The 112,857-nt window shown below is 72.5% G+C and carries 98 protein-coding genes, 3 tRNA genes and 4 pseudogenes (1 of these 105 only partly in view); 58 read left to right on the top strand and 47 right to left on the bottom strand.

Features of this window, described 5'->3' with window-relative positions; genetic code table 11:
• The 4 genes and pseudogenes from MTF69_RS15540 to MTF69_RS15525 all read left to right on the top strand — a co-directional run.
• On the top strand, positions 1–446 hold the 3' portion of the coding sequence (locus MTF69_RS15540) for a DegV family protein (protein WP_243334778.1). 400 nt of this gene lie to the left of the window's left edge; 446 of the gene's 846 nt are visible here — the last part of the coding sequence; its start codon lies beyond the left edge, outside the window; its stop codon occupies positions 444–446.
• Between the two features lie 527 nt (positions 447–973).
• Positions 974–1,546, top strand: a complete 573-nt coding sequence (locus MTF69_RS43395; RefSeq protein WP_308401408.1) for a ComEA family DNA-binding protein — start codon at positions 974–976, stop codon at positions 1,544–1,546.
• Between the two features lie 236 nt (positions 1,547–1,782).
• Positions 1,783–3,996 (top strand): annotated as a pseudogene (locus tag MTF69_RS15530) (ComEC/Rec2 family competence protein); the annotation flags it as partial.
• A 136-nt stretch (positions 3,997–4,132) separates the two neighbouring features.
• Positions 4,133–5,014: a YceI family protein gene (locus MTF69_RS15525; protein WP_374323109.1), complete on the top strand. Its 882-nt coding sequence runs from the start codon at positions 4,133–4,135 to the stop codon at positions 5,012–5,014.
• An 18-nt stretch (positions 5,015–5,032) separates the two neighbouring features.
• Here MTF69_RS15525 and MTF69_RS15520 read toward each other — a convergent pair whose 3' ends face one another.
• A complete protein-coding gene (locus MTF69_RS15520) occupies positions 5,033–5,275 on the bottom strand; it encodes a hypothetical protein (RefSeq protein ID WP_243334774.1) in 243 nt (80 codons plus the stop codon).
• Between the two features lie 86 nt (positions 5,276–5,361).
• Here MTF69_RS15520 and holA point away from each other — a divergent pair, with 86 nt between their 5' ends.
• Positions 5,362–6,354, top strand: a complete 993-nt coding sequence (holA, locus tag MTF69_RS15515) for a DNA polymerase III subunit delta (RefSeq protein WP_243335082.1) — start codon at positions 5,362–5,364, stop codon at positions 6,352–6,354.
• An 880-nt stretch (positions 6,355–7,234) separates the two neighbouring features.
• Here the strand turns inward: holA and MTF69_RS15510 are convergent.
• A complete protein-coding gene (locus tag MTF69_RS15510) occupies positions 7,235–8,662 on the bottom strand; it encodes an MFS transporter (RefSeq protein WP_243334772.1) in 1,428 nt (475 codons plus the stop codon).
• A gap of 92 nt (positions 8,663–8,754) precedes the next feature.
• Between MTF69_RS15510 and MTF69_RS15505 the strand changes: the two genes are divergently transcribed.
• Positions 8,755–9,381: a TetR/AcrR family transcriptional regulator gene (locus tag MTF69_RS15505; protein WP_243334770.1), complete on the top strand. Its 627-nt coding sequence runs from the start codon at positions 8,755–8,757 to the stop codon at positions 9,379–9,381.
• A 1,501-nt stretch (positions 9,382–10,882) separates the two neighbouring features.
• On the opposite strand, the gene rpsT is transcribed toward MTF69_RS15505, so the two are convergent.
• Positions 10,883–11,149: a 30S ribosomal protein S20 gene (rpsT, locus tag MTF69_RS15500; RefSeq protein ID WP_243334768.1), complete on the bottom strand. Its 267-nt coding sequence runs from the start codon at positions 11,147–11,149 to the stop codon at positions 10,883–10,885.
• A gap of 244 nt (positions 11,150–11,393) precedes the next feature.
• On the opposite strand from rpsT, the gene lepA reads away from it, so the two are divergent.
• From lepA to hemW, 3 genes are all read left to right on the top strand, one after another.
• Positions 11,394–13,259 (top strand): translation elongation factor 4, encoded by a 1,866-nt coding sequence (gene lepA / locus MTF69_RS15495; RefSeq protein WP_243334765.1) that lies wholly within the window; start codon positions 11,394–11,396, stop codon positions 13,257–13,259.
• Between the two features lie 323 nt (positions 13,260–13,582).
• Positions 13,583–15,475, top strand: a complete 1,893-nt coding sequence (locus tag MTF69_RS15490; protein ID WP_243334763.1) for a long-chain fatty acid--CoA ligase — start codon at positions 13,583–13,585, stop codon at positions 15,473–15,475.
• A gap of 43 nt (positions 15,476–15,518) precedes the next feature.
• Entirely contained in the window at positions 15,519–16,751 is a 1,233-nt protein-coding gene (gene hemW, locus MTF69_RS15485; protein ID WP_243334761.1) for a radical SAM family heme chaperone HemW, read from the top strand.
• 193 nt (positions 16,752–16,944) lie between these two features.
• On the opposite strand, the gene MTF69_RS15480 is transcribed toward hemW, so the two are convergent.
• On the bottom strand, positions 16,945–17,742 hold the full coding sequence (locus MTF69_RS15480; RefSeq protein WP_243334759.1) for a DUF3097 domain-containing protein: 798 nt from the start codon (positions 17,740–17,742) through the stop codon (positions 16,945–16,947).
• A gap of 28 nt (positions 17,743–17,770) precedes the next feature.
• Entirely contained in the window at positions 17,771–18,496 is a 726-nt protein-coding gene (locus MTF69_RS15475; protein ID WP_243334757.1) for an MBL fold metallo-hydrolase, read from the bottom strand.
• A 151-nt stretch (positions 18,497–18,647) separates the two neighbouring features.
• On the opposite strand from MTF69_RS15475, the gene hrcA reads away from it, so the two are divergent.
• From hrcA to MTF69_RS15445, 6 genes are all read left to right on the top strand, one after another.
• Entirely contained in the window at positions 18,648–19,664 is a 1,017-nt protein-coding gene (gene hrcA / locus MTF69_RS15470; protein ID WP_243334754.1) for a heat-inducible transcriptional repressor HrcA, read from the top strand.
• Complete coding sequence (gene dnaJ / locus MTF69_RS15465) at positions 19,665–20,801, top strand: molecular chaperone DnaJ (RefSeq protein ID WP_243334753.1); 1,137 nt, start codon at positions 19,665–19,667, stop codon at positions 20,799–20,801.
• A gap of 212 nt (positions 20,802–21,013) precedes the next feature.
• A complete protein-coding gene (locus tag MTF69_RS15460; RefSeq protein ID WP_243334751.1) occupies positions 21,014–22,105 on the top strand; it encodes a nitronate monooxygenase in 1,092 nt (363 codons plus the stop codon).
• Positions 22,102–22,848: a 16S rRNA (uracil(1498)-N(3))-methyltransferase gene (locus tag MTF69_RS15455; protein WP_243334749.1), complete on the top strand. Its 747-nt coding sequence runs from the start codon at positions 22,102–22,104 to the stop codon at positions 22,846–22,848. The genes MTF69_RS15460 and MTF69_RS15455 overlap by 4 nt, the downstream gene beginning before the upstream one ends.
• A gap of 67 nt (positions 22,849–22,915) precedes the next feature.
• On the top strand, positions 22,916–23,275 hold the full coding sequence (locus MTF69_RS15450) for a histidine triad nucleotide-binding protein (protein WP_243334747.1): 360 nt from the start codon (positions 22,916–22,918) through the stop codon (positions 23,273–23,275).
• 3 nt (positions 23,276–23,278) lie between these two features.
• Positions 23,279–24,187: a ribonuclease Z gene (locus MTF69_RS15445; protein WP_243334745.1), complete on the top strand. Its 909-nt coding sequence runs from the start codon at positions 23,279–23,281 to the stop codon at positions 24,185–24,187.
• A gap of 450 nt (positions 24,188–24,637) precedes the next feature.
• Here MTF69_RS15445 and MTF69_RS15440 read toward each other — a convergent pair whose 3' ends face one another.
• Positions 24,638–26,029 carry an MFS transporter gene (locus MTF69_RS15440; RefSeq protein ID WP_243334743.1) on the bottom strand — a complete coding sequence of 464 codons (1,392 nt, stop codon included), beginning with the start codon at positions 26,027–26,029 and terminating at the stop codon, positions 24,638–24,640.
• A gap of 248 nt (positions 26,030–26,277) precedes the next feature.
• Between MTF69_RS15440 and MTF69_RS15435 the strand changes: the two genes are divergently transcribed.
• From MTF69_RS15435 to MTF69_RS15410, 6 genes are all read left to right on the top strand, one after another.
• Positions 26,278–27,378: a PfkB family carbohydrate kinase gene (locus MTF69_RS15435; RefSeq protein ID WP_243335079.1), complete on the top strand. Its 1,101-nt coding sequence runs from the start codon at positions 26,278–26,280 to the stop codon at positions 27,376–27,378.
• A gap of 339 nt (positions 27,379–27,717) precedes the next feature.
• Positions 27,718–28,764 carry a PhoH family protein gene (locus MTF69_RS15430; protein ID WP_243334742.1) on the top strand — a complete coding sequence of 349 codons (1,047 nt, stop codon included), beginning with the start codon at positions 27,718–27,720 and terminating at the stop codon, positions 28,762–28,764.
• Positions 28,765–28,777: 13 nt separating this feature from the next.
• A complete protein-coding gene (gene ybeY / locus MTF69_RS15425; protein ID WP_243334740.1) occupies positions 28,778–29,275 on the top strand; it encodes an rRNA maturation RNase YbeY in 498 nt (165 codons plus the stop codon).
• Positions 29,272–30,579, top strand: a complete 1,308-nt coding sequence (locus MTF69_RS15420; RefSeq protein ID WP_243334731.1) for a hemolysin family protein — start codon at positions 29,272–29,274, stop codon at positions 30,577–30,579. The genes ybeY and MTF69_RS15420 overlap by 4 nt, the downstream gene beginning before the upstream one ends.
• Positions 30,576–30,938, top strand: coding sequence for an MmcQ/YjbR family DNA-binding protein (locus MTF69_RS15415; RefSeq protein WP_243334729.1), 363 nt, complete (start codon positions 30,576–30,578; stop codon positions 30,936–30,938). Before MTF69_RS15420 ends, MTF69_RS15415 begins: the two co-directional genes overlap by 4 nt.
• A 236-nt stretch (positions 30,939–31,174) precedes the next feature.
• Complete coding sequence (locus MTF69_RS15410; protein WP_243334727.1) at positions 31,175–31,531, top strand: cytidine deaminase; 357 nt, start codon at positions 31,175–31,177, stop codon at positions 31,529–31,531.
• Here MTF69_RS15410 and MTF69_RS15405 read toward each other — a convergent pair.
• The gene (locus tag MTF69_RS15405; protein WP_243334725.1) at positions 31,528–32,049 is read right to left on the bottom strand and encodes an ankyrin repeat domain-containing protein; all 522 of its coding nucleotides are present in this window, start codon (positions 32,047–32,049) and stop codon (positions 31,528–31,530) included. The genes MTF69_RS15410 and MTF69_RS15405 overlap by 4 nt on opposite strands.
• 36 nt (positions 32,050–32,085) lie before the next feature.
• A complete protein-coding gene (locus MTF69_RS15400; protein WP_374323099.1) occupies positions 32,086–33,429 on the bottom strand; it encodes an MFS transporter in 1,344 nt (447 codons plus the stop codon).
• A gap of 71 nt (positions 33,430–33,500) precedes the next feature.
• Here MTF69_RS15400 and MTF69_RS15395 point away from each other — a divergent pair, with 71 nt between their 5' ends.
• The 4 genes and pseudogenes from MTF69_RS15395 to era all read left to right on the top strand — a co-directional run bounded on the left by MTF69_RS15395 (position 33,501) and on the right by era (position 38,296).
• Entirely contained in the window at positions 33,501–34,541 is a 1,041-nt protein-coding gene (locus MTF69_RS15395; RefSeq protein WP_243334723.1) for a GlxA family transcriptional regulator, read from the top strand.
• A gap of 144 nt (positions 34,542–34,685) precedes the next feature.
• Positions 34,686–36,101, top strand: coding sequence for a WxL domain-containing protein (locus MTF69_RS15390; protein ID WP_243334721.1), 1,416 nt, complete (start codon positions 34,686–34,688; stop codon positions 36,099–36,101).
• Between the two features lie 179 nt (positions 36,102–36,280).
• Positions 36,281–36,826, top strand: a pseudogene (locus MTF69_RS15385) (WxL protein peptidoglycan domain-containing protein); the annotation flags it as partial.
• A 519-nt stretch (positions 36,827–37,345) separates the two neighbouring features.
• Complete coding sequence (era, locus tag MTF69_RS15380) at positions 37,346–38,296, top strand: GTPase Era (protein WP_374213701.1); 951 nt, start codon at positions 37,346–37,348, stop codon at positions 38,294–38,296.
• Between the two features lie 105 nt (positions 38,297–38,401).
• On the opposite strand, the gene MTF69_RS15375 is transcribed toward era, so the two are convergent.
• The 5 genes from MTF69_RS15375 to MTF69_RS15355 all read right to left on the bottom strand — a co-directional run bounded on the left by MTF69_RS15375 (position 38,402) and on the right by MTF69_RS15355 (position 42,100).
• Complete coding sequence (locus MTF69_RS15375; RefSeq protein ID WP_243334719.1) at positions 38,402–39,085, bottom strand: cyclopropane-fatty-acyl-phospholipid synthase family protein; 684 nt, start codon at positions 39,083–39,085, stop codon at positions 38,402–38,404.
• Between the two features lie 114 nt (positions 39,086–39,199).
• Positions 39,200–39,871: an SMI1/KNR4 family protein gene (locus tag MTF69_RS15370; protein ID WP_243334718.1), complete on the bottom strand. Its 672-nt coding sequence runs from the start codon at positions 39,869–39,871 to the stop codon at positions 39,200–39,202.
• Positions 39,872–39,884: 13 nt separating this feature from the next.
• Positions 39,885–40,706 (bottom strand): GNAT family N-acetyltransferase, encoded by an 822-nt coding sequence (locus MTF69_RS15365; RefSeq protein ID WP_243334716.1) that lies wholly within the window; start codon positions 40,704–40,706, stop codon positions 39,885–39,887.
• A gap of 44 nt (positions 40,707–40,750) precedes the next feature.
• Positions 40,751–41,020: a protealysin inhibitor emfourin gene (locus MTF69_RS15360; RefSeq protein ID WP_243334714.1), complete on the bottom strand. Its 270-nt coding sequence runs from the start codon at positions 41,018–41,020 to the stop codon at positions 40,751–40,753.
• Positions 41,021–41,044: 24 nt separating this feature from the next.
• Positions 41,045–42,100, bottom strand: coding sequence for a M4 family metallopeptidase (locus MTF69_RS15355; RefSeq protein WP_243334712.1), 1,056 nt, complete (start codon positions 42,098–42,100; stop codon positions 41,045–41,047).
• 376 nt (positions 42,101–42,476) lie between these two features.
• Here MTF69_RS15355 and leuA point away from each other — a divergent pair, with 376 nt between their 5' ends.
• Positions 42,477–44,240 (top strand): 2-isopropylmalate synthase, encoded by a 1,764-nt coding sequence (leuA, locus tag MTF69_RS15350; protein WP_243334710.1) that lies wholly within the window; start codon positions 42,477–42,479, stop codon positions 44,238–44,240.
• 114 nt (positions 44,241–44,354) lie between these two features.
• Here leuA and MTF69_RS15345 read toward each other — a convergent pair whose 3' ends face one another.
• A complete protein-coding gene (locus MTF69_RS15345) occupies positions 44,355–44,945 on the bottom strand; it encodes an SDR family NAD(P)-dependent oxidoreductase (RefSeq protein ID WP_243334708.1) in 591 nt (196 codons plus the stop codon).
• Between the two features lie 206 nt (positions 44,946–45,151).
• On the opposite strand from MTF69_RS15345, the gene MTF69_RS15340 reads away from it, so the two are divergent.
• Positions 45,152–45,847, top strand: coding sequence for a TerB family tellurite resistance protein (locus MTF69_RS15340; RefSeq protein ID WP_243334707.1), 696 nt, complete (start codon positions 45,152–45,154; stop codon positions 45,845–45,847).
• Between the two features lie 69 nt (positions 45,848–45,916).
• Here the strand turns inward: MTF69_RS15340 and MTF69_RS15335 are convergent, their stop codons facing one another.
• Complete coding sequence (locus tag MTF69_RS15335) at positions 45,917–46,840, bottom strand: alpha/beta fold hydrolase (protein ID WP_243334697.1); 924 nt, start codon at positions 46,838–46,840, stop codon at positions 45,917–45,919.
• A 57-nt stretch (positions 46,841–46,897) separates the two neighbouring features.
• Between MTF69_RS15335 and MTF69_RS15330 the strand changes: the two genes are divergently transcribed.
• The 4 genes from MTF69_RS15330 (at position 46,898) to MTF69_RS15315 (ending at position 51,209) form a co-directional block, all read left to right on the top strand.
• Positions 46,898–47,530: a TetR/AcrR family transcriptional regulator gene (locus tag MTF69_RS15330; protein WP_243334695.1), complete on the top strand. Its 633-nt coding sequence runs from the start codon at positions 46,898–46,900 to the stop codon at positions 47,528–47,530.
• A gap of 502 nt (positions 47,531–48,032) precedes the next feature.
• Positions 48,033–49,526 carry a nucleobase:cation symporter-2 family protein gene (locus tag MTF69_RS15325; RefSeq protein ID WP_243334692.1) on the top strand — a complete coding sequence of 498 codons (1,494 nt, stop codon included), beginning with the start codon at positions 48,033–48,035 and terminating at the stop codon, positions 49,524–49,526.
• A 100-nt stretch (positions 49,527–49,626) separates the two neighbouring features.
• Positions 49,627–50,373 carry a DNA repair protein RecO gene (gene recO / locus MTF69_RS15320; protein WP_243334691.1) on the top strand — a complete coding sequence of 249 codons (747 nt, stop codon included), beginning with the start codon at positions 49,627–49,629 and terminating at the stop codon, positions 50,371–50,373.
• Between the two features lie 11 nt (positions 50,374–50,384).
• Positions 50,385–51,209 (top strand): isoprenyl transferase, encoded by an 825-nt coding sequence (locus MTF69_RS15315; RefSeq protein WP_243334689.1) that lies wholly within the window; start codon positions 50,385–50,387, stop codon positions 51,207–51,209.
• Between the two features lie 139 nt (positions 51,210–51,348).
• Here MTF69_RS15315 and MTF69_RS15310 read toward each other — a convergent pair whose 3' ends face one another.
• The 4 genes from MTF69_RS15310 to MTF69_RS15295 form a co-directional block, all read right to left on the bottom strand.
• Complete coding sequence (locus MTF69_RS15310; protein ID WP_243335074.1) at positions 51,349–51,759, bottom strand: Fur family transcriptional regulator; 411 nt, start codon at positions 51,757–51,759, stop codon at positions 51,349–51,351.
• Between the two features lie 80 nt (positions 51,760–51,839).
• A complete protein-coding gene (locus tag MTF69_RS15305) occupies positions 51,840–52,706 on the bottom strand; it encodes a metal ABC transporter permease (protein ID WP_243334687.1) in 867 nt (288 codons plus the stop codon).
• Complete coding sequence (locus MTF69_RS15300) at positions 52,706–53,497, bottom strand: metal ABC transporter ATP-binding protein (protein WP_243334684.1); 792 nt, start codon at positions 53,495–53,497, stop codon at positions 52,706–52,708. The genes MTF69_RS15305 and MTF69_RS15300 overlap by 1 nt, the downstream gene beginning before the upstream one ends.
• Before the next feature lie 35 nt (positions 53,498–53,532).
• Positions 53,533–54,549, bottom strand: coding sequence for a metal ABC transporter substrate-binding protein (locus MTF69_RS15295; RefSeq protein ID WP_243334682.1), 1,017 nt, complete (start codon positions 54,547–54,549; stop codon positions 53,533–53,535).
• A gap of 157 nt (positions 54,550–54,706) precedes the next feature.
• On the opposite strand from MTF69_RS15295, the gene MTF69_RS15290 reads away from it, so the two are divergent.
• A complete protein-coding gene (locus tag MTF69_RS15290; RefSeq protein WP_243334681.1) occupies positions 54,707–56,089 on the top strand; it encodes a glycine--tRNA ligase in 1,383 nt (460 codons plus the stop codon).
• Between the two features lie 67 nt (positions 56,090–56,156).
• Here MTF69_RS15290 and MTF69_RS15285 read toward each other — a convergent pair whose 3' ends face one another.
• The 3 genes from MTF69_RS15285 to MTF69_RS15275 form a co-directional block, all read right to left on the bottom strand.
• Positions 56,157–56,750 (bottom strand): TetR family transcriptional regulator, encoded by a 594-nt coding sequence (locus tag MTF69_RS15285; RefSeq protein WP_243334679.1) that lies wholly within the window; start codon positions 56,748–56,750, stop codon positions 56,157–56,159.
• Positions 56,751–56,771: 21 nt separating this feature from the next.
• Complete coding sequence (locus MTF69_RS15280; RefSeq protein WP_243334677.1) at positions 56,772–57,812, bottom strand: aldo/keto reductase; 1,041 nt, start codon at positions 57,810–57,812, stop codon at positions 56,772–56,774.
• Between the two features lie 104 nt (positions 57,813–57,916).
• Positions 57,917–58,261, bottom strand: coding sequence for a DoxX family protein (locus tag MTF69_RS15275; RefSeq protein WP_243334675.1), 345 nt, complete (start codon positions 58,259–58,261; stop codon positions 57,917–57,919).
• Between the two features lie 90 nt (positions 58,262–58,351).
• Here MTF69_RS15275 and MTF69_RS15270 point away from each other — a divergent pair, with 90 nt between their 5' ends.
• Positions 58,352–58,807, top strand: coding sequence for a MarR family winged helix-turn-helix transcriptional regulator (locus MTF69_RS15270; RefSeq protein WP_243334673.1), 456 nt, complete (start codon positions 58,352–58,354; stop codon positions 58,805–58,807).
• A 73-nt stretch (positions 58,808–58,880) separates the two neighbouring features.
• Here MTF69_RS15270 and MTF69_RS15265 read toward each other — a convergent pair whose 3' ends face one another.
• Complete coding sequence (locus MTF69_RS15265; RefSeq protein ID WP_243334672.1) at positions 58,881–60,341, bottom strand: MFS transporter; 1,461 nt, start codon at positions 60,339–60,341, stop codon at positions 58,881–58,883.
• Between the two features lie 64 nt (positions 60,342–60,405).
• Here MTF69_RS15265 and dusB point away from each other — a divergent pair, with 64 nt between their 5' ends.
• The 3 genes from dusB (at position 60,406) to MTF69_RS15250 (ending at position 66,212) form a co-directional block, all read left to right on the top strand.
• Entirely contained in the window at positions 60,406–61,548 is a 1,143-nt protein-coding gene (gene dusB, locus MTF69_RS15260; protein WP_243334670.1) for a tRNA dihydrouridine synthase DusB, read from the top strand.
• Between the two features lie 375 nt (positions 61,549–61,923).
• A complete protein-coding gene (gene ppdK, locus MTF69_RS15255) occupies positions 61,924–64,632 on the top strand; it encodes a pyruvate, phosphate dikinase (RefSeq protein WP_243334668.1) in 2,709 nt (902 codons plus the stop codon).
• Between the two features lie 485 nt (positions 64,633–65,117).
• Entirely contained in the window at positions 65,118–66,212 is a 1,095-nt protein-coding gene (locus tag MTF69_RS15250) for a helix-turn-helix domain-containing protein (RefSeq protein WP_243334666.1), read from the top strand.
• A gap of 255 nt (positions 66,213–66,467) precedes the next feature.
• On the opposite strand, the gene MTF69_RS15245 is transcribed toward MTF69_RS15250, so the two are convergent.
• The gene (locus tag MTF69_RS15245) at positions 66,468–67,628 is read right to left on the bottom strand and encodes an alkaline phosphatase PhoX (RefSeq protein WP_243334664.1); all 1,161 of its coding nucleotides are present in this window, start codon (positions 67,626–67,628) and stop codon (positions 66,468–66,470) included.
• A 256-nt stretch (positions 67,629–67,884) separates the two neighbouring features.
• Between MTF69_RS15245 and MTF69_RS15240 the strand changes: the two genes are divergently transcribed.
• Positions 67,885–68,346, top strand: coding sequence for a group III truncated hemoglobin (locus MTF69_RS15240; RefSeq protein WP_243334657.1), 462 nt, complete (start codon positions 67,885–67,887; stop codon positions 68,344–68,346).
• Between the two features lie 162 nt (positions 68,347–68,508).
• The gene (locus MTF69_RS15235) at positions 68,509–68,916 is read left to right on the top strand and encodes a VOC family protein (protein ID WP_243334656.1); all 408 of its coding nucleotides are present in this window, start codon (positions 68,509–68,511) and stop codon (positions 68,914–68,916) included.
• Positions 68,917–68,919: 3 nt separating this feature from the next.
• Here the strand turns inward: MTF69_RS15235 and nirD are convergent, their stop codons facing one another.
• From nirD to MTF69_RS15220, 3 genes are all read right to left on the bottom strand, one after another.
• Positions 68,920–69,255, bottom strand: a complete 336-nt coding sequence (nirD, locus tag MTF69_RS15230; RefSeq protein ID WP_243334654.1) for a nitrite reductase small subunit NirD — start codon at positions 69,253–69,255, stop codon at positions 68,920–68,922.
• Complete coding sequence (nirB, locus tag MTF69_RS15225; protein WP_243335072.1) at positions 69,252–71,741, bottom strand: nitrite reductase large subunit NirB; 2,490 nt, start codon at positions 71,739–71,741, stop codon at positions 69,252–69,254. Before nirB ends, nirD begins: the two co-directional genes overlap by 4 nt.
• Before the next feature lie 113 nt (positions 71,742–71,854).
• A complete protein-coding gene (locus MTF69_RS15220) occupies positions 71,855–73,345 on the bottom strand; it encodes an FAD-dependent oxidoreductase (protein WP_243334652.1) in 1,491 nt (496 codons plus the stop codon).
• Positions 73,346–73,512: 167 nt separating this feature from the next.
• Here MTF69_RS15220 and MTF69_RS15215 point away from each other — a divergent pair, with 167 nt between their 5' ends.
• The 6 genes from MTF69_RS15215 (at position 73,513) to MTF69_RS15190 (ending at position 78,921) form a co-directional block, all read left to right on the top strand.
• A complete protein-coding gene (locus MTF69_RS15215; protein ID WP_243334651.1) occupies positions 73,513–74,814 on the top strand; it encodes a ferric reductase-like transmembrane domain-containing protein in 1,302 nt (433 codons plus the stop codon).
• A gap of 51 nt (positions 74,815–74,865) precedes the next feature.
• The gene (locus MTF69_RS15210) at positions 74,866–75,159 is read left to right on the top strand and encodes a hypothetical protein (protein WP_243334646.1); all 294 of its coding nucleotides are present in this window, start codon (positions 74,866–74,868) and stop codon (positions 75,157–75,159) included.
• 167 nt (positions 75,160–75,326) lie between these two features.
• The gene (locus MTF69_RS15205) at positions 75,327–76,595 is read left to right on the top strand and encodes a transposase (protein WP_243334644.1); all 1,269 of its coding nucleotides are present in this window, start codon (positions 75,327–75,329) and stop codon (positions 76,593–76,595) included.
• The gene (locus MTF69_RS15200) at positions 76,588–77,364 is read left to right on the top strand and encodes a TSUP family transporter (RefSeq protein WP_243334637.1); all 777 of its coding nucleotides are present in this window, start codon (positions 76,588–76,590) and stop codon (positions 77,362–77,364) included. Before MTF69_RS15205 ends, MTF69_RS15200 begins: the two co-directional genes overlap by 8 nt.
• Before the next feature lie 49 nt (positions 77,365–77,413).
• Complete coding sequence (locus MTF69_RS15195) at positions 77,414–78,412, top strand: class I SAM-dependent methyltransferase (protein WP_243334625.1); 999 nt, start codon at positions 77,414–77,416, stop codon at positions 78,410–78,412.
• The gene (locus MTF69_RS15190) at positions 78,409–78,921 is read left to right on the top strand and encodes a hypothetical protein (RefSeq protein WP_243334623.1); all 513 of its coding nucleotides are present in this window, start codon (positions 78,409–78,411) and stop codon (positions 78,919–78,921) included. The genes MTF69_RS15195 and MTF69_RS15190 overlap by 4 nt, the downstream gene beginning before the upstream one ends.
• Before the next feature lie 65 nt (positions 78,922–78,986).
• Here the strand turns inward: MTF69_RS15190 and MTF69_RS15185 are convergent, their stop codons facing one another.
• Positions 78,987–80,399, bottom strand: a complete 1,413-nt coding sequence (locus tag MTF69_RS15185) for an MFS transporter (protein ID WP_243334620.1) — start codon at positions 80,397–80,399, stop codon at positions 78,987–78,989.
• A 115-nt stretch (positions 80,400–80,514) separates the two neighbouring features.
• On the opposite strand from MTF69_RS15185, the gene MTF69_RS15180 reads away from it, so the two are divergent.
• Positions 80,515–81,099 carry a helix-turn-helix transcriptional regulator gene (locus MTF69_RS15180; protein WP_243334618.1) on the top strand — a complete coding sequence of 195 codons (585 nt, stop codon included), beginning with the start codon at positions 80,515–80,517 and terminating at the stop codon, positions 81,097–81,099.
• On the opposite strand, the gene MTF69_RS15175 is transcribed toward MTF69_RS15180, so the two are convergent.
• The 4 genes from MTF69_RS15175 to MTF69_RS15160 all read right to left on the bottom strand — a co-directional run bounded on the left by MTF69_RS15175 (position 81,096) and on the right by MTF69_RS15160 (position 84,881).
• Positions 81,096–81,773 (bottom strand): class F sortase, encoded by a 678-nt coding sequence (locus MTF69_RS15175; RefSeq protein WP_243334616.1) that lies wholly within the window; start codon positions 81,771–81,773, stop codon positions 81,096–81,098. The genes MTF69_RS15180 and MTF69_RS15175 overlap by 4 nt on opposite strands.
• 137 nt (positions 81,774–81,910) lie before the next feature.
• Positions 81,911–82,474, bottom strand: coding sequence for a hypothetical protein (locus MTF69_RS15170; protein WP_243334615.1), 564 nt, complete (start codon positions 82,472–82,474; stop codon positions 81,911–81,913).
• A 371-nt stretch (positions 82,475–82,845) separates the two neighbouring features.
• Positions 82,846–84,168, bottom strand: a complete 1,323-nt coding sequence (locus MTF69_RS42880; protein ID WP_308401407.1) for a HAMP domain-containing sensor histidine kinase — start codon at positions 84,166–84,168, stop codon at positions 82,846–82,848.
• A complete protein-coding gene (locus MTF69_RS15160) occupies positions 84,165–84,881 on the bottom strand; it encodes a PliI family lysozyme inhibitor of I-type lysozyme (RefSeq protein ID WP_243334612.1) in 717 nt (238 codons plus the stop codon). The genes MTF69_RS42880 and MTF69_RS15160 overlap by 4 nt, the downstream gene beginning before the upstream one ends.
• A gap of 278 nt (positions 84,882–85,159) precedes the next feature.
• Between MTF69_RS15160 and MTF69_RS15155 the strand changes: the two genes are divergently transcribed.
• Positions 85,160–85,609 (top strand): gamma-glutamylcyclotransferase family protein, encoded by a 450-nt coding sequence (locus MTF69_RS15155; RefSeq protein WP_243334610.1) that lies wholly within the window; start codon positions 85,160–85,162, stop codon positions 85,607–85,609.
• 57 nt (positions 85,610–85,666) lie between these two features.
• Here the strand turns inward: MTF69_RS15155 and MTF69_RS15150 are convergent, their stop codons facing one another.
• Entirely contained in the window at positions 85,667–86,080 is a 414-nt protein-coding gene (locus tag MTF69_RS15150; protein ID WP_243334609.1) for a DUF2690 domain-containing protein, read from the bottom strand.
• A 206-nt stretch (positions 86,081–86,286) separates the two neighbouring features.
• Between MTF69_RS15150 and MTF69_RS15145 the strand changes: the two genes are divergently transcribed.
• Together MTF69_RS15145 and MTF69_RS15140 are read left to right on the top strand one after the other, a co-directional pair.
• The gene (locus tag MTF69_RS15145) at positions 86,287–87,600 is read left to right on the top strand and encodes a sensor histidine kinase (RefSeq protein WP_243334607.1); all 1,314 of its coding nucleotides are present in this window, start codon (positions 86,287–86,289) and stop codon (positions 87,598–87,600) included.
• A complete protein-coding gene (locus tag MTF69_RS15140; RefSeq protein WP_243334605.1) occupies positions 87,597–88,268 on the top strand; it encodes a response regulator transcription factor in 672 nt (223 codons plus the stop codon). The genes MTF69_RS15145 and MTF69_RS15140 overlap by 4 nt, the downstream gene beginning before the upstream one ends.
• Here MTF69_RS15140 and dnaG read toward each other — a convergent pair.
• The 4 genes from dnaG to MTF69_RS15120 all read right to left on the bottom strand — a co-directional run bounded on the left by dnaG (position 88,265) and on the right by MTF69_RS15120 (position 93,768).
• Positions 88,265–90,196 carry a DNA primase gene (gene dnaG / locus MTF69_RS15135; protein WP_243334603.1) on the bottom strand — a complete coding sequence of 644 codons (1,932 nt, stop codon included), beginning with the start codon at positions 90,194–90,196 and terminating at the stop codon, positions 88,265–88,267. The genes MTF69_RS15140 and dnaG overlap by 4 nt on opposite strands.
• A 34-nt stretch (positions 90,197–90,230) precedes the next feature.
• Positions 90,231–91,505 carry an FAD-dependent oxidoreductase gene (locus MTF69_RS15130; protein ID WP_243334601.1) on the bottom strand — a complete coding sequence of 425 codons (1,275 nt, stop codon included), beginning with the start codon at positions 91,503–91,505 and terminating at the stop codon, positions 90,231–90,233.
• A 93-nt stretch (positions 91,506–91,598) separates the two neighbouring features.
• Positions 91,599–92,942, bottom strand: coding sequence for a deoxyguanosinetriphosphate triphosphohydrolase (locus tag MTF69_RS15125; protein WP_243334599.1), 1,344 nt, complete (start codon positions 92,940–92,942; stop codon positions 91,599–91,601).
• A 76-nt stretch (positions 92,943–93,018) separates the two neighbouring features.
• Positions 93,019–93,768, bottom strand: coding sequence for a sirohydrochlorin chelatase (locus MTF69_RS15120; RefSeq protein ID WP_374323080.1), 750 nt, complete (start codon positions 93,766–93,768; stop codon positions 93,019–93,021).
• Between the two features lie 378 nt (positions 93,769–94,146).
• Between MTF69_RS15120 and MTF69_RS43730 the strand changes: the two genes are divergently transcribed.
• The 5 genes from MTF69_RS43730 to MTF69_RS15100 all read left to right on the top strand — a co-directional run bounded on the left by MTF69_RS43730 (position 94,147) and on the right by MTF69_RS15100 (position 98,422).
• Entirely contained in the window at positions 94,147–94,224 is a 78-nt protein-coding gene (locus tag MTF69_RS43730) for a PT domain-containing protein (RefSeq protein WP_374323175.1), read from the top strand.
• A 110-nt stretch (positions 94,225–94,334) separates the two neighbouring features.
• Positions 94,335–94,949, top strand: a complete 615-nt coding sequence (locus MTF69_RS15115; RefSeq protein ID WP_243335071.1) for a vancomycin high temperature exclusion protein — start codon at positions 94,335–94,337, stop codon at positions 94,947–94,949.
• A gap of 131 nt (positions 94,950–95,080) precedes the next feature.
• On the top strand, positions 95,081–95,851 hold the full coding sequence (locus tag MTF69_RS15110; RefSeq protein WP_243334597.1) for a glucose 1-dehydrogenase: 771 nt from the start codon (positions 95,081–95,083) through the stop codon (positions 95,849–95,851).
• Positions 95,852–96,114: 263 nt separating this feature from the next.
• On the top strand, positions 96,115–96,261 hold the full coding sequence (locus MTF69_RS15105; protein ID WP_243334594.1) for a hypothetical protein: 147 nt from the start codon (positions 96,115–96,117) through the stop codon (positions 96,259–96,261).
• Between the two features lie 46 nt (positions 96,262–96,307).
• Positions 96,308–98,422, top strand: a complete 2,115-nt coding sequence (locus tag MTF69_RS15100) for a molybdopterin oxidoreductase family protein (RefSeq protein WP_243334592.1) — start codon at positions 96,308–96,310, stop codon at positions 98,420–98,422.
• Here the strand turns inward: MTF69_RS15100 and MTF69_RS15095 are convergent.
• Positions 98,419–99,381 (bottom strand): nucleotidyl transferase AbiEii/AbiGii toxin family protein, encoded by a 963-nt coding sequence (locus MTF69_RS15095; RefSeq protein ID WP_243334585.1) that lies wholly within the window; start codon positions 99,379–99,381, stop codon positions 98,419–98,421. The two genes, MTF69_RS15100 and MTF69_RS15095, sit on opposite strands and share 4 nt — an antisense overlap.
• Positions 99,378–99,830, bottom strand: coding sequence for a hypothetical protein (locus MTF69_RS15090; protein WP_243334582.1), 453 nt, complete (start codon positions 99,828–99,830; stop codon positions 99,378–99,380). Before MTF69_RS15090 ends, MTF69_RS15095 begins: the two co-directional genes overlap by 4 nt.
• A 112-nt stretch (positions 99,831–99,942) precedes the next feature.
• Here MTF69_RS15090 and MTF69_RS15085 point away from each other — a divergent pair, with 112 nt between their 5' ends.
• A complete protein-coding gene (locus MTF69_RS15085) occupies positions 99,943–101,106 on the top strand; it encodes an RNA polymerase sigma factor (protein WP_374323077.1) in 1,164 nt (387 codons plus the stop codon).
• Positions 101,107–101,157: 51 nt separating this feature from the next.
• Here the strand turns inward: MTF69_RS15085 and MTF69_RS15080 are convergent, their stop codons facing one another.
• Together MTF69_RS15080 and MTF69_RS15075 are read right to left on the bottom strand one after the other, a co-directional pair.
• On the bottom strand, positions 101,158–103,083 hold the full coding sequence (locus MTF69_RS15080; RefSeq protein WP_243334577.1) for an ABC transporter ATP-binding protein: 1,926 nt from the start codon (positions 103,081–103,083) through the stop codon (positions 101,158–101,160).
• Positions 103,080–104,813, bottom strand: a complete 1,734-nt coding sequence (locus MTF69_RS15075; RefSeq protein WP_243334576.1) for an ABC transporter ATP-binding protein — start codon at positions 104,811–104,813, stop codon at positions 103,080–103,082. Before MTF69_RS15075 ends, MTF69_RS15080 begins: the two co-directional genes overlap by 4 nt.
• Before the next feature lie 226 nt (positions 104,814–105,039).
• Between MTF69_RS15075 and MTF69_RS15070 the strand changes: the two genes are divergently transcribed.
• On the top strand, positions 105,040–105,405 hold the full coding sequence (locus MTF69_RS15070) for a hypothetical protein (protein WP_243334574.1): 366 nt from the start codon (positions 105,040–105,042) through the stop codon (positions 105,403–105,405).
• 15 nt (positions 105,406–105,420) lie between these two features.
• Here MTF69_RS15070 and MTF69_RS15065 read toward each other — a convergent pair whose 3' ends face one another.
• A complete protein-coding gene (locus MTF69_RS15065; RefSeq protein WP_243334573.1) occupies positions 105,421–106,872 on the bottom strand; it encodes an FGGY family carbohydrate kinase in 1,452 nt (483 codons plus the stop codon).
• Positions 106,873–106,988: 116 nt separating this feature from the next.
• Entirely contained in the window at positions 106,989–107,297 is a 309-nt protein-coding gene (locus MTF69_RS15060; protein ID WP_243334571.1) for a YtxH domain-containing protein, read from the bottom strand.
• Between the two features lie 146 nt (positions 107,298–107,443).
• Here MTF69_RS15060 and MTF69_RS15055 point away from each other — a divergent pair.
• The 3 genes from MTF69_RS15055 to MTF69_RS15045 all read left to right on the top strand — a co-directional run bounded on the left by MTF69_RS15055 (position 107,444) and on the right by MTF69_RS15045 (position 107,860).
• Positions 107,444–107,516: transfer RNA gene (locus MTF69_RS15055), tRNA-Asn, on the top strand.
• A gap of 5 nt (positions 107,517–107,521) precedes the next feature.
• Positions 107,522–107,594 (top strand) — tRNA-Asn (locus tag MTF69_RS15050).
• Between the two features lie 189 nt (positions 107,595–107,783).
• Positions 107,784–107,860 (top strand) — tRNA-Ile (locus MTF69_RS15045).
• A gap of 707 nt (positions 107,861–108,567) precedes the next feature.
• On the opposite strand, the gene gcvH is transcribed toward MTF69_RS15045, so the two are convergent.
• The 4 genes and pseudogenes from gcvH to MTF69_RS15025 all read right to left on the bottom strand — a co-directional run.
• Positions 108,568–108,954 (bottom strand): glycine cleavage system protein GcvH, encoded by a 387-nt coding sequence (gene gcvH, locus MTF69_RS15040; RefSeq protein ID WP_243334569.1) that lies wholly within the window; start codon positions 108,952–108,954, stop codon positions 108,568–108,570.
• 900 nt (positions 108,955–109,854) lie between these two features.
• Positions 109,855–110,646 carry a DUF4239 domain-containing protein gene (locus MTF69_RS15035; protein ID WP_243334561.1) on the bottom strand — a complete coding sequence of 264 codons (792 nt, stop codon included), beginning with the start codon at positions 110,644–110,646 and terminating at the stop codon, positions 109,855–109,857.
• 782 nt (positions 110,647–111,428) lie between these two features.
• A pseudogene (locus MTF69_RS15030) lies at positions 111,429–111,684 on the bottom strand (flavoprotein); the annotation flags it as partial.
• 294 nt (positions 111,685–111,978) lie between these two features.
• Positions 111,979–112,791 (bottom strand): annotated as a pseudogene (locus tag MTF69_RS15025) (TOBE domain-containing protein); the annotation flags it as partial.
• Positions 112,792–112,857: the final 66 nt, after the last annotated feature.

Here is a 112,857-nt window from a genome sequence, read left to right as displayed (position 1 = left end):
TGTCCGAGGCCGGGGGTTCCCTCGACGAAGCCGTCGCCGCAGCCGAGAAGCGGGCCGCAGGCATGTCCGCGTACTTCTACGTCGACACCCTCGACTACCTCCGCCGCGGCGGCCGCATCGGGGCCGCACAGGCCCTCCTCGGTTCGGCGCTCGCGGTGAAGCCGCTGCTGACGCTGGACGGAGGGCGGATCGAGATGCTGGAGAAGGTGCGTACGGCATCCAAGGCCATTGCCCGCCTGGAGGAGCTGGCCGTCGAGCGCGCCGGGTCCGGCCCCGTCGACGTGGCCGTGCACCACCTCGCGGCCCCGGAACGCGCGGAGAAGCTGGCGCAGAGGCTTCGCGAGCGGGTCCCCGGGCTGGTCGAGCTGCACGTCAGCGAGGTCGGCGCGGTGATCGGCGCACACACCGGACCGGGGTTGCTGGCGGCGGTCGTCTCGCCGCGCTGATCACCGGTCCGAGTGAGGGAGATATCCACAACGGTCCGGTCGTCCACCGGAATTGAGGCTTCCGAACGGGGGTCGCGGCGCGGCCCTACCGTCGTGCCATGACTCTTCGTACGCGCACCTCAGGTCCCGCCGGCGCCACCAGTGGCCCCGGCCGTCCCCGCCTCTCCGACAGCCGTCTGCGTCATCGCCGCGGACAGCGCCCGGGCCGCCCGGATCCCGCGGTGGTGCGACGCCGGGCCGAGGCTCTGCTCGGAGCGGGCCGCCCCCCGGGCGCTCCGCCGCCGTCAGAGGACACTCCGGCCGGGGCGGCGCCGCCGGGCGCCCGTTCCGTCGGGGCGATGCCGGAGCCCGAGGCCGCGGTCCGGCCGGAGCCGCTGGTCAGGGCCGGGGAGGCGGTCCGTGTCGAGGCCCCTGCGGTGGCTCCGCCCGTGAGCCCTGAGGCACCAGGCGGGGCTTTACGGTGGCTCGCCGTCCGGGAGCGGCTGCCCCTGTGGCTGCAAACCCGCTGTGGGGTGGAGCCGCGGACGGTGGCCGCCGTCTCGGTGGTGCTGGTCGTCGCGGTCGGGTTCGCAGCTCAGCAGTACAGGGCGGCCCGGCCCCGGCCGGTGACCGCACCCGCCGTGGTGGCGCCCGCGGCGGCGGCCCTGCCGGCCCCGACCGCGACGGGGGCGGGCCCCGGCGCCGGTCCCATCCTGGTGGACGTCAGCGGCAAGGTCCGAGACCCGGGAGTGCGCAAGCTGCCTCCCGGCTCGCGCGTGGAGGATGCCTTGGCCGCCGCCGGGGGAGTGCGGCCCGGGACGGACACCACCGGGCTGAACCGGGCCCGCGTCCTGATGGACGGCGAGCAGGTACTGGTGGGCGCTCCAGCCCCGCCGCCGCCGACGGGCCGGGTAGGTCCCGCCGCCGCCGGACCGCTGAGCCTCGGCACCGCCACGGCCGAGCAACTGGACGGCCTGCCGGGCGTCGGCCCGGTCCTCGCGCAGCACATCGTGGACTTCCGCACGGTGCGCGGGGGCTTCCGCTCGGTGGAGGAGCTCCGGCAGGTCAACGGGATCGGTGAGCGCCGATTCGCCGATCTGCGCGAGCTGGTGCGGCCGTGAGCCGGGTCGGCGGCGGAGCGGGGCCGGGTCTGGATGGGCGGGGTCCGGCAGGACGCGGTCCGGCCGGGCGGGAAGCGGCGCGGCGGGGTTCGGCCGGGCGGGAGGAGGGGCCGGCGGATTTGCGGTTGGTGGGGCCGGCTCTCGCCGTGTGGGGGGCGGCTGCCGTGGGCCTCGGTGCACCCGTCGCCCGGAGTGCTGTGGCGGCGGGGCTGGGAGTGGGTGCGGTGGGGCTGCTGATGCTGGTGGGGCGGAGGCGCCCCGTGCCGTTCCGGACGGCCGTGGCGGCGGTCCTGCTGTGCGCGGCCGCCGGCGCCGGGGTGGCGGGCCTCCAGCGGGCCGAGGCGCGGGCCGGGCCGGTCCCGGAGCTGGCCCGGGACCATACCCGGGTGCTGGCGGACCTCACCGTGGGCTCCGATCCGCGGACGGCCCGCACCGGGAGCGGGCCGCCGGTGGTGGTGCTCGACGCCGTGGTGACCCGGGTGACCGGGCCCGACGGTGCCCGGACCCGGGTGTCGACCCCGGTGCGGGTGCTGGCGGGGCATCCGGGGTGGGCCCGGTTGCAGCCCTCGACACGGATTGAGGTGGTGGCCAGGCTGGCCCCGGCGCGGGACGGGGAGCGGGCCGTCGCCCTGCTCCGTCCCGCCGGAGACGCCCCGCCACGGGTGACCGGCGGTCCGGACACCGTGCAGCGGATCGCCGGGCGGCTGCGGGCCGGACTGCGCGAGGTCACCGACGGGCTGGCCCCGGACGCCAGGGCCCTGCTGCCGGGACTGGTGGTCGGGGACACCTCCCGGGTGGAACCCGATCTGCACGAGGCGTTCCGCGCCACCGATCTGCTGCACCTGCTGGCCGTGTCCGGCTCCAACCTGACCGTGGTGCTGTTCCTGCTCATCGGGGCCCCGGCCCGCGCGCAGCAGGCCGAGCGGGGCGGGCTGGCCCCGCGCCTGGGGCTCTCGCTGCGGGCGACGGCCCTGTGCGGGGTGGCGCTGACCCTGGCCTTCGTGGTGGTGTGCCGGCCGGAGCCCAGCGTGCTGCGGGCGGCGGCCTGTGGCACGGTCACCCTGCTGGCCATCGCGACCGGGAGGCGCAGGTCCCTCATTCCGGCGCTGGCCGCCGCCGTCCTGCTCCTGGTGCTCTACGACCCCTGGCTGGCCCGGAGCTACGGCTTCCTCCTCTCCGTCCTGGCCACCGGGGCCCTGCTGACACTGGCTCCCCGGTGGAGCGAGGCCCTGGTGCGGCGCGGGATGCGGCCCCGCTTGGCCGAGGGGCTGGCGGCCGCGGCGGCGGCCCAGGCGGTGTGCGCGCCGGTCGTCGCGGTGCTGTCGGCCCGGGTGAGCCTGGTGGCGGTGCCCTGCAACCTGCTGGCCGAGCTGGCGGCGGGACCCGCGACCGTCCTGGGTTTCGCAGCGCTGGCAGCGGCCCCGGTGTGCCGGCCGGTGGCCGAGGTGCTCGCCTGGTGCGCGGGCGTGCCCGCCGGGTGGATCGCCGCCGTGGCCCGGGGCGGGGCGGGACTGCCCGGGGCGGAGCTGGGCTGGCCCGGCGGGGTGGGCGGAGGGTTGCTGCTCGCCGCGGCCACCTTGGCGGTGGTGGTGCTCGGCAGGCGGTTCGGCCGTGGGCGATGGCTCGCCCCCGCCCTGGCCGTGGTGCTGCTCCTCGCCGTGCTGAGGCCGCCGCTGGTCACTCGTACGGTCAAGGGCTGGCCACCGCCCGACTGGATCTACACCCAGTGCGCGGTGGGCCAGGGAGACGCCGCCGTACTCGCGGCCGGCCCGGGTACGGCCGTGGTGGTGGACGCGGGGCCCGAACCGGGGCCGGTGGACGACTGCCTGAGGGAACTGGGGGTGAGCCGGGTGCCGATGGTCCTGTTGACGCACTTCCACGCCGACCACGTGGGCGGGCTGGCGGGAGTGTTCAGGGGCCGCTCGGTGGGTGTGGTGCAAGTCACCGGACTGGAAGAACCGCCGGGGCAGGCCGCGTTCGTACGGCGGACGGCGGCGGCCGCAGGGGTGCCCGTGGTCCCTGCCGTGGAGGGGGAGCGGCGGCGTGCCGGGCCGCTGGAGTGGCAGGTGCTGTGGCCGCCGACCTCGGGCGCTCCTCCCGAGGGCCCCAACGACGCGAGCGTGGCCCTGCTGGTGCGCGGCGCGGGCCTGACCCTGCTCCTGCTGGGAGACCTCGAACCGGGCTCCCAGCAGGCCTTGCTGAGGAACCATCCGGAACTGGGGCCGGTCGACGTCCTCAAGGTCGCGCACCACGGCAGCGCCCATCAGGATCCCGGACTGTACGGGCGGATCCGGCCGCGCCTCGCGATCGTTCCGGTGGGCGCCGGGAACAGGTACGGGCACCCCGCGGCGGGTACGCTCGCCCGGCTGCGGGAGTTGGGCGCGGTCGTGCTGCGCACGGACGAGGACGGTTCGGTCGCCGTCACCGGCAGCGGCCCGCGGCTGCGGGCGTTCCCGGCCATCCGGCGACGGGTCCGGCACGGGCATACCAGGAGTGACCACTCCGTTTGCCCACAACCCGACAGCATGATCGAATGCGTTTTCGCCAGAGCGGTCCAAGCCCACACAGCACGGGGGTGCATTAACCATGTTCAGTCGCAGACGGGGGATGGAGACGGCGGGAAGCGCCAGTCCCCAGACATCCGCGACACTGACGCTTCCTCATACCGCGCGGCTGCTCAGCTGCCGGGTCCTCGACACGGTCCACCAGCCGGTCCGGCAGGCCAAGTTCGAGGTGACCGACCCGATAGGCCGACGGATCGTCAGCGGGGAGACCGACCCGTACGGCGGGTTCACGGCGGCGGTGCCGGCGGGCGAGTACCGGCTGGCCGTCACGGCCGAGGGATACGCGCCCTTCCACGGGGCGACGCTGGTCGGGGACCCGGCGCAGCCCGGCACCGGGGAGATCGTCCTGGACCCGGTGGATCCGCCGCTGCTGCCGCAGCCGGGCCACTGGGAGCTCGATCCGGGGCATTCGTCGATCGGGTTCTCGGCCCGGCACATCGGCTTCGCCCGGATCAACGGCCGGTTCAAGACCTTCGCCGGCGCCGTGCGGATAGCCGAGCGCATGGAGGACTCCTCCATGCACGTGATCATCGACGCGGCGAGCATCGACACCGGGCTGCGGATGCGGGACGACCACCTGCGCTCCGCGGACTTCCTGGACGCGGCCCGCCACCCGACGGTGGAGTTCTACAGCGAGCGGTTCATCCACCGCAGCGGCAGCCGCTGGTCCGTGGCGGGGGCTCTCACCCTCCACGGGGTCAGCCGGTCCGTCACCCTGGACACCCAGTACCTGGGTCTGGGCACGGGCCTGGAGGGCGAGCCGAGGGCGGCCTGCCGGGCGACGGCCGAACTGAACCGCGAGGACTTCACGCTGAACTGGCAGTCGATGCTGGCGCACGGGATCGCGGCGATCGGTTCGAACGTGGAAGTGACCCTGGACACGCAGGTCGTGCACAAGGCCTGACCGGTCGGGGCCCGGTGGCTACGGGGCTTCGAGCCAGCCGTCGTACTCGGCGGCGAGCTCGTCCAGGGCCGTGGCGTCCAGCCGTTCGCGCGGGTCCTCGACGACCACCAGCCACTGGGCGTCCTCGGCGTCGTCCTCACCGGCGAGGGCGTCGCGGACCAGCTGCGGTTCCTCCGGGAGGCCGAAGCGGTCGACCACCTCCCGCGCCACCTCCTCGGCGGTGTCGCGGTCGGGCAGGACCAGTACATGTCGCACGTTCACCCGGACATTCTCGGGTACGGGGGAGGGGGTCGGGGCGCGAGGGTCTACGCGAGAGTCTGTCAGTGCGGCGTGGGATGCTGGAGGCGATGGCCACCAGGAAGAATTCCACCGACGATCCGCTCGCCCCGATCACCCTCGCGGTGGGGCAGGAGGACCTGCTGCTCGACCGCGCCGTGCGGGAGGTCGTGACGGCGGCGCGAGCCGCCGATGCCGACACGGACGTGCGTGACCTCGCCTCGGAGCAGCTCCAGCCCGGCACGCTGGCCGAGTTGACCAGCCCCTCGCTCTTCTCGGAGCGCAAGGTGCTCGTCGTGCGCAATGCGCAGGACCTCTCGGCCGACACGGTCAAGGAGGTCAAGGCGTACCTCGACGCGCCGTTCGAGGAGATCGCCCTCGTCCTCCTGCACGCGGGCGGCGTCAAGGGCAAGGGTCTGCTGGACGCCGCGCGCAAGGCGGGTGCCCGCGAGATCGCCTGCCCGAAGATGACGAAGCCGGCGGACCGGCTGGCGTTCGTGCGGGGAGAGTTCCGGACGCTGGGCCGCTCGGCCACGCCCGAGGCCTGCCAGACGCTGGTCGACGCGATCGGCAGTGACCTGCGGGAGCTGGCGAGCGCGGCGGCGCAGCTGTGCGCGGACGTCGAGGGCACGATCGACGAGGCCGTGGTCGGCCGCTACTACACCGGCCGCGCCGAGGCTTCGAGCTTCACCGTCGCCGACCGGGCGGTGGAGGGGCGCGCCGCGGAGGCCTTGGAGGCCCTGCGCTGGTCGCTGTCCACCGGGGTGGCCCCGGTGCTGATCACCAGCGCGCTGGCCCAGGCGGTACGGGCGATCGGGAAGCTGGCCTCGGCCCCGCGGGGGGCCCGTCCCGGGGACCTCGCGCGTGACCTCGGCATGCCGCCGTGGAAGATCGACCGGGTCCGGCAGCAGATGCGGGGGTGGTCGGCGGATGGTGTGGCGGACGCCCTGCGGGCGGTGGCGGATGCGGATGCGGGTGTGAAGGGCGGGGGCGACGACCCGGAGTACGCGCTCGAGAAGGCGGTCGTCGCGGTCGCCCGCGCGGCGCGCACCCGCCGGGGCTAGCCCCGGGTCCCGGAGCCGGGCCCGGTTGCCCCTGGCCCCGGAGCCGGGCCCCGTGGCCCCTGGCCCCGGAGCGGTCCCCGGCCCCCGGGAGCCGAGCCCCTCGTCCCCCCGGGGCTGAGCCTCGAGCCTCGGTTCCCGGGGTGCTGGCCGTGATGCGGGGGCCGGTCTGCCGACCCCGGTGTGAGGCTGCGGATGGTGGGCCCTGCGGGGGCTGTCCCCTACCCGCCCTTCGCCCGTTCCCCGGGCTCCGCCCGGACCCGGTCCTCAAACGCCGGACGGGCTGGGGTGGTGCGGCCGGGTCCTCCGGCGTCGGACGGGCTGGGGTGGTGCTGCTTGGGCCCGGTACTCCGGCGTCGGACGGGGCTGGGGTGGTGCGGCCGGGCCCGGTCCTCCGGCGTTGGACGGGCTGGGTTGATGCTGCCCGGGCGCGGTCCTCAAACGCCGGACGGGCTGGGGTGGTGCGGCCGGGCCCGGTCCTCCAGCGTCGGACGGGCTGGGGTGGTGCTGCTTGGGCCCGGTACTCCGGCGTCGGACGGGGCTGGGGTGGTGCGGCCGGGCCCGGTCCTCTGGCGTCGGATGGGCTGGGTGGATGCTGCCCGTGCCCGGTCCTCAAGCGGCGGGCGGGGTGGGTTGGTGCTGCTCGGGTCCGGTCTTTCGGCGTCGGATGGGCTGGGTTGGTGGTGCTCGGGCTCGGTTCTTCGGCGTCGGGCGGGGTGGGGTGGTGCCGCTTGGGCCCGGCTTTCTGGTGTTGGGCGGGGTGGGTTGGTGGTGCTTGGGGTTGGTCTTTCGGCGTTGGGGTGGTGGTGCCCGGGGTCGGTCCTCAAGGGCGGAACGGTGGGATTGGTGCCGCCTCGGACTGGTCTTCGTGTGGGCGTGGTGGTCAGTGGGCCATTGCGTGGGGGGAGGTGGGGTCGGGGTGGCCCGGGGGGAGGAGGAAGGGGGTGGCCAGGGCCAGGGTGAGGGCCGGGTAGGCGAGGGTGGTGAAGTCGGCTGAGGCCAGGGCGGCTATGGCGAGGGCCGCGCCCAGCTCGTGCGAGGTGCCGACCAGGCCGGAGGCCAGGCCGGTGTGGGCCGGGGCCACTTCGGAGAGGGCCGAGGTCGTGGCGCACACGAACGCCGCGCCGAGCCCGAGGGCCAGCAGGGCGAAGCCGGGGAGCAGGCCGGACCAGAGGCCGCCCAGGGAGGTGAGGGCCGCGCCCGCGGCGGCCAGGGTGAACGCCGCCGCGCCGACCGGGCGCCAGCCGAAGCGGGGGAGCAGCCGGGAGCCCAGGTGTGCGCCGGCGGTGGCGGCCACCGCCGCCGGGAGGAAGGCCAGCCCGGTGACCAGGGGGCTCCGCCCGAGGGATTGCTGGATGTGCAGGGAGCTCAGGTAGAACCCGGTCACGAGCAGACCCGCCGCCCCCAGCATCACCGCGCTGCCGCCCAGCAGGGAGCGCCGGCCCGGCATGGAGGGGGGCATCAGCGGGTTCGTGGAGCGGCGTTGCGTCGCCACCAGGAGGGCCACTGCGGCCAGGGCGCCGATGGCCGGGAGCCAGGAGCGTTCGGTCAGCCCGTAGACGAGTGCGGCCGCGGCCAGGGTCGGCAGGAGGATCGCAGGCACGTTCACCGGTGTCCGGCGGCCGGGATCCGCCGCGCCGGCGGTGCCGCGGAGCGAGCGGCCGAGCAGGAGCGGGACCCCGAGCAGGGCGAGTGCGCCGACGGGCAGGTTGAGGTAGAAGATCCAACGCCAGCCGGGCCCGTCGGTGAGGATCCCGCCGAGCAGGACCCCGAGGGCCGCGCCGGTGCCGCCGATCGCCGCCCAGGCGCCGAGGGCCCGGTGCCGGGCCGGGCCCTGGAACAGGGTCGTGACCAGGGACAGGGCGGCCGGCGAGAGCAGCGCCGCACCGACGCCCTGTGCGGAGCGGGCCGTGATCAGCGTGGCTGCGTCCGCCGCGAGCCCGGAGGCTGCCGAGGCGGCGGTGAAGAGGGCCAGCCCGGTCAGGAACGTTCGCACCGCACCGAACCGGTCCGCGAGTCGCCCGCCGGCCAGCAGGAGGGCGCCGAAGAACAGGGTGTACGCCGTGACGACCCAGGTCAGGCCGGGGCCGGAGAGGGAGAGGTCGGCGCCGATGGCGGGGAGGGCGACGTTCACGACGGTGACATCGGCGATGAGCATGAACTGGGCCAGGCAGAGGAGGACGAGGAGGAGACCTCGGCGTGGGTGGGGGGTCGGGTGGGAGTCCGGGTGGGGGTGAGGGGGAGCGTGCGGGTGAGGGTGCGCGTCCTTGTCCCGGTTCTGGTCCTGGGCGTGCGGGGCGTGCGAGGGCATGGCGAAGTCGCTCCTAAAGTTAACAGGGGTGTTAGGGATTGAGTATGCGGCTTCGTCCGGAGAATGTGAACAGCGGTGTTAAGTTTGCTGGCATGGTCTCCGACGCACCCCGCCCCCGCCGCGCAGACGCCGAGCGCAACACCGCCGCGATCGTCGACGCGGGCCTGGACTGTTTCCTCGCCGACCCGCAGGCGAGCATGGCCGCCGTCGCCCGCGCTGCCGGAGTCAGCCGCGTCACGCTCTACTCGCACTTCCCGACCCGGGAAGCGCTCCTCGACGCCGCCCTCGACCGGGCCGTCGACGAGGCCGCACTCACGTTGGAGGGGCTCGACGGTGAGGGTGGGGCGGCGGAGGGGGCGGCGGGTGGTGTGGGGGTCGGCGTGGAGGAGGCCCTCGGGCTCCTCATCCGCAGCTCGTGGCGGATCCTCGACCGGCACTCCGCGGTGTTCGCGGCCGTCTCCGCGGCGCTGCCGCCCGAGCGGCTGCGCGAGCGCCACGACCGGATCCTCGCTCCCGTCCGCCGGCTGATCGGCCGCGGCCGGGAGAGCGGCGAGCTGCGCGCCGATCTGTCCGCCGACTGGCTGGTCACCGTCGTCTACAGCCTGGTCCACGCGGCCGCCGCCGAGGTCCAGGCCGGGCGGATGACCGCCGCCGAGGCGCCGGAGATCCTCACCTCCACCGTCCTCGCGGCCGTCACGGCCCGCCCCGCCGCACCCTGAAGGCCTCCCGGGCTGGTGCGAGGGGCCCGGCCCCCTTGCCGGTTCGGAGCTCCCGTACGGCCCGTGCCCCGTACGGCCGCCGGGAGGCCCGGGGACGCTGAGCGGTGCGCCGGCGCTCCGAATCGGGCGAAACCCTGGGCGGGCCGAGCCCCGGGCGGGCCGATCCCCCGGGCGGGCCGTGCCTTGGGCGGGCCGTGCCCTGGGCGGGCCGATCCTTGAGTGGGCTGAGCCCTGAGCGGGCCGAGCCCTGGGCGGGCCGTGCCCTGGGCGGGCCGATCCTTGAGTGGGCTGAGCCCTGAGCGGGCCGTGCTTTGAGCGGGCCGAGCCCCGGGCGGGCCGAGCCCCAGTCTCGGCGCCCCGGAGCGCTCCCCCACGCCCCGGAGTTCCCCTACGACCTGGGGCTACTGTGCGGCCGGTTGGCCGGGGCCCTGGGCGGCCCGGAGCCCCCCCAGGGGGCCGTGAGTGGGCCCGGGCCTGCGTGGGCCGCCCCCGGAGTCCCGTTCGGGTTCGCTGCGCCCGCGCAATCCGGTGCTCCGGCCGGCCGGTAGGCCGGGGACCTTGACAGCCTGGGCTTCTCGGGCCGCGCGCTGAGGCCCGTGTGGCCCGGGGTTCCCGTGCAACCCCGGGGGTTCCCGTGCAACCAGGGGCTCCGGTCGGCCGGTCGGCCTGGGGTGTTGGCGGCTCGTGGACTTCTCGGGGCCCTGAGCGGCCGGGGCTGCGAGCCACCCGGAACCCTGAGCGGGGCTTCCTCGAGTCCCGTGGGGACCGGATCTCGCGTGGGGACCGGATCTCCTGTGCGGACCGGATCTCCTGTGCCGCGCGGCGGTCCGTGCGGCGCCGGTAGTCCCGGGGCCTGAGCGGGCCCGGTGGTCGGAGCAGGTCGGCCCGGAGCAGGTTGGTCCCGGAGGGGGATCGGTCCCGTGTGGGTCGGAGGCCGGTGCGGCTCGGAGGTCCCGTACGGCTCGGAGGCCCGTGCGGGTAGGCCTGTGAGGCTCGGCGTCCCGTGCGGTCGGGGGCCCTGTGAGGCTCGGCGTCCCGTGTGGGTCGGGGGTCCTGTGAGGCTCGGCGTCCCGTGTGGGTCGGGGGTCCCGTGAGGCTCGGCGTCCCGTGCGGCTCGGAGGCCTGTGAGGCTCGGGGTCCCGTGCGGCTCGGAGGCCCGTACAGCTCGGGGGCCCGTACTGCTCGGGGCCCGTGCACGCGGGGCCCCGTGCTGTCTGGGGCTCCCGTGTGGTCCAGGGTGCCCGCGCCCCGGGGTGCCGCGCGCGTGGTCCCGGAGGCCCCGGAGGCCCCGTAGGTCACGTAGGTCCCGTAGGTCCCCCAGGGGCCGCGCATGCCGAAGGCCCCGGCTGCTGCCCTGGGGAAGGGAGGCGGCCGGGGCCTTCGGTTACTTCTCGGGTTGCACCGCACCCGCGTGGCGAACGCTTCGTGTGCGGCGCGGAGTGCCGGTCGGGAGCGGGAGAGAGGGCCCGCTGGATCCTTGCCCGGCGATCACATCAGGGGCTCAGCCCTGAAGGGAGGCAACCTTGATCGCCAGCGCCGACTTCTTGTTGGCGGCGGCGTTCTTGTGGATGACACCCTTCGAGACGGCCTTGTCGAGCGCGCGGGAAGCGGCGCGGGAAGCCACGGTGGCCTTCTCGACGTCACCGGCGACGACGGCCTCACGGGCCTTGCGGATGGCGGTCTTGAGCGAGGACTTGACGGCCTTGTTGCGAAGGCGAGCCTTCTCGTTCGTCTTGTTGCGCTTGACCTGGGACTTGATGTTCGCCACGAAAGAGCCTTTGCAGGTTCAGAGATTTGATCTTCGGATTGCGTCCCGTAGAGCTAGAGGGCACACGAGACACAGCTGCTCAGGCTACCAGCTGCCGTCCGACCGGCCCAAACCGAGCGCACTTCCCGGTTCATGGGACGATGGGAGTCTGCGTATAGATCCGACCAGCCCCGAACGGATCTGGTTTCGCGCAGACCGACGCCCACACTTCGTTCCGACTGCGACCCGAGAATCAGGACACTGCGTGCCCGCGATCCCCAGCCACGTGCCCGAGCCGAGCCGTACCGACCCGGCGCTGATCCGCAATTTCTGCATCATCGCGCACATCGACCACGGCAAGTCGACCCTTGCCGACCGGATGCTCCAGCTCACCGGTGTGGTGGACTCGCGGCAGATGCGCGCCCAGTACCTCGACCGCATGGACATCGAGCGTGAGCGCGGCATCACGATCAAGTCCCAGGCCGTCCGGCTGCCCTGGGCGCCGAACACGGGCGAGGACATGGGCAAGACCCACATCCTCAACATGATCGACACCCCCGGGCACGTCGACTTCACCTACGAGGTCTCGCGGTCCCTGGCGGCGTGCGAGGGCACGGTCCTCCTGGTGGACGCGGCCCAGGGCATCGAGGCGCAGACCCTCGCCAACCTGTACCTGGCGATGGAGAAGGACCTCGCGATCGTCCCGGTCCTGAACAAGATCGACCTGCCGGCCGCCCAGCCGGAGAAGTTCGCCGAGGAGCTCGCGAACCTGGTCGGCTGCCAGCCCGAGGACGTCCTGCGCGTCTCGGCGAAGACCGGTCTCGGCGTGGACGTGCTGCTCGACAAGATCGTCGCCACGGTCCCGGCCCCGGTCGGTCCCAAGGACGCCCCGGCCCGCGCGATGATCTTCGACTCCGTCTACGACTCGTACCGCGGTGTCGTCACGTACGTGCGTGTGGTCGACGGCCAGCTCAACAAGCGCGAGCGCATCCGGATGATGTCGACCGGCGCCACGCACGAGCTGCTGGAGATCGGGGTCTCCTCCCCGGAGATGACCCCGGCCGACGGCATCGGCGTCGGCGAGGTGGGCTACATCATCACCGGCGTGAAGGACGTACGTCAGTCCAAGGTCGGTGACACCATCACCAGCCTGCACAACGGCGCGACCGAGGCCCTCGGCGGCTACAAGGACCCGCGTCCGATGGTCTTCTCGGGCCTGTACCCGCTCGACGGCTCGGACTACCCCGACCTGCGCGAGGCCCTGGACAAGCTCCAGCTCAACGACGCCGCGCTCGTCTACGAGCCGGAGACCTCGGCGGCGCTCGGCTTCGGCTTCCGCGTCGGCTTCCTCGGTCTGCTCCACCTGGACGTGGTGCGCGAGCGCCTGGAGCGCGAGTTCGGGCTCGACCTGATCGCCACCGCGCCGAACGTGGTCTACCGCGTCGTCATGGAGGACGGCAAGGAAGTCTCCGTCACCAACCCGAGCGAGTTCCCCGAGGGCAAGATCTCGGATGTGTTCGAGCCGGTCGTACGGGCCACCCTGCTCGCACCCTCCGAGTTCATCGGCGCGATCATGGAGCTCTGCCAGCAGCGCCGCGGCACCCTCCTGGGGATGGACTACCTCTCCGAGGACCGGGTCGAGATCCGCTACACGCTCCCGCTCGCGGAGATCGTCTTCGACTTCTTCGACCAGCTGAAGTCCAAGACGCGCGGCTACGCCTCCCTCGACTACGAGCCCACCGGCGAGCAGTCCGGCAGCCTGGTCAAGGTCGACATCCTGCTGCACGGCGACAAGGTCGACGCCTTCTCCGCCGTCTGCCACAAGGACGCCGCCTACGCCTACGGCGTGCGCCTGGTCGCCAAGCTGCGCGAGCTCATCCCGCGGCAGGCCTTCGAGATCCCGATCCAGGCGGCCGTCGGCTCCCGCGTCATCGCCCGCGAGACCATCCGCGCCATCCGCAAGGACGTGCTCGCCAAGTGCTACGGCGGTGACATCTCCCGTAAGCGGAAGCTGCTGGAGAAGCAGAAGGAAGGCAAGAAGCGCATGAAGATGGTCGGCTCCGTGGAGGTCCCGCAGGAGGCCTTCATCGCCGTCCTCTCCAGCGACGAGTCCGGCAGCAAGAAGAAGTAGCCGCCGCGACGGTCATCGGTCGGATGTGAAGCAGGCCCCCGTGCTCCGGCGCGGGGGCCTGTTTCGTCCCGGCGCGCGGGCGTGCACCGTCCCGGCGCGCGGGCGCCGCGGGGTACGGCTTCCGCTTCGTTATGAATCGGCGCCCCAAGGGCTCTTACGCGCCAGGCGGAGGGCCCCTAGTCTGATCACTGCTCGTTGGTTACTCGCCAGTTTTTCTTGGTCGGATGCGGCCAAGCCCTGACTCAGCCACCCACCCCGACTCGTCACCCCGTCAGTCCCGCCTTGTGACGAGACAGGCCTGCCGCGTGGTCCGGAGGATGTCCGTGAGCGACACACAGACCTTGATCGAGAACCGCCCGCCCACCGTGGCGACCCTGTTCCTGGAGCGTGTCGCCGCCACGCCGAACGGCGAGGCCTACCGCTATCCCGTCCCCGCCGCGGACGGAAAGGGCGGCCCCGACGACTGGAAGTCGCTCAGCTGGGGCCAGGCCGCCGAGCGCGTCTTCGCCATCGCGGCCGGGATCATCGACCTCGGGATCCAGTCGGAGCAGCGCGTCGCGCTCGCCTCCAACACCCGGGTGGAATGGATCCTCGCCGACCTCGGCGTGATGTGCGCCGGCGGCGCCGTGACCACCATCTACCCGAGCACGAACGCCGAGGAGTCGGCGTTCATCCTCTCCGACTCCGAGAGCCGGATACTGATCGCCGAGGACGCCGCGCAGCTGGCCAAGGCCCGCGAGCGGCGCGCCGACCTGCCCCACCTCGCGCACGTGGTGGTGGTGGAGGCCGCCGACGCCATCGCCGTCGACGGCGACCCCGAGGGCTGGGTGCTGTCCCTCGCCGACCTGGAGGCGCGCGGCCACGCGTACCTGGCCAAGCACCCCGAGGCGGTCAAGGAACGGATCGCGACCATCACGGCCGGCCAGCTCGCCACGCTCATCTACACCTCCGGCACCACCGGGCGCCCCAAGGGCGTGCGGCTGCCGCACGACAACTGGTCGTACATGGCCAAGGCCACCGTCGCCACCGGCCTGATCACCAAGGACGACGTCCAGTACCTCTGGCTGCCGCTCGCGCACGTCTTCGGCAAGGTGCTCACCTCCGGCCAGATCGAGGTCGGTCACGTCACCGCGGTCGACGGCCGGATCGACAAGATCATCGAGAACCTGCCGATCGTGCAGCCGACCTACATGGCGGCCGTCCCGCGCATCTTCGAGAAGGTCTACAACGGCGTGGCCGCCAAGGCCCGGGCCGGCGGCGGAGCCAAGTACAAGATCTTCCAGTGGTCGGTCGGCGTGGCCCGCGAGTACGCCAAGGTCACCCAGGACAACTTCCGCCGCACCGGCAACGCCACCGCCCCGCTCGTCCTCTCCACCAAGCACAAGATCGCCGACGCGCTCGTCTACTCCAAGCTCCGCGAGGCCTTCGGCGGCAACCTGCGCGCCGCGGTTTCCGGTGCCTCCGCCCTCGCCCCCGACATCGGCTACTTCTTCTCCGGCGCGGGCATCCACATCCTGGAGGGCTACGGGCTCACCGAGTCCAGCGCCGCCTCCTTCGTCAACCCCGGCGAGGCCTACCGCACCGGCACCGTCGGCAAGCCGCTCCCCGGCACCGAGGTCCGCATCGCCGACGACGGCGAGGTGCTGCTGCGCGGCCCCGGCATCATGCAGGGCTACCACGGGCAGCCCGAGAAGACCGCCGAGGTGCTGGAGGCCGACGGCTGGCTGCACACGGGCGACATCGGCGAGCTCTCCGCGGACGGCTACCTGCGCATCACCGACCGCAAGAAGGACCTGATCAAGACCTCGGGCGGCAAGTACGTCGCCCCGGCGGAGATCGAGGGCCAGTTCAAGGCGCTCTGCCCCTACGTCTCCAGCATCGTCGTCCACGGGGCCGACCGGAACTTCTGCTCCGCCCTCATCGCCCTCGACGAGCCCTCCATCCTGGTGTGGGCCGCCGAGAGCGGCCTGGAGGGCAAGACGTACTCCCAGGTCCTGGCCGCTCCCGAGACGAACCGGCTCATCGAGACCTACGTCCAGACCCTCAACGAGGGTCTCCAGCGCTGGCAGACGGTCAAGAAGTTCCGCCTCCTGCCGCGCGACCTCGACGTGGAGCACGGGGACCTGACGCCGAGCCTCAAGCTGAAGCGGCCGGTCGTGGAGCGCGAGTTCAAGCACCTCATCGAGGAGATGTACGAGGGCTCCCGGGAGGCGTAGCGCACGCGTAAACGACCTTGGGGCAGTGCGGGACAATGGGCGCATGCCTTCCGCACTGCCCGACGGTGAACCCATGCCCGAAGACGGCTCGCTGCCGCTCCACGCCCTGGCGGGAGCCGGGGAGCGGCCGCTCGGGTTCTACCTGCACGTTCCGTACTGCGCCACGCGCTGCGGGTACTGCGACTTCAACACCTACACGGCCACCGAGCTGCGGGGCACCGGCGGTGTGCTCGCCTCCCGGGAGAACTACGCCGACACCCTGATCGACGAGGTCCGGCTCGCACGGAAGGTGCTCGGGGACGACCCCAGGGCCGTACGGACCGTCTTCGTGGGCGGCGGCACGCCCACGCTGCTGCCCGCCGGCGACCTCGTACGGATGCTCGCGGCGATCCGCGAGGAATTCGGGCTGGCCGAGGACGCCGAGGTCACCACCGAGGCCAATCCGGAGTCGGTGAACCCGGAGTACCTGGCGGAGCTGCGCGCGGGCGGCTTCAACCGGATCTCCTTCGGCATGCAGAGCGCGAAGCAGCACGTCCTGAAGGTGCTGGACCGCACGCACACCCCCGGGCGGCCGGAGGCCTGCGTCGCGGAGGCGCGGGCGGCGGGCTTCGAGCACGTGAACCTGGACCTGATCTACGGGACGCCGGGGGAATCGGACGAGGACTGGCGGGCGTCGCTGTCGGCGGCGCTGGGGGCCGGGCCCGATCACATCAGTGCTTATGCGCTCATCGTGGAGGAGGGCACCCAGCTCGCGCGGCGGATCCGGCGCGGCGAGGTTCCGATGACGGACGACGACGTCCACGCGGACCGGTACCTGATCCTCGACGCGGTGATGGCCGAGGCGGGGTACTCCTGGTACGAGGTCTCGAACTGGGCCACCTCCGAGGCCGGGCGCTGCCTGCACAACGAGCTGTACTGGCGCGGGGCCGACTGGTGGGGGGCCGGGCCCGGAGCGCACTCGCACGTGGGCGGGGTGCGGTGGTGGAACGTGAAGCACCCGGGGGCCTACGCGGCGGCGCTGGCCGAGGGACGTTCGCCCGGGGCGGGGCGGGAGCTCCTCTCGGAGGAGGACCGGCGGGTCGAGCGGATCCTGCTCGAGCTTCGGCTCGTGGACGGGGTGCCGCTGTCGCTGCTCGCGGCGGCGGGGCTGGAGGCGTCCCGGCGTGCCCTTGCGGACGGGCTCCTGGAAGCGGCGCCCTACGCGGCCGGGCGGGCCGTTCTGACGCTGCGTGGCCGGCTCCTGGCCGACGCGGTGGTCCGCGACCTGGTCGACTGACCCCGTCCGGGGTGGGGCGGCCCTGTGGGGCGGAGTCCCCTACCCGCCCTTCCACCGTTCCCCGGGCTTCGCCCGGACCCCTGCCGCGTGCGGCGCCGTTGCCGGGGGCCGGCCCCCGGACCCCCGCTCCTCAAACGCCGGAGGGGCTGAAATTGCCCTACGGGCAATCCAGCCTCGCCGGCGTTTGAGCCGGCTACGCCGTCACGTGGTCGATCAAGTGCTCCACCGCGCCCAGGAGGGTGGGCTCCAGGTCCTTGTACGAGGTCACGCGGGACAGGATGTGCTGCCAGGCGGCTCCGGTGTTCTCCGGCCAGCCCAGAGCGCGGCAGATGCCCGTCTTCCAGTCCTGGCCGGGCGGGATCACAGGCCAGGAGCGGATGCCGAGGGCCGAGGGTTTCACCGCCTGCCAGACGTCCACGTACGGGTGTCCCACGATCAGGACGTGCGGGGAGGTCACCGAGGCGGCGATGCGGGACTCCTTGGAGCCGGGGACCAGGTGGTCCACCAGGATGCCCAGGCGGGCGTCGGCCGCGGGGGCGAAGTCGGCGACGACGGCCGGGAGGTCGTCGATGCCCTCCAGGTACTCCACCACGACGCCCTCGATCCGCAGGTCGTCGCCCCAGACCCGTTCGACCAGTTCGGCGTCGTGGCGGCCCTCCACGTAGATCCGGCCCGCCCGGGCCACCCGCGCCCGGGCCCCGGGGACGGCGATGGAGCCCGAGGCCGTACGGGCCGGGGCGGCCGGCCCCCGGACCGGGCGGGTCAGGGTCACCACCGCGCCGTCCAGGAGGAAGGCGCGGGGTTCGAGGGGGAAGACGCGGCGTTTGCCGAAGCGGTCCTCCAGGGTGACCGTGCCCGCCTCGCAGGCCACCACCGCGCCGCAGAAGTCCGTACCCGCCACCTCGACCACCAGGCCGGGATCGGCCGGCACCTCCGGGACGGGCTTGGCGCGCTTCCACTGCGGGGTCAGGTCGGGGGAGTACTCACGCATCCGGCCGAGGGTAGGAGAGCGGGCCGCCTCAGGTGTCCGACACGCCGAAACGGATTGCCAGTGTGTCGCGTTGGGCACGCACGAAGGCCGCGTCGACCACCGCTCCGTGACCCGGCACGTACAGAGCGTCGTCCCCGCCCAGGGCGAGGAGCCGGTCCAGGGCCGCCGGCCACTGCCGGGGCGCCGCGTCCGGACCCGCCTGCGGCTCGCCCGATTCCTCGACCAGGTCGCCGCAGAAGACCACCTCGCGCGCACCGGGCACGAAGACGGCCAGATCGTGCCGGGTGTGCCCCGGGCCCACGTTCGCCAGCAGCACCTGCACCCCGCCCAGGTCGAGGGTCCACTCGCCCGACACCAGGTGCCGGGGGATCACCAGCAGGTCCGCCGCCTCGGCCGCCTCGGCCTCCGGCAGGCCTTGGCGGACCGCGTCGGACCGCAGCTCGTCCCGGCTCACGGAGAGCAGGTCGTCCAGTCCGACCGGACCGTAGACCTCCGCCCCGGCGAAGGCCGCACCACCCAGAACGTGGTCGAAATGTCCGTGTGTGAATGCGAGATGGGTCACGCGCCGACCTGCCAGCCGCTCCGCCTCGGCCCGCACCAGAGAGCCCTCCCGCAGGGAGGACCCGGGGTCGATCAGAAGGGCGGAATCCTCGCCCACCACCAGTCCCACGGTGCAGTCCCACACCGGCAGCCGCTTGCGGCCGGCCCGCTCGGTGAGCCGTTCCCAGCCTGCCTCTTCCCAACGCACGTCCATGCCGCGACGCTACCTTGGCGGGCCGCCCTTGCTACGGGCGTACCACCCCGCCGTACACTGACCGGGGGATCTCTGGCACTCGAACGCTCAGAGTGCCAGCAGGCAGGGCCTGCCGAAGCCGCGAACGACGGAAACGATGGAGGTGTGCGCGATGCTCAGCGAACGCAGACTCGAAGTGCTGCGCGCCATCGTCCAGGACTACGTCGGGACGGAGGAGCCGGTCGGCTCCAAGGCGCTCACCGAGCGGCACCGGCTCGGCGTCTCGCCCGCCACTGTGCGCAACGACATGGCCGTGCTGGAGGACGAGGGCTACATCGCCCAGCCCCACACCAGCGCCGGCCGGATCCCCACGGACAAGGGCTACCGCCTCTTCGTCGACAAGCTGGCGGGGGTCAAACCGCTGTCGACGCCCGAGCGCCGGGCCATCCAGAACTTCCTCGACGGGGCCGTGGACCTCGACGACGTCGTCGGCCGTACGGTGCGGCTGCTCGCGCAGCTCACCCGGCAGGTCGCCGTCGTCCAGTACCCCTCGCTGACCCGCTCCACCGTCCGGCACGTGGAACTGCTCTCGCTGGCCCCGGCCCGCCTGATGCTCGTCCTCATCACGGACACCGGCCGGGTCGAACAGCGGATCGTCGACTGCCAGGCCCCCTTCGCGGACACCTCGCTCGCGGACCTGCGGGCCCGCCTCAACAGCCGTGTCGTCGGCCGCCGGTTCACCGACGTGCCGCCGCTGGTGCAGGACCTTCCGGAATCCTTCGAGAACGAGGACCGGGTGACGGTGCGTGCCGTCCTCGACACCCTCCTCGAAACGCTGGTCGAGGAGGCGGAGGAGCGGCTGATGATCGGCGGCACCGCCAACCTCACCCGCTTCGGACACGATTTTCCCCTGACGATCAGGCCGGTGCTCGAAGCGCTGGAGGAGCAGGTCGTGCTCCTCAAGCTGCTGGGCGAGGCCAGTGAGTCGGGAATGGCCGTAAAGATCGGGCATGAGAACGCCTACGAGGGACTGAACTCCACGTCCGTCGTCTCGGTCGGCTACGGTTCGGGCGGCGAAGCAGTCGCCAAACTCGGCGTGGTCGGACCGACCCGCATGGACTACCCCGGAACGATGGGAGCGGTACGCGCAGTGGCACGTTACGTCGGACAGATCCTGGCGGAGTCGTAAGTGGCCACGGACTACTACGCCGTTCTCGGCGTGCGCCGCGACGCATCGCAGGACGAGATCAAGAAGGCATTCCGGCGGCTCGCGCGCGAGCTGCACCCGGATGTGAACCCCGATCCCAAGACGCAAGAGCGTTTCAAGGAGATCAACGCCGCCTACGAGGTCCTCTCGGACCCGCAGAAGAAGCAGGTCTTCGACCTCGGTGGCGACCCGCTGTCCTCCTCGGGCGGCGGCGGAGCCGGCGGCTTCGGAGCGGGTGGCTTCGGCAACTTCTCCGACATCATGGACGCCTTCTTCGGCCAGTCCTCGCAGCGCGGACCGCGCTCGCGGACCCGCCGCGGCCAGGACGCCATGATCCGCCTCGACCTGGAACTGGACGAGGCGGCCTTCGGCACGACCAAGGACATCCAGGTCGACACGGCCGTCGTCTGCACCACCTGCTCCGGCGAAGGCGCCGCCCCCGGCACCTCGGCGCAGACCTGTGACATGTGCCGCGGCCGCGGTGAGGTCTCGCAGGTCACCCGGTCCTTCCTGGGCCAGGTCATGACCTCGCGCCCCTGCCCGCAGTGTCAGGGCTTCGGCACCGTGGTCCCGACCCCCTGCCCCGAGTGCGCGGGCGACGGCCGGGTCCGCTCCCGCCGCAGCCTCACCGTCAAGATCCCGGCGGGCGTCGAGAACGGCACCCGGATCCAGCTCGCGGGCGAAGGCGAGGTCGGCCCCGGCGGCGGCCCCGCCGGCGACCTGTACGTGGAGATCCACGAGCTGCCGCACCCGACCTTCCAGCGGCGCGGGGACGACCTGCACTGCACGGTCACCATCCCGATGACCGCGGCGGCCCTGGGCACCAAGTGCCCGCTGGAGACGCTGGACGGCCTCGAGGAGATCGACATCCGGCCCGGTACCCAGTCCGGCCAGGCGATCCCCCTGCACGGCCGGGGCGTCACGCACCTGCGCGGCGGCGGCCGGGGCGACCTGATCGTCCACGTCGAGGTCACCACCCCGAGCAAGCTGGACCCGGCGCAGGAGGACCTGCTGCGCCAGCTCGCCAAGCTGCGCGGCGAGGAGCGGCCGCTCGGCCAGTTCGCGCCGGGCCAGCAAGGCCTGTTCAGCCGCCTGAAGGACGCCTTCAACGGGCGCTGAGCCGCGCGCGGAGCAGCGTACGGGCAGCGTACGGGCAGCGTACGGGCAGCTACGAGAACACCTGCGAGCCCGGTCCGGGGATGCCCCGGACCGGGCTCGCGGCATGCGGGACGGCAGGGCGGCGGCGGTATTCGGGCACCCCGGTGAAGGGGACTATGCCAGGCGAATGCCGTGATTCGGTCCCGTGAGCGGGACATGGCACGATGCAGCTCATGTCCTCCGCACCGAACGGTCTCTTCGCGTACCCGATCGTGCAGGCGCCCATGGCGGGCGGCGCGTCCTGCCCGCCGCTCGCGGCCGCCGTGTGCGAAGCGGGCGGACTGGGCTTCCTCGCCGGCGGCTACAAGACCGCCGACGGCATGTACCAGGAGATCAAGCGGCTGCGCGCGCTCACCCGCCGCCCCTTCGGCGTCAACCTCTTCCTGCCGCAGACCTCCCACGTGGACCCGGCCGCCGTGGAGGCCTACCGCGGGCACCTCGCCAGCGAGGCCTCCTGGTACGAGATCTCCCTCGCCGACGAGGACATCATCGGAACCAGCGACGACGGCTATGACGCCAAACTGGCCATTCTCATCGAAGACCCGGTACCCGTGGTCTCGTTCACCTTCGGCCTGCCCTCGCCCGCGGCCTTCACCTGCCTGCGCAAGGTCGGTACGTACACGATCGCCACCGTCACCTCCGTCGAGGAGGCCCGCGCCGCGCAGGCGGCCGGCGCCGACGCCGTCTGCGTCCAGGGCGTGGAGGCGGGCGGCCACCAGGGCACCCACCGCGACGACCCGCAGGGCGACGGCACGGCCGGAGTCGGCCTGCTCGCGCTCGTCGCGCAGGTGCGCGAGGCCGTGGCCCTCCCGATCATCGCGGCGGGCGGCCTGATGCGCGGCTCGCAGATCGCCGCGCTGCTCGCCGCGGGCGCGGAGGCGGCGCAGCTCGGCACGGCCTTCCTGGCCTGCCCGGAGTCCGGCGCCCACGCCCTGCACAAGAAGGCGCTGACCGACCCGCTGTTCGTCCGGACGGAGCTGACCCGGGCCTTCTCGGGGCGGCCGGCCCGCGGGCTGGTCAACCGGTTCATGCGCGAGCACGGCCCGTACGCCCCGGCCGCGTACCCGCAGGTGCACCACCTGACCGCGCCGCTGCGCAAAGCCGCCGCCGCGGCCGGGGACCCGCAGGGCATGGCCCTGTGGGCGGGCCAGGGGCACCGGCTGGCGCGGGCCCTGCCGGCCGGGGAACTGGTGGAGGTGCTCGCGGCGGAACTCGGCGCGGCACAGGACGTGTTGAAAGCAATGCAGATGAGGAGTGCGTCATGACCGCCCCGGTGTTCGTGGTCGAAAAGGTTCCCTCGGGGCCGGAGTTCGTCCTGGACGGCCCCGAGGGCCGCCACGCCGTCTCCGTGAAGCGGCTCGCCCCGGGCGAGGACGTGGTGCTGACCGACGGCCGCGGCCGGTGGACCGAGGGGGTGGTCAAGGCGGCGGAAGGCAAGGACCGTCTGGTGATCACGGACCTGGAGTCCGTCATGGAGGAGCCGGAACCCGTCGTTCGGATCACCGTCGTCCAGGCCCTGCCCAAGGGTGACCGGGGTGAGCTCGCCGTCGAGACCATGACGGAGACCGGCGTCGACGCGATCGTGCCCTGGCAGGCCTCGCGCTGCATCACCCAGTGGCGCGGCGACCGGGGCGCCAAATCCCTCGCGAAGTGGCGGGCCACCGCCCGGGAGTCGGGCAAGCAGTCCCGCCGGGTGCGCTTCCCCGAGGTCGCGGAGGCGCTGTCGACGAAGCAGGTGGCGGCGCTGCTCGCGGAGGCCGACCTCGCGGTGGTCCTGCACGAGGACCGGGACGCCCCCTCGGGCGCACTGGCCACCGCGGAACTGCCCGCCGCCGGCTCCATCGTCCTGGTCGTCGGACCCGAGGGCGGGGTCTCCCCGGACGAACTCGCCGCCTTCGCCGCGGCCGGGGCGCACCCGTACCGGCTGGGCCCCTCGGTGCTGCGCACCTCCACGGCGGGCACGGCGGCCGCGGCGGTCCTGCTGGCGAGGACGGGCCGCTGGTCCTGACCGGTCGGGCGGCGGCGGTGGTGGATACGATGCCCGAACCGATCACCCGTCACGAAGGGTTCAGCACATGGCCGGGGAACCGCAGGCCGACTGCCTGTTCTGCAAGATCATCGCTGGGAACATCCCTGCGACGGTCGTACGGGAGACGGACACCACCGTCGCCTTCCGCGACATCAACCCGCAGGCGCCCACCCACGTCCTCGTCATCCCGAAGGTGCACTACGCCGACGCCGCCGCCCTCGCGGCCGCGGAGCCCGGGATCGCCGCCGACGTCCTGCGCGAGGCCGGTCGCATCGCCGCCGACGAGAAGATCGTCGAGCACGGCTACCGCGTCGTCTTCAACACCGGCGCCGGCGCCGGTCAGACCGTCTTCCACGCCCACGCGCACGTCCTCGGCGGGCGCGGGCTCCAGTGGCCCCCCGGATAAGACGTGTCCGTACGGGAATTCGTGGTCCTCGGCACCGCCAGCCAGGTACCCACCCGCGACCGCAACCACAACGGCTACCTGCTGCGCTGGGACGGCGAGGGCATCCTCTTCGATCCGGGCGAGGGCACCCAGCGCCAGATGCTCCGCGCCGGGGTGGCCGCGCACGACATCAACCGGATCTGCGTCACCCACTTCCACGGGGACCACAGCCTCGGCCTCGCCGGGGTGCTCCAGCGGATCAACCTCGACCGGGTCCCGCACCCCGTCACCGCCCACTACCCGGCCTCCGGGCAGAAGTTCTTCGACCGGCTGCGGTACGCCACCGCCTACCGCGAGACCGTGCAGCTCTCCGAGGAGCCGGTGGCCGAGGACGGGATCCTGGCGCGCGGGGACGCGTACACCCTGGACGCCGTACGGCTCTCGCACCCGGTGGAGTCCTTCGGCTACCGGCTCACCGAGCCCGACGGGCGCCGGATACGGCCCGAACTGCTCGCGCTGCACGGGATCAAGGGGCCGGACGTGGGCCGGATCCAGCGCGAGGGCAGCCTCGGCGGGGTCACCCTCGACGAGGTCAGCGAGGCGCGCCCCGGACAGCGGTTCGCCTTCGTCATGGACACCCGGCTCTGCGAAGGCGTCGAGGTGCTCGCGGCGGGCTGCGACATGCTGGTGATCGAGTCGACCTTCCTCGACGAAGACGTCCGGCTGGCCACCGACCACGGGCACCTCACCGCCGGGCAGGCCGCCCGGGTGGCCCGGGACGGGGGAGTGCGGCACCTCGTGCTGACGCACTTCTCGCAGCGCTACGGGGACCCGTCGGAGTTCGAACGCCAGGCCCGGGCGGCCGGCTTCGAGGGCGAGCTGACGATTGCCGCCGACCTCGTACGGGTTCCCGTGCCGAAGCGGGCCGACTAGCTGGAGGGGCGGCCCGGCCCCGGCCCGGCCCCGGCCCGGAGCCGGGGGCTCGACGCCCGCGTCCGGTGATGCCGCCGCTCAGCGCGACCACGTCGCGGAGCAACCCCGGGCGCGTGGCCCTGCGGGGCTGTCCCCTACCCGCCCTTCCACCGTTCCCCGGGGCTGCGCCCCGGACCCCTGGGGCTCCGCCCCGGACCCCGCGCCTCAAACGCCGGCGAGGCTGGGTATGGCCGGCGTCAGCCTGTACGTGCCTGCCACCCCAGCCAAAATCAGCCCCTCCGGCGTTTGAGGAGCGGGGGTCCGGGGGCTGGCCCCCGGGAACGGCGCCGCACCCGGCAGCGGGTCCGGGCGCAGCCCGGGGAACGGTGGAAGGGTGGGTAGGGGACGGGCCCCGCAGGGCAGCTCCGTCCGGGCGGCCGTCCCGGGTTCAGGGGCCCGTCCGCCGGCGGGCTAGACCCCGGTGCGGGTCCGGCGGCGGGGCCGCTCCCGGCCCCGGCGGGCCGCCGCGGGGGAGAGCAGCAGCACCCGGAGCGGGGGCAGGCGCAGCGGCCGGGCGCGGAGCTGCGGGAGCTCCACGACCTCCAGCTCCTGCGCACCGACCCGCGGCACCGAGCCGGCCGGCGTCCCGGCTCCGGCGGCGAGCACGGCCGCCGGGGCGCCGCCGCGCCGGCGCACCGAGCCGGGGGTCAGCGGGCGTCCGCCGACGTGCAGGGCGACCGCGGCCATCGGCCCGGCCACCGCCAGCAGCAGGCCCCCGAGGACCAGACCCATGCCGGGGAACCCCGCACCCTCGGCGAGCAGGCTCCCCGTGACGGGCCCGCAGGCCACGCCGAGCGAGGACGCGGAACCGACCAGGACGGCCCAGCGCCCGCGCGGGTCGAGGGCGGCCGCGAGGCCGATGGCGTAGGAGAGCACGACGGGGTAGACCGCGTTCCACAGGATCTCCCCGGCCGCAAAGGAGCCCAGGTCCCGGGCGTGCGAGGCCAGCACCACGCAGCAGGCGATGACCACCGTGCCCACGCCCACCGGGACCGCCCGCCCGAGCCGGGCCCCGAGCGCGGAGGCGGCCGTGACCCCGAGCAGCCCGGCGCCGAGCGCGGCCGCGAAGACCATCCCGAGGGTGACCTCGGACAGGCCCGCCTGCTGCGCACCGATGCGGCCGCTGACGCCCCACAGGGCGTTCTGGGCCAGCGACCACAGCATCAGGGCCCCGGCGAGGACCATCCCGGCGCGCGGGTAGGGCAGCCGCCCGGAGGTCCGTACGGCGCTGTCGGTGCGGTCCCTGGGGTCCGTACGGTCGGCGCCGTCGAGTCGGCCCGTCGCCGGCCAGCACACCAGCGCGACCAGGGCGATCGCCGCGAACGGCAGCCAGTGCCCGCCGCCGAGCCGGGGCAGGGTCAGGTACAGGGCCCCGGCCGTCGCCGACACCGACAGCAGCCCCAGCGAGGAGGTCCGGTGCGGGTCGCGCTGCGCGGCGATCCCGGAGGCGGCCACGGCGGTGACCGTGCCCGAGCCGAAGCCGCCGAGGACGGCGCCCGCGATGACGAGCGGGAGCTGCGCGGTGGCGGCCGCCGTGCCGTACCCGAGGACGGGGAGCAGCAGTCCGAGCCGGGCCAGCGGGCGCGGCCCGTGGCGCGGGATGCGGGAGGCGAGGGTGAATCCGGCGGCGGCCGAGCCGAGCAGCAGCACGGAGCCGATCAGTCCGGCCTGTGCGGGGCTCAGCGGGAGGTGTGCGTCGAGCCGGCCGACGACGGTCGGCAGCAGGTACGGGGCGACGTAACCGGAGGTGAAGAGCGCGACGAGCGGCCAGGCGGCGGGCGGCGCGGGGGTGCGGTCGGGCACGGGTGTTCCAGGTGGTGCAGGTGGAGCGTGAGATTCCGCAAGACCGCGGGGCTCATATCTATCAAGCGGCCCGATCTCCCGAGAAGGGCGTTCAGGTGGTGATCTGCGTCACACTGTAGGCCGGGTCCTCCCGCGCGGGAGGACCCGATGGCGGAGGTGGGTTGAGCCGAGTGGGACACGTGGCTCAAGCCTGGTGAAGAAACGACCCGCCAAGATGAAGTACGCGCGCCGAACCGAACGGGGAGTACATCGTGACCAGTCGCAGCAGCCGGGACAGCCTCGACTCCGCCGTGGACCCGCTCGGGCCGCTGCGCAACCCCCAAGAACCGGGCTGCGACGTCTTCCTGACGGGCACGGTCTTCCTCGACATCATCTTCACCGGGCTCGACTCGGCCCCCGTGCGCGGCACGGAGTCCTGGGCGCGCGGCATGGGGTCCAGCCCCGGCGGCGTCGCCAACATGGCCACCGCCCTCGCCCGGCTCGGCCTGCGCACGTCCCTGGCCGCCGCCTTCGGGGACGACCACTACGGGGAGTACTGCTGGGACGCCCTCGAACAGGGCGAGGGCATCGACCTGTCGATGTCACGGACCGTGCCCGGCTGGCACAGCCCCGTCACGGTCTCGATGGCGTACGAGGGCGAGCGCACGATGGTCTCCCACGGCCACGAGGCCCCGCCCCCGGCGGGCCCCGGACCGTTCCCCCAGTGCCCGCCCCGCGCCCGCGCGGCCGTGGCCTCGCTCGGCCCGGGCGGCGGCGAGGCCTGGGTCGCCGAGGCGGCCCGGCGCGGGGCCCGCGTCTTCGCCGACGTCGGCTGGGACGACAGCGGGCGCTGGGACCTGGGGGCGCTGGCCGACCTGGAGCACTGCGAGGCCTTCCTGCCCAACGCGGGGGAGGCGATGGCCTACACGCGCACCGACTGCCCGCGCGCGGCGGCCCGGGCGCTGGCCGAGAAGGTGCCGATCGCGGTGGTGACGATGGGCTCCGAGGGCTCGTACGCGGTGGACGGGCGGACCGGGGAGACGGCCGAGGTTCCCGCGATCGCGGTCGACGCCCTGGATCCGACCGGGGCGGGTGACGTGTACGTGGCGGGCTTCCTGACCGGCACCCTCGCCGAGTGGCCGCTCGCGGACCGGCTCGCCTTCGCGGGCCTGACGGCCGCCCTGTCGGTGCAGGAGTTCGGCGGCTCCCTCTCGGCCCCCGGCTGGCCGGAGGTGGCCCACTGGTGGCGCACCGCCCCGGAGGCCCTGCGCGGGCGGTACGGCTTCCTGGACGACCTCGTTCCGCGGGCCGCCGCCCCGGCCAGCCGCCGCCGGGCGGTCCCGACGATCGGCTTCCGCCAGTCGGCGTAGGGCCTGGCCGGCCGGGGAACGCAGCCGGGGGGCGGGCGGGGCCGCGCCCCCGACCCGACGCCCGCGCCCCGGGTGGTCCGGCCGGGTGCGGCGCCGTTTCCGGGGGCCGGCCCCCGCGGACCCCCGCTCCTCATACGCCGGAGGGGCTGATCCTGGCCCCCGGATCCCCCCTCCTCAAGCGCCGAAGGGGCTGAGGTGGGCCGGGCGGCCCGGGCCCCTCAAGGGACCCCGTAAAACCCCTCGGGGATGCCGGGGTGGCGACGTAGGCTTGGAGGTCCGGAGGCCGTCGAACGGCGCGGCCCCTCAGTGGGAGGTATGCGCAGGCCACAGTGCCGGCCCATGACTCAGACACCGACAGCCCAGACCCCGGCGCCGGGACAGGCGCGAGCCCACTTCACCGTCCCGGCCACCCACCCGATGGTGTCCGTCCTCGGCTCGGGCGACGCCCTTTTGCGCGTGATCGAGAAGGCCTTCCCGAGGGCCGACATCCATGTTCGGGGAAATCAGGTCAGCGCGATCGGAACGGCGGCGGAAGTCGCTCTGATCCAGCGCCTGTTCGACGAGATGATGCTGGTGCTCCGCACCGGGCAGCCGATGACGGAGGACGCAGTGGAACGCTCGATCGCCATGCTCAGGGCGAACGGCACCGGTGGCGGTGACACGGAGACCCCCGCCGAGGTGCTCACCCAGAACATCCTCTCCAGCCGCGGTCGCACGATCCGCCCCAAGACCCTCAACCAGAAGCGGTACGTCGACGCGATCGACAAGAACACGATCGTCTTCGGCATCGGCCCCGCCGGTACCGGCAAGACCTACCTCGCCATGGCCAAGGCGGTCCAGGCCCTGCAGTCCAAGCAGGTCAGCAGGATCATCCTGACCCGCCCGGCGGTGGAGGCAGGCGAACGCCTCGGCTTCCTCCCCGGCACCCTCTTCGACAAGATCGACCCGTACCTGCGGCCGCTCTACGACGCCCTGCACGACATGATCGACCCGGACTCGATCCCGCGGCTGATGGCGGCGGGCACCATCGAGGTGGCGCCGCTGGCATACATGCGTGGCCGCAATCTGAACGAGGCCTTCGTGGTCCTCGACGAGGCGCAGAACACCACCCCCGAGCAGATGAAGATGTTCCTGACCCGGCTCGGGTTCGACTCGAAGATCGTCGTCACCGGTGACGTGACCCAGGTCGACCTGCCGGGCGGCGCCAAGAGCGGTCTGCGGCAGGTGCAGGACATCCTCGAGGGCGTGCCGGACATCGCCTTCTCGCGGCTCACGTCCGAGGATGTCGTCCGGCACAAGCTGGTCGGCCGTATCGTCGACGCGTACGAGAAGTACGACGACAGCCAGGACGCGAAGCAGTCGCGGAACGGCTTCCAGCGGAAGTAGAAATCAGCGCACCATGTCGATCGACGTCAACAACGAGTCCGGAACCGATGTCGACGAGCGGGCGATCCTCGACATCGCCCGCTACGCACTCGCCCGGATGCGGATCCACCCGCTCTCGGAGCTCTCCGTCATCGTCGTCGACGAGGACGCGATGGAGCAGCTCCACATCCAGTGGATGGACCTGCCCGGACCCACCGACGTCATGTCCTTCCCGATGGACGAGCTGCGTCCGCCGAAGAAGGACGAGGAGGAGCCCCCGCAGGGGCTCCTCGGTGACATCGTGCTCTGCCCCGAAGTCGCCAAGAAGCAGGGCGAGGACGCGCCGACGCAGCACTCCATGGACGAGGAGCTCCAGCTCCTGACCGTCCACGGGGTGCTGCACCTGCTCGGGTACGACCACGAGGAGCCCGACGAGAAGGCCGAGATGTTCGGCCTCCAGGCGGCCATCGTGGACGGCTGGCGCGGCGAGAACGGCGTGACCGGCCCGTCCCCGGCGCCGACCGTCTCATGACCGGTGATGTCCAGCTGATCACCGGGGCCGTCCTGCTGGTCGTGGTGGCCTGGTTCGCCGCGTGCGCCGAGTCCGGGATCGCCCGGATCTCCGCCTTCCGCGCCGAGCAGGCCGTACGGGAGGGCCGGCGCGGCAGCGCGAAGCTGGCCCAGGTCGCCGGCGACCCCACCCGCTACGTCAATGTCGCGCTGCTGGTCCGGGTCACCTGCGAGATGGCGGCGGGCGTGCTCGTCACGTACGTCTGCCTCGACGCATTCGGGGAGAACTGGACCGCACTGCTCGTGGCCATCGCCGTGATGGTGCTCGTGTCCTACGTGGCCGTCGGCGTGTCTCCGCGCACCATCGGCCGGCAGCACCCGCTGAACACGGCGACGGCGGCGTCCTACGTCCTCGTACCGCTCGCGCGGATCATGGGGCCGATCCCGCAGCTGCTGATCCTCCTCGGCAACGCGCTCACGCCCGGGAAGGGCTTCCGCAAGGGGCCCTTCGCCTCCGAGGCGGAGCTGCGCGCGATGGTCGACCTCGCGGAGAAGGAATCGCTGATCGAGGACGACGAGCGCCGCATGGTGCACCAGGTCTTCGAGCTGGGCGATACGCTCGTGCGCGAGGTCATGGTGCCGCGCACCGATCTGGTCTGCATCGAGCGGTACAAGACGGTCCGGCAGGCGACCACGCTCGCGCTGCGGTCCGGCTTCTCGCGGATCCCGGTGACCGGGGAGAACGAGGACGACATCGTCGGCATCGTGTACCTGAAGGACCTGGTCCGCAAGACGCACATCAGCCGGGACGCGGAGAGCGACCTCGTCTCCACGGCGATAAGGCCCGCGGTGTTCGTGCCGGACACCAAGAACGCGGGCGACCTGCTGCGCGAGATGCAGTTGGTGCGCAACCACGTGGCGGTTGTCATCGACGAGTACGGCGGCACCGCGGGCATCGTCACCATCGAGGACATCCTGGAGGAGATCGTCGGTGAGATCACCGACGAGTACGACCGGGAGATCGCGCCGGTGGAGGAGCTGGGCGGGGACCGCTACCGGGTCACCGCGCGGCTGGACATCACCGACCTCGGCGAACTGTTCAAGGTGGACTCCTTCGACGACGAGGACGTGGAGACGGTCGGCGGACTGCTGGCCAAGGCGCTGGGCCGGGTGCCGATCGCGGGCGCCTCGGCGGTGGTGGACCTGCCGGACGGGCGGCCGCTGCGGCTGACGGCGGAGTCTCCGGCCGGACGGCGGAACAAGATCGTGACCGTGCTGGTGGAGCCGGTGGTCCCGGTGGAGGGCCAGGAGGGGGAGACGGAGTGACGCCGGCGGAGCTGCGCGACTTCTGTCTGGGGTTCAACGCGGCGGTGGAGGAGTTCCCCTTCACTCCGGAGACCTCGGTGTTCAAGGTGCTGGGGAAGGTGTTCGCGCTGAGCGCGCTGGACGCCGACCCGCTGAAGGTCAACCTCAAGTGCGATCCGGAGCAGGCGGTGCGGCTGCGGGCGGAGCACGAGGCGGTCGTACCGGGCTGGCACATGAACAAGCGGCACTGGAACACGGTGACCGCGGGCGGGCCGGGGGCGCTGCCCGACGCGCTGGTCCGGGAGCTGGTCGAGGACTCGTACGACCTGGTGGTCGCGGGCCTGCCGAGGGCGGAGCGGCTGCGGCTCGACCGGCCGTAGGGGATGGTTTCCGGCGTCCCCGGCGTCCCCGGCGTCCCCGGCGTTCCCGTCCGTGGAATCCCGGAGGGGTCCAAGGTCATCGATCACAGGACCTTCGGGGCCGTGGGCCCGCTTACGCAGCGCTTAGTTTTATCCCTGCGCCACCAAGGTCCCGGGGGGACGCCGGGGGTGGAGGGGAGAGCGCGTCTGCGGGGTCGTCGTGCGGCCCCGCCGACGCGCTCCATATGCTTCGGGCTATGACCGACAGCACCGGGATCGACCCCGAAGACACCAAGATCATCACGTTGGCGCGCAGCGCCCGGGCCCGCAACGGCGTGCCCGAGGGGGCGGCGGTCCGGGACGAGACCGGCCGTACGTACGTCGCCGGAACCGTGGCGCTGGACTCCCTGAAGCTGAGCGCGCTCCAGACGGCCGTCGCGATGGCCGTGGCCAGCGGCGCCCAGTCCCTGGAGGCGGCGGCCGTCGTCAGCGCCGCGGAGGCACCCTCCGACGCCGACCGCGCGGCGGTCCGTGACCTCGGCGGCCCGGACACCCCGGTCCTCCTGGCGGGCCCGGACGGCACCCTGAAGTCGACCACTCCGGCAGGCGCCTAGGCCGCCGGGCCGTCCGGCCCGGCGGCCCAGGTGCGCAGGAACTCCGCCGTCTCAGTGTGGCCGAAGCGGGTCGCCCAGTCGGCGGGGGTCAGGGCCTTCCAGGGGATGTGCGGATCCGCTCCGTGCTCCAGCAGGACCCGGGCCGTTTCCGTGTGGCCCTCGGCCCCCGCACGGCCCAGAGCGGTGGCGCGCAGCCCGTTGGCGCGGTCGGGGTCGGCGCCGGCGGCGAGCAGTTGTCGCACGATGCCGGTGTGGCCCCTGGTGGCCGCCTGCACCAGCGGCAGTTCCTCGTTGTACGGGCCCGTGATCTGCTCGGGGCCGGCGCCGGCGGCGAGCAGGACGCGCACCACCCCGTCCCGGCCCTCGTGCACGGCGACGTCCAGTCCCGTGCGCCTTTCGGCGTTCCGCGCGTCCACGGCGACACCCCGGCTCAGCAGCCGCGAGACGGTCGCCTCGTCCCCGGCCTCCGCCGCCCGTACCAGCTCGTCCGCCGCCGCCGTCCCGCCCGTGTCGTCCACGGGCCCATCCTGGCAGCCTGCCCGTGGGGCGGGCCGTCAGGCCGTGACGGCCTCGGCAGGGGTCCGGCGGCGGATGACCATCGCCATCAGGGCGGCCATCGCGCACAGGGCGCCCGAGGCGTACCAGACCGGGTCGTACGAGCCGAAGGCGTCGCGGGCCACGCCGCCGAGGAAGGCCACCACCGCCGCGCCGATCTGGTGCGAGGCCAGGACCCAGCCGAAGACGATGGCGCCGTCCTCGCCGTAGTGCTCGCGGCACAGCGCGATCGTCGGCGGGACCGTCGCGACCCAGTCCAGGCCGTAGAAGACGATGAAGAAGATCATCGGCGGGTGGACGGTCGGGGCCAGCAGCATCGGGAGGAAGAGCAGCGAGACCCCGCGCAGGGCGTAGTAGACGGCGAGGAGGCGGCGGGATTCGAAGCGGTCCGTCAGCCAGCCGGAGAACACCGTGCCGATGATGTCGAACACGCCGATCACGGCGAGGAGTCCGGCCGCCGCCGTCACCGGCATGCCGTGGTCGTGGGCCGACGGGACGAAGTGGGTCTTCACCAGCCCGTTGGTCGAGGCCCCGCAGATCGCGAAGGTGCCCGCCAGCAGCCAGAAGGGGCCGGTCCGGGCCGCCTTGGCCAGGACGCCCACGGCCCGGCGGGCGGCGCCGGGGACGGGGGCGGGCTTGGCGGTGTACTCGCCCCCGTACGGGGTGGTCCCGATGTCCGCCGGGTGGTCGCGCAGCAGCAGCCAGACGAAGGGCACGACGGCCAGGGCCGCCAGCGAGACGGTGACAGCCGCCGGGCGCCAGCCGTGGTTCTCGACCAGCCAGGCCAGCAGCGGCAGGAAGATCAGCTGTCCGGAGGCCCCGGCGGCGGTCAGGATGCCGGTGACCAGGCCGCGCCGGGCGGTGAACCAGCGGTTGGTCACGGTCGCGGCGAAGGCCAGGGCCATCGAGCCGCTGCCCAGGCCGACCAGGACGCCCCAGTACAGGATCAGTTGCCAGGAGGTGGTCATCCACACGGTGGCCAGCGAGCCGCCGGCTATGACGGTCAGCGCGAGGGCGACGACCCTGCGGATGCCGAAGCGGTCCATCAGCGCGGCGGCGAACGGCGCGGTGATCCCGTACAGCGCGAGGTTCACGGAGACGGCGAGGCCGATCGTGCCGCGCGACCAGTCGAACTCCTCGTGCAGCGGCTCGATGAGCAGACCGGGGAGCGAGGCGAAGCCTGCGGCGCCGATGATCGTCACGAAGGCGACGGCCGCGACGAACCAGGCGCGGTGGATGCGGTGCGGAGGCCGGGGCGGCACGGGCGCGTCGGCGGGGGAGCCGGTCCCGGAGGCGGGCGTCGGTGCGGGGGAGGGGCCGGGGCCCGGGTCTGTCTGCGTCACGTCGACAGTTTCCGGCCGCCGGGGATCCGTACGACAGCGGCCTGACCGACACCCTTCGATATGATCGGGCCATGGAGACTCGCGCGCACCGTGTCCACCGTGTTGTCGTACTCGCCCTCGCCGGTCTGCTGCCCTTCGAGCTCGGGATCCCGCACCGGATCTTCGGGCGGGCGGAGGATCCCGCCGGGCGGCCGCTGTACGAGATCCTCACCTGCGGGCTCGCCCCCGGCCGGGTCCCCACGGACGCCGACTTCGACATCCACGTCGAGCACGGCCCCGAACTGCTGGCCACGGCCGACACGGTGGTCGTCCCCGCCTCCTACGAGCTGGGCCCGGTCCACGACGAGGGCCGGCTCACCCCCGAACTGGCCGCCGCCCTCGCGCACATCAGGCCCGGCACCCGGCTCGTCTCCATCTGCACGGGCGGCTACGTGCTGGCCGCCGCCGGGTACCTGGACGGCCGCCGGGCCACCACCCACTGGTCCGCCGCCGGGCACTTCCAGCAGACCTTCCCGGCCGTCCTGGTCGACCCGGGCGTGCTCTACACCGACGACGGGGACGTGCTCACCTCCGCCGGAGTCGCCGCCGGGATCGACCTGTGCCTGCACATCGTGCGCCGCGACCACGGCGCGGCCGTCGCCAACCACACCGCCCGGTACACCGTCGTACCGCCGCACCGCGAGGGCGGACAGGCCCAGTTCATCGAGCGCCCGGTGCCGCAGTCGCAGCGGTCGGCCACCACCGCGGCCCGCGCCTGGGTGCTGGACCGGCTGCACGAACCGCTGCGGCTGACCGACCTGGCCCGGCAGGAGGCGATGTCGGTACGGACCTTCACGCGCAGGTTCCGCGAGGAGTCGGGGCTCAGCCCGGGCGAATGGATCGTCGGGCAGCGGGTGGACCGGGCCCGCGCGCTGCTCGAGCAGACCGACCTGCCGATGGAACACGTCGCCCGGGAGGCGGGCTTCGGGACCGCGCAGTCCCTGCGCAAACACGTCCAGGCGGCACTCGGCGTGAGCCCGACGGCCTACCGGCGGACCTTCCGCGACGCCGCACCGGGCGCCACCCTGCCATCTCCTGATGGGACATCAGTTGCTGCCGGGTCCGTGCATTGACTTATCCCCCCGCCCGCTCGTGAATGGCCCCCTGGCGGGGTACGGGATCCCAGGGGGCGGTCAGTGCGGACTTCGGCGCGAACGACGGCGCGAACGGCGGCGCGGACAACGGCGCGGCACAGAGGGTGGTCGGCGGCCGTCGGCATGGCGGTCCTGGCCGCCGCGACCGGGGGCGCGCTGAGCGCGCCCGCCGCCGCGGAGGGGGAGACGCCTTCCGGGCAGGTCGAGTTCCCCACGCACTGCCTGCCGCCGCAGGAAGCCGGACTGCCACCGGCCGACGGGCCCACCACCGCCCGGATCACCGTCGACGACTCCACGCCGCGCGTGGGCGACACCGTCACCGTCACCTACCAGGTGACGCGGACCCCCGCCGTGAACCCGCTCTCCGTCGGCCTGCCCGCCGACGTCCTCACCCCGACCGGGCGGATCGTGCTCGGGGGCGTGCAGCAGGGCGAGGTCACGGTCGTCGGGGCCAAGCGCAACGATCCCGTCGAGGCGGGCGGCGCGCTGCCCGCCGTCACCATGACCGGCACCTTCACCGTCACGGCCCCCGGTGAGATCACCCTGGCCCCGGGCGGCTACACCCTGCACACCGGCCACCTGCTCGAACTGGACACCGTCTGCGCCGCCGCCTCCGGGAGTGCGGCCCCGGGACCGGACCCGGCGCCCTCCGCAAAGCCCTCCGCGTCGGCCTCCGGGTCGGCGTCTGCGGCGCCGTCGCCGGTGTCCCCGTCCCCGTCTCCCTCCACGGTGCCGGTGCCGGCCGGGCCGCCGGTCGCACAGCGGATCACCGCGAGCCCGCTGCCGACGGCCAACCTGCGCGCCGTCGCGCTCGGTACCGCCGCGGGAGCCCCGGGGGCCCGGGTCAAGGTCACCGGAGCCGGCTTCGTCCCCGGCGCGGAGGTCACCGTGGCCGGCCGGACGGGCACGGCGCAGACCGCCGACCGGGTCACGGCGAAGGCCGACGAGCTGGGCGTGGTCCTCGCGGAGCTGGCGGTCACGGACCGGGCGACCACCGCCGTCGTGGCGTACGAGGGCGAGGTGTGGACTCCGGAGCGGGGCTCCGGCCCGTCCGCGTACACGGTGATCGCCGCGACCCCGCTGCCGCCGGGCAGCCAGACGATCACGGCGGTCGTGGAGCAGGGCGAGCTCGGCATGACCCAGGAGGGCGACGCCGTGACCCTGGCCGCCGTCCCGTACGGGGACGGCGGAGCGGCGGCCGGGCGGATCGGCACGGTCACCGTCAAGGACGCCCGCGGCGGGCCGGCCGGGTGGTCCCTGATCGGCAAGGTCACCGATTTCACCGGCTCCGGCGGGGTCCGCATCCCCGGCGCCTCCCTGAACTGGACCCCGGAGTGCGCGGCCGCGCCCGGCAGCCCCAGCGCGTGTACGCCGGGCAGCGCGGGCACCGTCGGGCCGGACGGGGCGGTCCTGGCCTCCACCGGTGACGCCGCGCTCGTCGGCGGCACCTTCACCGTCGACGCGGCCGTCACCCTCCAGGTGCCCCCGTACACCCCGCCGGGCGCCTACACGGCGGTGCTGACGCTGACCCTGTCGTGACCCGGCCCGGCCTCTCCGCCACCCCTGTGCCGCTGCGCGGAGCGAAGTCCCCGCAGCGACCCTTGCCGCTGCGCGGAGCGAAGTCCCCTCCCCGCCCTTCGCCCGTTCCCCGGGCGCTGCCCGGACCCCCCTGGGGCTCCGCCCCGGACCCCGCGCCTCAAACGCCGGCGAGGCCGAATATGGCTGACGCCGGCGAAAATCCAGCCCCTCCGGCGTTTGAGGAGCGGGGTCCGGGGCGGAGCCCCGGGGAACGGGGGAAGGGCGGGGTGGGGAGAGGGGCAGCCGCGGTAGCGGCACTGGCCGCGCGGGTGCGGCGGCGCCTGGCCACGGCCGCGGTCGCCGCCGTGTTGGCAGGGATCGGGCTGCTCGGCGGAGCCGGACCCGCCGCCGCCGCCGACAACGGGCAGTGGTCCGTCCTGCCCGCCGCCAACACGCTCGGGCAGCGCCCGTACTTCTACCTCGCCGCGGCCCCCGGCCAGGCCGTCACCGACTCCGTCACCATCGCCAACCGCACCGACCGGCCCCGCACCTTCCGCCTCTACGCCGCCGACGCCTACAACACCGCCCGCGACGGCGGCTTCGCCCTGCGCGGGCCCGAGGAGCCGCGCACCGCCACGGGTGCCTGGACGGCCCTGGCGCGGGATCGGATCACCGTCCCGGCGAAGACGGCGGTCGACGTCGGCTTCACCCTCACCGTCCCCGACCGGGCCGAACCGGGGGACCACCCCGGAGCCGTCGTCGCCCTGGAGGACCGGCCGGCCGCCGCCGGTCAGGGCATCGCCAGACAACAGGGGATAGGGATCCAGCAGGCCGTCGCCGCCCGCCTCTACCTCAGGGTCACCGGTCCCACCGCCCCCGCCCTGGCCGTCGAGGACCTCCGCACCGACCGCGGCGGCGCCGCCGGCGCGGAGATCTCGTACACGCTCCACAACCTCGGAAACGTCACCCTGCGCCCCCGCGCCACCCTGACCGCCTCCGGGGCGCTGGGCCGGGGCCTCCTCTCCCGCCCCCTCACCGGCCTGCCCGCCGAGCTGCTGCCCGGGCAGCGGGTCCGGCTCACCGCGCGCTGGGCGGAGGCGCCCGCCCTGGAATGGGCCGAGGTCGCGGTGGTGGCGCGGGCCGACGGCGCGGCCGCCCGGGCCGCCGCCGGACACGCCGCGCACCCCGCCCTGAACGGTCTGCTGGCGGCCGCTCTCGCCCTCGTGGCGGCGGCCTGGTCGGCGCTGGGAGCCGCATCGGGGAGAATGGCCCGTATGAGCGATCGTTCCCCCGAGACCACCAGCCCGCACCGTGCGGGTTTCGCATGCTTCGTCGGCCGTCCCAACGCGGGGAAGTCGACCCTGACCAACGCGCTCGTGGGTACCAAGGTCGCGATCACCTCCAACCGGCCGCAGACCACCCGCCACACGGTCCGCGGCATCGTGCACCGCCCCGACGCCCAGCTCGTCCTGGTCGACACGCCCGGCCTCCACAAGCCGCGCACGCTGCTCGGCGAGCGGCTGAACGACGTCGTGCGCGCGACCTGGTCCGAGGTCGACGTGATCGGCTTCTGCCTGCCCGCGGACCAGAAGCTCGGCCCCGGTGACAAGTTCATCGTCAAGGAGCTCGCGGGGATCAAGAAGACCCCCAAGATCGCCATCATCACCAAGACCGACCTCGTCGAGTCCAAGGTGGTGGGCGAGCAGCTCATCGCCGTGCACCAGCTCGCGGAGGAGCTGGGCTTCGAGTGGGCCGAGATCGTCCCGGTCTCGGCGGTCGGCGACACCCAGGTCCAGCTGCTGGCGGACCTGATCGCGCCGATGCTGCCGAAGAGCCCGCCGCTGTACCCGGAGGGCGACCTCACCGACGAGCCCGAGATGGTGATGGTCGCGGAGCTGATCCGCGAGGCCGCGCTCGAAGGCGTACGGGACGAGCTCCCGCACTCCATCGCCGTGGTCGTCGAGGAGATGATCCCCCGGGAGAACCGCCCGGCGGACCGTCCCCTGCTGGACATCCACGCCAACCTCTACATCGAGCGGCCGAGCCAGAAGGGCATCATCATCGGCCCGAAGGGCGCCCGCCTGAAGGAGGTCGGGATGAAGTCGCGCAAGCACATCGAGGCGCTGCTCGGCACCCCGGTCTTCCTCGACCTGCACGTGAAGGTCGCCAAGGACTGGCAGCGCGACCCCAAGCAGCTGCGCAAGCTGGGGTTCTAGCCACCGTCCCGTCCGGATCGGGCAAGGCCCCTTCGGCGGACGGAGTCCGGCGCAGCGCCCCGAAGCCCGGGAGGCCCGCGAGGGCCGACCGGTGCGAGGGGCGCATCAAGAGGAGCGCCGCCGCACCTTCACCGCGTTGTCCGTACGGGTCCCGGGCCGGCCGTCAGGTTGGTTCTGGACCCGTACGTGTTCCTCCGCCAGCAGCACCTCCCAGGCGCCGGCCTCCAGTTCCAGCTGGGCGAGGACCCCGTCCGGGGTCGGGAAGTCCACCTCCGGGCGGTCCTCCTGCCAGGACGCCCAGCCCGCGTGGCCGACGACGAGCAGGATCCCGCCGGGGGCCACGGCCGCGGCGGCCCGGCGCAGGATCCGCTCGCGCGGGAACTCCCCGAAGGTGTGCAGGAAGCACGCGGAGACCAGGTCGTACTCCCCGGCCGGGAAGGACTCCGCGAGGTCGTGCCGCTCCCAGGCGGTGCGGTCCGCGACCCCGGCGTCGGCGGCGTGGGCCGCCGCCCGCTCCAGGGCGACCCCGGAGATGTCCGTCCCGGTGACGTACCAGCCCTGCCGCGCGAGCCACACGGCGTCGCCGCCCTCGCCGCAGCCGAGGTCCAGGGCCCGGCCGGGAGCGAGCGGGGCGGCCTCCCGTGCCAGTACGGCGTTGGCGTCGCCGCTCCAGATCCTTTCGCTCTCGCGGTAGCGGGAGTCCCAGAACTCCTCGCCCGCGAAGTCGCCCTCCAAGTCGCTCTCGGGGGAGTGGGGGGAGTGGGGGGCGTGGTCGTGCGCGTGCGCCATGTCGGCCTCTTTCCGGTCGGTACGGGTACGGGTGCCCGCGCCTTCGATGCTCCGCCCGGACCGCGGCCCCGGCCAAGCGACCTTGCCGTTTCCGCAACCCGCAAAAGAACGGGCTCAGAGTTGCGCGGGACGCCCCCAGTCGGGCGGCAACAGGTGCGAGAGGTCGCGCAGGCCGAGCTCCCGCCACTGCCCGAAGGACAGCGGGGGCGCGCCGCCCGGGTGGTCGGGCGACAGCGGCACGATCAGCCCGCAGGTGGCCCGGCCGTCCCACCACACCGTCCCGGCCAGCGGCCCCGTCAGCGCGAGCAGCGTGGAGAAGCCGCAGCCGTTGTCCTGCAGCACCACGGAGCCGGCCGTCTTGCGGTCCTCGAACCCGTCGGCCTCGGCCTCGGCCCAGGCCTGCCGGGCCGTCCGGCAGGCGGCCTCGTCGGGGAAGTCCCCCTCGCGGGGGAACCGGTCCCACAGCGCCGCATCCGCCTCGACGTAGGAATCAGGGTGCGGGAAGGGCGCGGGCAGCAGATCCCGCCTCGTGTCGGGGTTCCCCGCCCACCACCAGCCGGCCGGACCCCGCTCCAGCCGGTGCAGCAGGCCGCCCGCGCTCACGTCGAGGAGGTACGAGCGGTACGCGGGCGGGAAGCGGATGCCGAGCTCCCGCTCCGCCTCCGCCACCTCGGCGCCGGTCAGCGGGGGGTGATCCGGCGGCGGTGGCGCGGTGGGCCACCCCGGGGCCCGCGACCGCGTGCGGCGGCGGGCCGGCAGCCCGCCGATCAGCAGCCGGCCGATCACAGCAGCCGGCCGATCACAGCGGCCGGTCCGCGATCAGGGCCGTGCCCACGGAGCGGAAGCCGAGGCGGGTGTAGAGGCGGGCCACGTCTTCGTCGCCCGCCGACAGGAAGACCGTGCGGGCTCCGCGGGCCAGGGCGTCGGCGACCAGGGCCGCCGTCACCGCGAGGGCCAGGCCCTGGCGGCGGGCCGAGGGGAGGGTGCCGACACCGACGACCTCGGCGACGTCGCCGACCGGGATGTACTGGCCGGAGCACAGGACCACGCCGTCGCGCACGGCCGCCGCCAGGGCGGTGCGGCCCGACTCGATCATCCCCGCGACGCGGAGCCTGCGGCCCTCCGAGGCCGGGTCCTGCTCCGCGATCGCGAGCTCCGCGGGGCCCGCCTCGCCCACCGCCGTGCCGGGCGCGGCGAAGGCCAGCATCGGCACCGTCACCGCCGGGCGCAGCAGCGGGTCGGCCGCGCCGAACACGCGTACGTCCGGATGTGCGGGGGGCCGTACCGCCGCGGGGTCGAGCACCATCAGCGGGTGCGCGTGGACGGTCAGCCCGGCGGCCTCGGCGGCGGCCCGCAGGGAGGGGGTGGTTTCGGCCACCCACTCGAAGGCCTCGGGGATCCGCAGCTCGCGCTGCCGGGCCAGTACCCGCTCGACGTCGGCCACCGAGACGCCACCGGCCGAGGCGGCGCCGAGCGCGGGCCGCGCGTAGTACGGCCAGCCGTCGCTCTCCTGGACGAAGAGGGTCAGCGGGCCGAAGTCCTCGGCCCGCGCCCCGCCCGCCCTGGGTGCCGTGTCGTAGTAGCGCTCAAGCTCGGGCAGGACGTCGGAACTCGTGATCATCCGGCCATCCAAGCAAGCGGTCCGCGATCAAGCACGTCTTTTGATCAGGCACCTTCTTTCAGGACGCGGGAGATCAGCGAGCGCTGTGCGTCCGAGAGGTTCGGGTCCTGGCAGAGCACCGTCCGCCCGTCAACGGTGATCCGGTACGAGAATCCGTCCCGGACCCGGTCCGCCGAATGCCCCGGAGGGACGGGCCGCAGGGCAAGCTGCGCCAGCGCCTGCCACTCGTCCTCGTCGGGCAGGCCCGATGTGTCCACCTCGCCCCGCCGCTCGATCCCCGCGAAGCCGCCCGTCCGCACCACCTGAATCCGCATGACCGCCCTTCTACCCGACGCCTGCTAGCCCAAGCCGACGGTCGACCACGCCTTCTGCAGCGCCTGGTGTTCCGCGCCGCCGTCGCCGTACCGGGTGACGGCCGCGGCGGTCGTCAGGGCGGCGAACCGGGCGAAGTCCGCCTTCGGGCCCAGCTCCCCGCCGGTCAGGGTGTCGTACCAGATCCGTCCGGCCCGGTCCCAGGCCTTGCCGCCGAGCTCGGTCGCGACGAGGTAGAAGGCGTGGTTGGGGATGCCGGAGTTGATGTGCACCCCGCCGTTGTCGCGGGAGGTGCGGACGTAGTCGTCCATCGTCGCGGGCTGCGGGTCCTTGCCGAGTTCGTCGTCCTCGTACGCCGTCCCGGGCGCCTTCATCGACCGCAGGGCGAAGCCGCTGTCCACCGAGGGCCCGAGGAGTCCGGCGCCGATCAGCCAGTCGGCGTCCCCGGCCGTCTGGTCCAGGGAGTACTGCTTGATGAGGGAGCCGAAGACGTCGGACACGGACTCGTTGAGCGCGCCGGACTGGCCGTAGTACTCCAGGTCGGCGGTGTACTGGGTGACCCCGTGGGCCAGCTCGTGCCCGATGACGTCCACGGAGACGGTGAAGTCGAGGAAGAGGTCCCCGTCTCCGTCGCCGAACACCATCTGGCTGCCGTCCCAGAAGGCGTTGTTGTACAGCCGGTCGTAGTGGACGGTGGCGTCCAGCGGCAGCCCGGCGTCGTCGATGGAGCGGCGCCCGAAGGCCTTGAAGAAGAGCTCGTAGGTGGCCCCGAGCCCGGCATAGGCACGGTTGACGCTGGCGTCCTGGCCGGCGTCCTCGCCCTCGCCGCGGACCTTCTTGCCGGGCAGCCGGGTCTGGTGCTGCGCGTCGTAGATGGTCCGCTCGGGGGTCTCGGACGGAGTCTCCCCGGCGGGCGGGAGCACCGCCATCAGGCGCCGGACCCGGTGGGAGGCGTCCAGCTCGAGGGTCCGCCGCGCGGCGGCGGCCCGGGCGGGGTCCTCCGAGCGGGCGATCTTGTCCAGGAGGTGCGGCGGCACCACGGTGCAGAAGACGGGGTGGCGGGGGGTGAGGAAGGCATCCATGCCCGGCAATGTGGCAGCGGGTGATGGCTGTGTCACTAGGGGCGACCATGATTCATTCAGTTGTCTGAAAGTGCTCGCGCCGCGTTGACGGAACAACCGGACATCGGGCCGGGCGGACAAGAGGCAAAGAGGCTTAGCTCACAAAGGGTGCAAAACGGACCTGCGGGTCTTGCATACTGAAACAGGTCCCGGATTACGGGGCGGCTCGGTTAGGCTCGGCCCATCATGCGTTTCGGGCTGCTCCTCCTTAGCTGCCGCGGCGAGGGCCTGTAGTCGTAGGCCGACCCCCTCCCCGCGGAGTTTGGTGTTGCGGTTTTGCGACCGTCCGTCGGCCGTCCCAGCGAACTACACGCGGACACGCGAGGAGCCCTACGTCATGAGCCAGCACACTTTTGTCGGTCGCCCCACGCCCATCACGAACGCGACCCACACCCAGAAGCCCTCCGGGATGCCCATCCACAAGTACGGCTCGTACGAGCAGGTGGACATCCCCGACCGCACCTGGCCCGAGGCCCGCGTCACCAAGGCGCCCCGCTGGCTGTCCACGGACCTGCGCGACGGCAACCAGTCGCTGATCGACCCGATGACCCCCGCCCGCAAGCGCGAGATGTTCGACCTGCTGGTGCGCATGGGCTACAAGGAGATCGAGGTCGGCTTCCCGTCCTCCGGTGAGACCGACTTCAACTTCGTGCGCTCCATCATCGAAGAGGGCGCGATCCCGGACGACGTGACCATCTCCGTACTGACCCAGGCCCGCGAGGACCTGATCGAGCGGACCGTGGAGTCGCTGGTCGGCGCCAAGCGCGCCACCGTGCACCTGTACAACGCGACCGCGCCCACCTTCCGCCGGGTCGTCTTCCGCGGCTCCAAGGAGCAGATCAAGCAGATCGCCGTCGACGGCACCCGCCTGGTCATGGAGTACGCCGAAAAGCTGCTGGGCTCCGACACCGTCTTCGGCTACCAGTACAGCCCGGAGATCTTCACCGACACCGAGCTGGACTTCGCCCTCGAGGTCTGCGAGGCGGTCTGCGACGTCTGGCAGCCGGCCGAGGGCCGCGAGATCATCCTGAACCTGCCCGCCACCGTGGAGCGCTCCACGCCCTCCACCCACGCGGACCGCTTCGAGTGGATGGCCCGCAACCTGACCCGCCGCGCGCACATCTGCATCTCCGTGCACCCGCACAACGACCGCGGCACCGCCGTGGCGGCCGCCGAGCTCGCCCTGATGGCCGGCGCCGACCGCATCGAGGGCTGCCTGTTCGGCCAGGGCGAGCGCACCGGCAACGTCGACCTGATCACGCTGGGCATGAACCTGTTCTCCCAGGGCATCGACCCGCAGATCGACTTCTCGCAGATCGACGAGATCCGTCGCACGAGCGAGTACTGCAACCAGATGGAAGTACACCCGCGCCACCCCTACGCGGGCGATCTGGTCTACACCGCCTTCTCCGGCTCCCACCAGGACGCCATCAAGAAGGGCTTCGACGCCATGGAGGCCGACGCGGCCGCCCAGGGCAAGACGGTGGACGACATCGAGTGGGCCGTCCCGTACCTGCCGATCGACCCGAAGGACGTCGGCCGCTCCTACGAGGCGGTCATCCGGGTCAACTCGCAGTCCGGCAAGGGCGGCATCGCGTACGTCCTGAAGAACGACCACAAGCTGGACCTGCCGCGCCGCATGCAGATCGAGTTCTCCCGCATCATCCAGGCCAAGACCGACTCCGAGGGCGGCGAGGTCACCCCGAAGGCGATCTGGGACGTCTTCCAGGACGAGTACCTGCCCAACCCCGAGAACCCGTGGGGTCGCATCCAGCTGCGCTCCGGCTCGACGGCCACCGACAAGGACGGCACTGACACGCTGACCGTCGAGGCGGTCGTGGACGGCGCCGAGGCCGTGCTGAACGGCACCGGCAACGGCCCGATCTCCGCCTTCTTCGACGCGCTGGCCGCCATCGGCATCGACGCCCGCCTGCTGGACTACACCGAGCACACGATGAGCGAGGGCGCCTCCGCCGTCGCCGCCTCGTACATCGAGTGCGCGATCGACGGCCGCGTCCTGTGGGGCATCGGCATCGACGCGAACACCACCCGCGCCTCCCTGAAGGCGGTCATCTCCGCCGTCAACCGCGCGGGCCGCTGACCGCTCGTCCGTGGGCCCAGCTCGTCCGTGAACCCAGTTCGTCCGTGAACCCAGTTCGTCCGTGAACCCCGCTCCTCCTCCCGGAGGGGCGGGGTTCCGCCGTTCCCGGGGGCCTCAGCGGGCCAGGTAGCCGCCGTCCACCGGCAGGACGACGCCCGTCACGAACGAGGCCGCGTCCGAGGCCAGGAAGGCGATGACGCGGGCCACCTCCTCCGGTTCGCCGAGCCGGCCCATCGGGTGGGCCGCCGTGATCTCCTCGAGGTACTCCGGCCACCCCGAGATCGAGGACACGCAGACCAGCGCCCCGCCGGGCCGCGGCTGCGCGGTCATCGCCTCGATGGCGTACTTGCAGGTCAGGAACATGCCCCGGCCGTCGATGGCCATGACGCGGTCCCAGTCCTCCGGGCTGGTCTCCCGTACATCCGAAAGAGGGAGCACCCCGGCGTTCGCCACGGCGACGTCGAGCCGCCCGTACGCGCCGACCGCGGCCTCCACCATCGCGCGGTTGGCCTGTGGATCGGACACGTCACCGGTCACCACGGTGACCTCGTGCCCCTCACCGGCCAGCCGTGCGCGCAGGGCGTCCAGGCCGGGACCGTTGACGTCGGACGCGGTCACCAGGGCCCCGGAGCGGGCCAGCAGCAGGGCGGTGGCCCGGCCGATGCCGCTCGCGGCGCCGGTCACCAGACAAGACTTCTCGTTCAAGGGGGCGAGAGTAGGGAAGCCGGGGCGGTCGCGGGGACGGGCGCGCAGGTGGGGCCGGGTGCGGGGCCGCCCGCGGGCAGGGGCGCAGATCGGCCAAGTACGGAGGGCGCACGATGTTGTCTTGTCACACGGCTGACGCATCCTCACCGATGTGGCTAACATCACGCCAACCCGGCGATGTTGCCGGAAGGTGACGGAGGTGCGACGTGCTGCCAGTTCGGGGTGGGGACGGCCGGAAGCTGACGGTCTGGGGTATCCGCACCACCTGGAGCACCGTGGGGGACGGGGAGTTCTTCTGCCCCGACTGCGGTGGCGACCGCAACTACCGCCGGCGCACGGGGCGCCGCCGCTTCACCGTCCTCGGCGTGCCGCTGCTGCCCCGCGGGCAGGCGGGCCCCGTCGTCGAGTGCCAGGGCTGCCGCGAGCGCTTCGGCACCGAGGTCCTGGACCACCTCACCACCACCCGCTTCTCCACGCTGCTGCGCGACGCCGTGCACACCGTGACCCTGGCCGTACTGGCCGCCGGCGGGACCGCGTCCCGCAGCGCGCTGGAGGCCGCCGTGGGCGCCGTACGGTCCGCCGGGTTCCAGGACTGCACCGAGGAGCAGCTGGAGTCCCTCGTCGACGGGCTGGCCGCCGAGGAGGGACGGCTCGGGCTCTACGACGGCCCCGACTGCTACGGCGCCGCGCTCTCGATCGAGCTGCACGAGGCCCTGGAGCCGCTGGCCCCGCACCTGGCCGGCCCGGGCCGCGAATCGATCCTGCTGCAGGGTGCGCGCGTCGCGCTGGCGGACGGCCCGTACATCCCCGCGGAGCGCGAGGTGCTGGCGACCGTGGGCGCGGCGCTGCGCATCGACGCGGACGAGGTCGCGCGGCTGCTGTCGGCGGTCCGGGCGCCGTAGGGCCCGGGTCTCGTACGGGCGTAGGGCCCGGGTCTCGTACGGGCGGCCCCCTGCGAGGCCCCCGCGGCCTCAGGCGGTGCCCCGCGCCACCGGGGCGGGGTGCGCCGCGATGAAGCGGCGCAGGGCCTCGCACAGCCCCCGCGGGTTGTCGAACGGGATCAGCGTGCGGGCGTCCGGGACCTCCTCGTACGCGCCGTGCGGAAGCAGTTCGGCGAGCCGGCGACCGGTCCGCGGCGGCATCATCCGGTCCTCCGCGCCCCAGAGGACGAGGGCGGGGCGGTCGAAGGAGCGCAGCCGCTCGGCGGCCTCGACGTAGGTGTCCTTGCGGGTGGCCCGCAGGAACGCGCCCAGGTCGCGGCGGATCGCCGGGTCGGTGAGCAGCGGGCCGTACCAGCGCAGGACCAGATCGTGCGGGATCGGCCGCTTGGCCATGCCGCCGAGGGAGGTCCGCATCCCGGCGAGGAAGGGCGAGCGGAAGGACCGCAGGAGCAGGTGGAGCGCTCCGGGGATCTTGCTCGCGGTGTGCAGGGCCTTGCCCTGGAGGCCCGGCGGGTAGTTGTCGAGGGCCTCGCAGGAGGCGAGGACCAGGCGTGCGATCCGCTTGTCGTTCACGCCCACGAGGAGCTGGGCGATGCCCGCGTCGTTCTGGACGAGGGTGACCTCGCGCAGGTCGAGGCGGTCGAGGAACTCGCCGAGGAGGCCCGCGATCCCGTGGGCGGAGAGGTCGGCGTCGGGGTCCATGGGCAGGCGGTGGCCGCCGAGGGGGAGGAGTGGGACGAGGACGCGGAAGTCGGGGCGCAGTTCGTCGACGACGGGCTGCCAGACGGAGGCGTCGAAGCCGAGGCCGGGGACGAGGACGAGCGTCTCGCGGGCGGGACCGGTGCCCGTGTGGCCGTCGGCGTACGGGCCGGTGCCGGAGTCCGGGCCGGCGTCGGTGTCGGCGTCGGTGTCGGTGTACTCGATGGTGCCGGAGCTGAGCGCGATGGAGAGCATGCGGTTCCCCCTGGTCGAATCCACTAGATAGACCGATCTAGTGAGAGAATAGCCGCGATGACGACGACAGGCGATACACGAGCACGCATCCTGGGCGCGGCGACCGAGCTCTTCCGCCGCCAGGGGTACGCGGCCACGGGCATGAAGCAGATCGTGGCGACGGCGCAGGCGCCCTACGGGTCCGCCTACCACTTCTTCCCGGGGGGCAAGGCCCAGCTGGGGGAGGAGGTCCTGCGGACCTCCGGTGCGACCTATCTGGCACTGATCGGCGAGCTCTTCGGGCCGGGTGCCGATCATCACGACGACCCCGTCCTGGCGACGCGGGACGCCTTCACGGGCGCGGCCGTGACGCTGGAGGAGCTGGACTTCGCCGACCCCTGCCCCGTCGCCACGGTCGCGCTGGAGGTGGCGAGCACCCACGAGGGGCTGCGCCTGACCACCTCCGAGATCTTCGCTTCCTGGACCGACGCGCTGGCCGCGTACTACGCCGGCCACGGCATCGGAGCCGCGCACGACACGGCGGGCTCGGTGATCGCGCTGCTGGAAGGCGCCTTCATGCTGGGCCGCGCCCACCGCCGGACGGATCCGGTGCTCGCCGCGGCGACGGCGGCGCAGGCGATCGTTTCGGCCGCGCTGGAGGTTTCGGGCGCGGCCGCGTCTCACGGTGTGGGCGAAAGCGGCACATCCTGAGATAACGATCGGGCCTCGCACCCTCGATTCGGAGATCCTTCCGCGCGCTGTGAACCGCGGAGGCCTGCCATCCGTATGGGGTGTTTCTCCGAGGTGGACGGACGGAGGGGCGTCTTCTTCTTTGCGTGGCCGAACGGCTCGTGGAGTGTTAACCCGCACGTCACCGGGTGGGGCCTTCGCGTTCGCGCAGCGGGAAGCCGGTGTTCCGCGAAGTGTTGGCCATAGCCGAATCGGGGGGTCTCCACCACTGGAGAAACCTCCAGAGCCAGCAGGCCCCCGGGTCAACATTTTGTAGAAGCCGACGATATCTGTGAGCGGCCCCACAGGCGTTCAATTCCGGTCACACGAGGAGACGCCGCAGGTAACACCGCGGAGCTTCGATTCACGTGGACGCAACGACAACCCTGACGGATCAACGGGCTAACGACCCACTTCGGCCAGGGACAACCAGCTTCCTATCGCTTCCTCTCAGTTACCTACCTCATTGAAGGGCAAGGCAGAGATGGCACGTGTCGCCGCACCGCTTTCCGCCACCGGAAAGCAGAGCACGCACCCGGTCGACGAGGTGCTCCCCCTCCCCAAGCTTGCGCTGTACGGCTTCCAGCACGTACTCGCGTTCTACGCCGGTGCGGTGATCGTTCCGATCATCGTCGGTGGCGCCCTCGGGCTCTCCGCCGAGCAGCTGGTCTACCTGATCAATGCCGACCTCCTCACCTGCGGTATCGCCTCGATCATCCAGGCGTGGGGCATCGGCAGGATCGGCGCGCGGCTGCCCCTGATCCAGGGCGTCACCTTCACCGCCGTGTCACCGATGATCGCCATCGGTCTCGGAGCGGGAGGGGGAACGGCGGGCCTCCTCGTCATCTACGGCGCGGTCATCACGGCCGGTATTGCCACCTTCGCCTTCGCCTGGCTGCCTCCCAAGGCCTTCCGCATGATCATGCGGCTCTTCCCGCCGGTCGTCACCGGCACGGTGATCACCGTCCTCGGCATCGTGTTGATCCCGGTCGGACTGAACGACGCCGCGGGCGGCCTCGGCAGCCCCGACTTCGGTGACCCGAAGCACTTCGCCTACGCCGGCGGCACGATGCTCTTCATCCTCATCCTGATGAAGCTCGGCCGGCCCTTCCTCAACAGCATCTCCATCCTGCTCGGCCTGGTCGGCGGCACCGCCGTCGCCTTCCTGCTCGGCGACGCCAAGTTCGGCAACGTGAGCAACTCGGACTGGATCGGCATCACCACGCCGTTCTACTACGGTGCCCCGAAGTTCGAGTGGTTCCCGATCGTCCTGATGCTCATCGTCATGCTGATCACCATGGTCGAGACCACCGGTGACACCTACGCCGTCGGCGACATCGTCGGCAAGGACATCGACAGCGAGACCGTGGCCCGCGCCCTGCGTGCCGACGGAGCCGCGACCGCCCTCGGCGGTGTCCTCAACTCCTTCCCGTACGTGGCCTTCGCGGAGAACGTCGGCCTGGTCCGCATGACCAAGGTCAAGAGCCGCTTCGTCGTGGTCGCCGCGGGTGTCTTCATGATCGTGCTCGGCCTGCTCCCCAAGGCCGCCGCGGTCGTCGCCGCCGTTCCGCACGGAGTGCTCGGCGGCGCCGCGACCGTGATGTTCGCGATGGTCGCCCTGGCGGGCATCCAGACCCTGGCCAAGGTCGACCTCAAGGAGGAGAAGAACGCGCTCATCGTGGGCGTCTCCCTGGCCTTCGCGCTGCTCCCCGCCACCGTCCCGGTCCTCTTCAAGGACCACATGGACGCGGACCTCTCCTCGCTCCTCAACAGCGGTGTGACGCTCGGTGCCACGGCCGCCATCGTCCTGAACCTGATCTTCAACGGTCTGGGCAAGGACGATGCGCACGGAGCCCCGGCCGAGGCCCCGCAGGCCGACGCCCCGGCGGCCGTCGCCGCGGCGTCGGACGACGAGCCCAAGGCAGCCGTACCGGCCCAGTCGGGCGAGGGCGAGCCCGCCCCGGCACCGACCGCCTGATCCTCCCAAGGGGTGTCCCCCGCCGGGCCTCGTGCCCGGCGGGGGTCGCTGCCGTTCGGGGCAGTCCGTCCTGTCGGTGACGTACAGGACAATGGGATCCATGAGTCTGTTCCGCGACGACGGCATCGTGCTGCGCACCCAGAAGCTGGGTGAGGCGGACCGCATCATCACGCTCCTGACCCGGGGCCACGGCCGGGTCCGGGCCGTCGCCCGCGGCGTCCGGCGCACCAAGTCCAAGTTCGGCGCCCGGCTGGAACCTTTCTCCCACGCCGACGTGCAGTTCTTCTCCCGCAGCGGCGAACTGGTCGGCCGCAGCCTCCCGCTCTGCACGCAGACCGAGATCATCGCCCCGTACGGCAACGGCATCGTCACCGACTACGCCCGCTACACCGCCGGCACCGCGATGCTGGAGACCGCCGAGCGGTTCACCGACCACGAGGGCGAGCCCGCCGTACAGCAGTACCTGCTGCTCGTCGGCGCCCTGCGCACGCTCTCGCGCGGCGAACACGCACCGAACCTCATCCTCGACGCCTTCCTGCTGCGCTCCCTCGCCGTCAACGGCTACGCGCCCAGCTTCGAGGACTGCGCGAAGTGCGGGATCCACGGCCCCAACCGGCACTTCTCCGTCGCCGCGGGCGGGGTCATATGCGGCGACTGCCGCGTCCCCGGCAGCGTCGTACCCTCGTCGGAGGCCATCGCCCTGCTCAGCGCGCTGCTGACGGGCGACTGGGGACATGCCGACGCGTGCGAGGCGCGTCACGTGCGGGAGGGCAGCGGGCTGGTCTCCGCCTACTTGCACTGGCATCTGGAGCGCGGGCTACGCTCCCTTCGGTACGTCGAGAAATAGGAGCTGGGCACATGGCACGACGCGGGATTCTGGGACGCTCTCGCCGCGAGTACAAGGTTCCCGAGCCGCACCCCTCCGGTGAGCGGCCGCCGAAGATCCCCGGCGAGTTGGTCCCGAACCACGTCGCGATCGTCATGGACGGCAACGGCCGCTGGGCCAAGGAGCGCGGACTGCCGCGCACCGAAGGCCACAAGGTGGGCGAGGGCGTCGTGCTCGACGTGCTCAAGGGCTGCCTGGAGATGGGCGTCAAGAACCTCTCCCTGTACGCCTTCTCGACGGAGAACTGGAAGCGCTCGCCCGACGAGGTGCGCTTCCTCATGAACTTCAACCGCGACGTCATCCGGCGCCGCCGCGACGAGATGAACGAGCTGGGCATCCGCATCCGCTGGGTCGGCCGCATGCCGAAGATGTGGAAGTCGGTCGTCCAGGAGCTCCAGGTCGCACAGGAGCAGACCGTCGACAACGACGCGATGACCCTCTACTTCTGCGTCAACTACGGCGGCCGCGCCGAGATCGCGGACGCGGCGCAGGCCATCGCGCGCGATGTGGCGGCGGGGAAGCTGGACCCGTCGAAGGTCAACGAGAAGACCTTCGCGAAGTACATCTACTACCCGGACATGCCGGACGTGGACCTCTTCCTGCGCCCGAGCGGCGAGCAGCGCACGTCCAACTACCTGCTCTGGCAGAGCGCGTACGCCGAGATGGTGTTCCAGGACGTCCTGTGGCCCGACTTCGACCGCCGCAACCTCTGGCAGGCCTGCTACGAGTACGCCCAGCGCGACCGCCGCTTCGGCGGCGCGGTCCCGAACCAGGGGGAGCCGGGTACCTCGGCCTGAGCGTGATCTACGCTCCGTGGCCATGAACACGAGCGGGGGGCGGTGTGTGAGGACGGCGTGCCATGGCGCGCCGGCTCCACGCCGTGGCCGCCGACATCGACCGGCTGCGCGTGATCCTCGACCGGAACCTGAAGCGGCTCTAGGCGGCGGCCGCCGCGCAGTCCGAGCAGGTGCCGAAGATCTCCACCGTGTGGGCGACGTTCACGAAGCCGTGCTCCGCCGCGATCGCCTCCGCCCACTTCTCCACGGCAGGGCCCTCCACCTCGACGGCCTTGCCGCACTTGCGGCAGACCAGGTGGTGGTGGTGCTCCCCGGTGGAGCAGCGCCGGTAGACGGACTCGCCGTCGCTGGTCCGCAGCACGTCCACCTCGCCGGCGTCCGCGAGGGACTGCAGGGTCCGGTAGACGGTGGTCAGGCCCACGGAATCACCGCGGTGCTTGAGCATGTCGTGGAGTTCCTGGGCACTGCGGAACTCGTCCACCTCGTCCAGCGCCGCCGCTACGGCGGCCCGCTGTCGGGTGGATCGTCCTCGTACTGGCGCGGTATTCATCTCGCCAGGCGCAGTCGCCACCGGTTCCTCCTCGTCTCGGCCTCGGGCCATTGTGCCAGGCGGCCGAGTGCCCGAGGTCTTCACACTGTTACGTCGTCCCGCGTACAGACTTCTTCGGCGGCGCGGGCCGCCCTGGCCCGGCGCCGGGCCAGGGGGGTGGACACCGCCGTCATCACCATGAAGACGGCGATGGCGAGCAGCACGATCGTGCCGCCGGACGGTGCGTCGATGTAGTACGTGGCGGCCGTGCCGGACAGTGAGACCAGCACGCCGATCACCATGGCCACCGTCAGGGTGGCGGTGAACCCGCGGGTCACGCGCTGGGCGGCCGCGACCGGGATCACCATCATGGCGCTGACCAGCAGCAGACCGACGATGCGCATCGCGACGGTGACGGTGACGGCTGCGGTGACGGCCATCAGCAGGTTCAGGAAGCGCACCGGCAGGCCGGTGACCCCGGCGAACTCCTCGTCCTGGCAGACCGCGAACAGCTGGCGGCGCAGGCCCAGGGTGACGGCGACGACGAACAGGGCGAGGATCACGACCGCGGTGATGTCCTCGGCCGAGACCGTGGTGATGGAGCCGAAGAGGTAGCTGGTCAGGTTGGCCGTCGAGCCGCCCGGAGCCAGGTTGATGATCATGACGCCGCCGGCCAGGCCACCGTAGAAGAGCATGGCCAGCGCGATGTCCCCGCTGGTCTTGCCGCGGGAGCGGATCAGCTCCATGCCCACCGCGCCGATGACCGCGACGAGGGTGGCCATCCACACCGGGCTCGTGTTGAGCAGGAAGCCGAGCGCGACACCGGTCATGGCCACGTGTCCGATGCCGTCGCCCATGACGGCCTGGCGCCGCTGCACGAGGTACGTGCCGATCGCGGGGGCCGTGATGCCGACGAGGGCGGCGGCGATGAGGGCCCGCTGCATGAAGGCGTAGTCGAGGATGTCCATCAGCTCAGCAGTCCCGTCCGGAGGGGCTCGGCGTCGTGCGCGGAGTGGGGGTGTACGTGGTCGTGGCCCGGCAGCGCGTGCTGTCCCAGGGCCTCCGGGGGCGGGCCGTCGTGCGTGACGCAGCCGTCGCGCAGGACGACGGCGCGGTCGATGAGCGGCTCCAGCGGGCCCAGCTCGTGCAGGACCAGCAGCACGGTGGTCCCGGCGGCGACCTGGCTGCGCAGGGCGTTCGCCAGGACCTCCTGGTTGGCCAGGTCCACGCCGGCCATCGGCTCGTCCATGATCAGCAGCTCGGGTTCGCCGGCGAGCGCGCGGGCGATGAGCACCCGCTGGTGCTGGCCGCCGGAGAGGGCGTTCACGGAGGCGTCGGCGCGGGAGCCCATGTCGACCAGGTCCAGCGCGCGCTCCACGGCGGCCTTGTCGGCCTTGCGCAGGAACCCGAAACGGGTGTGGGCGAGCCGGCCGGCGGAAACGACCTCGCGGACGGTGGCGGGGACCCCGCTGGCGGCGGTGGTGCGCTGGGGCACGTACCCGATGCGCGACCAGTCGCGGAAGCGCTTGAACTCGGTGCCGAAGAGGGAGAGCTCGCCGTCGCTCAGCGGAACCTGGCCGACCACGGCGCGGACGGCCGTGGACTTGCCGGAGCCGTTGGCGCCGAGCAGGGCGACGACCTCACCGCTGCGGACGGTGAGGTCGATGCCGCGCAGCACGGGGCGCGAGCCGAGCGAGGCCGTGGCCCCGCGCAGGGATATGACGGGCTGGTCCAGGGCCTGGGCGGGCTTGGACTCCATGGCTCGCGCCTCCGTTGCTGCTACTGCTGTTGCCATTACTTGGTGCCGAGTGCCTTCTGGAGGTTCTTCAGGTTGGCCCGCATGACCTCGAAGTAGTCAGCGCCCTGGGACTTGTCCGTGATTCCCTCCAGGGGGTCCAGGACGTCGGTCTTCAGGCCGGTGTCCGCCGCGAGGGTCTTGGCCGTCTTGTCGCTGGCCAGGGTCTCGAAGAACACCGTCGTGACATTGTCCTGCTTCGAGAGGGTCTGCAGCTCCTTCATCCGGGCCGGGCTCGGCTCGGACTCGGGGTCGACGCCGGAGATGCCCTCCTGGTCGAGGCCGTAGCGCTCGGCGAGGTAGCCGAAGGCGGAGTGCGTGGTGATGAAGGTCTTGGAGGCCGTGTTCTTCAGGCCGTCCTTGAACTCGGTGTCGAGCGCGCCCAGCTTGGCGACGAGGTCGTCGGTGTTCTTCTGGTAGTCCGCCGCGTGGTCGGGGTCGGACTTCTCCAGGGCCGCGCCGACGCCCTTGGCGATCTCCGCGTACTTCACCGGGTCGAGCCAGACGTGCGGGTCCTCGCCGGACTCGCCGTGGTTGTGGCCGTCGTCCTTGGCGTGCTCGTCGCCGTCGGTGTGCTCGTGGCCCTCTTCGCCGTGACCCGGTTCGCCGCCGTGCTCGTCGTGGCCCGAGGTGCCGTGCACCTCCAGCTTGGTGAGGGTGGCGGCGTCGACGATGTTCTTCACGCCGGACTGGGCGACGGCCTTGTCGACGGCGGGCTGCAGCGTCTTGAGGTAGAGGACGACATCGGCCTCGCCGAGCTGCGCGGTCTGCTTCGGGGTGATCTCCAGGTCGTGCGGCTCGACCCCGGGCTTGGTGAGGGTGTAGACCTTCACGTGGTCCTTGCCGATCTGCTCGGCGAGGAACTGCATCGGATAGAACGACGCCATCACGTCGAGCTTGCCGTCCTCGGCCCCGGCTGCTCCGGCCGTCCCCGAGCAGGCGGTGAGGGCCGTGGCGGCGAGGGCGACGGTCGCGGCGAGGGCGGCGGTCGGTATGAGGCGTCGTCGTACGTTCATGACATCCATTTTCATCAAAGATGGAAACGATTGTCAAAAACCCTGGTGGGAGGGGTCCGGAAGGGCCCGTGGACGGTGGTCCCGATTTGAAAGGGGGGGTGCGGGCGCCGGTAACCTTGAGGCTTCGCCGTTCGTCCTCGTAAATGAAGAGAGCACCGTGGCCGCCGACAAGATCGAAACCATCGTCAGCCTGAGCAAGCGCCGTGGCTTCGTTTTCCCGTGCAGTGACATCTACGGCGGCTCCCGGGCTGCCTGGGATTACGGCCCGCTCGGTGTCGAGCTCAAGGAGAACATCAAGCGCCAGTGGTGGAAGGCGATGGTCACCGGGCGTGAGGACATCGTCGGCCTCGACTCGTCCGTGATTCTGGCTCCCGAGGTCTGGGTGGCCTCCGGCCACGTCGGCACCTTCTCGGACCCGCTGACCGAGTGCACCTCCTGTCACAAGCGCCACCGCGCCGACCACCTGGAAGAGGCGTACGAGGCCAAGCACGGCCGCGTGCCCGCCAACGGTCTCGCGGACATCAACTGCCCCAACTGCGGCGTGAAGGGCCAGTTCACCGAGCCCAAGCAGTTCTCCGGCATGCTGGAGACCCACCTCGGCCCGACCCAGGACACCGGCTCCAAGGCCTACCTGCGCCCCGAGACCGCCCAGGGCATCTTCACCAACTTCGCCCACGTGATGACCACCTCGCGCAAGAAGCCCCCCTTCGGCATTGCGCAGATGGGCAAGTCCTTCCGCAACGAGATCACCCCCGGCAACTTCATCTTCCGCACCCGCGAGTTCGAGCAGATGGAGATGGAGTTCTTCGTCAAGCCGGGCGAGGACGAGCAGTGGCAGGAGTTCTGGATGCAGGAGCGGTGGAACTGGTACCGCGACCTCGGTATCCGCGAGGAGAACATCCGCTGGTACGACCACCCGAAGGAGAAGCTGTCCCACTACTCGAAGCGCACCGCCGACATCGAGTACCGCTTCAACTTCGGTGGCAATGAGTTCTCCGAGCTCGAAGGCGTGGCCAACCGCACCGACTTCGACCTCAAGGCCCACTCCGCCGCCTCCGGCCAGGAGCTCGTGTACTTCGACCAGGAGACCAAGGAGCGCTACACCCCGTACGTCATCGAGCCGGCGGCCGGCGTCAACCGCGCCATGCTCGCCTTCATGCTCGACGCGTACAACGAGGACGAGGCCCCCAACGCCAAGGGCGTCATGGAGAAGCGCACCGTGATGCGCCTCGACCCGCGCCTGGCCCCGGTCAAGGTCGCCGTCCTGCCGCTGTCCCGCAACGCACAGCTCTCGCCGAAGGCCAAGGGCCTCGCCGCCGACCTGCGCAAGCACTGGAACATCGAGTTCGACGACGCGGGCGCCATCGGCCGCCGCTACCGCCGCCAGGACGAGATCGGTACGCCCTTCTGCGTCACCGTCGACTTCGACACCCTCGACGACAACGCGGTGACCGTGCGCGAGCGCGACACCATGAAGCAGGAGCGCGTCTCCCTGGACCAGATCCAGAGCTACCTCGGCAGCCGTCTGCTCGGCTGCTAGCTTCCCGCCGCGTCAGCGACAGTGGCCCGGTGCGCATCGCGCGCCGGGCCACTGTCGGTTCCCGCCGTCAGGCGCGCAGGCCCCGGATGACCAGGGCGGTGACCGCCTCGAACTCGGCGGTGATGGTCGGCCCCAGCCAGTCCGCCGCGTACTGCGGATCGTGGAAGCGGCCGGTGGCGTCGAACACCGCGCGGGCGGCGGCCGGTACGTCGGGCGCGCTCAGCGATCCCTCCGCGACCCCCTCGCCGATGATCCGGGACAGCTGCTCGATCAGCTCGGTCAGGTGGTGCTCCACCACTCCGCTGTTCTCGCCGAGCAGCACGATGTACGTCGCGAAGAGCTCCGGGTCGTCACCCGCCTTGTGGCGCTTGGCCTCGAACAGCGCCTCCAGCCACGACTCCAGCTTGGAGGGGGCCGGCTCGGCCGGCGCCGAGGCGATCTCCTCCAGCATGACCACGCTCTTGGCGAGCCAGCGGTCCGTGACGGCCTCGCGCAGCGCGGCCTTGGACGGGAAGTGCCGGTAGACGCTGCCGTGGCTGACGCCCAGGGCGCGCGCCACGTCCACCACGGTCGCCTTGGTCGGGCCGAAGCGGCGCAGCACCTCCTCGGTGGTTTCGAGGATGCGCTCGGGGGTGAGGGGCTCGGCGGCTGCGGGTGGCATGAGTACGACCGTACAGCCGGATCAGTGCTCGCTGTCCAGGTGGGCCATCTGGGCTGCCGGGTACCGGTCGCCGGCGGCAGCACCGGCCGGAACCGCGCCCTCGATGGCCGCGAGGTCGGCGGGGGTGAGGTCGACCTGAAGAGCGCCCAGTGCCTCGTCGAGCCGGTCGCGGCGGCGGGCGCCGACCAGCGGCACGATGTCCTCGCCCCGCGAGAGCACCCAGGCGATGGCCGTCTGGGCGACGGTGACGCCCTTCCCGTCGGCGACCTTGCGCAGGGCGTCGACCAGGTCGAGGTTCCGGTCGAGGTTGCCGCCCTGGAAGCGCGGGCTCATCCCGCGGAAGTCGCCCGGAGCCAGTGCCCGGTCGCGGGTGAAGTGGCCGCTGATCAGGCCGCGGGACAGCACACCGTACGCCGTGACGCCGATGCCGAGCTCGCGGGCGGTCGGCAGTATCTCCTCCTCGATTCCGCGCGAGATCAGTGAGTACTCGATCTGGAGGTCGGCGATGGGAGCCACGGCGGCGGCCCGGCGCAGGGTGTCCGCGCCGACCTCGGAGAGCCCGATGTGCCGGACGTGCCCGGCGGTGACGGCCTCGGCGATGGCGCCGACGGTCTCCTCGATCGGCACGTCGGGGTCCACGCGGGCGATGCGATAGATGTCGATGTGGTCCCGGCCGAGCCGCTGGAGCGAATAGGCCAGGAAGTTCTTGACGGCCTCCGGCCGCCCGTCATACCCGGTGAAGCCGCCCTCGACCGTGCGCAGGGCGCCGAACTTCACGCTGGTCAGCGCCTTCTCGCGGCCCGCGGCGGGGGCGGTGCGCAGGGCTTCGTTGATGAGGAGCTCGTTGTGCCCCATGCCGTAGAAGTCGCCGGTGTCGAGGAGGGTCACCCCGGCGTCGAGGGCGGCGTGGATCGTGGCGAGGGACTCCGCACGGTCGGCCTCGCCGTAGAGGGCCGACATCCCCATGCAGCCGAGCCCCAGGGGGAAGGCCGTCGGTCCCGTGGTGCCGAGGGTGCGGTGCGGTGCGGTGGGCTGCGCTGAGGTGCTCGGGTTCGTCTTCATGGAACGAGAGTGACATGACGAGTGACAGATTTCAATATCTGTCACTCGTCAGCATGAAGACGTGCTCCGGGTGCTCCGGGTGTCCCGGCACTCGGCGTCCGCCGTCAGGCCGCCGCGCGCAGGACCAGGGCCGCTGCCGCGACCAGGGCGAGGGCGGCCGCGGGGGCGAAGTTGTAGTCCTTCGCGCGCAGGTGGGTGAGGATCGCGCCGAGGAAGAAGAGCGTCACGCCGGCGGCGGCGGCGATGCCCAGCGGGGTCAGCCACAGGCCCGCGACCAGGCCGATCGCGCCGGCTGCCTTGAGGGTGGCCAGTCGGGGGAGCCAGGAGTCGGGCACTCCGAGCTTCGTCATGGTCTCGGTGGTCGCGGGGTTGCGCTGGAAGGTGAAGGTGGCGGACGCGGTGAGGGCGAGGGCGAGCAGTCCGGCTGCGACGGCATAGGCGATGAACATGATGAGCTCCAACGATCGGTGATGTAGAACCATTGAACACCATCAACGATCGACTGGGTGCAATCATTTCCGAGTTGTTACGATGTGGACATGACGGCGCCTCAGGACTCCACGCACCCGCCGCAGCGGCTGGGCCTGCTGCTGGCCTGGCACGGATCGGTCACCCAGACCCGCATGAAGAAGGCGCTCAGCGCCGCCGGACTCACCCCGCGCCACGCGATGACCCTGACGTACCTGGACGGCGGGCCCATCGGTCAGCGCGCGCTGGCGGAGCGGCTGGAAGTGGACCCGAGCGTGCTCGTCGGGATCCTCAACGACCTGGAGGGCGACGGACTCGTCGAGCGCCGCCGCGACCCGGCCGACCGCCGCCGCCACAACGTGGCCATCACCGACGCGGGCACCGCGGCCCTCGCGAAGACGAACGCGGCCCTCGACGCGGTGGAACTCGGACTGTTCGCGGGCCTCTCGGACCGGGACCAGGACGCGCTGCGCAGCCTGCTGGACCGGATCGACTCGCACAGCGAGGACTTCGCCTGCGACGAGTAGGCGGGCAGGGGGCACAGGGGCAGTCGGGTACTCCGGCAGCCGCGTCGTACGCAGCCGCGCAGCCGTCCCGGGCTCAGTGCCGCGGTGCGGCGCCCGTACGGGCGGGGCCGGCCTCCGGCTCCAGGGCGCGGGCCGTGCGCAGGGCCGTCTCCCGGGCCCAGCTGCCGCTGGTGGCGAAGCCGACGCACAGGACGAGCAGTCCGCACACGGTGATGATCCACCAGGCGGGCCGGGCCGCGGCCACGAACGCGGCGGCGGAACCGGACCCGCCCGCCATTCCGGCGGCCAGGACCGCGCCCACGACGGCCACGCCCAGGGCTCCACCGGTCTGCCGGCTGGTGGAGGCCACCGCCGCGGCCACCCCGGCCTGGGCGCGCGGCATTCCGGAGACCGCGGTGTTGGTGATCGGTGCGTTCACCAGGCCGAACCCGATGCCGAAGAGCACGTAGCCGCAGAACAGTATCGGCGTCGAGCTCTCGGCCGAGAACGCGGCGAACAGCAGCCCGCTCGCGCTCATCGTCACGCCCGCGACCAGCAGCGGCAGCCGTGGCCCCCGGGTGGCGACGAGCCGTCCCGACACGGGTGCGCAGAGGAAGGCGAAGGCCGCCATCGGCAGCATGTACAGGCCGGCGTCCAGAGCGTCGAGGCCCCGTACGTCCTGCAGGTACAGGGTGTTCAGGAACAGGAACCCGGACAGCGCGGCGAAGGCGCTGACCGCGATCACCGTGGCCCCGCTGAAGGGGGCGCTACGGAAGAACCGCGGGTCGATCAGGGGCTCCGCCCGCCGTGACTCGTAGGCCACCAGCCCGGCCAGGGACGAGGCGGCGACGAGGGCGCAGCCCAGGATCAGCGGGGAGTCCACTCCGGCGGCGGGGGCCTCGATGATCCCGAACGTGACCGAGCCGAGCAGCCCCATGATCAGCAGCTGCCCGACCGGGTCCGGGCGGCGCGGGTGGTCGGCCCGGGACTCCGGGATGTAGCGCAGGGTCAGGACCAGGGCGAGGAGGCCGACGGGGAGGTTGATCCAGAAGATGGACCGCCAGCCGACCGAGTCCACGAGCAGGCCGCCGATCAGCGGGCCCGCGGCCATGGAGATGCCGACGACCGCCCCCCACACGCCGATGGCGCGGGCACGCTCGCGCGGATCGGTGAAGGTGTTGGTGATGATCGACATGGCGACCGGATTGAGCATCGAGCCGCCGACGGCCTGGATCATCCGGAAGGCGATCAGCCAGCCCAGGCTCGGCGCGAGCGAGCAGAGCACCGAGCCGGCGGTGAAGAGCACGACGCCGACGATGAACACCTTGCGGCGGCCGATCCGGTCCGCGGTGGAGCCGGCCAGCATCAGCAGCGAGGCCAGGACCAGCGTGTACGCGTCGATCGTCCACTGCATGCCGGCCACGGAGGCGTCCAGGTCGCGGCGCATCGCGGGCAGGGCGACGTTCAGGACGGTGTTGTCCAGGCTGACGATGAGCAGGCTCATGCAGCAGATCGTCAGGATCAGCAGGCGCCGCCGCTGGGTCAGCTCGTCCATGGGGCCGATAGTACGCCTAACTAACGACATGCGATCAACGGCACGACTGAGCCACAATGGTGGGATGACCACGCTCCCCCCGCCTCTCGCGATCGGCCCATACACGGTGCAGCCCCCGGTGGTGCTCGCGCCGATGGCCGGCATCACCAATGCCCCGTTCCGTACCCTGTGCCGCGAGTTCTCGGGCGGCAAGGGGCTGTTCGTGAGCGAGATGATCACGACCCGGGCTCTGGTCGAGCGCAACGAGAAGACCATGCAGCTGATCCACTTCGACGAGACCGAGAAGCCCCGCTCGATCCAGCTGTACGGAGTCGACCCCGCGACGGTCGGCAAGGCGGTCCGCATGATCGTCGAAGAGGACCGCGCCGACCACATCGACCTCAACTTCGGCTGCCCGGTGCCCAAGGTCACCCGCAAGGGTGGCGGCTCGGCCCTCCCGTACAAGCGGAACCTGCTGCGCGCGATCCTGCGCGAGGCCGTCGCGGGTGCCGGCGACCTGCCGGTGACGATGAAGATGCGCAAGGGCATCAACGACGACCACCTCACCTACCTCGACGCCGGCCGGATCGCCGTCGAGGAGGGCATCACCGCCATAGCCCTGCACGGGCGCACCACCGCCCAGCACTACGGCGGCACCGCCGACTGGGAGGCCATCGCACGGCTCAAGGAGCACGTGCCGGAGATCCCGGTGCTCGGCAACGGCGACATCTGGTGCGCCGAGGACGCGCTGCGGATGGTCCGCGAGACCGGCTGCGACGGGGTCGTCGTCGGGCGCGGCTGCCTGGGGCGCCCTTGGCTGTTCAACGACCTGGTGGCGGCCTTCGAGGGGCGTCCCGAGGACTTCCACAAGCCCACGTTGCGGGAGGTCGGGCAGACCATGCTCCGCCACGCCCAGCTGCTGGGGGAGTGGATCGGCGACGAGGCGCGCGGGGTGATCGACTTCCGTAAGCACGTGGCCTGGTACACCAAGGGCTTCTCGGTGGGTTCGGAGATGCGGCAGAAGCTCGCCGTCACCTCCTCCCTGGCCGAGCTGGATGCTCATCTGAGCGAGCTGGATTTGGATCAGCCCTGGCCGGACAGCGCGGACGGTCCTCGGGGCCGTACGTCCGGAAACAACCGGGTTGTCCTGCCCGAGGGCTGGTTGAAGGATCCGTACGACTGTGCGGGCGTGAGCGAGGACGCCGAACTGGACACGTCCGGAGGGTGAGAAAGCGCCGGCAAAACGTGCCATGCGTGGCGTGACATACGCCACGCATGGGTGAGGTTTCGCTCAGATGAGCGCAATGGTCACGGGTAAGACTTTCAAAGGGTGGCACTGGGTGCCACCCTTTGTGCGTTCAAGTCTTGAACGCAAATGTATCGATGATCGCTCATCGGAGCGGAAACAAGCCTCAGTGAGCACCCCATCCTTCGGGAGGTGAAGGGTCTTGGTAGGTTTTGGCTACTCGCCAGTTACATTCGATTGGCTGGCACCCAGGTGGTTACGGCCACATGACCGCCAAGTGGACGTACCCATAAGCCTTCGATCTGGGTATGTTCCTGGCCGTCAGGGCAGCCACCGAGCCTCGAGGAGTCGAGACCCGTGTCGGAAAACAAAGATCAGAAGTTCGTCTACGACTTCACGGAGGGCAACCGCGACCTCAAGGACCTTCTCGGCGGCAAGGGTGCCAACCTCGCCGAGATGACCAACCTGGGTCTGCCGGTCCCTCCCGGCTTCACCATCACCACCGAGGCCTGCAAGGTCTACCTCGACAGTGGCGAGGCCCCGGCCGAGCTGCGCGAAGAGGTCAGCGCGCACCTCGCCGCCCTCGAGGCGAAGATGGGCAAGAAGCTCGGCCAGTCGGACGACCCGCTGCTGGTCTCCGTGCGCTCCGGCGCCAAGTTCTCGATGCCCGGCATGATGGACACGGTCCTCAACATCGGCCTCTCCGACGAGTCCGTCACCGGTCTCGCCACCCAGGCCGGCAACGAGCGCTTCGCGTGGGACTCGTACCGCCGCCTGATCCAGATGTTCGGCAAGACCGTCCTCGACGTGGACGGCGAGCTGTTCGAGGAAGCCCTCGACGAGGCCAAGGCCGCCAAGAAGGTCGCCGTCGACACCGACCTCGACGCCGCCGACCTGAAGAAGCTGGTCACCCGCTTCAAGAAGATCGTCGCCAAGCAGGCCGGCCGCGAGTTCCCGCAGGACGCCCGCGAGCAGCTCGACCTCGCCGTCGAAGCGGTCTTCAACTCCTGGAACACCGACCGCGCCAAGCTCTACCGCCGCCAGGAGCGCATCCCGAGCGACCTGGGCACCGCGGTCAACATCTGCTCCATGGTCTTCGGCAACCTCGGCCCCGACTCGGGCACCGGTGTCGCCTTCACCCGCGACCCGGCCAGCGGCCACGCGGGCGTCTACGGCGACTACCTCCAGAACGCCCAGGGCGAGGACGTGGTCGCGGGCATCCGCAACACCGTGCCGCTCGCGGACCTGGAGACCATCGACAAGGTCTCGTACGACCAGCTCATGACGATCATGACGACGTTGGAGACCCACTACAAGGATCTCTGCGACATCGAGTTCACCATCGAGCGCGGCCAGCTGTGGATGCTCCAGACCCGCGTCGGCAAGCGCACCGCCGGCGCCGCCTTCCGCATCGCCACCCAGCTCGTGGACCAGGGCCTCATCGACGAGGCCGAGGCCCTCCAGCGCGTCAACGGCGCCCAGCTCGCGCAGCTGATGTTCCCGCGCTTCGACGAGGGTGCCAAGACGACCCTGCTGGGCCGCGGCATCGCCGCCTCCCCGGGCGCGGCCGTCGGCAAGGCCGTCTTCGACTCCTACACGGCCGTCAAGTGGTCCCGCTCCGGCGAGAAGGTCATCCTGATCCGCCGCGAGACCAACCCGGACGACCTCGACGGCATGATCGCCTCCGAGGGCATCCTGACCTCGCGCGGCGGCAAGACCTCGCACGCCGCCGTCGTGGCCCGCGGCATGGGCAAGACCTGTGTCTGCGGCGCCGAGGACCTCGAGGTCGACACCAAGCGCCGCCGCATGACGGTCGGCGGGACGGTCGTCGAAGAGGGCGACGTCGTCTCCATCGACGGCTCCACCGGCAAGGTCTACCTCGGTGAGGTACCCGTCGTACCGTCCCCGGTCGTCGAGTACTTCGAGGGCCGCATGCACGCCGGGGCCGACGACGCCGACGAGCTCGTCGCCGCCGTGCACCGGATCATGGCCTACGCCGACCGCGTACGCCGCCTGCGCGTGCGCGCCAACGCCGACAACGCCGAGGACGCGCTGCGCGCCCGCCGCTTCGGCGCCCAGGGCATCGGCCTGTGCCGCACCGAGCACATGTTCCTCGGTGAGCGCCGCGAGCTGGTCGAGCGCCTGATCCTCGCGGACACCGACAAGGAGCGGGAGGAGGCACTCAGTGCCCTCCTGCCGCTGCAGAAGAAGGACTTCGTCGAGCTGTTCGAGGCGATGGACGGACTGCCCGTCACCGTCCGCCTGCTCGACCCGCCGCTGCACGAGTTCCTCCCCGACATCACCGAGCTGTCGGTGCGCGTCGCCCTCGCCGAGTCCCGCAAGGACGCCAACGAGAACGACCTGCGCCTGCTCCAGGCCGTGCACAAGCTGCACGAGCAGAACCCGATGCTGGGCCTGCGCGGCGTCCGCCTCGGCCTCGTCATCCCCGGCCTGTTCGCCATGCAGGTGCGGGCCATCGCCGAGGCCGCGGCCGAGCGCGCGAACGCCAAGGGCGACCCGCGGGTCGAGATCATGGTTCCGCTCGTGGGCACCGTCCAGGAGCTCGAGATCGTCCGCGAGGAGGCCGACGCGGTCATCGCCGAGATCGAGGCCGCCACCGGCACCAGCCTCAAGCTGACCATCGGCACCATGATCGAGCTGCCCCGCGCCGCCCTCACCGCCGGTCAGATCGCCGAGGCCGCGCAGTTCTTCTCCTTCGGCACGAACGACCTGACCCAGACCGTGTGGGGCTTCTCCCGCGACGACGTCGAGGCCAGCTTCTTCACCGCCTACCTGGAGAAGGGCATCTTCGGGGTCTCGCCCTTCGAGACCATCGACCGGGACGGCGTCGGCACGCTGGTCCGCAGCGCCGTAGAGGCCGGCCGGGCCACCCGCCCCGACCTCAAGCTCGGCGTCTGTGGAGAGCACGGCGGCGACCCCGAGTCCGTCCACTTCTTCCACGAGGTCGGCCTGGACTACGTCTCCTGCTCGCCGTTCCGGATCCCGGTCGCGCGCCTGGAGGCCGGCCGCGCCGCCGCCGAGGCGAAGGGCAGCGACAGCCGCTGACCGCTCCGCGGCCCCGATGCCGGGGCCCCCTTGACCGCGCCTGCCCCCGGGTTCCCTGACGTCCGGTGGCAGGCGCGTCTATTTCCCCGGCCTTGCCCGGTGTTCCCCGCTGTTCACCGGGTTCTGCGGCGTTCCCCCGTCTTCGCCGGTGGTCCCCGGGGGACCAGTCTTGGTTCAATGTTGTTCCAGATGCCTTAACAGCAACAGGCGGTGGACGGATCCCCACCCGTCCACCGCCTGCCGCCAATCCGCCGGACACGTCGGCGCTTCCCGGTGCGACCGACCGCCAGGCCCCGCAAAGCCCCCCACGGCCTTCGCGGAGCGTTTCGGTCGCGCCGGAGTGTGCCCGGCGGAGTACAGGATTTCGGTTGTCACACCTTCGCCGAAAGGGGTTTCAACTGTGGCTGAAAGGCCATGGTGACCACGTGTGACGGCGTGCATACTCAAGGGGCGGGGGGATTGCGGTTGCACAGGTGGGGGTTCGGGTGCTGCGTATCCATTTCACGGGAGTGGACCTCGCGCGCGTAAGGATGGCAGGGCGTCCGGATGCGTTGTGGGAAACGATTCTGAGTTTTCACCGCTTACGGGACCGGCGGGATACCCGGCTCTTCGGCGATTGGCGTGCCGAAACACGCACCAGGTTGAATGGTGAAACACGACTTCTCGGCGCGCTGATACCGAGCCGCGGGTATTTCCCCGATTTCCTGACCCCCGTGGAGGGGCAGTACGGGTGGGACGTGGGCCTCGACGCACTGCGCGGGATCCGCCCCGAGCGGCTGCGGCGCGAGCTCCTGCTGCTCGGCCGGGGCGTGGAGGCGGGCTCCGGCATGGCCGCGGCCTTCGGGATGCCGACGGCTGCGGGTGGCGCCGGCGGGGGCGCGTACCGCGGCTCCGAGGCCCTGGTGCCCAGGCGGCTGCGGGACTTCATGGAGGGGGACACCGCGCACCTGCCCCGGCTGATGGGGGAGCTGCGCGGGTACCACCGCGCGGCCGTGGAGCCGTACTGGAGCCACATCCAGGCACAGATCGAGGCCGAGCGGGCCGCGCGGGGGCGGGCGCTGCTCGACGGGGGAGCGGACGAGCTGCTGGCCTCGCTGCCGCCGATGCTGCGGTGGCGGGCGCCGGTGCTGGAGTGCGACTACCCCGTGGACCGGGACGTACGGCTACGGGGGCGCGGGCTGCTGCTCCAGCCCTCCTTCTTCTGCCGGCGCACGGCGGTGACGCTGCACGATCCGGAGCTGCCGCCCGTGCTGGTGTATCCGGCGGCGGCCGAGCTGTCCTCGGCGCAGGCCGGCGGCGAGGCGGCCCGGCCGGCGGAGGAGCGGCGCCGGCAGCGTCAGCACACCCTGGGCAAGCTCGTCGGGCACACCCGGTCGGTGGTGCTCCAGGCGATCGGCGACGGGGCCACCACGAGCGAGCTGGCGCGGCGGGCCGGGGTCTCGCTGGCCTCCGCGAGCCAGCACGCGGGGGTGATGCGGGAGGCCGGGCTGGTCACCACGCTGCGGCGGGGCAACGCCGTGCTGCACACGGTGACGCCGTTGGGAGCCGCGCTGCTCAAGGGTGGGGCCGTGGTGTCGTGACCGGCCGCGCCCCGGCGGGTTCGTGACCCCGCCGGGGTGCGGCTGGTGGTGCCGTGCGGCGCCGTTGCCTGGGGCTCCGCCCCCGGGCCCCCGCGCCTCAAACGCCGGCGGGGCTGGGTTTGGGTGCGCCCGTGGCGACCTGCGGCGCCGTTGCCGGGGGCCAGCCCCCGGACCCCCGCGCCTCAAACGCCGGCGGGGCTGGATCTATCCGGCGGGGCTGGATCTGCCCGGCGGGGCCGGGTGGGGTGGAAGCCGTCAGACCCGGAAGGGGCCCGTGACCTCGTACGTGATGCCGCCCGTGGAGCTGCCGCTCGTGCCGCGCTGGCTGCTGAAGTAGAGGCGGTTGCCGGCGGGGGAGAAGGCCGGGCCGCAGATCTCCGAGGAGGACTGGCCGGTGACCCGCAGGAAGGGGGCGACGACGTCGTCCGGGGTGATGACGCAGATCTCCAGGTTGCCGCCGTCCTCGGCGACGTACAGGTCGCCGTACGAGGAACCCGTGACGTTGTCGACGCCCGTCAGGGGGGCGCCGCCGCCGGAGACCAGGGAGTCGTCGTAGGCGAGCTCGTAGGTGCTGTTCGCGAGGTTGAGCTGCCAGACGCGGTTGTCGCCCTTGGTGGTGAACCAGACCGTGTCGTTGGCGTAGTGGCAGCCCTCGCCGCCGTTGAACTTCTTCGAGCCCGAGACCTGGGTGCGGGTGGTGGTCGGCGAGCCGTCCGGGTCCGGGACGTTCTGCCAGGTGAAGGAGCCGGAGGTGGCGGTGCCGGCGACGAGCACCTGGAGGGTGCCCGAGGAGAGGTTGCCCCAGGTGGTGGGGATGAAGCGGTAGAAGCAGCCGCTCGACTCGTCCTCCGTCATGTAGATCACCTGGCGCACGGGGTCGGCGGCAGCCGCCTCGTGCTTGAAGCGGCCCATCGCGGAGCGCCGGACGGACGCGTTCACCCCGTACGGGTCGGCCTCGTAGACGTAGCCGAGGCTGACCTCCTCGCAGGACAGCCAGGTGTTCCACGGGGTCTTGCCGCCCGCGCAGTTCTGGCGGGTGTTGGAGAGGATGCGGTAGGCACCGGTGACGGTGCCCGAGGAGTTGAACTTCACCGCGCTCGCACCGCCGGAGGGGTTGATCTCCGAGTTCGACACGTAGATCCAGCCCGTGCCGTCGGCGAAACAGGCGCCGCCGTCGGGGGCGCTGTGCCAGGTGTACGAGGTGCCGCTCACGGTCTGGCCGGAGCGCGCTATCACCCGGCTGCTGAAGCCGGCGGGCAGCATGATGCCGTTGGCGTCGGCGGCGCCGAGCGCCCCGTAGGGTCCGGCGCCGGGCTGGGCGGGGGCCGCGTAGGCCGCGCCGTGCATCAGCGTGCCGCCGAAGGCGGCGGCGGAGGAGCCGATGACGGCCCCGCGAAGGAAGGTACGACGTTCCACGGTCACTCCTGTGGGAGGAGAGGCTCCGCGCCCGGTCGGGCGAGGAGTCACGCACGCGTCGAGGAACTTAGAACCGTCGAGTTGACGTGACGTCAATTCCATATGACGCGGGAGCGACCGGCACGAGGTCAATCCTCCCGGAGGGATTTCCTGAAATCGGAGAGGGATGAGGAGAGGGAGCGGAGAGGGAGCGGAGCGGCGTAATGCAGGACTTTCTGCCCTGGGGAGGGGGCCGGTGCGGGAGGATGGTGGAGTGATGAGCCATACCGCCGACGCCGACATCACGGGCCGCGCCGACCTCGACGTCGTACTGCGCCGCTTCTACACGGCGGCCTTCGCCGACCCGCGGATCGGGCCCTTCTTCACCGAGATCGCCGGTACCGACCTCGACGTGCACCTGCCCCGGATCACCGACTTCTGGGAGCGGGCCCTCTTCCGCAGCGCCGACTACCGGCGCAACGCCTTCGCCCCGCACGCGGCCCTCCAGTCGGCCCGCGAGATGACCGCCGAGGACTTCGGGCGCCGGGTGCAGCTGTGGCGGGCCACGATCGACGGACTGCACCGGGGGCCGAACGCGGAGCGGGCCAAGGCCCAGGGCGAGCGGATCGCGCTGACCCTGCACAAGCGGCTGGCCGGCGCCGACGCCTCGCTGGAGAGCGCCGACGGGCTGGGCTTCGTACCGCTGGCGGCCCTGCAGCTGCGCTCTGCAGCCGTCTGACCCGGCTGACCCGGCTGACCCGTCTGACCCGTCTGACCGTCTGGCCATCTGGCCTGCGGTTTTGAGAAGTACGTGGAAAGTTCACGCGGGGGCGATGAGTTTCGCGGGACTCCCCGGTCTCACTCTCGACAGCAACGCACACACGAGAGAAGCGAGACCGAGATGTCCTCCACCATGATCTTCGTCAATCTGCCGGCCAAGGATCTCGACGCGACCAAGGCCTTCTGGAGCAAGCTCGGCTACTCCTTCAACGCGCAGTTCACCGACGAGACCACCGCCTCGATGCCGATCACCGACTCGATCGTCGCGATGTTCCTGTCCGAGGCGCGCTTCAAGGAGTTCACCCACAAGGCCATCGCCGACACCGTCACCACCACCTCGGTGCTGCTCTGCCTGAGCGCCGAGAGCCGCGCCAAGGTGGACGAGACCGTGGACACGGCCGTGGCCGCAGGCGCCACCGAGCCCCGCGCCGCCCAGGACTACGGCACGATGTACGGCCGCGTCTTCGAGGACCTCGACGGCCACACCTGGGAGATCATGTGGATGGACCCGTCGATCGTCCAGGCCTGAGCCTCAGCCCGAGGTCGCGGCGGTCCGTACCGGGTACGTCCGGACCGCCACCTCCTCGTCGTCCAGGCAGTGCCCCGACTCCAGGTCGAACCGCTGCTTGAGCAGCGGCGAGGCCACGAAGAGCCGTCCCGCGGCCGAGCCGACCAGCCCGCGCGAGAGCACCTGCGCCCCGGTGAAGGGGTCCCGGTTGCCGATGGCGTACGGGCGCCCCGCGCGGTCGACGAACACGGCGGCCTGGCTCCCGTCGGGCAGCAGCGCCGCCACCCCGCGCCCGGGGATCAGCGCCGACAGCTCGCACACGGTGAGCCATCCCTCCGCCACCTGCAGTTCCACGGTCATCGGGTGCCTCCCAGGGGCTCCAGGGTCAGGACGGCCAGGTCGGGCTTGACCTGACCGCGTTCGGGGACGAACTTCACGCTCGGGTCGGGTGCGCCCGGGGCGTTGACGAAGGACACGAACCGGCGCAGCCGCTCCGGGTCGTCCAGGGTCTCGGCCCACTCGTCGCGGTAGTGCGCCACGTGGTCGGCCATCAGCGATTCCAGCTCCGCGCACAGCCCGAGCGAGTCGCGCACGATCACGTCCCGCAGGTGTTCGAGGCCGCCCTCCAGCCGGTCCAGCCAGGTGGAGGTCCGCTCCAGCCGGTCGGCGGTGCGGATGTAGAACATCAGGAACCGGTCGATGAGCCGGACCAGTTCGGCGTCGGACAGGTCCTGGGCCAGCAGGTCGGCGTGGCGCGGGGTGGCCCCGCCGTTGCCGCCGACGTAGAGGTTCCAGCCGCTCGCCGTCGCGATGATCCCGAAGTCCTTGCTCTGCGCCTCCGCGCACTCGCGGGCGCAGCCGGAGACCGCCGACTTGAGCTTGTGCGGGGCGCGCAGGCCGCGGTAGCGCAGCTCCAGGTCGATGGCCATCCGTACGGAGTCCTGGACCCCGTAGCGGCACCAGGTCTGGCCCACGCAGGACTTCACCGTCCGCAGGGCCTTGCCGTACGCGTGCCCGGACTCGAATCCGGCCTCGACGAGCCGGGCCCAGATGCGGGGGAGGTCGTCGAGGGCGGCGCCGAAGAGGTCGATGCGCTGCCCGCCGGTGATCTTCGTGTAGAGGCCGAAGTCGCGGGCCACCTCGCCGATCACGATGAGCTTGTCGGGGGTGATCTCGCCGCCGGGGATGCGCGGCACGACCGAGTACGAGCCGTTGCGCTGCATGTTGGCGAGGAAGTGGTCGTTGGTGTCCTGGAGGGCGGCCTGCTCCCCGTCCAGGACGTAGCCGCTCGCGCCGAGGGTGGGGGCGAGCGAGGCGATGATCGAACCGACGGTGGGCTTGCAGACCTCGCAGCCTTCGCCGCCGCGCGCCTCCTCGCGGCCGTGGCTGTCCAGGAGCCGCTCGTACGAGGTCACGCGCAGGGTGCGGACGATCTCGTAGAGCTCGGCGCGGGTGAAGGGGAAGCAGTCGCAGAGCCCCTTGTCGGCGGCGGGCGGCATCAGCTGGCCGATCACCTTGAGGCAGCTCCCGCACCCGGTGCCCGCCTTGGTGCACTTCTTGACCTCGGGGACGGTGCTGTGGGCGGTGATGGCCTTCTTGGTGACGTTGTGGCAGGAGCAGATCACCGCGGTGTCGGGGAGCGAGGTCGGGCCGAGCACGGCGGGTGCGCCGGCGCCGGCGGGCATCACCAGCTGCTCGGGGGTGACGGGCGGCACGGAGCCGGTGAGCGGGCGCAGCAGACCGTAGGAGTCGGCGTCGCCGACCAGGACGCCGCCGAGCAGCACGCCTTCGGCGGAGACGACCACCTTCTTGTAGACGCCGGAGCGGGAGTCGGAGTAGACGACGTCGAGGCTGCCGGCGGTGGCGCCGTGCGCGTCGCCGAAGGAGGCCACGTCCACGCCGAGCAGCTTGAGCTTGGTGGAGAGGTCGGCGCCGGTGAACTCCTTCTCGCGGCCCAGCAGGTCGGCCGCGGCCGTCTCCGCCATCTCGTAGCCGGGGGCGACGAGCCCGTAGACGCGGCCGTCGGAGGCGAGCGCGCACTCGCCGATGGCGTAGACGTGCGGGTCGGAGGTGCGGCATCGGGCGTCGACGGAGATGCCGCCGCGTTCGCCGACGGCCAGTCCGCTCTCGCGGGCGAGCTGGTCGCGGGGGCGGACGCCCGCGGAGAAGACGACCAGGTCGGTGGCGACGCTGGAGCCGTCGGACAGCTTCATGCCGCTGACCGCGCCGTCCTCGCCGGTGAGCACCTCCTGGGTGCCGACGCCCGTGTGGACGGTGAGCCCCATGTTCTCGATGGTGCGGAGCAGGGCCGCGCCGCCGCCCTCGTCGACCTGGACGGGCATCAGGCGGGGCGCGAACTCCACGATCTGGGTGGTGAGTCCGAGGCCCTGGAGCGCGCCGGCGGCCTCCAGCCCGAGCAGGCCGCCGCCGACCACGGCGCCGGTGGTCCGGGTCTTCGCGTACTCCTCGATCGCGAGGAGGTCCTCGATGGTGCGGTACACGAAACAGCCCGGGGCGTCCTTGCCGGGGACGGGCGGCACGAAGGGGTAGCTGCCGGTCGCGAGCACGAGCACGTCGTACGGGAACACCCGCCCCGTGCGGGAAGTGACCGTGCGGGCTTCGCGGTCGATGCTCTCGGCGGGGTCGTCGAGGTGCAGGGCGATCCCGTGCTCCTCCATGAAGGAGGCGGGGGTGAGGGAGAGGTCCTCGGGGGTGCTGCCGGAGAAGTACGAGGTCAGGTGCACCCGGTCATAGGCGGGGCGGGGCTCCTCGCAGAGCACGGTGATCCGGTGCGTGGCGGTGGCGCCGAGTTCGGCGAGGGCCTCCAGGTAGCGCTGGCCGACCATGCCGTGGCCGATGAGCACGAGGGCGGGCTTCGGAGCCCCGGGGGTCGTGGCGGTGGCCTGGGCGGTGGCCTGGGCGGTGCCCGGGGCGGGCGTGGGCGTGGCTGCGGCCATGATCAGGAGCCTCCGTCGTCGGTGAGCAGGTGGTGCAGGTCGGAGAGACCGTGCTGGTCGGTGAGGGGGGCGCCGTCCTCCCAGCTGCGGGCGAGGGCGCCCACGCTGGACAGTTCACCGAGCAGGACCCCGCCGACGAGGCGGTCGCCCCGGACGACGACCTTGCGGTAGGTGCGGCGGGTGGCGTCGGTGAGCCGGACCACGTCGTCGCCGGGGAGCGGGGTGGTCTCGCCGAAGGCCGCGAGGTCGAGGGGCCGGTCGCCCCCGGCGGTGAGGGTGAGGCGGGTGAGGGCGCGGGTGCCGGCGTAGGCGGGGTCCGCGACGAGTCCCCCGCCGGTGCCGAGCAGGACGCCGGCGAGGGCGTCGGCCTGTTCGAGGGCGGGGCCGGCCAGGCCGTACACCCGGCCCGCGTGCTCGGCGCAGTCGCCGATGGCGTGGATGCGGGGATCGCTGGTGCGGAGCTCGTCGTCGACGAGGATGCCGGTGCGGACGTCGAGGCCGGCGGCCTGGGCGAGGCCGGTGCGGGGGCGGACGCCGCAGGCGAGGACGACGAGGTCGGCGTCCAGGCGGTAGCCGACGGCGAGGTCTACGCCGGTTACCCGGCGGGGTCCCTGGCCGGGGGTGGTGCCGGGGTTCCGGCCCGGGATGCGGGCGCGGGCGGCTTCGGGAGCGGCGGCCCCGCGGGGCGTTCCGGGCTCTGCCCGGACCCGCTCCTCAAACGCCGGAGGGGCTGGATTTCGGCTGACGTCGGTTTGGATGTGCCCGCTGGTGGGCTGGATTGCCCGCAGGGTAATTTCAGCCCCGCCGGCGTTTGAGGCGCGGGGTCCGGGGCGGAGCCCCGGCAGCGGAGCCGCTGTCGTCGACAGGCCCCGGACGCGGCATTCCGTGTGGATCTCCACGCCCATGTCGGTCAGGTGCGTGTGCAGGAGGGCCGAGGCTTCCGCGTCGAGTTGGCGCTCCATCAGGCGCTCGCCCTGCTGCGCCAGGACGACCTGGGCGCCCCGCTCGGCCAGCGCGCGGGCCGCCGAGACGCCGAGGAGGCCGCCGCCGATCACCACCGCGCGCACGCCGGGACGTACGGCCGCCGACAGGGCCAGGCAGTCGTCCATGGTGCGGAACGCGTGGACCCCGGCGGGGAGTTCCCGCCCTTCGGGTTCGAAGAGGCCGCGCAGTGGAGGGAGGACCGGGTTCGATCCCGTGGCCAGGACGAGGGTGCCGTACGGCTCGACCGTGCCGTCGTCGCAGTGCACCACCTGCTCCGCCCGGTCGATCCGTACCGCCCGCACGCCCCGGCGCAGCGCCGGACCGGGGGCCGGGAGGGCCGTCACCTCCGGTGCGTACCGGCCGGCCAGGACCTCCGCGAGGAGGACCCGGTTGTAGGGGGCGTGCGCCTCCTCTCCGAGGACGCGTACGTCCCCGCCCAGCCGGGCGGCGAGCCGCAGGCCGGCGAGGCCGCCGCCGATCACCACCACGCGTTGCTGTTCCGAGGTCATGACACGAGAGTGCGGGGCCGCTGTTTCCCCACGGCATCGCCGTTGTTTCCCTGACGGAACGCCGACCTCAGCGTGCGGGTTAAGGGTCCGTGAGGCGTTGCTCAAGGCCGCCTTAAGGATCACCGGGAGGGCCGGGGAGGCCGCCAGACCGCCCTTAGCGTGGCCGTATGCGAGAGCGAGACATGGCGGTTCGGGTCAAGGGCGGGATGCTCGGCGGGGCGGGGACCGTGGCCCTGCTGTGGGCCGCGCAGGTGCGGCCCTCGGCCCGGCTCGACGCGCTGTTCGCCACCGCCGCGCACCTGAGCGGCCTGCTCGCCGGGTACGGGGTGCTCGTCCTGCTCTTCCTCATGGCCCGGGTCCCCGCCGTCGAGCACGGGGTGGGCGCGGCCCGGCTCGCCCGCTGGCACGCCCTGGGCGGCCGCCACGTCCTGCTGCTCTGTTTCGGGCACACGGCCTTCGCGCTCTGCGGCTACGCCGTGCACGAGGGGGCCGACGTGCTCTCGGCGGTCCGGGAGCTGCTCGCCTATCCGGCCTTGGCCGCCGCGGCGGCCGGGACCGTCCTCCTCGTCGCGGTCGGCATCACCTCCGCCCGTTCCGTACGCCGCCGGGTCAGCCACGAAACCTGGCGGGGGGTCCACCTCCTGGTGTACCTCGCCGCCGCCCTCGCCTTCGGGCACCAGCTTGCCGGGCCCGACCTGGCCCTCGTCGCCTGGTTCTGGGCCCTCGCCCACGCGGTGGTCGCCGTCCTGCTGCTCTGGTACCGGGCCGTGGTCCCCGTACGGCAGGCCCTGCGGCACGCGCTGCGCGTCGCCGAGGTCCGCGTGGAGGGGCCCGGGGTGGTCTCCGTCCTCGTATACGGGGAGCACCTCGCGGAGCTGCGCGCGGAGCCGGGGCAGTTCCTGCGCTGGCGGTTCCTCCAGCGGCGGCTGTGGCACACCGCGCTGCCGTTCTCGCTGTCGGCGCCGGTCCGCGGGAACACCCTGCGCATCACCGTGAAGGCCCTCGGCGGCCACTCCCGCCGGATCCGCCGGCTGCGCCCCGGCACCCGGGTCCTCGCCACCGGCCCCTTCGGGGCGCTCACCGCGGCCCGGCGGACCCGGACCAAGGTGCTGCTGATCGCCGGCGGGGTCGGGATCACCCCGATGCGGGCGCTGTTCGAGACCCTGCCCGGCGGGCCGGGGGACATCACCCTGCTCTACCGGGCGGGCGCCGAGGAGCACCTCGTCCTGCGCTCCGAGCTGGAGGCCATCGCCGCCGAACGGCAGGCCGGGCTGCACTACCTGCTCGGGCCGTCGGGCGCCGCCTTCGACCCGCTGGCTCCGCAGGCGCTGGCCGCGCTGGTGCCGGAGCTGGCCGAGCACGACGTGTACCTGTGCGGGCCGCCCGGGATGGCGGACGCCACCCAGTCGGCGCTGCTGCGGGCCGGGGTGCCGGCGGGGCGGATCCACGCCGAGTGCTTCGGGTTCTGAACCCGCCGAATTTCCTCTGCCTCCGCTCCGCCTCCGAGAGGTTCCCGCATCATGCGCCACCCGTTGCACGTCGCCCTGTCCGTGTCCCCGCCGGCCGGCGCCGCCGCGGCGGCCGTCCCCGCGGCCGCGGCCCGGCACCGCAGGCCCCGTACCTCTCCGGCGCAGGCGGTGCTGGCCGCGCTGGGATCCGTACCGCCCGCCCGGCGGCTGGCGGCCGGGCTCGGGCTGGCCAGTGTGCTGGCTGCGAGCGTGCTGACGGTGGCGGTCGATCCGTCGGCCCCCGTGGCCCCCGACCGGGCTCCGGCCAGGCAAAGCTCAACCTTTGCGCAAGTTTCCGGGGATTGATGGCCTCCACCCAACCTCTCCGTCCCCTGATCTTCGCTGGGAATCCCGGTCTTCAGGCCGGGCGGGAAAGCGATCCTTGGCCCGAGGGCGCGGAGTGCCGGAGTTCGCTGCGTTGTCAGTGGCCTCCGCTATGTTGATCGCACCTTGACCGAAGGGGGGTGGGCCGGGTGATCCGTGCGTACAAGTTCCTCATGCGGCCCACTGTGGGCCAGGCGATCGCGCTGGGCGAGATGCTGCGTGATCACTGCTCGCTCTACAACGGGGCGTTGCAGGAACGCCGTGACGCCTACCGGCACATCTCGAAGACGAGCATCAAGTACGGGATGCAGTCCGGGCAGCTCAAGGAGATCCGGGCGTTCGACCCAGAGCGGCAAGGTCGCTGGTCGTTCTCCAGCCAGCAGGCCACGCTTCGCCGGCTGGACAAGGCGTTCGCCGCGTTTTTCCGCCGGATCAAGTCCGGTGACACTCCGGGGTACCCGCGCTTCCGTGGGGTCAACTGGTTCGACACCGTCGATTTCCCCAAGGACGGCGATGGCTGCCGGTGGGATGCCACACCGCACGACCCCGTCACCCGAGTCCGCCTGCAAGGCGTAGGGCACATCAAGGTCAACCAGCACCGGCCGGTCGTCGGCGAGGTCAAGACCGTGTCGGTCAAGCGTGAAGGCCGCCGCTGGTATGTGGTCCTGACCGCCGAGCAGCCCCAGCCCGAGCCGCTGCCCACGACCGGGTCCGTGGTCGGCATCGACCTTGGGATCGCCAGCTTCCTCGTCGACTCCAACGGTGCCTTCGTGTCCAACCCGCGCTACGGCCGCCGTACCGCTGCCCGGCTGCAAGCCGCACAGCAGGCCCTCTCACGGTTCCCGCGCGTCCGCCGCGATAAGCGCACCGCCAACCACCGCAGGGCCGTCGAGGAGGTCGCCACGCTGCACCGCAAGGTCCGGCGTCAGCGCCTCGATCACGCGCACAAAACCGCCTTGGGCCTGGTCCGCGCGCACGACTTCATCGCGCACGAAGACCTCAAGATCCGCAACATGGTCAAGGCCCCCGCCCCGAAGCCCGACCCCGAGGTGCCGGGTGGATTCCTGCCCAACGGGGCCGCCTCAAAAGCCGGGCTCAACCGCTCGATCTCGGACGCCGGATGGGGGGTGTTCCTCGCGATCCTCACCAGCAAGGCTGAAAGCGCCGGTCGGGAAGTGATCGCCGTGGACCCCCGCAACACCTCCCGGACCTGCCCCGAATGCGGGCACGTCGCCAAGGAGAACCGGACTACACAGGAAAAGTTCCACTGCCAGTCCTGCGCCCACATCGCGCACGCGGACACGGTGGGCGCCCTGAACGTTCTACGGGCCGGGCTGGTCCGTCGCAACGCCAACCGGCATAGCGAGAAGCCCCCTCCCTTCGGAGGGGGAGGAGTCACAAGGTCGGGCCGTGCCTGACATATCGACAACCATGATCATCGTGCTGTGTGTGGCCGCCGCCGCGGCCGGCTGGATCGACGCCGTCGTGGGCGGCGGCGGCCTGCTGCTCCTGCCCGCCCTGCTCCTCGGCCTGCCGAACGCCCACCCCGCCACCGTGCTCGGCACCAACAAGGCCGTGGCCATCGTCGGGACCTCGGGCGCGGCCGTGGCGTACCTGCGCAAGACCCCGGTGGACGTGAAGCTCGCCGTCCGCATCGGCCTGGCCGCGGTCGCCGGCTCGATGGGCGGGGCCGCCCTGGCCGGCGGCATCAGCAAGGACGCCCTGCGCCCGCTGATCATGGTGGTCCTGGTGGTCGTCGCGGCCTTCGTCCTCTTCCGCCCCGGCTTCGGCGTCGCTCCCGGAGCCGCCCCCGTCAGCCGCCGGCGCGTCCTGCTCACCATCGCCCTGGCCGGCCTCGGCATCGGCTTCTACGACGGGCTCATCGGCCCCGGCACCGGCACCTTCCTGGTCCTGGCGCTGACGGCCCTCCTCCACCTCGACCTGGTCACGGCCTCCGCCACGGCGAAGATCGTCAACGTGTGCACCAACGCCGGAGCGCTCGCCATGTTCGCCTACCAGGGCATGGTGCTGTGGCAACTGGCCGCCCTGATGGCCGTGTTCAACCTGGCCGGCGCCATGATCGGTGCCCGGATGGCACTGAAGAAGGGCAGCGGCTTCGTCCGCGGAGTGCTGCTGACGGTCGTCGGCGGCCTGGTGGTGAAGCTGGGCTTCGAACAGTGGGGCTGATCCGGGACGCGCATGGGCAGGTCCGCCGCCGGGGGATAAAGTTGCCGACGTGCCCCACCTTGAGATATCCGACCTGATCACCGTCACCGATCCGCTCAGCGGGGCGCGACTGCCGGTGCGCCGGGGTGATGTGGTCCGCCGGCTCCACGAGGCGGGGGATCCGCGCGGCGCCCGGATCGCCGCCGGGCTGCCGGCCGGGCCGGACGACGTGCTCGACCCGCTCGCCGTGGACCGCCTGATGATCGGCGTCCACACCGAGCTGCAGCGGCTCAGCGAGGAACTGCGCATCGGGGAGCGGCTGGTGCACGTACTGGACCCGCTGTTCGAGGCCATCCGCGAGATCGCGGGCCGCCGCGGCCGGTTCCGTCTGGTCGACATCGGATCCGGGCTCGGCTACCTCGTCCGCTGGCTGGCGTCCACCGGCGCGCTCGGCCCGAACGTCGAGCTGATCGGCGTCGACCTCGACGCCGCGCTCGTCGCCGAGGCCGACCGGCTGGCCCGCGCCGAGGGACTCGACTGCCGGTTCGTCCACGGCAACGCCTTCGACCTCCCGGAGGTCGCCACCGTCTACGTCTCCACCGGAGTGCTCCACCACTTCCGCGGCCCCGCGCTCGCGGATTTCTTCGAGGCGCAGGCCGACTCCCAGGCACTCGCCTTCTGCCACTTCGACATCGCCGCCACCCGGCTGGCACCCGTGGGCGCCTGGATGTTCCACCGCGCCCGGATGCGCCATCCGCTCGGCCGCCACGACGGGGTCGTCTCCGCCCGGCGCGCCCACTCGGACGAGACCCTGCTGCGCGCCGCGACCGTACCCGGCATCCGGCCGCTGCTCTACGAACCCCGGGGCCTGTCCAACCCCTTCTGCACCACCCTGCGCCCGGTCCTCGGCATCCGCCCCTACCTGGAGGACCCGCTGCGCCAGGCCCTCGGCCGTGCCTCCCGCCGGCTCGTGGGCGCGGAGCACCTGACCCGCGGCGGACCGCCGGGGCACGACGCCGCGGCCTGGTCCGCCTCCGCCTCCGCGTCCGCCTCCGGGGCCGCGCGATGAACCCGGTCCTGCCGCTCGCCGCCCTCGGCCTCGCCGACGCGGCGTTCAGCGGCTTCCGCGCCTACGCCGGCCGGGACGCCCGGATCCGCAAGCACCGCGCCGTCCTGCGCGCCTCCCTGCGCGGACTGGCGGTCGGCTCCGTCCTGCTGCTCGCCCCCGCCCTCACGGCCGGCGCCGTCCTGCTGCTCGCCGAGGACACCGACCGGGTGTACGGGACCCTCGCCGACGGCGGCATCGGCTTCCTCGTCCCGCTCGCGGCCTACGCCCTCACCGTCGGGCTCTCGCTCGCCGCCTACTTCGCGCTGCCGTACCGGGCCAGCACCCTCGCCATGGTCGTCGGGCTCGGCCCGCTGACCCTGGCCCGGCCGCTGGTCGTGGCCGCCGCCTGCGCCGGTGCGCTGGTCGCCGGGGGCGGCTGGACCTCGCTCCTGGTGGGAGCCGTGGCGGGCGTCGCGGTCCTGTGCGTCGAGCCGTACGTCCACCGCCGCTGGTACGCGGTGCCCGCGTAGGCCGTCTCCTTCGCCCAGGCGGCCTCTTCGCCCAGGCGGCCTCTTCGGCCGGGCCGTCTCCTCGGCTAGGCCGTCTCTTCGGGAGCGCCCCCGGAGGCCCGGGCCACCACGCAGAGGAACAGTCCGCAGGCCGTCACGAGCAGCCAGCCCGGCCGGGACGCCCGGGCGAGGCCTTCGGGGCCGGCGCCCGCGGCCAGTGCCCCCGCGACGGCGATGCCGACGGCCGATCCGACCTGGCGGGCGGTGGAGGTGACGGCCCCGGCCACACCGGCGCGGGACGGCGGCAGTCCGCCGACCGCGGTATGGGTGAGCGGGGCGTTGGCGAAGCCGAACCCGATGCCGATGAGCAGGTGGGCCAGCAGGAGCAGCGGCACGCTCGTGTCCGGGCCCAGGTCCACCAGGCAGAGCCCGCCCGCCGCGGTGAAGCCGCCCGCGAGGAGCAGCGGACGCCGAGGCCCGAGGCGCCCCGTCAGGCTGCCGGACCACGGAGCGCACACGGTCGCCCCGAGCGCCATGGGCAGGGTCGCCGCACCGGCCGCGAGCGGGGTCCAGCCGCGGGCGTTCTGCAGGTACAGGGTGGTGAGCAGCAGGCTCACGCTCAGTGCGGCGAACACCGCCACCGCGCCCAGTACCGCCGAGGCGAAGGGCGGCCGCCGGAACAGTCCGAGGTCGATCAGGGGCTCGGTCCGGCGGAGCTCGACCCGGACGAAGGCCGTCGCCGCCGCCGCGACGACGGCGTAGCAGGCCAGGGCCGAGGGGGAGGACCAGCCGATGCGGGGGCCTTCGATCAGGACGCCGACCGAGACGCACAGGGCGGTCGTGAGGAGCAGCTGGCCGGGCAGATCGAGCCGTCGGGCGCGCTGGCCGCGGGACTCCGGCACGAACATCGCGACCAGGACGAGCGCGCCGACGACCACCGGGGCGTTGATCCAGAACACCGACCGCCAGCCGAAGGCCGCGATGAGGGCCCCGCCGACGACCGGGCCCGCGGCCATGCTGAGCCCGAAGACGGAGGCCCATATGCCGATGGCCCGGGCCCGCTCCCCCGGGTCGGGCATCGCGTTGACCACGATCGCCAGGGCCACCGGGCTCAGCATCGAGGCCCCGACCCCCTGGACGGCCCGCGCCGCAACGAGGAAGCCGAGCGACGGCGCGAGGGCGCAGGCGAGGGAGGCGAGACCGAAGACGGTCAGCCCGCACCGGAACACGCGACGGCGTCCGAAGCGGTCCGCGAGGGAGCCGGAGGCGATGAGGAGGCTGGCCAGGACCACGGTGTAGGCGTCCACGACCCATTCCAGACCGCGGGTGCCCACCCCCAGGCCGCGTCCGATCGCGGGCAGGCCCACGTTGACGATGGTGGTGTCCACTCCGATGAGGAACATGCTCAGCGCGCAGACGGCCAGTACCGTCCACCGGCGGCGCGGGCCGAGGGCGGGCCCGGGCGCCGCTGCCGTCCCGGCCGGGATCGTCGTGGTCATGGGTCCGCCTTCGGTCCGCGACGGCCTGCCGGCCGGCTGCTCCTGATGTCGGCCCATGCTCGGACCGGGGGACGGCCGCGGCCCAGGAAATTTGCCGATACCGCAAAATGGCCCCATGGACAGCGATGCCGAACGCGCCGAACTCGCCCGGACCCTCGACGCCATCGGCCCGCGGCTACGGGCGCTGCGGCGCGAGCGGGGCCTCACCCTGGAGGCCCTCTCCGAGGCCACCGGGATCTCCGTGAGCACGCTCTCCCGCCTGGAGTCGGGCAAACGGCGCCCGACGCTCGAACTGCTCCTCCCCCTCGCGCGAACCCACCGCGTGGCCCTGGACCAGCTCGTGGCGGCCCCGGTCACCGGTGACGCGCGCGTCCACCTCACGCCCCGCCGCCGGGACCGCGGGAGCGTCCTGGTCCCCCTGACGCAGTACCCGGGCCGGGTCCAGGTCTTCAAGCAGGTGCTCGCGTACCGGGAACCGAAACGGGTGACCCACGCCGGCTACGAGTGGCTCTACGTGCTCGCCGGCGAGCTCCACCTCGTCATCGGCGAGCGGAGCCTGACCCTGCGCCCCGGCGAGGTCGCCGAGTTCGACACCGGTGAACCCCACTGGTTCGGCCCCGCCGAGGGCGAGGTGGTGGAGATCCTGCACCTGTTCGGACCTCACGGCGACCAGGCCGTCGTCCGCACCGGCACGGCCTAGCCGGTCTGGGCCGTGGCCGTGGCCGCCTTGGCCGTGCCCGTCTCATACGTGCCCGTCAGGTGGGCGAAGACGACCACGTTGCCCTGGTAGCCGGTGCGCGGGGAGAAGCCCCCGCCGCAGGTGATGACACGGAGCTCGGCGCGCGGTGACGACCCGTAGACGCGGGAGTCGGGGAAGGCCCTGGCGTCGTAGACCTCCACCGCGTGGACGGTGAACACGGCCGTACGTCCATCAGCGCGGGCGATCTCGATCTGGGCCCCCCGGCGCAGCGCGCCGAGGTGGTAGAAGACCGCGGGCCCGAAGGAGTCGTCCACGTGCCCGGCGACGACGGCCGTGCCGGTGGCGCCCGGAGTGGTGCCCTCGCGGTACCAGCCCGCCAGGTCCCGGCGGGCGGGCGGCGGTACTTCGAGACTGCCGTCGGCCTGCAGCCCCAGCCCGGTGAGCGGGGCGTCCACCCGGAGGGACGGGATCCGGATCCGGGTGGGCGGTGAGCCGGGGAGCGCGGCGATGGCCCCGGGGAACCGGGCCTGGGCGCTCAGCGCCTCGCCGGGGGAGGGCAACGGGGGCCGGACGGGCTCGCCGGAGCCGCTGCCGATGAGCCAGACGCCGATGCAGGCGGCGAGTGCGACGAGCCCGCCGGCGCGGGCGCGGGCGCGGCGTGCCTCTGCCTCCATGCGGCCCCCTCGGCTTGGTGACGTGGTGACGTGGTGACTTGGCCGTCGCCCGGCCCCGCGAACGGGGGGGACCTCGCGGGGCGGGCGACGGGGGACGGTACCGGTCGGACCGCGGCCGGAGCCGCGGTGGGCGTCCGTCAGTTCCGCGTGCCGCTCGCCCGGCGACGCAGGAACCAGGTACCGCCGACGGCGGTGGCGGCCAGCACTGCCACTCCCGCCGCGATCTTGGCGGGGTCGGTGGTGGTGGTCGTGCCACCGCCCACCCCGGTGCGCACGTGGCCCTGGGGGGCCCGGTCGTGCTCGGTGACGATCAGGTCGCCGGTGGCGAACTTGCCGTTCGCGCAGGTGGCGCCGATCGAGTGGGTGCCGGGGTGGGTTCCGCGGGCGACCTGGAACTGCCCCACGACCACCTCCTTGTGGGTGCCCGGGGTCAGCTTGAAGCGGCCGCCCCCGACGGTGGTGGCGTCGCCCTCGGCGTGACTGCCCTTGCCGCAGGCCTTCGTGTTCACCGTGACGGTGGTGCCGGGGGCGGCGGACTTGGGCCACACCTCCAGCGGGGCGAAGTCGCCGGCCGCGAAGCCCGTCATGCCGAAGCCCGTCATGCCCAGGTCCGCGGCGGCGACCGCGCCGGCCACCGGGCCGGTGAACGCGGCGGCGGTCAGCGCGGTGGCGGTGAGCACGTGGGCGGTGCGTCGGCGCATGGGTGGTCTCCTGTGGACACGGGGTCGTGTTTCCGAGGTAACCCGGGAGCGGTGGCCTGCGCCTGCTGATGTGGTGTCAGATTGGGGGTGGGGGGTGGGCTGACGGGGGCGTCGTCGCAGGTGGGGCTGGGTGAGGGGGCGTGTGTGGGGCGCCACGCCGTCCGGGTGACGGTGGCCTCGCGGGTGCGGCTGCGGGTCGCCGCTGCGCGGAGCCCGTCCCCGCCCCGCCCTTTCTCCGTTTCCCGGGGCTCCGCCCCGGACCCCGCGCCTCAAACGCCGGCGGGGCTGGAAGGGCTGTGCTCCGCCCCGGGCCCCGCGCCTCGAACGCCGGCGGGGCTGGAAGGGCTGTGCTCCGCCCCGGGCCCCGCGCCTCAAACGCCGGCGGGGCTGGAAGGGCTGGTGGGGGTGGTGGGGGCCGGGCGGGGGAGGGTGAGGGTGGCTGCGGCGCCGGTGGGGGTGGGGTTGGTGAGGGTGATGCGGGCGCCGATGACGTGGGCCTGGCCCAGGGCGATGGTCAGGCCCAGGCCGGTGCCCTGGCCGCGTTCGGCCGCGCCCGTCAGGAATCGCTGCGGGCCGTCCCGCAGCAGGGTCTCCGGGAAGCCCGGACCGTGGTCCCGGACGGTGACCGTGTTCCCGGCCACCGTCACGGTGATCGGGTCCCGGCCGTGCCTTCGGGCGTTGACGAGCAGGTTCGTCAGGATGCGCTCGAGGCGCCGGACGTCCGTGCGGACGCAGGTCCTGCCGTCGGCGGCGCCCAGGACCTGTGCCTCCACCACCCCCGAACGCCGGGTGACTTCTTCCACCAGCGGCCCCAGGGGGTGGACGTCCAGCTGGGCCACCTCCCGGTCCCCGTCCAGCCGGGCCACCTCCAGGAGGTCCTCCGTCAGGCCGCGCAGGGCCGCGACCCGGTCGCGCACCAGCTCGGTGGGCCGCCCCGGAGGGAGCAGTTCGGCGGCGGTGTGCAGCCCGGTCAGCGGGGTCCGCAGCTCGTGCGCCACGTCCGCCGTGAACCGCTGCTCCGCCACCAGCCGCCGCTGCAGGCTCGCCGCCATCGTGTCGACCGCCGCGGACAGTTCGGCCACCTCGTTCCGCGTCCCCGGTACGCCCGACGGGCCTATCCGTGCGTCCAGTTCACCCGTGCTGATCCGCCGGGCGGTCTCGGCCGCGGACCGCAGGTCCTTGCTCAGCCGGCTGGCCAGCGCCGCTCCGCCGATCGCCGCGAGGGAGACGACGACCACCCCGAAGGCCATCAACTTCTGGTCCAGTTCCCACAGTTCCGCCTGCTCCTCCGCCAGCGGCTGGCGTACGGACAGCACTTGGTCGGCGCCGACGGGCCGGGCGGCCCACACCGCCGGGTGGAGGCCGTCCAGGTCGAGGTAGGTGGTGCGGTGCCCGGAGAGGGCGGCCTGCCGCAGCGGCTCCGGCAGGCTCGGACAGTCGAGGCGCGCGTCGGCCTCCCCGACCTTGTCGAAGTCCAGCTGGCCCGTGAGCTCGTAGACCTGCCGCACCCGGACGAGCTGCGCGAGGGCGCCCTTGCGCGCCGCGTCGGCCACTTGGTCGGCGCGGGCCTCGTGGATCAGGATGCCGATGGTGAGCGCGACGAGCGAGCAGCCGACGGCGAGCAGGACGGCGATCTTCCAGCGCAGGCCGAGGGAGTGCAGGAGGCGGCGGCAGCGGAGCAGGGTGCGCTTCACCGGGCGGCCCGGTTCGTGGGTTCGGGTGCTTCGGAGCCGGTCGGCCGCGGGGCCGGGCACTGGCCGGAGCCCGGGGCGGAGATGGCGTTGCCGAACTTGTGCTCGTCGCTGAGCACGCTCATCCGCTGGCCGTCCCAGTGGTAGCGGATGTCGTGCGCGGATCCGTCGTCGTCGGTGGTGCGGACCAGCAGGTCGGTGCCGAGGATCTCGGCGCTCATCCGCCTGCCGCTGGTGGCCAGGATCGGGACGACCTTCCCGCCGGCCGCGGTGTAGACGCTCAGCACCGAACGCCCGGTCGGGCTGTCGGCGGCGACGATCAGCTCGGGTTTCCCGTCGCCCGTCAGGTCCGCGAACCGGGCCGGCCGTACCCCGGCCTTGCCCGGGCCCTCGATCTTCTTCCCGTCGCCGAAGCGCCTCATCGTCTTGTCCGCGCGGAGCACGGCCATCACGTCGACCTTCTCGATCCCCTCCGGCCCCACGGCCAGGGCGCCGTCGAGCGGCCGCGGCGGCGGCACCCGGCCGGCCACCGCCGTACCGCTGGAACTCGGGGACTCGGTCCAGGAGGGCCACAGCGGCTTCGGCCGGGGCTGGGAGGACACCGGCGGCGCGACCTCGCCGTGCCCGAGACCCCCGGGTGCGGCGCAGCCGCCGAGGCCGAGGCCGATGCAGAGCAGGGCGGCCGCGGCGAGGCTGCGGAGGGTCGGTCGAGTCATGGAGGAAAGAACCGTCGGGTGGTGGGGGAGGGCGGGGTGCGGGGGAGGCAGACTGACGGTAGACGGCGCCGGTCACGGGGACCGGGCGGTTGTGTAACGGCGGTGCGTACGCGGGCTCCCGCGGCCGAAGTCGGGACTTTCGGCCCGTCCCGCGGCCGGTGGGAGTCCGGCTCGCAGCTCAGCCTGAATCGAGGGAGGCCCGCATGACATCGGCCGATCGGCCGGAAGGCCACGGCGAAGGAACGGTTCCGCAGAGGGTTCCGCCGACGGTTCCGCCGGTGGTTCCCCAGACGGTTCCCCAGGCGGTCCCGCAGGCGGAGGAGCTCCCCTTCTTCGTCTACGGCACCCTGCGCCCCGGCGAGGTCAACCACGACCTCTTCCTGCGTGGCCGCACGGCCGCCGAGGAGCCCGCCCGCCTCCCGGACGCGGCCCTGTACGAGGGCCCCGGCTACCCCTACGCCGTGGACCGCCCGGGCTCCGCCATAGCCGGAGAGCTGATCACCCCGGCCCCCGGGGCCTACGGGGAACTCCTCGCGGCGCTCGACCTGCTGGAGGAGTACGAGGGCCCCGGACACCCCGCCAACATCTACGACCGCACCGCCCGCGAAGCCCTGCGCCCCGACGGCACCCCGGTCCGCGCCTGGGTCTACCTGGCCGCCCCGCCCCTGGCCCGCCACCTGGCCCGCTCCGGCACCCGGATCCCGGGCGGCGACTGGCTGCGCCGCTAGGACGGCCGCGCGGCCGCCCGTCCCCCGTGGGCGGGCGGCCGAACGGCCGGGAGGGGGCTAGTACCAGCCGGTACAGCGCACGAGGCCGGTGCTGTCGTTCCAGGCGCAGGCCCGCATCTTGTAGCCCGCGTCGTTGTAGGCCGGGGTGTGGGTGTCGGTGCCGAACTGCACGGTGGTCATGCCCAGCGGACCGTTCCAGGTCGTGCCGCCGGTGGTGGAGCGGTCCACCCAGACCTTGTCGCCCGGGTCGGCGTTGGTGATCCGGCCCCACGCGCAGCGCGAGGACGTGCTGTAGCGCAGCTCGATGCGGATGGAGTCGACCCAGGCGTAGTCAATGGGCGTGACGGCGTTGCTCGTGGAGCAGGCCAGCACTCCGGAGCCCGCAGCGTGTGCGGTGGTGCCGGTGAGGCCGAGGCCGGCGAGCAGTGCGACGCCCGCCGTCAGGACGGCGGCCTTCTTGGTGAACTGCATGGGATCCCCCTGTATGGCGTAGAGGCGATCGGCGCGCCGGGCCGGCGTGCCGTCGGTTGAACACCCGTACGGTCCCGCGGGCGGCCCCCGCCCGGCGTCAACCGCAGAGTGGACCCCGCCGGTAAACCTCTGCGTCAGAACGATGCCCCCTCCGGCTGCACCCCTGGTATGACGACCTCCGTCCGCGCCCCGCGTAGGGTTCGCCGATGCGCACCAGGGCCTGGCCGGCTGCTGACCGGTTCCGCTCCATCGATCCCCGGCTGGTGGACGCCGTACTGGCCCTGGGCCTGACCGGCGTCGCGGCCGTCACCGGAGACCAGTACCACCCGGACGGCTGGCCGCGGTTCGACACCACCGCCTACCTGTTCACCGCGCTGATCGGGCTGCCGCTCGCCGCCCGCAGGACCTTCCCGGTGTCCGTCCTCGTCGCGTGCTGCCTGGCCTACGCCGGGTACCTGGACGCCGGCTACTCGCCCTCCCTCAACTTCTGGGGTCCCCTGGTCGCGCTGTACGGGGTCGCGGCCCGCCGTCCGCCCCGCACCGTCGCCGCGTGCGCGGTGCTGGTCGTGGCCGTGATCTTCCTCAGCGGGCTGAGCGACCGGCGCATCGACCTGTGGACGGCGGTGCTGCAGGCCCTATGCGTCCCGGGGGTGGTGTGGGCGTTCGGCAACGGCGCCCGCCTGCTCGCCGAGCGCAACCTTCAGCTGGCCGCCGTCACCGCCCAGTTGCACCGCGAACAGGAGTGGCGCTCCCGCCGCGCGGTCACCGAGGAGCAGCGGCGCATCGCCCGCGAGCTCCACGACATCGTCGCCCACCACATGTCCGTCATCAGCGTGCAGGCGGGGATGGCCGGTTACGTCTTCCCGACCGCGCCGGAGAAGGCCCGGGCGGCACTCGGCACGATCGCCGAGACCAGCCAGGAGGGGCTGCGCGAACTGCGGCGCATGCTGACCCTGCTGCGCTCGGGCGGCGACGAGGAACCGGACGTCGGACGCGGCACGCCCGCGGACGACGACCGGGACGACGAGCGGACCCCGTACGCGCCGATGCCGCGCCTGGCGGGGCTCGCGGAGGCGGCGCAGCGGGTGCGGGCCACGGGCGTTCCCGTGGAGCTGCGGACGGACGGCACCCCGCGGCCCTTGCCGCCGGGCGTGGAACTGTGCGCGTACCGGGTCGTCCAGGAGGCCCTCACCAACGTCATCAAGCACGCTCCGGCGGCGTGCGTCGACGTCGTCGTCGCGTACCTCCCGGACACCCTGGCAGTCACGGTCACCGACGACGGCGGCGGTGGTGGTGGCGGAGCGAACGCCCCTACGGGCCGACCAGATCCGGCCAACGTTGCCCCCGGGCCGGGGCACGGCTTGATCGGCATGCGCGAACGCGCGAGGCTCTACGGCGGAACAGTGGTCGTCGGCCCGCGGACCGAGGGGGGATTCAGCGTGTGCCTCACCCTGCCGGTCGCCACCGCGCCCGACACCACCGCGCGTCCCCTCGGGCCGGAGAACCGGCCGCCGGCGTGATCCGGGTCCTCGTCGTCGACGACCAGATCCTGATCCGGGCCGGACTGGCGGCCCTGCTCCAGGCGGCGCCCGGCATCGAGGTGGTCGGGGAGGCCGAGGACGGCGAGGACGCCGTGGCCCGCGCGGCCGCCATCCGCCCGGACGTGATCCTGATGGACATCAGGATGCCCGGCCTCGACGGCCCGGCCGCCACAGAGCGGATCCTCGCGGCATCGGTGGACCCGCTGCCCCGGGTCCTCATCCTGACCACCTTCGATCTCGACGAGTACGTGTACGCCGCCCTGCGCGCCGGAGCCTCCGGTTTCCTGCTGAAGGAAACCGGACCGGAGCGGCTGATCGAGGCGGTCGCGGCGGTGGCCCGCGGCGACATGCTCTTCGCCCCGAGCGTGACGCGGCGCCTCATCGAGACCTACGTGAGCCGCGCGGACCCGGTGCCGGACACCCCGGCCGCTCTCGACGCACTCACCGCCCGCGAGCGGGAGGTGCTGCGGCTGACGGCGCGCGGGCTGTCCAACACGGAGATCGCCGAGCAGCTCTTCATCAGCGAGGCGACCGTCAAGACCCACCTCAACCGGACCATGAGCAAGCTGGCCCTGGACAGCCGGGCCCAGGCGGTCGTCGTGGCGTACGAGACGGGGCTGGTCGTCCCGGGGGGCCTGGAGCCCTAGAGCCCTTCCGCGCCGCGGTTGCGCAGGCGCCGGCCGTACTGCTGGAGCACCCACAGCTCCTCCTGGACGGCCGCCAGCTGCTCCGGGGCGTCCTGGTGGCCGAGGCGGGCCAGGGTGCCCTGGATCTCGTGGACCCGGCGGTCGACCGCGCGGAGGCGGACCTGGACCAGCTGGACCCCGGCGTAGACCTCGTCCACGGTCTTCGCGTGGATGGCCTCGACGACGAGCTCGGTGACCAGCGCGCGGACGGTGTCGTTGGGCGCGGCGTCCCGGACCCGCGGCAGGTAGTCCTCGGTGCCGAGCGAAGCGCCGCCGGCGTCCAGGATGGCCTGGCGGACGGCCGCGTAGGGCGGGGCGGTGAACTCGTCCATCCCGTACGCGTCGAAGGCGGGGGAGACCAGGGCGGGACGCTGCAGCGCCAGCTTGAGCAGCTCGCGCTCGGTGATGTGCGCGGGGCTGCGCAGGTTCAGCGCGGGGCCCGTGGGGCCGGCGGACGGCGCCGGGATGTCTTCGTACGAGTGGCCGGAGTGGCCGGAGTGGCCCGAGCCGCCGGACTGGCCCCGGCGCTGCTGCTGGGGCTGGTTGCCGCGCTCCCGGGCCCAGCGGTCGAGCTGGGCGATCCGCTTGACCACGAACTGCTCGTCGCGCATGCCCAGCATGCCCGCGAGCTGGACCGCCGACTCGTGCTGGATCGCGACGTTCTTGATCTTCTTGATGATCGGGGCGGCTTCCTCCAGCGCGGCCGCCCGCCCCGCCGGGTTCTCCAGGTTGTGCCGGGCCACGATGTGCTTCAGCGCGAACTCGAACAGCGGGGTGCGGGCCTCGACGAGCCCGGCCACGGCCGCGTCTCCCTTGGCCAGGCGCAGGTCGCAGGGGTCCATGCCGCCCGGGGCGATGGTGATGGAGGTCTCCGCGGCGAACTTCTGGTCGTCCTCGAAGGCCCGCAGCGCGGCCTTCTGCCCGGCCGAGTCCCCGTCGAAGGTGAAGATCACCTCGGCGGTCGCGTTGTCCATGAGCAGCCGGCGCAGGATCTTGATGTGGTCGCCGCCGAAGGCGGTGCCGCAGGTGGCGATCGCAGTGGTGACCCCGGCCATGTGGCAGGCCATCACGTCGGTGTAGCCCTCGACCACGACGGCCCGGGAGGTCTTGGCGATCTCCTTCTTGGCCAGGTCGATGCCGTACAGCACCTGGGACTTCTTGTAGATCGCAGTCTCGGGGGTGTTCAGGTACTTGGGGCCGTTGTCGTCGTCGCGCAGCTTGCGCGCGCCGAAGCCGACGACCTCGCCGCTGATGTCGCGGATGGGCCACATCAGCCGGCCGCGGAAGCGGTCGATGGGCTTTCCGCTGCGGCTGTCCTGGGCCAGGCCCGAGGTGATCAGTTCCTTGTCGCTGAAGCCCTTGCCGCGCAGGAAACGCGTCAGGTGGTCCCAGCCGGCCGGGCTGTAGCCGACGCTGAAGTGCTGGGCGGCGGCCTGGTCGAAGCCGCGCTCGGCCAGGAACTTGCGGCCGATCTCCGCTTCGGCGCTGCCGAGCTGGTCCATGTAGAACTCGGCCGCGGCCTTGTGCGCCTCGACCAGCCGGATCCGCTCGCCGCGCCCGCTGCTGCCGGCGGTGTAGCCGCCCTCTTCGTACCGCAGGGTGATGCCGGCCAGGCCGGCGAGCCGCTCCACCGCCTCCGAGAAGGAGAGGTGGTCGATCTTCATGACGAAGTCGAGGGTGTCCCCGCCCGCCTGGCAGCCGAAGCAGTGGTAGAAGCCCTTGCTGGGGCTGACCTGGAAGGACGGGGACTTCTCGTCGTGGAAGGGGCAGAGGCCCTTGAGGTTGCCGCCGCCCGCGTTGCGCAGCTGGAGGTACTCCGAGACCACGGCGTCGATCGGGACCGCGTCCCGTACCGCCTTCACGTCGTCGTCGTTGATCCGTCCTGCCACCGCGCCAGTCTACGGCCGGGCGGGGACAATCCCGTCAGGCCCCTTCCGCCGGAACCAGCACCGAAAGCGGAATCGACGGATCCGCCAGTTTCTCCCGGTCCACGGGCGCCTTCGACCTGATCAGGGCCTGGATGTCCTCGGTGACGTCCCACACGTTCACGTTCATCCCGGCCAGGACCCGGCCGTCCGAGAGCCAGAAGGCGATGAACTCCCGCTTGCCCGCGTCCCCGCGGATCAGCACCTGGTCGTAGCCGCCCGCCGGGGCGTACCCCGAGTACTCCAGGCCCACGTCGTACTGGTCGGAGAAGAAGTACGGCACCCGGTCGTACGAGACCTCCTGCCCCAGCATCGCCCGCGCGGCGGCCGGTCCCCCGTTGAGCGCGTTCGCCCAGTGCTCCACCCGCAGCCGGGCCCCCAGCACCGGGTGGTGGGCGGCCGCCACGTCGCCGACCGCGAAGACGTCCGGGTCGGAGGTGCGCAGCGAGGCGTCCACGGCGATGCCGCCCCCGTGCTCCCGGTCCACCAGGGCCAGGCCCGAGGTCTCTGCCAGCGCGGTCCGCGGTGCGGCCCCGATCGCCGCGAGGACCGCGTGCGCCGGGTGCTCCTCCCCGTCGTCCGTACGGGCCGCCAGCACCATGCCGTCGTGCCCGACGATCTCCGTCAGGTGGGAGCCGAAGTGGAAGCGGACCCCGTGCTCGGTGTGCAGGTCGGCGAAGAGCCGGCCGACCTCCGGACCGAGTACCGCGTGCAGCGGGGTCGGTGCCGGCTCGATCACGGTGACCTCGGCCCCGTACCCGCGGGCGGCCGCCGCGACCTCCAGGCCGATCCAGCCGGCGCCCGCGATCAGCAGGTGCCCGTTGTCCCGGCCCAGGCTCGTCAGGGCCCCGCGCAGCCGCTCCGCGTGTGAGAGCCGGCGCAGGTGGTGCACCCCGACCAGTCCGGTGCCCGGGATGTCCAGCCGGCGCGGTTCGGCGCCGGTGGCGAGCAGCAGCTTGTCGTAGGGCAGCGCCGTGCCGTCGCCGAGGACCACCTTCTTGGCGTCCCGGTCGAGCTGGACCGCGGGCTGGCCGAGGTGCAGCTCGATGTCGGAGGCCGCGTACCAGGACGGCTCGTGCACGAAGACGCTGTCGCGCTCCTCCTTGCCCGCCAGGTACCCCTTGGAGAGCGGGGGCCGCTCGTAGGGATGCTCACGCTCGTCGCCGATCAGGATCACCCGCCCCGTGAACCCCTCGGACCTCAGCGTTTCGGCCGCCTTAGCCCCGGCGAGCCCTGCGCCGACGATGACGAACGTCCGGTGTGCGTCGACCACCTGATGCCTCCTCATAACCTCTGCGCCACATGCGGGCACATGCGAGCGTCCCGCACCGAGCGTGCCGCGTGAAGGGGGAATGGCCCGATCGGCTCACCCTTCGGCGCGTCGCGCGCGCTGGGTGAGGCGGGCGTGCAGGGAGCGAGCGGAGGCGTCCGTGAGGGCCGCGATCTGGTCCACGACCGCCCGCTTCCTGGCCCGGTCGTCCGGGGCCTCGTCGAAGATCGCGCGGAACTGCGGGTCCAGACCCTCGGGTGCGCGGGCGCTGACGGCCTCCGCGAGTTCGGCCAGGATGATGCGCTGATCGGCGCGGATCCGCTCCTGCTCGTCGCGCTGCATCACGTACAGGTCGGCCACCGCCTTCAGCACCGCGCACTCGTTGCGGGCCTCGCGCGGCACCACCAGCTCCGCCGCGTACCGGGTCAGCCGGCCGGTCCCGTACGCCTGCCGGGTGGCGCCCTCGGCGGCCAGGCAGAAACGGCCGATCAGCTGGCTGGTCGCGTCCTTCAGCCGGGCCTGGGCCACGGCCGAACCGTCGTACCCGTGCGGCCACCACTCCTGCTCCATCAAGCGGTCCAGCGCCTCGCGCAGCTCCTCCGGCTCGGTGTCGGAGGGCACGTACCGGCCGATGGCCACCCGCCAGATCTCGGCGCGCTCGGGCTCGGCGAAGAGCAGGTTCGGGTCGAGGTGGCCGGCGTGCAGGCCGTCCTCGAAATCGTGCACGGAGTACGCCACGTCGTCCGACCAGTCCATGACCTGCGCCTCGAAGCACTTGCGGTCCGCGGGCGCGCCGCGGCGCAGCCAGTCGAAGACCGGCAGGTCGTCCTCGTAGGCGCCGAACTTCACCGATCCGGGGTCGGTCGGGTGGTCCCCGCGCGCCCAGGGGTACTTGGTGGCGGCGTCCAGGCAGGCCCGCGTGAGGTTGAGCCCGACGCTGACCAGCTCGCCGCTCGCCGGATCGGGGACGAACCGCTTGGGCTCCAGCCGGGTCAGCAGGCGCAGCGACTGGGCGTTGCCCTCGAAACCGCCGCAGTCCTTGGCGAACTCGTTGAGCGCCTCCTCGCCGTTGTGGCCGAAGGGCGGGTGCCCCATGTCGTGCGACAGGCAGGCGGCTTCGACCAGATCGGGATCGCAGCCGAGCGCGGCGCCGAGCTCGCGGCCGACCTGGGCGCATTCGAGGGAGTGCGTCAGCCGCGTACGAGGACTCGCGTCCCAGTCGTACGAACGCGACCCCGGCGTCACCACCTGGGTCTTCCCGGCGAGCCGGCGCAGGGCGGCCGAGTGCAGCACGCGGGCGCGGTCGCGCTGGAAGGCGGTCCGCCCGGGCCGTTTGTCGGGCTCGGTGGCCCAGCGCTCGGTATCGGCGGGATCGTACGGCTCGCCGGGCAGGTCGAGGCCGGGTCGGACAGGTGCGGTGGTGCCTTCCATGCCTTCCATGGTCAAACGGTAACCGCACGAGCCGACAAGACGAGTCAAGAGGAGCAATCCGTGCGATGGGGAACCAACCAGACCGTTACGCGGTGGCCAGTTCGAGCGGCTGCTCCCGCGGCAGCTCCCGTCCTACGGGTCCTGCGAGCGCGGCGGTCGCTTCGTCGTAGCGCTGGAGCACCAGCCGGGCCAGCGCCGGATGGGCGCCCAGCGGGGCGGCGGCCGGACCCTGCGCGGCTGCGGCGCTCGCCGCGGCGAAGCGGCCCGGGGCGGTGAAGTAGGAGGCGACCGCGACCCGGTGGAGGCCCCGGGCGGCCAGGGCCCGTACGGCGGCGGGCACTCCGGGCGCGGCGCCCGAGGCGTAGGCGGCCACCACGGGCACCCCGCCGAGCCGTTCCGAGAGCAGGTCGGCGGTGGCCCGCACATCGGCGGCGGAGTCGGGGTCGCGGGACCCGGCGGCGGCCAGCACCACCGCCGACCCGGCGCTCCAGCCGGCCTCCACGAGGCGCTCGTACAGGGCCTCGACGAGCAGCGGATGCGGCCCGAGCGGGGCGGCGACGCGGGTCCGCAGGTGCCCGGCGCGGGCGGCGGCGGCCGGCAGGTCCCGCTTGACGTGGGTCCCGCGGCCGAGCAGCAGCGGCACCAGGACGGCGGCGCCGGCGGCCCGTTCGAGCGTGTGGTCCAGCAGCGGCTGGTTCAGCTCGATGTGACCGAGCCGGACGTCGAGGCGGGGGCGTAGCTCGCGGACCCGTTCGAGCAGGGCTTCGACGGTGTGGAGGGCGCGCGGATCGCGGCTGCCGTGGGCCACGGCGACGAGGGCGGGCTGCTGCTGCATGGGGGGACTCCTGCGTGGTGTCGGGGGCGCAGACCGCTGAGCTGCGTACCGAGCTGGGCGGTGATCCGGGTCAGCAGCTCGGCCGTGGTCGCGGGCGGCAGCGGGAGCGGGAACGGCAGCGGGAGGAGGGGGAGGGGCAGGGGCGGGGATTCGGGAGGATGCGCCGGCTCCGTCATGAACCGATCCTGCGCGCGGCAGGTTGCCGCTGCGTTGCGCCGGGGTGACGGGTGTTTTCCACCTGCTCACAGGGGGGTGCACGGCGGGGGTGGGTCCGCGGCGTGCTTCGCTGTCCGCGTGAACCGGCCGTGGGCGCGCGCCGGGTGGGGAATCCGCCGGGAACCGGCCGGGAAACCGCCGGGACCGTACACGCGTCCGTAGATGACAGGGCCGACAGCTGGACCGACAGCACGACCAACAGCACGACCAACAGCACGACCAACAGGGGGATCGCATTGAGGCGCGCAACGGTACGAGGTCTGCCGGGAGCGGCGTGGGAGCGGCTGAAGGCCGTACGGGTCACGCCGCTCCGGACCGTACGGGCCCGGCGGCGGGCCGTACAGGTGGTGATGGCGGGCTGCGTGCTGGCCCTGCTGCCCTCGGCGTGGACGCACGCGTCCGCCGGGCCCCGGCTGCGGACCACCGCCGACGCGCCCGCCGCCGAGGTGGCCGTGGTCTTCGGTGCCGGGCTGTGGAACGGCCGGCCCACCCCGTACCTCGCGCGCCGGCTCGACGCCGCGGTCGAGCTCTACCGTGCGGGGAAGGTCAAGGTCGTCCTGGTCACGGGCGACAACAGCCGTACCGATTACGACGAGCCCGACGCGATGCGCGCGTACCTGACGGGCCACGGGGTGCCCGACGCCCGTGTCGTCAGCGACTACGCCGGCTTCGACTCGTGGGACTCCTGCGTCCGGGCCCGGGAGGTCTTCGGCGTGCACCGGGCCGTACTGATCAGCCAGGGCTTCCACATCCGCCGGGCGGTCGCACTGTGCCGGGCCGCGGGCGTGGACTCGTACGGGGTCGGGGTGTCCGACGTGCACGACGCGACCTGGTACTACGGCGGGGCCCGCGAGGTCTTCGCGGCGGGCAAGGCGGCCGTGGACGCGGTCTTCGAGCCGGAGCCGCGGTTCCTGGGGCCGAAGGAGGAGGGGGTGTCGCGCGCCCTGGCCTCTCTGGCAGACTGACGCCGCGATCGGCGTATGCCGATTAGTCATATAGCTCATAGGGCTATCCGGCCCGCAGAGCTGTCAGCTGTCATCTGTCAGCTGACCGTCATGTCCGTCGTGTCCGTCGTGTGCGTCAGGGGTGTGGAACCGTGGCTGTTGTGGATCTGAGCGGCAAGGTCGTCGTCGTCACCGGTGGGGCCCGCGGCCTCGGCGCGGCGGCCGCGCAGGCCGTCGTGGACGGCGGGGGCCGGGTGCTGATCACCGACGTCCTGGAGGCCGAGGGCGCCGAGACGGCGGCCAAGCTCGGCGACGCGGCGCGCTTCCTGCGCCACGACGTGACCAGCGAATCCGACTGGGACGCGGCCCTCGCCTTCGCCCTCGCCGAGTTCGGCCGCATCGACGGGCTGGTCAACAACGCCGGCATCGCCACCGGCCAGTTCCTGGAGCACGAGAGCGTCGAGCACTTCCGCAAGGTCGTCGAGATCAACCTCGTCGGCGTCTTCATCGGCATCAAGGCCGCGATCCCGCTCATGCGGGAGAACGGCGGCGGCTCCATCGTCAACATCTCCTCCGCCGCCGGCCTCACCGGCCTCGCCCTGACCGCCGGCTACGGAGCCTCCAAGTGGGGCGTGCGCGGACTGTCGAAGATCGGCGCGGTCGAGCTCGCGGAGTCGAAGATCCGCGTCAACTCCGTGCACCCCGGCATGACGCTCACCCCGATGACGGCCCCGGTCGGCATCCAGGCGGGCGAGGGCAACTACCCCGGCGCCCCCCTCGGCCGCGTCGGCCTCCCCGAGGAGATCGCCGCCGCCGTGGCCTTCCTCCTCTCGGACGCCGCGGGCTACATGACCGGCGCCGAGCTCGCGGTCGACGGCGGCTGGACGGCCGGCCTCACGGTGAAGTACCTGACGGGCCAGTGACCCGGCCCGGCGCCCCGGCGGATATTCGGGTGCCCGCCGCCGGGGCGCCGGACTAGGGCCTGTCGTCAAACTCCCGTCGTCGCCCGAAGGGCGGCTGACGTCCGAGCTCGTGAAGCTGCTGGAGTCGGAGAAGGGGTGAACTCGCCATCTGCGCCCACGACCTCCGCATTGTCGGGGACTGCGGCTGCGGTGGGGACTTCTGCCAGAGCCTGCGCACCCATCCCCATCCGCCGGGCACGCCCTTCGGGCCCGGCAGCCGCAAGGTGCACCTGCTCCCGGAGCTGGGCATGCTGCACCTCGTCGTCGTCAAAGGCCGGATCGTGTACGTGGAGATCCTCGACCGCCCCCCGATGCGCAGGGCCTCACCGGAGCCGGCGGGGCGTGCTGAGGCAGAGCACGCGGAGTTGTAACGGGAGGCGGCGGCCCGCGTAACACCGCCGACGCACGCTGGGCTCCATGCACACCTCGGAAGCCGTCACCGCCACGCACTGCCCGTACTGCGCGCTGCAGTGCGGGATGAACCTCCGCCCCGGACCGGGCGGAGCGGGCGGTGTGGTCGTGGAGGAGCGGGCGGACTTTCCCGTGAACCGGGGCGCGCTGTGCGGCAAGGGCCGCACCGCCCCCGCCGTGCTCTCCTCCCGGGTGCGCCTCACCGAGCCGCTCGTCCGCACCCACGCAGGGCGGCTGGAACCGGCCACCTGGGAGGAGGCCCTCGACGCCGTCGCCGGGGGACTCGCCCGCACGAGGCGGTCGTACGGGGCCGACGCGGTCGGGGTGTTCGGCGGCGGCGGGCTGACCAACGAGAAGGCGTACGCCCTCGGGAAGTTCGCCCGCATCGCGCTGGGGACCTCGCAGATCGACTACAACGGCCGGTTCTGCATGTCCTCGGCCGCCGCCGCGCACCAGCGGGCCTTCGGGCTCGACCGGGGGCTGCCCTTCCCGCTGGAGGACATCCCCCGGACCGGCTGCGTCATCCTCGTCGGCTCCAACCCCGCCGACACCATGCCGCCCGCCCTGCGCTTCTTCCGGGAACTCCGGGAGAACGGCGGCACGCTGATCGTGGTGGACCCGCGCCGCACGCGCACCGCCGAACAGGCCGACCTGCACCTGGCCCCGCGCCCCGGCACGGACCTGGCGCTGGCGCTCGGCCTGCTGCACCTGGTGGTGGCGGGCGGGCACACCGACGAGGAGTTCATCGCCGAACGCACCACGGGCTGGGAAGAGGCCCGGGCCGGGGCGATGGCGCACTGGCCGGAGCTGGTGGAGCGCATCACCGGCGTGCCCGTGCCGAAGCTCCGCGAGGCGGTGGCGATGTTCTGCGCCCCCGCCTCCGCGATGGTGCTCACCGCACGCGGCCCCGAGCAGCAGTCCAAGGGCACCGACACCGTCGGAGCCTGGATCAACCTCTGCCTCGCCACCGGCCGGGCCGGCCGCCCGCTCTCCGGCTACGGCTGCCTCACCGGCCAGGGCAACGGCCAGGGCGGCCGCGAGCACGGCCAGAAGGCCGACCAGCTGCCCGGCTACCGCAAGCTGACCGACCCCGCGGCGCGGGCCCACGTCGCCGGGGTCTGGGGCGTCGACCCCGACACCCTCCCCGGCCCGGGCCGCAGCGCGTACGAACTCCTCGACGCGCTCGGCTCGGACGTCAAGGCCCTCCTCCTGATGGGCTCCAACCCGGTGGTCTCGGCCCCCCGCGCCGCCCACGTCGAGGAACGCATCCGCTCCCTGGACTTCCTGGCCGTCGCCGACGTGGTCCTGTCCGAGACGGCGGCCCTGGCCGACGTGGTCCTGCCCGTCACCCAGTGGGCGGAGGAGACGGGCACCACCACCAACCTGGAGGGCCGCGTCCTGCTCCGCCGCCGGGCCCTCACCCCGCCGCCGGGGGTCCGCTCCGACCTGGAGGTCCTGCACGGACTGGCCACCCGCCTCGGCATGCCGAAGGCCTTCCCGGCCGACCCCGAGGAGGTCTTCGAGGAGCTGCGCCGCGCCTCGGCGGGCGGCCCGGCGGACTACTCGGGAATCACCTACGCCCGCATCGAAGCGGAACAGGGCGTCTTCTGGCCCTGCCCTTCGTCGTCGCGGTCGGCGGAGCCCGGCTCCGCCGCCGAGCCCCACCCCGGCACCCCCCGCCTCTTCCTGGACCGCTTCGCCACCGAGGACGGCCGGGCCCGCTTCGTGCCCGTCACCCACCGCGCCGCCGCCGAGGTCCCGGACGCCGAGTACCCGCTCCTCCTCACCACCGGCCGGGTCGTCGCCCAGTACCAGTCGGGCGCGCAGACCCGCCGCGTCGACGAGCTCAACGAAGCCGCCCCCGGCCCCTTCGTGGAACTCCACCCCCGCCTCGCGGCCCGCATCGGCGCGGTCGACGGAGCCCCCCTCGCGGTCACCTCCCGCCGCGGCCGCGCGGTCGCCCCGGCCCGCATCACGGACGCCATCCGCGCGGACACCGTCTTCATGCCCTTCCACTGGCCGGGCGAGGGCCGCGCCAACACCCTGACCAACCCGGCGCTGGACCCGGTGTCCCGGATGCCGGAGTTCAAGGTCTGCGCGGTCCGCGTGGAACCGGCCTAGCCCGTCGCGAAGGTGGGCGCCAGCGCAGCCACCAGCCGCCGGGCGTACTCCTCCTCCGAGCCGGAGAGCTGCGGGTACTCGGCCGTGAAGTGCCTCCACTCGTGGCCCACGTTCCCGTAAGCGGCGATGTCCGCCATGGTCACTCCCGGGTGGGGCAGCGGCTGCTCGGGTGCCAGCCGGAACACCTGGTCGAGCAGCGCGTAGGGCAGCGGGTAGCGCTCGGCCAGCAGCACGGCGTCGTAGAGGTCCTTCCCCTGGGGGTGGGAGTCGCTCACCAGCCACAGCAGCTTCCAGGCCAGCGAGAGGGCGGGAGAGGCCGCCAGGAGCACCGCTCCGCAGGCGAGTTCGACCGGCCCGGGCTCCTCGGGCAGCCGCTCGTTGAACACGAAGTCGAGCTGGACCTGCCCGGCCGGCAGCCCCGGCACCTGCCAGGGCAGCACCATCCGCGTTCCGGGCACCCGGTCGTACGTCCAGATGTCCTCGCAGACCGCCCCGGAGTCCTCGATCCCGGCCCGGCCGGCCGCGCCGGCGGCGATCTCCTCCAGCATCCGGGCCGTCCGCCCGTCGCCGATGTCCCAGCTCCGCGGTACGACCACGAAGTCCAGGTCACCGGGCTCCCGCGCGGCGCCCCCGAACCAGTCGGCGAGCAGCACGCTCCCGCGCAGCACCAGGGACCGCCCCCAACGGGAGTCCGACACCGCCAGGAGTACGGCGTCCAGCGCGGCCCGCCGTGCCGTCAGCCATGCCCGCGTCCGCGCCGGGTCGTCGAAGACCGGGTCGCCGGCCCGGTAGGCGTTCGGGTAGTGCTTCAGCGACGGGTCGAAGACGGACCGCTGGCGGACGTCCTCCCCGGCCACCGCCCGCAGCGTCAGGGGCAGGTCACGCTCGGCGCGCGTCACCTCGTCCAGCGGCTCCCGCGGCAGCTCCCCGTCCCGCCAGCCGAACTCCTGCCAGGTCATGGCCCGTCCCCCTCCTCGATCCACCCGTCGTCCACCGACAGGTCGCTGTCGTACAGCACGAACTCCCGCTCCTGCGAGCGGATGTCGTACCCGGCCCCCGCCAGCGCGGCGACCAGCGCATCGCAGGCCGCTCCCGCCTCCGCCGCCGTACCCCGCCACCGCTGCGTCACGAAACGTTCCTGCCGGGCCCCCGGGACCGTCTCCACCTTGACCCGGACCGGGTCGAAGCCGGCCGCGCGCAGCCGGGGCACCAGTGCCTCGTGCCCGTCCCGGTCGGGCAGCGTCAGCATCGGCTGCGAGGCCGTCCGGCCCCGGGCCAGCACGATGTGCGTCACCTTCAACTCCCGCTCCGCCGCCCAGGATTCGAGTCGCGCCAGCTCCGCCGGATGCGGGCAGTGGACGGTGACGTGGGTTTCGTACACGGACATGGCGACGATCATCTCGGACATGCGTCCGATCCGCATCGGGGTTCTGGTCCGGGGGTAACCATGGGTCACGCACCGGACCCAGAAAGTGGTCGCACGCCCCTCGTGGCAGCGATGTGTCGTACCCCACACTGAGGTGCGGTGCACCCGTCCTCGGAGCCCTGTGGAGGTCGCCCCCGTGCAGACCCAGAGCCTGACCGTCACCGTCAGCCCGCCCGCCGAAGTGCCCGCGGCCGAAGAGCCCGAGCCCGAGCCCGAGCCCGAGGCCGACGCCATGCACGAGGAGGAGGCCGAAGAGGCCGAAGGGGCGGAGGAGTCCGAGGGCCCGGAGCTGCTGGAGAAGGTGCCCACGCCGCGCAAGCGCCCGGCGGACGGCTCCGGCGGAGCGGGACCGTCCGCCGACCTCTTCCGGCAGTACCTGCGCGAGATAGGCAGGATCCCGCTGCTCACCGCCGTCGAGGAGGTCGAGCTCGCGCGGCGCGTGGAAGCGGGCCTGTTCGCGGAGGAGAAGCTCGGCAGCGGAGCCCCGCTCGATCTGCAGCTCACGCTCGACCTCGACAAGCTCGTCGTCATGGGCCGCATGGCCAAACGCCGCCTCATCGAGTCGAACCTGAGGCTCGTCGTCTCCGTGGCCAAGCGCTACGTCGGCCGCGGACTGACCATGCTCGACCTGGTCCAGGAGGGGAACCTCGGACTGATCCGCGCCGTCGAGAAGTTCGACTACGCCCGCGGCTACAAGTTCTCCACCTACGCCACCTGGTGGATCCGCCAGGCCATGTCCCGTGCGCTGGCCGACCAGGCCCGCACCATCCGGGTTCCCGTCCACGTGGTGGAGCTGATCAACCGCGTCGTGCGCGTCCAGCGCCGCATGCTCCAGGAGCGGGGGTACGAACCCACCGCCGAAGAGGTCGCCGTCCACCTGGAGCTGACCCCGGAGCGGGTCCTGGAGGTGCTGCGCCTCGCGCAGGAACCGGTCTCGCTGCACGCACCCGTGGGCGAGGAGGACGACGTCGCGCTCGGCGACCTCATCGAGGACGGGGACGCCGCCTCCCCGGTCGAATCGGCCGCGTTCTTCCTGCTCCGCGAGCACCTCGAAGCGGTGCTCTCGACCCTCGGGGAGCGGGAGCGCAAGGTCGTCCAGCTCCGCTACGGGCTCGCCGACGGGCGGCCGCGCACCCTGGAGGAGATCGGGCGGATCTTCGGGGTGACCCGTGAGCGGATCCGCCAGATCGAGTCCAAGACCCTCAACAAACTGCGCGACCACGCCTTCGCCGACCAGCTGCGCGGCTATCTGGACTGACGGAAAAAGGGGCGCCCGGACGGGCGCCCCTCCCCGCACAGCCGCACCGGCCTAGTCGACCTCGGCCACCGCCTGCGCGAACTGCGCCGCGTACAGCCGCGCGTACGCGCCGCCCGAGAGCAGCAGCTCCTCGTGCGTGCCCTGTTCCACGATCGAGCCGCTCTCCATCACGAGGATCAGGTCCGCGTCGCGGATCGTGGACAGCCGGTGTGCGATCACGAAGGACGTCCGGCCGTGCGCGAGCCGCGCCATCGCCTTCTGGATCAGCACCTCGGTACGGGTGTCCACCGAGCTCGTCGCCTCGTCGAGCACCAGGATCACCGGGTCGGAGAGGAACGCCCGCGCGATGGTGATCAGCTGCTTCTCGCCCGCGCTGACTCCGGCGCCCTCGTCGTCCAGCACCGTGTCGTAGCCCTCGGGCAGGGTGCGGATGAACCGGTCGGCGTGGGCCGCCCGCGCGGCCTCCTCGACCTCGGCGCGCGTGACCTCGCGCGTGGCTCCGTAGGCGATGTTCTCCGCGATGGTGCCGCCGAACAGCCACGTGTCCTGGAGCACCATGCCGATGCCGCCGCGCAGTTCCTCGCGGGTCATCTTCGCGATGTCCACCCCGTCGAGGGCGATCTCCCCGCCCGTGACCTCGTAGAACCGCATCAGCAGGTTGACCAGCGTGGTCTTGCCGGCGCCGGTCGGGCCGACGATCGCGACCGTCTGCCCGGGGTCGACGCTCAGCGAGAGGTTCTCGATCAGCGGCTTGTCCGGCTCGTAGCGGAAGGCGACCTTGTCGAAGGTGACCTGGCCGCGCAGGTCCTCCGGACGCTCCGGAACCTCTGCGTCCGCTTCCTGCTCCGGCGCGTCCAGCAGCTCGTAGACCCGCTCCGCGGAGGCGACGCCGGACTGCACCAGGTTCGCCATGGAGGCGACCTGGGTGAGGGGCATCGAGAACTGGCGCGTGTACTGGATGAAGGCCTGGACGTCACCGATCGACAGGGTGCCGGAGGCGACCTTCAGACCGCCGACGACCGCGACGAGCACGTAGTTGATGTTCGAGATGAACAGCATCACCGGCTGCATGATCCCGCTGACCAGCTGCGCCCTGAAGGAGGCCCGGTACAGCGCCTCGTTCTGCTCGGCGAACAGGGCCGCGGACTCCTTCTGCCGGCCGAAGACCTTGACCAGGGTGTGGCCGGAGTACATCTCTTCGACGTGCGCGTTCAGTGCGCCCGTGGTCTTCCACTGCGCCACGAACTGCGGCTGCGACTTCTTGCCGATCTTCGCGGCCACGTACGCCGACACCGGGATGGTCACCAGCGCGACCAGCGCCAGCAGCGGCGAGATCCAGAACATCATCGCCAGCACGCCGACGATCGTCAGGATCGAGTTGAGCAGCTGCCCCATCGTCTGCTGGATCGTCTGCCCGATGTTGTCGATGTCGTTCGTGGCCCGGCTGAGGACCTCGCCGCGCTTCTGCTGGTCGAAGTACGACAGCGGCAGCCGCGACAGCTTCGCCTGGAGCTCCTCGCGCATCCGGTAGACGGCGGCGTTCATGATGTGGTTCGACAGCCGCGTGGCGACCAGCATCAGCAGACCGGCGAGCGTGAAGACGAGCAGCGCCCACAGCGCCACCGACCCGACCGCGCCGAAGGCGATGCCCTTGCCCGGGGTGAAGTCGGTGCCGGAGAGCATGTCCGCCATCCCGCCCTCGCCCCTGGCGCGCAGACCGTCCAGCGCCTGCTGCTTGGTGAGGCCCTTCTCCATGTTCCGGCCGACGATCCCCGCGAACACCAGGTCGGTGGCCTCGCCGAGGATCTTCGGCCCGGTCACCGACGCGGCGACGCTGCCGACGACCGCGAGGATCATGCCCCACAGCTTGGCCCGGTCGCGCGCCAGCGCGGCCAGCAGCCGCTTGCCCGAGCCCTTGAAGTCCAGGGACCGCGTCGTCGGCGGTCCCATCATCATCCGTCCTCCGGGCCCGCTCACGCCGCCTCCGCTTCCGTCAGCTGGGAGAGCACGATCTCCCGGTAGGTCTCATTGCCGGCCATCAGCTCGTGGTGGCGCCCCTCGCCCACCACCTGCCCCTCGTCGAGGACGATGATCCGGTCCGCGTCGCGGATCGTGGAGACCCGCTGGGCGACGATGACCACGGTCGCCTCCTCGGTCTCCCGGGCGAGCGCGGAGCGCAGTGCGGCGTCCGTGGCGTAGTCCAGGGCCGAGAAGGAGTCGTCGAACAGGTAGATCTCCGGGCGCTGTACGAGCGTGCGCGCGATCGCGAGCCGCTGGCGCTGGCCGCCGGAGACGTTGGTTCCGCCCTGGGTGACCGGCGCGTCGAGCCCGCCCTCCAGCTCGGACACGAAGTCCTTGGCCTGCGCGACCTCCAGCGCGTGCCAGAGCTCCTCGTCGGTGGCGTCGGGGCGCCCGTAGCGCAGGTTGCCGGCGACCGTCCCGGAGAAGAGGTACGGCTTCTGCGGCACCATGCCGACCGTCCTGGCGAGCAGGTCCGGGTCGAGGCGCCGTACGTCCTCGCCGTCCACGAGCACGTCGCCGCCCGTCGCGTCGAACAGCCGGGGGATCAGTCCCAGCAGCGTGGACTTGCCGCTGCCGGTGGAGCCGATCACCGCGGTGGTCTCGCCGGGGCGGGCCACCAGGTCGACGCCGCGCAGCACGGGGGCCTCGGCGCCCGGGTAGCGGAAGTCGGCGCCGCGCAGCTCCAGGCGGCCGCGGCTCTGCAGCTCGCGGACCGGGTCGGTGGGCGGGACCACGCTGGAGTCGGTGTCCAGGACCTCCTGGACGCGCTCGGCGCAGACCTCGGCGCGCGGCACCATCATGAACATGAAGGTGGCCATCATCACGGACATGACGATCTGCATCAGGTAGGCGAGGAAGGCCGTCAGCTGGCCGATCTCCATGCTGCCGGCGTCGATGCGCATGGCGCCGAACCAGACGACGGCGACGCTGGAGATGTTCACGACCACGATCACGGTCGGGAACATGAGCGCGAGCAGCTTGCCGGCCGCCAGCGAGACGCCGGTGAGGTCGGCGTTGGCCTCGCGGAAGCGCTCCTTCTCGTAGTCGTCGCGGATGAAGGCGCGGATCACCCGGTTGCCGGTGATCTGCTCGCGCAGGACCCGGTTGACCGTGTCCAGACGTGTCTGCATCGCACGGAACAGCGGGCGGGTCTTCAGCACGATCGCGCCGACCGCCAGGCCAAGGACCGGGACCACGGCGAGCAGCACGCCCGACAGCTTCACGTCCAGGGAGAGCGCCATGAAGATGCCGCCGACGCACATGATCGGCGCGGAGACCATCAGGGTGAAGGTCATCAGCACGAGCATCTGGATCTGCTGCACGTCGTTCGTCGTACGGGTGATCAGCGACGGGGCGCCGAAGTGGCCGAGCTCGCGCGCGGAGAAGCTCTGCACGCGGTCGAAGACGCCGGCCCGGACGTCCCGGCCGAAGGCCGCGGCGGTGCGGGCCCCGTAGTAGACGGCGCCGACGTTGCAGACGAGCTGGACCAGCGAGACGCCGAGCATCAGTGCGCCGAAACGCAGGATGTAGCCGGTGTCGCCGTTGACGACACCGTTGTCAATGATGTCGGCGTTCAGCGTGGGCAGGTAGAGGCTCGCACTGGTCTGCAGCAGTTGCAGCAGGACCAGCACGGCGATCGGTTTCCGGTACGGACCCAGATGGGTCCGCAGAAGTCGTATGAGCACGCGCAGGCTCCGGTCGGCATGATCGAGGGGGTTCAGTCCATCTTCTGCCAACGGGGGGCCGCAACCCACCGGTTTTCGTAAAGGCCGGTCAAAAGGAGTAGGCGGGCGCGGGCCGGTCCTAGGGCCTGCGCGCCCGGGCGGCCGCCGCGCCGACGGCGGGTGCCGGGAGGACGATGGAGGAGGGAAGCCTCGGGGACCGCACCGGCCACCGGCCGTGGAGGACACCATGACGGCAACCACAAGGGACCAGGCGCCCGTCGCCTTCGAGACCGACGAGGCGCAGTTGCGCCTGAAGGAGCTCGGCGGCGACTTCAGCGTCGCCTTCGTACGGTTCGCCAAGGGCGTCGACATGACGCCGGCGTTCAAGGGGCTGCCGGACGACCTGTGCCCGTGCCCCCACTGGGGCTACGTGCTCAAGGGCAAGATCAAGCTGCACACGAAGGACGGGGCCGCGGTCTACTCGGCCGGCGAGGCCTTCTACTGGGCTCCCGGCCACGCCCCGGAGGCCGTCGAGGACGCCGAGTTCATCGACTTCTCGCCGACCGCGGAGATGGCGAAGGTGGTCGGCCACGTGGTGGCCGCGGTGAGCTGACCCGCGGGGGCCGGTTCAGGCGGGGTTCTGGAACGCCCCGGGGTGGATCTGGTCCCGGGTCGCGATGTACTGCTGGCGCGCGCCCTGCCAGGCCGCGTACTCCTCATCCGGCTCGAAGAGCTGCGCCGCGGGCGCCGGCCACACCGGCGGGGTGTTCGCGGCCGCGCCGCCCTGCGCCAGGCCGAGCGCCCACGCGGCCTGGCGGGCCGCGCCCAGGGCCGCGTAGTCGGCCGGCGCCGGTACGAGGACCTGGGTGCCGAACAGCCCCGGCGCGAAGGCCTGTACGGCCGGCAGCTCGGCGGCGGCGCCGAGCAGGAACACCCGGCGGATCTCCACGCCGCGGCTGCGCAGCACGTCGAGCGCGTCCACCAGCCCGCACAGCATCCCCTCGAAGGCGGCCCGCGCGAGGTGCTCCGGCTTCATGGAGTCCCGGCGCAGCCCCGACAGCGTCCCGGCGGTGTGCGGCAGGTTGGGCGTCCGCTCACCCTCCAGGTACGGCAGGAGTACGAGTCCGTGCGCGCCCGGCGTCGACTTCAGCGCGAGCTCGCTCAGCCCCTCCAGATCGGTGCCCAGCAGCTCGGCGGTGCCGCGCAGGGCGCGTACGGCGTTCAGGGTGTTCACCACCGGGAGGTGCAGCCCGGTGGCGTCGGCGAGGGAGGTGATCAGCCCGCCCGGCTCCGACAGCGCCTCGTGGTGCACCGCCATCACCGATCCGGACGCGCCCAGCGAGACCACGGCGTCGCCGGGTCCCATGCCCAGCCCGAGCGCGGCCGCCATGGTCTCCCCGGTCCCGGCGGAGATCAGCAGCCCCTCGGGGGTGGTCCCGGCGGCTTCGGCCGGGCCGAGCACCTCGGGCAGCAGTGCCCGGTGCCCCAGCGCGAGCTCGACGAGGTCGGGGCGGTAGGCGCCGGTGGCCGCCGACCAGTAGCCGGTGCCGGAGGCGCCGCCGCGGTCGGTGGTCCGCCGGGCCGGGCGGCCCAGCAGCTGCCACACCAGCCAGTCGTGCGGGGACATCAGCACGGCCACCCGCCGGGCCGCCTCGGGCTCGGTACGGGCCAGCCAGGCGAGCTTCGCCACGGGCTGCGCCGCATGGGGGACGGAGCCGACGGCCTCGGCCCAGGCCTGCCGGCCGCCGAAGGACTCGATCAGCTCGGCGGCGGCGACCTGGCCGCGCTTGTCGTTGCCGATCAGGGCGGGACGGACGAGGCCGCCCTGCGCGTCCAGCGCCAGCAGCCCGTGCTGCTGCGCGGAGACCCCGATGGCCTGCACCCCTTCGAGGAGCCCGCCGCCGGCGGCCTCGCCGAGCGAGAGCAGCCAGGCCTGTGGATCGGTCTCGTGCACCGCCGCCTCGCCGGTGGGCTGCGGATGAGGGGCGTACCCCTGGCGCAGCACGGCGCCCGTCTCGGTGTCACAGACGACGATGCGTGTGAACGCGGAAGAGCTGTCCAGCCCGGCGACTATCCCCATGCGGAGAATTCTGCCGCACGCGGGGGCGGGCTCGACCGCCCCGGCGTGCCCGGTCCCGCCCCGTCCCTCGTGCGGGACCGGGCGGGACGGTGTGGGACCGTGCGGGACCGGGCCGGTCAGGTGTTGCTGGTGCCCCAGTCGTCCTCGGCCGCGCCGCCGCCGCCGACCCGTGCCCGCAAGCCCCGTACCCGTCCGGACAGGGCGTCCGGCACCGCGTCGCCCACCTTGTCGCTCACCGCGGCGAAGGCCTTGCCGGCGTACTCCCGGCCGGTCTGACCAGCGCTCTCGGCGGCGTTGCGGACCGCGGGGTTCTGCGCGAACTCGCGCACGGACTTCTTCAACTGTTCATACCGCTCGCGTCCGGCCCGGGTCCCGAGCACGTACCCGAGGGCCAGCCCGACCGCGAACGTGACCTTGTACCGCATGCCTGCCACCCTTCGTCGTGTGGTGCCCGGCCCGCTGGCGATACCGATTGGCGGAGCACCCCCCTGCTTGCGCTAATCTATGACTCGCAACGGGCGCTCGCCCCCCGGCCAAGGCCGGAGGTGGGCCGTTCGGTGCAACGCAGCAATCCCCTGTAGCTCAATTGGCAGAGCAGCCGACTGTTAATCGGCAGGTTACTGGTTCGAGTCCAGTCGGGGGAGCGCGGTCCCCTGTAGCTCAATTGGCAGAGCAGCCGACTGTTAATCGGCAGGTTACTGGTTCGAGTCCAGTCGGGGGAGCAAGAAGGAATGAGGACCCCGGGTGGGTCCTCTTTTCTTTTTTCTGCCCTCCGCGCGCAACCGGGCAGGGCCCTGCGCGGTCTCTCTGGGCAGGCGAAGCCGATCATGCGAGGCATCCGAGGCAGGAGATCGTATGAGCGGCTATGCTGCGGCAGACGGCGCGCACACATGTACGCGCCACGCCGTGAAGGGGCGGTAGCTCAGCCGGTTAGAGCAGCGGACTCATAATCCGTCGGCCGTGGGTTCGAGTCCCACCCGCCCCACCACTGCAGGTCAGAAGAAACCTTCTGATCTGCGGAAACGCAGTTCTTGCGGCGGTGGGAGCCCCGTGCCGGTGCGGCGGCCGTGAGGCGATGCCCATCCCATGTAAGCCCACAGAGGCCTGTGACGTGGGGTTTTGTTCGATTCGTCGGTGGGCTGCGTGGTGGCCGGCCCCACGGCCGTTGTCCGGACGGCGTCACATCCCCGGCCGCTCCCGTTCCCCGTCGAATGTCCGAACCCGTGGGCGTCGGACGGACCTCTTGAGGTGGGCCCGCCCTGGCCGGGTACCGGGACAGGCCTTCACCGCCCGACTCGGCCTGCTCACCATCGGCCTGCCGCCCCGGCGACCGCGCGACGCACCGCGAGCAACCCCACCGGCCTAGCCCCGGCCAATGACAAGACCACCGCGAACCGCCTCGCCATCACTGGACTGATCATCAGCTGCCGAACCCCAGCCATAGCGGGTCCCGGCCGACTCCGATGTGATGCGGTCCGCGGTGCCCAGGGCGATCCCGCCATCGATGCGCACCGGTCCCGTGTGCAGGCACTCAATCAACAGTTGGCCGCCCTCCGGCGTGCCCGAGAGGGCGGCAAGGTGCCCGTCGGGCGGACGCCCACCCCGCACAGGCGTCGAGCGTCGGCCCTGCAGGATGGTCTCAGCGGTGCTGGGCGTTCCCCTGCCGGCGGTGTGGTCGGGCCGACGACCGCCGCGTCATTCCTCGGACTTGAGGTACGCCTCGTACTGCGAGGCGGTCATGAGTTCACGCAAGGGGTCACCGTCGCGGACGCTGATCTCGATCAGCCACCCGTCGCCGTACGGATCATCGTTGATCAGTTCCGGCTCGTGGTTCAGCTTCTCGTTCACCGCGACCACCTCACCCGCCACAGGCGAGTACACCTCGGTAACCGCTTTGACCGACTCCACCGAGCCGAACGGCTCCCCCGCGTCGAAGGTGCCGCCAACACTCGGCTGCTCGACATAGACCAAGTCGCCGAGCTGCTTCTGTGCGAAGTCGGTGATGCCGATGCGGGCAGTCCCCCCGTTCACCCGGATCCACTCATGGTCGCGGCTGTACCGCAGGTCAGTCGGATAGTTCATCGTGTGTGCTCCTTCGGCCGTGAGGTGCCGAGCGATCGGGCTGCTGCTCGATCAGGGAGTCTGCCCCAGTGGGCGAAGGGCGTGAAAGGGCACACACCTGTACGGAGCAACATGTTCCGGCCAGGGGATTCGTCGGCCGAGCGCGCCGGCAGCGGGCGGCCGGGCGTCCGTTCGAGTACCGACGCAGACACAGCATCAGTACGCCGCACGCTACACACAGTCACCGCCATCGCCGCCGCGGTCGCCGCCGGGCCGCTCCTGGTCACCGCGGCCGTGGCCGCGCTCGGGCTGCGTGATCCGGCCACCGCGCTGCAGACCCAGCCCGGGCGTCTCGCGCGCGTCGTGGTGTGCGGCGTACTCGGCCTGGTGTGTCCGGCTGCCGTGCTGCTCAGCCCCTCACGCGCCCGCGTGGGCCGACTCGGCTGGCTCAGCGCCGTCGTCACCGTCCTGTTCTTCGGCGCCACCGTCTTCCTGTGGGGGTGCGTGGCCGCCGACACCTCCCTCAAGAACATCCCCGGTACCGCCGTGACCACCACCGCACAGAGCGACCGCGCCCTCGCCGCACAGGGCCGCGCGGCGGACCGGAAGATCCCCACCGGTGTCCTGATCGAGACCCTGCAGTTCACCGACACCCACAACGTCCGCCTCACCGGCTACCTCTGGCAACGCCTGCCCGCGAGCGCCGACCTCGCCAAGGCCCAGGCGGAGTTCCCCGACGCCATCGACGGCGGCGCCTCCGAGGCCGTCTACCCGTTACCCGGACGGACTGGCACAGCAACGCCGCAGCCCGACTGCTCTACTGGCCCGTCGTCAGCGGGCTCCTTCTCGCCGCCACCCTCTTCGCCCTTCTCCGCTGACGACCCGCGCCCCTTGGCGTCGACAGCCGGGGAACGCCCGGCGTCAGGTGCGCCAGAGCTGGGCCAGTACCCCGTCCTTGTAGGCGGAGGGGTTGACGGAGAGTTCTCCGGCGAAGGGGCGGTCGAGGACCAGGACGAGCAGCAGGCTGAACCCGATGAGTGCGGCGACCGAGGCGACGAAGAGGACCTGCATCTTCTTGCTGCGGATGCCGTAGAGGAAGGTCAGCGGCAGGATCACCAGCGCGCCACCGAAGACGAGTACCTGGAGGAGGGGCGGCAGTTGCTGGCGGGCGGTGGCAAGGCGAGCCCGCCGCTGCGCCGCGACATCGGCCAGGCGGTCAACCGCGGAATCGTAGAAGGACTGCTGGGCGGCGTTCTCCGGCACGTACCGCTGCAGCGCCGCGTAGACCCGCTCCAGGTCGCCGCCGGTGGCTGCGAAGCTCGGCCGCCCCTCCCGCATCAGCGGCCACTGCACCTCCACCACCGCGTGCACGTAGCCGGAGACAGCGGTCGTGATCCGCGCCCGGTCCTCGGCCGGAAACACCCGGATGTCGCGGAGCAGCACCGCGAGGTCGGTGGCCTCGGCCGAGACGACGGCCTGGGTGGTCTCCAATTGCGTCCAAAGGGTCACCACGACGAAGGCCAGGATGATGCCGTAGATCGCGCCGAACATGCCGAGGACGACCCCGACCATCTCATTGTGCTCGCCATCGGTGACCTGCGGAAAGAAGCGACGGGTCAGGAAACTGCCCAGCACGGCCATACAGGAGACACCGCCCACGACCAGCACGGCCAGCGACCACGTACTCAAGTGGTTGAGCAGCCAGAGGGCCACCACTGGCCTCCATCACTAGGACACACGGATACGGAAGGCGCTGACCCGCAGCACCCCTCCAGACCCAAGTCTGCGGGCCCGGCCCTCCGTCCGGGCGCCTGCCACCAGGGGACCGCGCTCTTGATCACCCGAAGGAGGGGTGTCGTCAGCACCCCCCTCGTCACCGCCGCCCTCTCCGCTCCTCTGAGCTGACCCGCACGCCACCCTGGCGGAACCCGTCAGCCACGGCGACCGCCCGGGCGGCGGGTCCGGCCTCCGGTCCGGCCGGTCACGCCATGGGCATCCCGTCCAGCGAGCCTGCGGGAGGTATGCCTAAGCGCCCGGGTGCCGTTGGCGGAGCGTTTCACCTCTGCGTGAGCGGTTGGTTCGGCTGACACGGCCGTCGACGCGCCGGATGCCGCCGTCGGCTTGCACTGGATGCGGTGCATCGCACATCCATTCTGGGCCCGGATTACCGGGGACCTCCGTCTGAGGAGAGCCATGTCCCGATTCGCCCTGCGCAGGGGTGCAGACGCAGTGCGTTACGTACGGGGCTAGGCCGTCTCTTTCGGATCTTGCCGGGCCCACGCCGCCCGGCACCGTACCTCGGCGCGCTGCCGGGCCACCCGAGTACGTCCAGTACGCGGGAGCCCCGGCAGCGCGCCGAGGCACGGCACCGGACGACGCGGGCCTGACCGGCAAGATCCGAAAGAGACGGCCTAGGGCTGCGGAGCGTGACAAGTGGCCAAGGCCGTGGCTGGACTGCTGAGGTGTGGCCCTCTCGGCTGCGGGGATGGCTTGACTGCGGACGCGGTACGAGATCCGGTCGGAGGCGGCGCGCTCGCCGAGTGCGTGCAGGCCGCTGGCGCCGGCCGGGCTCGGGGTGGACCAATTGCCGGAGGCATCGATGACGGCGTGAGCGAAGATCCTCTCCTCGCGGCCCCAGGGGCTGGTGAGGTGGATGACGAAGGGCTCGGTCTCGCGGTCGGCGTCGATGATGCGGTCGCGGCCGGTGCGGGAAACGCCGGTCACGGTCGCGTTGTTGCGGACACGGTCACCCGCTGACGACCAACCGCTGCCACCACACCACCCATTCACAGTCCCGGTCGGGGGCACTCTGCCCGGCCCGCCCGGCAGAGACCGATCCGGCCTCCTGGGCGGCGCGGGCCTTCTTCACCCAGCCCCGCAGGGACTCCGAACTGATCCCGAGCTCCCGGGCACCTGGCACTGCTTCCTCTGGGCTCTCACGTCCCAGTCTCCAGGTGTCCACGATCAAGGGGGGCTTCACACCGACCGGAGCGGCTCCTCGCTCTGCGCCCGGGGCGCGGGTTGCCTTCGGGGGTACGGACCGGACTAGCTCTCCAGGGAAGGAAGCTCGTCAGGAGCCGGGCAGATCCGCCGCCCGGAGTGATCGAACACGTACAGCCGGCCCAGATCCACCAGCAGCGGAATCTGGGCTCCGACGCGTATCCGGACATGCGGACCCGTACGCACGACGAGGTCGCTGCGCACCGGTCCTCGTGGTGCCGGACCGACGTTCGCATCAGTCCCCGGGGCGGATTCCGGCGGGGCCTCCAGGACCGCGACAGAGCCGGACAGGCGTTCCATGGCCCGGTTCCTGAATCGGCTCAGGCCGCCGCCCTGCTGCTGCTTGTATCCGCGCCTGGGGGCGGTCGACTGCCGAGGTGCCTCCAGATCCGTGACGACCGCGGGGCGTGAACCCGTGTTCACGTGTACCAGCGCCTCGTGTCCCTGGTACTCGACGTGCTCGACGATGCCCGTGATCGCCACCTCGCCCGCTCGTGCCTGGCTCGGCGGGGCGATCCTGACCGCCTCCGAGCGCAGGCCGACGATGATCGGGCGCCCCTGCTGGATCCGGAGCAGTTGGTGGTCGGTGCTGAGGGGCTCGGGCAGGACGAGGCGATGCCGTCCCAGATCGACCGACATCGCCGCGTCCAGCGGCGCGTGGACCACCGCCTGCAGCAGGCTGATCCGGGGTGTGCCGATGAACGCCGCCACGAACACGTTCGCCGGCAGGGCGTAGGTGTCGCGTGGCGAGCTGACCTGCTGCAGGACGCCGCCCCGCATGACCGCGACCCGGTGGCCGAGGGACATGGCCTCGGACTGATCGTGCGTCACGTAGAGGGTGGTGACCCCTAGGTTCTGTTTCTTGGATCTCCTGACGTGATCATGTGGTCGGGTTCAAGCTGGTCGGCATGGTGGGGCGGGGGG

It is taken from the genome of Streptomyces sp. AP-93 (genome assembly GCF_022808175.1).
Classification (GTDB): Bacteria; Actinomycetota; Actinomycetes; order Streptomycetales; family Streptomycetaceae; genus Streptomyces.
Note: the sequence above shows the minus strand (reverse complement) of the source record. Positions and strands in the feature narration are given on the sequence as shown.

Bases quoted from the DNA above. Each gene is read 5' to 3' on its own strand.
- MTF69_RS15325 (WP_243334692.1), top strand. From the start codon at position 48,033: ATGGCACGTGTCGCCGCACCGCTTTCCGCCACCGGAAAGCAGAGCACG.
- dusB (WP_243334670.1), top strand. From the start codon at position 60,406: ATGACCACGCTCCCCCCGCCTCTCGCGATCGGCCCATACACGGTGCAG.
- MTF69_RS15280 (WP_243334677.1), bottom strand. From the start codon at position 57,812: ATGAAGACGAACCCGAGCACCTCAGCGCAGCCCACCGCACCGCACCGC.
- MTF69_RS15330 (WP_243334695.1), top strand. From the start codon at position 46,898: ATGACGACGACAGGCGATACACGAGCACGCATCCTGGGCGCGGCGACC.
- MTF69_RS15270 (WP_243334673.1), top strand. From the start codon at position 58,352: ATGACGGCGCCTCAGGACTCCACGCACCCGCCGCAGCGGCTGGGCCTG.
- era (WP_374213701.1), top strand. From the start codon at position 37,346: ATGGCCCGTATGAGCGATCGTTCCCCCGAGACCACCAGCCCGCACCGT.
- MTF69_RS15315 (WP_243334689.1), top strand. From the start codon at position 50,385: ATGGCACGACGCGGGATTCTGGGACGCTCTCGCCGCGAGTACAAGGTT.
- MTF69_RS15475 (WP_243334757.1), bottom strand. From the start codon at position 18,496: ATGGACGTGCGTTGGGAAGAGGCAGGCTGGGAACGGCTCACCGAGCGG.
- MTF69_RS15375 (WP_243334719.1), bottom strand. From the start codon at position 39,085: ATGGCGCACGCGCACGACCACGCCCCCCACTCCCCCCACTCCCCCGAG.
- MTF69_RS15215 (WP_243334651.1), top strand. From the start codon at position 73,513: ATGCGAGAGCGAGACATGGCGGTTCGGGTCAAGGGCGGGATGCTCGGC.
- MTF69_RS15175 (WP_243334616.1), bottom strand. From the start codon at position 81,773: ATGGAGGCAGAGGCACGCCGCGCCCGCGCCCGCGCCGGCGGGCTCGTC.
- MTF69_RS15170 (WP_243334615.1), bottom strand. From the start codon at position 82,474: ATGCGCCGACGCACCGCCCACGTGCTCACCGCCACCGCGCTGACCGCC.
- nirD (WP_243334654.1), bottom strand. From the start codon at position 69,255: ATGACCGTGGAACTGCAGGTGGCGGAGGGATGGCTCACCGTGTGCGAG.
- nirB (WP_243335072.1), bottom strand. From the start codon at position 71,741: ATGGTCGGCCAGCGCTACCTGGAGGCCCTCGCCGAACTCGGCGCCACC.
- ybeY (WP_243334740.1), top strand. From the start codon at position 28,778: ATGTCGATCGACGTCAACAACGAGTCCGGAACCGATGTCGACGAGCGG.
- MTF69_RS15150 (WP_243334609.1), bottom strand. From the start codon at position 86,080: ATGCAGTTCACCAAGAAGGCCGCCGTCCTGACGGCGGGCGTCGCACTG.
- MTF69_RS15300 (WP_243334684.1), bottom strand. From the start codon at position 53,497: ATGGAGTCCAAGCCCGCCCAGGCCCTGGACCAGCCCGTCATATCCCTG.
- leuA (WP_243334710.1), top strand. From the start codon at position 42,477: ATGAGCCAGCACACTTTTGTCGGTCGCCCCACGCCCATCACGAACGCG.
- MTF69_RS15455 (WP_243334749.1), top strand. From the start codon at position 22,102: ATGACCGCCCCGGTGTTCGTGGTCGAAAAGGTTCCCTCGGGGCCGGAG.
- MTF69_RS15420 (WP_243334731.1), top strand. From the start codon at position 29,272: ATGACCGGTGATGTCCAGCTGATCACCGGGGCCGTCCTGCTGGTCGTG.
- MTF69_RS15285 (WP_243334679.1), bottom strand. From the start codon at position 56,750: ATGCCACCCGCAGCCGCCGAGCCCCTCACCCCCGAGCGCATCCTCGAA.
- MTF69_RS15125 (WP_243334599.1), bottom strand. From the start codon at position 92,942: ATGGAAGGCATGGAAGGCACCACCGCACCTGTCCGACCCGGCCTCGAC.
- MTF69_RS15335 (WP_243334697.1), bottom strand. From the start codon at position 46,840: ATGCTCTCCATCGCGCTCAGCTCCGGCACCATCGAGTACACCGACACC.
- MTF69_RS15090 (WP_243334582.1), bottom strand. From the start codon at position 99,830: ATGTCCGAGATGATCGTCGCCATGTCCGTGTACGAAACCCACGTCACC.
- MTF69_RS15115 (WP_243335071.1), top strand. From the start codon at position 94,335: ATGGCGGGCTGCGTGCTGGCCCTGCTGCCCTCGGCGTGGACGCACGCG.
- recO (WP_243334691.1), top strand. From the start codon at position 49,627: ATGAGTCTGTTCCGCGACGACGGCATCGTGCTGCGCACCCAGAAGCTG.
- MTF69_RS15145 (WP_243334607.1), top strand. From the start codon at position 86,287: ATGCGCACCAGGGCCTGGCCGGCTGCTGACCGGTTCCGCTCCATCGAT.
- MTF69_RS15210 (WP_243334646.1), top strand. From the start codon at position 74,866: ATGCGCCACCCGTTGCACGTCGCCCTGTCCGTGTCCCCGCCGGCCGGC.
- MTF69_RS15065 (WP_243334573.1), bottom strand. From the start codon at position 106,872: ATGGGGATAGTCGCCGGGCTGGACAGCTCTTCCGCGTTCACACGCATC.
- MTF69_RS15160 (WP_243334612.1), bottom strand. From the start codon at position 84,881: ATGACTCGACCGACCCTCCGCAGCCTCGCCGCGGCCGCCCTGCTCTGC.
- MTF69_RS15070 (WP_243334574.1), top strand. From the start codon at position 105,040: ATGACGGCAACCACAAGGGACCAGGCGCCCGTCGCCTTCGAGACCGAC.
- MTF69_RS15390 (WP_243334721.1), top strand. From the start codon at position 34,686: ATGGCGGTCCTGGCCGCCGCGACCGGGGGCGCGCTGAGCGCGCCCGCC.
- holA (WP_243335082.1), top strand. From the start codon at position 5,362: ATGGCCACCAGGAAGAATTCCACCGACGATCCGCTCGCCCCGATCACC.
- MTF69_RS15310 (WP_243335074.1), bottom strand. From the start codon at position 51,759: ATGAATACCGCGCCAGTACGAGGACGATCCACCCGACAGCGGGCCGCC.
- MTF69_RS15305 (WP_243334687.1), bottom strand. From the start codon at position 52,706: ATGGACATCCTCGACTACGCCTTCATGCAGCGGGCCCTCATCGCCGCC.
- MTF69_RS15295 (WP_243334682.1), bottom strand. From the start codon at position 54,549: ATGAACGTACGACGACGCCTCATACCGACCGCCGCCCTCGCCGCGACC.
- MTF69_RS15355 (WP_243334712.1), bottom strand. From the start codon at position 42,100: ATGGATGCCTTCCTCACCCCCCGCCACCCCGTCTTCTGCACCGTGGTG.
- MTF69_RS15460 (WP_243334751.1), top strand. From the start codon at position 21,014: ATGTCCTCCGCACCGAACGGTCTCTTCGCGTACCCGATCGTGCAGGCG.
- MTF69_RS15220 (WP_243334652.1), bottom strand. From the start codon at position 73,345: ATGACCTCGGAACAGCAACGCGTGGTGGTGATCGGCGGCGGCCTCGCC.
- MTF69_RS15450 (WP_243334747.1), top strand. From the start codon at position 22,916: ATGGCCGGGGAACCGCAGGCCGACTGCCTGTTCTGCAAGATCATCGCT.
- MTF69_RS15095 (WP_243334585.1), bottom strand. From the start codon at position 99,381: ATGACCTGGCAGGAGTTCGGCTGGCGGGACGGGGAGCTGCCGCGGGAG.
- MTF69_RS15060 (WP_243334571.1), bottom strand. From the start codon at position 107,297: ATGCGGTACAAGGTCACGTTCGCGGTCGGGCTGGCCCTCGGGTACGTG.
- MTF69_RS15180 (WP_243334618.1), top strand. From the start codon at position 80,515: ATGGACAGCGATGCCGAACGCGCCGAACTCGCCCGGACCCTCGACGCC.
- MTF69_RS15365 (WP_243334716.1), bottom strand. From the start codon at position 40,706: ATGATCACGAGTTCCGACGTCCTGCCCGAGCTTGAGCGCTACTACGAC.
- gcvH (WP_243334569.1), bottom strand. From the start codon at position 108,954: ATGAACTATCCGACTGACCTGCGGTACAGCCGCGACCATGAGTGGATC.
- MTF69_RS15430 (WP_243334742.1), top strand. From the start codon at position 27,718: ATGACTCAGACACCGACAGCCCAGACCCCGGCGCCGGGACAGGCGCGA.
- MTF69_RS15185 (WP_243334620.1), bottom strand. From the start codon at position 80,399: ATGACCACGACGATCCCGGCCGGGACGGCAGCGGCGCCCGGGCCCGCC.
- MTF69_RS15100 (WP_243334592.1), top strand. From the start codon at position 96,308: ATGCACACCTCGGAAGCCGTCACCGCCACGCACTGCCCGTACTGCGCG.
- MTF69_RS15360 (WP_243334714.1), bottom strand. From the start codon at position 41,020: ATGCGGATTCAGGTGGTGCGGACGGGCGGCTTCGCGGGGATCGAGCGG.
- MTF69_RS43730 (WP_374323175.1), top strand. From the start codon at position 94,147: ATGACAGGGCCGACAGCTGGACCGACAGCACGACCAACAGCACGACCA.
- MTF69_RS15505 (WP_243334770.1), top strand. From the start codon at position 8,755: ATGGTCTCCGACGCACCCCGCCCCCGCCGCGCAGACGCCGAGCGCAAC.
- MTF69_RS15275 (WP_243334675.1), bottom strand. From the start codon at position 58,261: ATGTTCATCGCCTATGCCGTCGCAGCCGGACTGCTCGCCCTCGCCCTC.
- MTF69_RS15240 (WP_243334657.1), top strand. From the start codon at position 67,885: ATGAGCCATACCGCCGACGCCGACATCACGGGCCGCGCCGACCTCGAC.
- MTF69_RS15480 (WP_243334759.1), bottom strand. From the start codon at position 17,742: ATGCGTGAGTACTCCCCCGACCTGACCCCGCAGTGGAAGCGCGCCAAG.
- MTF69_RS15265 (WP_243334672.1), bottom strand. From the start codon at position 60,341: ATGGACGAGCTGACCCAGCGGCGGCGCCTGCTGATCCTGACGATCTGC.
- MTF69_RS15235 (WP_243334656.1), top strand. From the start codon at position 68,509: ATGTCCTCCACCATGATCTTCGTCAATCTGCCGGCCAAGGATCTCGAC.
- MTF69_RS15510 (WP_243334772.1), bottom strand. From the start codon at position 8,662: ATGCCCTCGCACGCCCCGCACGCCCAGGACCAGAACCGGGACAAGGAC.
- MTF69_RS15120 (WP_374323080.1), bottom strand. From the start codon at position 93,768: ATGCAGCAGCAGCCCGCCCTCGTCGCCGTGGCCCACGGCAGCCGCGAT.
- hemW (WP_243334761.1), top strand. From the start codon at position 15,519: ATGCCTTCCGCACTGCCCGACGGTGAACCCATGCCCGAAGACGGCTCG.
- hrcA (WP_243334754.1), top strand. From the start codon at position 18,648: ATGCTCAGCGAACGCAGACTCGAAGTGCTGCGCGCCATCGTCCAGGAC.
- MTF69_RS15525 (WP_374323109.1), top strand. From the start codon at position 4,133: ATGTTCAGTCGCAGACGGGGGATGGAGACGGCGGGAAGCGCCAGTCCC.
- MTF69_RS15190 (WP_243334623.1), top strand. From the start codon at position 78,409: ATGAACCCGGTCCTGCCGCTCGCCGCCCTCGGCCTCGCCGACGCGGCG.
- MTF69_RS15395 (WP_243334723.1), top strand. From the start codon at position 33,501: ATGGAGACTCGCGCGCACCGTGTCCACCGTGTTGTCGTACTCGCCCTC.
- MTF69_RS15410 (WP_243334727.1), top strand. From the start codon at position 31,175: ATGACCGACAGCACCGGGATCGACCCCGAAGACACCAAGATCATCACG.